This is a genomic window from Streptomyces sp. NPDC012637, from assembly GCF_042954805.1.
In the GTDB taxonomy this organism is placed as follows: Bacteria; Actinomycetota; Actinomycetes; order Streptomycetales; family Streptomycetaceae; genus Streptomyces.
Genome location: NZ_JBIBDS010000004.1, coordinates 168086 through 280603 on the forward strand (window position 1 = coordinate 168086; position 112518 = coordinate 280603).

The window sequence follows — 112518 nt, forward strand, 5'->3', positions numbered from 1 at the left end:
GAGCTATGACGCGGGACACACAGGCACATAGGACGCCCTGGGAAAGGGAGATGTCGTGAGCAACGAATCCTTGGCCAATCTGCTCAAGGAAGAGCGCCGATTCGCGCCGCCCGCCGAGCTGGCCGCGCACGCCAATGTGACGGCGGAGGCGTACGAGCAGGCCAAGGCGGACAGGCTGGGCTTCTGGGCCGAGCAGGCGAGGCGGCTCACCTGGGCCACCGAGCCGACCGAGACCCTCGACTGGTCGAACCCGCCCTTCGCCAAGTGGTTCGCCGACGGTGAGCTGAACGTCGCGTACAACTGCGTGGACCGCCACGTCGAGGCCGGCAACGGCGACCGGGTCGCCATCCACTTCGAGGGCGAGCCGGGCGACAGCCGCGCCATCACCTACGCCGAGCTCAAGGACGAGGTCTCCAAGGCCGCAAACGCCCTGACCGAGCTGGGCGTCCGCAAGGGCGACCGGGTCGCGGTCTACCTGCCGATGATCCCCGAGGCCGCGATCACCATGCTGGCCTGCGCCCGCATCGGCGCCGCCCACTCGGTGGTCTTCGGCGGCTTCTCGGCCGACGCCGTCGCCTCCCGCATCCAGGACGCGGACGCCAAGCTGGTCGTCACCGCCGACGGCGGCTACCGCCGCGGCAAGCCCTCCGCGCTGAAGCCCGCCATCGACGAGGCCGTCGCCCGCTGCCCGCAGGTCGAGCACGTCCTCGTGGTCCGCCGCACCGGCCAGGACACCGCTTTCACCGAGGGCCGCGACGTGTGGTGGGACGAGATCGTCGCCCGCCAGTCCGCCGAGCACACCCCGGAGGCGTTCGAGGCCGAGCACCCGCTCTTCATCCTCTACACCTCCGGCACCACGGGTAAGCCGAAGGGCATCCTGCACACCTCCGGCGGCTACCTCACCCAGGCCGCGTACACCCATCAGGCCGTGTTCGACCTCAAGCCGGAGACCGACGTCTACTGGTGCACCGCCGACATCGGCTGGGTCACCGGCCACTCGTACATCGTCTACGGGCCGCTGGCCAACGGCGCGACCCAGGTCATGTACGAGGGCACCCCGGACACCCCGCACCAGGGCCGGTTCTGGGAGATCGTGCAGAAGTACGGCGTCACCATCCTCTACACGGCGCCGACCGCGATCCGCACGTTCATGAAGTGGGGCGACGACATCCCCGCCAAGTTCGACCTGTCGTCGCTGCGCGTCCTCGGCTCCGTCGGCGAGCCGATCAACCCGGAGGCCTGGATCTGGTACCGGGAGCACATCGGGGCCAACAAGTGCCCGATCGTGGACACCTGGTGGCAGACCGAGACCGGCGCGATGATGATCTCGCCGCTGCCCGGTGTCACCGAGACCAAGCCCGGCTCGGCGCAGCGCCCGCTGCCCGGCATCTCCGCCACCGTCGTCGACGACGAGGCGAACGAGGTCCCGAACGGGGGCGGCGGCTACCTGGTCCTCACCGAGCCGTGGCCGTCGATGCTCCGCACCATCTGGGGCGACGACCAGCGCTTCATCGACACCTACTGGTCCCGCTTCGAGGGCAAGTACTTCGCGGGCGACGGTGCCAAGAAGGACGACGACGGCGACATCTGGCTGCTCGGCCGGGTCGACGACGTCATGCTCGTCTCGGGCCACAACATCTCCACCACCGAGGTCGAGTCCGCGCTGGTCTCCCACCCGTCCGTCGCCGAGGCGGCGGTCGTCGGGGCCGCCGACGAGACCACCGGCCAGGCGATCGTCGCCTTCGTGATCCTGCGCGGTACGGCCAGCGAGGACGAAGGCCTCGTCGCCGAGCTGCGCAACCACGTCGGCGCGACCCTCGGCCCGATCGCCAAGCCGAAGCGGATCCTGCCGGTGGCCGAGCTGCCCAAGACCCGCTCGGGCAAGATCATGCGCCGCCTGCTGCGCGACGTCGCCGAGAACCGTGAGCTGGGCGACGTCACGACGCTGACGGACTCGTCGGTCATGGACCTCATCCAGACCAAGCTGCCGGCCGCGTCCAGCGAGGACTGAGCCCTCAAAAGCGCAGGTGAAGGCGCCCGTCCCGGAGTCCGAGGCGGGCGCTTCCGCATGCCCGGGACGTTGTCCACAGGCGGTTGTCCACAGGGGGTGCCGGTGTCCGGCTATGCACCTAAAGTGAAGATCACCAGGCACCGCCGGGCCTCTTTAGGTAAAGTAAGGATCGCGTCAGTGACGCGTCAGGAAAACCGAGGTGCGCCGGGAAGTCTGGTCGGCATGTGCTCTGTGCTGCCCACCGACCGGAGGTCCACACCGTGACCGCGCCCCCGTCCACCGACCGCAGGTTCCTCGGACGTCTCAGCCTGCCCGAGCGCCGGTTCGTCGCCGACGCCCTGCGCACCGAGACCGTCGGCGGCGTGCTCCTCCTGGTCGCCGCCGTCGTCGCGCTCGTGTGGGCCAACACGCCCCTCAAGGACAGCTACGCGGCGATACGGGACTTCCACATCGGGCCGGCCGCGCTCGGCCTCGACCTGTCGATCCAGCACTGGGCGGCGGACGGGCTGCTCGCGATCTTCTTCTTCGTCGCCGGCATCGAGCTCAAGCGCGAGCTGGTCGCGGGCGAGCTGCGCGCCCCCAAGGCCGCCGCCCTGCCGGTCATCGCGGCCATATGCGGCATGGCCGTCCCCGCCCTGGTCTACACGCTGGTCAACACCATCGGCGACGGCAGCATGGACGGCTGGGCCGTGCCCACCGCCACCGACATCGCCTTCGCGCTCGCCGTCCTGGCCGTGATCGGGACATCGCTGCCCTCGGCGCTTCGGGCCTTCCTGCTCACCCTCGCCGTCGTCGACGACCTGTTCGCCATCCTCATCATCGCGGTCTTCTTCACCAGCGACCTCAACTTCGCCGCTCTCGGCGGCGCCTTCGCCGGCCTCGCCGTCTTCTGGCTGCTGCTGCGCAAGGGCGTCCGCGGCTGGTACGTCTACGTACCGCTGGCCCTGGTCATCTGGGGACTGATGTACAACAGCGGCGTCCACGCCACCATCGCGGGCGTCGCCATGGGCCTGATGCTGCGCTGCACCACGCGCGAGGGCGAGAAGCACTCCCCCGGTGAGCACATCGAGCACCTGGTCCGCCCGATATCCGCCGGCCTCGCCGTGCCGCTGTTCGCGCTGTTCTCGGCCGGCGTCAGCGTCTCCGGCAAGGCCATCAGCGACGTCTTCACCCAGCCCGTCACCCTCGGCGTGGTCCTCGGACTCGTCGTGGGCAAGGCGATCGGCATCTTCGGCGGCACCTGGCTCGCCGCCCGCTTCACCAGGGCGGAGCTCAACCCCGACCTGGCCTGGCCGGACGTCTTCGCCGTCGCCTCGCTGGCCGGCATCGGCTTCACCGTGTCGCTGCTCATCGGCGAGCTGGCCTTCGCGGGCGACCCGGCCATGACCGACGAGGTCAAGGCCGCCGTCCTCATCGGCTCCCTCATAGCCGCCGTGCTCGCCTCCGTGCTGCTGAAGCTGCGGGTGCGCAGGTACCAGGCGCTGGTCGTGGAGGAGGAGCGCGACGAGGACGAGGACGGCATCCCCGACGTCTACGAGGAGCACACCCCGGAGTACCACCTGCGGATGGCCGACATCTACGAGCGGAAGGCCGCGGAGCATCGAGAGCGCGCCCAACTGGCGGGGGCATCGCGCGACGAGGCCGACCGTCCGGCATGATCTGAGGGCAGACAACACAGGAGAAGAGGGAGCAGCCATGAGCGACCCGTTCGACGGAACCGAGCGCAGCCTCGGCCAGCTGGTCGCCTCGGCGACCGCCGAGATGTCCGCCCTGGTGCACGACGAGATCGCCCTCGCCAAGGCGGAGATCCGCCAGGACGTCAAGCGCGGTGCGATCGGCAGCGCCGCGGGCATCGCCGCCGGCGTGGTGCTGCTGTTCTCCCTGCCGATGCTGAGCTTCGCGCTCGCCTACGCCATCAACACCTGGACCGGTGGGCACAACGGCAACGGCGGCTGGAACATGGTCTGGTGCTTCCTGCTGTCCTTCACGGCCAACGTGCTGCTCGCCGGTCTGCTCGGCCTGCTCGCCTACGCGAAGTTCCGCAAGGTCAAGAAGCCGGAGAGGTCGATCGCCTCGGCCAAGCAGACCGCGGCGATCATGCAGAACGTCAAGCCGCACCCGCGCCCCGCGACGGTCACGGCCCGAGTCGCCCTGGACAAGGGCGAGACTGTGGCACGCTCGTCCGCATGACCGTCCCTGAGAGCAGCAGCGCCAACGGCGGAAGCCCCGTACGCATCGACGGGCCGTGGACCCACCGCGACGTCGCGGCCAACGGTGCCCGCTTCCACATCGCCGAGATGGGCGACGGCCCGCTGGTGCTGCTGCTGCACGGCTTCCCGCAGTTCTGGTGGACCTGGCGCCACCAGCTGCCCGCGCTCGCCGACGCCGGCTTCCGGGCCGTGGCCATGGACCTGCGCGGTGTCGGCGGGAGCGACCGCACGCCCCGCGGTTACGACCCGGCCAACCTGGCCCTCGACATCACCGGTGTGATCCGCTCGCTCGGCGAGCCGGACGCGGCGCTCGTCGGCCACGACCTGGGCGGCTACCTCGCCTGGACTGCGGCCGTGATGCGGCCCAAGCTGGTGCGCCGGCTCGTGGTCTCCTCGATGCCGCACCCGCGCCGATGGCGCTCGGCGATGCTGTCCGACTTCGCGCAGACCCGCGCGGGTTCCTACGTGTGGGGCTTCCAGCGCCCGTGGCTGCCGGAGCGTCAGCTCGTCGCCGACGAGGCGGAGCTCGTGGGCCGGTTGATCCAGGACTGGTCGGGCCCGCACCTCCGCTCGGCGGCCGACGAGGAGGCCCTGGCGGTCTACCGGCGGGCGATGTGCATCCCGTCGACCGCGCACTGCTCCATCGAGCCGTACCGCTGGATGGTGCGCTCCCTGGCGCGCCCGGACGGCATCCAGTTCAACCGGCGCATGAAGCGGCCGGTGCGGGTGCCCACGCTGCATCTGCACGGCTCGCTCGACCCGGTGATGCGGACGCGCAGCGCGGCCGGTTCCGGGGAGTACGTGGAGGCTCCGTACCGCTGGCGGCTGTTCGACGGACTCGGGCACTTCCCTCACGAGGAAGACCCGGCCGCGTTCACCACGGAGCTCGTCAACTGGCTGAAGGACCCCGAGCCGGACCGCTGACGGCCCGTCGCCCGACCACGATGGCCGTCGGCGCACAGGCGTCCGTCGAACTGCCATGTGCCTCGCGCATACGCCAATTGGCGGGCCCCGGGGCGGTTACCGACCTTGGGCCCCGGGCAGACGTCCCGGTATGGGCTGGACGCACGACTACGGTGACACAGCACGCGACCGCCGCTCGATCGGCGGATCCGACGCCCCGGAGCGGGGCGGCACGCAGGACCAGGGCTACCCACACCCGGCGCGGGCCGTGGGGATCTCCCGCATCCTCCGCCGCCGGGCCCGCTGGGTCTCGGCCCGGCTGCGGCACACCCGTACGTAGCCGTACGCGGAGACACCGCCCGTACCCGGACCCGATCCTCCCGACACGCCGTGAAGGCACCGACTAGAGGGCGCAGCCCTGGCTGTCGACCTGCTGGTTGGCCGCGCGGCCGCGGAGGATGTCGTCCTGGATCTCGTCGACCGTCAGCGCGTAACCGGTGTTGGCGTCGTCCAGCGAGCGGGCGAAGATCACGCCGTAGACCTTGCCGTCCGCGGTGAGCAGCGGACCGCCTGAGTTGCCCTGACGGACCGTCGCGTACAGGGAGTACACGTCCCTGCGCACCTCGCCGCGGTGGTAGATGTCGGGTCCCTTGGCGGCGATCCGGCCGCGGACGCGCGCCGAGCGGACGTCGTACGCGCCGTTCTCCGGGAAGCCGGCCACGATGGCGTCGTCGCCGCTGCGGGCGTCCTGGTCGGTGAACTGGAGCGGCGTGGCATCCAGGCCGGGCACGTCGAGGACGGCGATGTCGCGCTTCCAGTCGTAGAGCACGACCTTGGCGTCGTAGAGCTTGCCCTCGCCGCCTATCTGCACGGTCGGCTCGTCGACACCGCCGACCACATGGGCGTTGGTCATGACCCGGCGCTCGGCGAACACGAAGCCGGTGCCTTCGAGGACCTTGCCGCAGCTGGGCGCGGTGCCGACGACCTTGACGATGGAGCGCTGGGCGCGGGCGGCGACGGGGCTGCCGGCGAGCGCCGGGTCGGGCGGCCGGACCTCGGTGATGGGCTCGTTCGCGAACGGGCTGAAGACCTGCGGGAAGCCGTTCTGGGCGAGCGCGGAGGTGAAGTCGTCGAACCAGCTCGGCGCCTGATCCGGCATCACCTGGGAGATCCCGAGCAGCACCTTCGAGCTGCGGACCTCCTTGCCCACGGTGGGCATCGAGGTGCGGGCCAGTGCAGAACCGATCAGCCACGCGACCAGGAGCATGGCCACCACGTTGACCAGGGCGCCACCAGTGGCGTCCAGGGCGCGCGCGGGAGTCCACGTGATGTGCCGGCGCAGCCTGTTCCCGAGGTGGGTGGTGAAGGCCTGGCCGACGGAGGCGCTGATGATGACCACCATCACGAACACGACCGTCGCCGTCGTCGTGACCTGACTGTGGTCGGTCAGCTGGTTCCAGATGACCGGCAGCAGCAGGACGGCGACGAGGCCGCCCCCGAGGAAGCCGATCACGGAGAGGATGCCCACCACGAAACCCTGGCGGTAACCGATGATCGCGAACCACACGGCGGCGAGCAGCAACAGGATGTCCAGCACGTTCACCGTCAATAGCCTCGCAGATTCGTCATCGGTCGCCCCGGGGCCAGCCTGTCATGACCTCCAGTCCAGCGGGACCCGCTTGGACCGGTCCCAGGGGCGTTCCCAGCCCGCGAAGTGAAGGATGCGGTCGATCACTCCGGCCGTAAAACCCCAGACCAGGGCCGATTCGACGAGGAACGCGGGGCCACGGTGACCACTGGGGTGGGTCGCGGTGGCACGGTTCTCGGGGTCCGTGAGATCCGCCACGGGGACGGTGAAGACCCGGGCGGTCTCGGCGGGGTCGACGACCCCGACCGGGCTGGGCGTGCGCCACCAGCCGAGCACGGGAGTGACGACGAATCCGCTCACCGGGATGTAGAGCCGGGGCAGCACGCCGAAGAGCTGGACGCCGGCCGGGTCGAGGCCGGTCTCCTCGCGGGCCTCGCGCAGCGCGGTCCGCAGCAGCCCGCCGGCGGCCGGGTCGCCGTCCTCGGGGTCGAGGGCGCCGCCGGGGAAGGAGGGCTGCCCCGCGTGCGAGCGGAGGCTGCCGGAGCGCTCCATCAGCAGCAGCTCAGGCCCCCGCGCGCCCTCGCCGAAGAGGATGAGGACGGCGGACTGCCGCCCCGCGCCGTCCGCGGGCGGCAGGAAGCGGCTGAGCTGCTCCGGCTCGACCGTGCGGGCCGCGTGGTCGACCGGCGCCAGCCAGTCGGGCAGCCCCTCTCGGCTGAGCAGGCCGCCGGTCCCTTGGACCTCTTCACCAGTGCGCGTCATCGGCACCCCCGTCCTTCACACCCGTGTTTCACAACGCGGTCGGAGTCTCGGATCGTTCCCTCATGGCGTGGCGCCCAGCGGTGGCGCGGGGCGGCCGGGGTAGTCCGGAGGCGGGTTGAGCCGCTGTCCGGGGAAGCCGCCCTTCTCGTACTTCAGGAGCTTCTTCGCCTTCTCCGGGTCGGTCTCGCCCTCGCCGTACGCGGGGCAGAGGTGTGCGATCGGGCAGGCGCCGCACGCGGGCTTGCGGGCGTGGCAGATGCGGCGACCGTGGAAGATCACCCGGTGCGAGAGCATCGTCCACTCGCTCTTCGGGAAGATCCCGGCGACCTCCGCCTCGATCTTCACCGGGTCGTCGGACTCGGTCCACTTCCAGCGGCGGGCCAGCCGCATGAAGTGGGTGTCGACGGTGATGCCGGGCACCCCGAAGGCGTTGCCGAGGACGACGAAGGCCGTCTTGCGGCCCACACCGGGCAGCTTGACCAGGTCGTCCAGGCGGCCGGGCACCTCGCCGGAGAAGTCGTCCCGGAGGGCGGTGGCCAGACCCATGATCGACTTGGTCTTGGCGCGGAAGAAGCCCGTCGGCCGGATCAGCTCCTCGACCTCCTCGGGGACGGCTGCGGCCAGGTCCTCCGGCGTCGGGTACTTCGCGAAGAGGGCGGGTGTCGTCTGGTTGACCCGCAGGTCCGTGGTCTGGGCGGAGAGGACCGTGGCGACCAGGAGCTCGAAGGGATTGCGGAAGTCGAGCTCGGGATGGGCGTACGGATAGACGTCGGCGAGCTCCCGGTTGATCTTCCGGGCCCGCCGGACCATCGCGAGCTGCGACTCGGGCTTGGCGGCCTTCTTGGGGGCGGCTTTGGCTGTGGCGGCCTTCTTGGAGGCGGCCTTGGTGGCGCCGGTCTTGGGAGCGGCCTTCTTCGAAGCGGCCTTGGTGGCGGTCTCCTTGGAGGCGGCCTTGGTGGCGATCGCCTTCTTGGGAGCGGCCTTCTTCGAGGCGGCCTTCTCGGGAGCGGTCTTCTTAGGAGCAGCCTTGTTGACGGCGGCGCTCTCGGAGGCAGCCTTCTTCGCCGCGCCCGACGTCGGCGCCGCCTTCCCGTCGGTCGCGCTCGGCGTCCCGGTCTCCCCCGTCAGGGGGCGTTTCGTCACTTTCGTCTGTTTCGACACGCCGTGTTCGCCCACAGCGGAATTGACTTCGTCCCGCACTCTTCCAGCCCCCTTGGCCTGTGCTCTCACCGGCGAGTTGGACACCCGGCCAGCCTAGGGGCCGCCACCGACATCCGCCCCGCGCGGACCCGATCACGACCCAATCGGGCCCCTGACGTACGGAAAGGCCGTCCGGTGAGTCAAACTTGTTGTGATTGATCGCACTGAGGTCGACATAGGAGAGAACTCGTGGACGACGTTCTGCGGCGCGCCCCGCTGTTCGCGGCGCTCGACGACGAGCAGGCCGCTGAGCTGCGCGCCTCGATGAGTGAGGCGACGCTTGCCCGAGGCGACGCGCTCTTCCACGAGGGCGACCCGGGCGACCGGCTCTACGTGGTCACCGAGGGCAAGGTGAAGCTGCACCGCACCTCCCCCGACGGCCGCGAGAACATGCTGGCGGTCCTCGGCCCCGGCGAGCTGATCGGTGAGCTGTCCCTCTTCGACCCGGGCCCGCGCACCGCCACCGCGACCGCGCTGACCGAGGTCAAGCTGCTCGGCCTCGGCCACGGCGACCTCCAGCCCTGGCTGAACGCCCGCCCGGAGGTGGCCAGCGCCCTGCTCCGCGCCGTCGCCCGCCGCCTGCGCAAGACCAACGACCAGATGTCCGACCTGGTCTTCTCCGACGTCCCGGGCCGTGTCGCCCGCGCGCTCCTCGACCTGTCGCGCCGCTTCGGCGTGCAGTCGGAGGAGGGCATCCACGTCGTCCACGACCTCACCCAGGAGGAGCTGGCCCAGCTGGTCGGCGCCTCCCGCGAGACGGTCAACAAGGCTCTCGCCGACTTCGCCCAGCGCGGCTGGCTGCGCCTGGAGGCCCGCGCCGTGATCCTGCTGGACGTGGAGCGCCTCGCGAAGCGCTCGCGCTGAGCACCACCGCGTACGCCGTCGCCGCGTACGCCCGACCCCGTACGCCATGACCCCGTAGGAGTCACCCGTACGTCGCGTCACCCGTACGTACGAGAGGGGGCCGCCCGGTTCGACCGGGCGGCCCCCTCTCGCGTTCCCAGCTGGGATCAGCGCTTCGAGCCGTCCACGATCAGCGGGTTCGAGCCGCCGCTGCCGCAGGGCACCGCGTAGACCGGGTTCTTCGCCGCGGCCTCCTTGTACGCCTCGATGCACTGGTTCGTGAGGACCTTGTCGGTCAGCGAGTCGTTGAGGATCTTGTTGGCGCGGGCGATGCCCTCCGCCTCGATGCGGCGCCGGTCGGCCTCCGCCTTGGCCGTACGGGAGGCCTCCAGGGCCCGCTCGGTGGCCTGCTGCTGCTGGATCTTGCGGTCGATCTGGCCCTGGAGGGCGTCCGAGGGCTTCACGTTGCGCAGGTTGACCGTGGTGACGTCGATGCCGCGCGGGGCCAGGCGCTCCTTGATGAGGCCCGCGATCTCCGCGTTGATCTTCTCGCGGTCGGAGGCGTAGCCCTGCTCGCTCGTGTAGCGGGCGAAGACGTTGCGGACGATCTCCCGGCTGTCCGGGTAGACGAGCCGCTGCTGGATGGCGTCCTCGCTGCCGGCGAGCTTGTAGAGCTCGACCGCCTTCGACGGGTGCACCGCCCACTTCACGGTGACCTCGGCGTACATGACGCCGCCCTGCGAGGAGCGAACCTCGACCACGTCCTTGTCGGAGAGGTTGAGGTCGACGGGCCGGGTGGAGAAGGTCGTCACGTTGGTGAACGGCGACTTGATGTGCATGCCGGAGTTCATCGGCGTACCGACCTTGCCGAAGGCGACCGGGACGCCGACCTCGTACGCGCTGATCACGTACGTCATGCTCACGACCAGCGAGAACACGCCGGCGAGCAGGGCGCCGAGGGCGCCGAGCTTGAGACCGCGGGTGTCGTTCGCGCGGCCGACGAAGTACAGCACCGCTGCCGCGATGACCAGCAGGATTGCTATGACGAACACGGGATCCCCCCGAGAGCTACGGCCAGATGTAAGCGGAGCGTAAGACACACTCCGCGGCCGGAAGGTTCCGGGGGGCGCAGCCGCCGTGCATCCGGCCCCGCGCTCAGACCAGTCCGCGCCCCCGCAGATAGTCCAGCTGCGCCCGTACGGAGAGCTCCGCGGCCGGCCAGAGCGAGCGGTCCACGTCCGCGTAGACATGGGCCACGACCTCGGGGGCGGTCCGGTAGCCCTTCTCGACGGCCGTCTCGACCTGCGCGAGCCGGTTCGCGCGGTGCGCCAGGTAGAACTCGACGGCGCCCTGCGCGTCCTCCAGGACCGGCCCGTGTCCCGGCAGCACGGTGCGGACCCCGTCGTCGGTGGTGAGCGAGCGCAGCCGCCGCAGCGAGTCCAGGTACTCGCCGAGCCGCCCGTCGGGGTGGGCCACCATCGTCGTGCCGCGCCCGAGGATCGTGTCCCCGGTCAGCACCGCCCGGTCGGCCGGGAGGTGGAACGAGAGCGAGTCGGAGGTGTGCCCGGGCGTGGGCACCACCCGGAGCTCGAGCCCGCCGGTGGTGATCACGTCGCCGGCCGCGAGCCCCTCGTCGCCGAGCCGGAGCGCCGGGTCGAGCGCCCGTACCGCGGACCGGGTCAGCTCGGCGAACCGCGCCGCGCCCTCGGCGTGGTCGGGGTGGCCGTGGGTGAGCAGGGTGAGCCCGATCCGCTTGCCGAGCTTCTCAGCGGTCGCCACGACGTTGCGCAGATGGCCCTCGTCGAGCGGCCCGGGATCGATGACGACGGCGAGGTCGGAGTCCGGTTCGGCGACGATCCAGGTGTTGGTGCCGTCCAGGGTCATGGCGGAGGGGTTCGGCGCGAGGACGTTGTACGCGCGCGTGGTGCCCGGCCCGGAGCTCACGGACCCGCGCGGCTGCCCGGGAAGGGCTGCGGCGTCGCTCATGCCGTCCCTCCTTCCGGCCCCGCCGTCGGGATGTGCTTCGTGAACTCGTCGTGTCCCGGCCAGCTCAGCACCACCCTGTCACCGTCCAGGCGGGCCTGCGCGAGGACGGGAGTCATGCCCTGCTCCTGCGCCGCCGCCAGGGCCTCCTCCGCGCTCGGGTACCGCTCGAGCGCCCGCAGGGTCGAGATGGTCGGCGGCATCATCGTCAGCTCGCCCCGGTCGTAGCCGGCTGCGGCGTCCGCCGGGCGGATCCAGACCGTGCGGTCGGCCTCGGTGGAGGCGTTACGGGTCCGCTGGCCGGCCGGGAGGTCCGCGACGAAGAACCAGGTGTCGTAGCGCCGGGGCTCGAACTCGGGGGTGATCCAGCGGGCCCAGGCACCCAGCAGGTCCGAGCGCAGCACGAGCCCGCGGCGGTCGAGGAAGTCGGCGAAGGACAGCTCGCGGGCGACCAGCGCCGCCCGGTCCTTCTCCCAGTCGTCGCCCGTGGTGTCGCCGACGACCGTGTCCGCGGTCTCGCCGGCGAGCAGGACGCCCGCCTCCTCGTACGTCTCGCGCACGGCGGCACAGACGACGGCCTGCGCCTGCAACGGATCCGCGAGGCCGAGCCGGTCCGCCCACTCCTCCCGGGAGGGGCCCGCCCAGCGCACGGGATGCTCGTCGCGCGGGTCGACGCCACCGCCGGGATAGGCGTACGCGCCGCCGGCGAAGGCCATGGAGGCGCGGCGCCGCAGCATGTGGACGAGGGGACCGTCCGCGCCGTCCTTCAGGAGGAGCACGGTGGCGGCCCGCTTGGGTGTCGCCGGGACCAGCTCACCGGCGGCGAGCGCACGGATCCGGTCGGGCCACTCCGGCGGGTACCACTGACCATTCGACTGACCATTCGACATGGCCGGATGCTATGCGCAAGCATCGAAATGCACGAGAGCCGGTTCCCTCCGGGGAGGAGGGAACCGGCTCGTCGGCCGTTGTACGGCACTTCCGCAGCGCACCCGGGGTATTTCCGCAGCGGGCCCGCGGCACTTCTACGAGGCGGGGGCCTGCCGGGGGCAGGGGCTACCGGGCCGGTTCCACCCCGTAGGCCCCTACCGGGCAGGGCCTACGGGACCCGGGCGCACTGGCCTGCCGGTCCGCGCCGCTCAGGCGGACTCGAGCTCCACCTGGATCTCGAGCTCGACGGGCGCGTCCAGCGGGAGGACCGTGACGCCGACGGCGCTGCGGGCGTGCACGCCCTTGTCGCCGAGGACGGCGCCGAGCAGCTCGCTGGCGCCGTTGATGACGCCCGGCTGACCGGTGAAGTCGGGGGCGGAGGCGACGAAGCCGACGACCTTCACGACCCGCTTGATCCGGTCCAGGTCACCGGCGACCGACTTCACGGCCGCGAGCGCGTTGAGCGCGCAGGTGGCGGCGAGCTCCTTGGCCTCCTCGGCCGTCACCTCGGCGCCGACCTTGCCGGTCACCGGCAGCTTGCCCGCCACCATCGGGAGCTGGCCCGAGGTGTAGACGTACACGCCGGACTGCACGGCCGGCTGGTAGGCCGCGATCGGCGGGACGACCTCCGGCAGGGTCAGGCCCAGCTCGGCGATCTTCGCCTCGACGGCTCCGGCCCCGCTCACGACTTCGCCCGCTTCAGGTAGGCCACGAGCTGCTCGGGGTTCGGGCCGGGAACGACCTGGACGAGCTCCCAGCCGTCCTCGCCCCAGGTGTCAAGAATCTGCTTCGTCGCGTGCACCAGCAGCGGCACAGTCGCGTACTCCCACTTGGTCATGAGCCGACTGTAGCCGCTGCGGTGAAGCGCCCCGTTCCCGTAGGGGCTCATTCAGGGACGCGTCCGGGGCGGCCCTCTGATTGGTCCGGGCCGCCAGTGGTTAGGCTCGAAGACGTGAGCAGGCTCCAGGTCGTCAGCGGCAAGGGCGGTACCGGTAAGACGACGGTCGCCGCCGCACTCGCGCTCGCCCTCGCGACCGAGGGCAAGCGGACCCTTCTCGTCGAGGTGGAGGGCCGGCAGGGCATCGCCCAGCTCTTCGAGACGGAGGCGCTGCCGTACGAGGAGCGGAAGATCGCCGTCGCGCCGGGCGGCGGCGAGGTGTTCGCCCTGGCGATCGACGCCGAGCGCGCCCTCCTCGACTACCTCCAGATGTTCTACAAACTGGGCAGCGCGGGCCGGGCCCTGAAGAAGCTCGGGGCGATCGACTTCGCGACGACGATAGCCCCGGGCGTCCGGGACGTCCTGCTGACCGGGAAGGCCTGTGAGGCGGTCCGCCGGCGTGAGAAGCAGGGCGGCTTCACCTATGACTACGTGGTGATGGACGCGCCGCCGACCGGCCGCATCACCCGCTTCCTCAACGTCAACGACGAGGTGGCGGGCCTGGCCAGGATCGGGCCGATACACAATCAGGCCCAGGCGATCATGCGCTTCCTGAAGTCCCCGGACACCGCGGTCCATCTGGTGACGCTCCTGGAGGAGATGCCCGTCCAGGAGACCGCCGACGGCATCGCGGAGCTGCGTGACGCCGAACTGCCCGTGGGCCACGCCATCGTGAACATGGTCCGCCCGCACGTCCTCGACGAGGCGGCGGTACGGGCCGCCTCCGGCGACCACCGGGACGCCATCGCCGGGACGCTGGCGTCCGTCGGGGTCAAGGGCGGCGCGAAGCTGGTCGAGCCGCTCCTGGAGCAGGCCGCGGAGCACGCCCAGCGTGTGGAGCTGGAGCGGGCCCAGCGCGAGGCGCTGAACGGGATCGGGGTCCCGACGTTCGAACTCCCCTTCCTGGGGGACGGTGCGGACATCGCCGGCCTCTACCGGCTGGCAAAGGAGCTGCGGAGGCAAGGGGTGGGCGCTTGACGGAGAACGCGACGAGAGGGGCCGCGGCGAAGGAGAACGCGGCCTCCACCGGTCTCGACACGGCGCCCGGCCTGGAACTCGACCCGCTGATCGACGACCCGGCCACCCGCATCATCGTGTGCTGCGGCGCGGGCGGCGTCGGCAAGACGACGACGGCGGCCGCACTCGGCGTGCGCGCGGCGGAGCGCGGCCGGCGGGTCGTGGTGCTGACGATCGACCCGGCGCGCCGGCTGGCCCAGTCGATGGGCATCGACTCGCTCGACAACGTGCCGCGCAAGGTGGACGGCATCAAGGGCTGCGACGGCGGCGAGCTGCACGCGATGATGCTCGACATGAAGCGGACCTTCGACGAGATCGTCGAGGCGCACGCGGACGCCGACCGGGCCCGGGCGATCCTGGAGAACCCGTTCTACCAGTCCCTGTCGGCCGGATTCGCCGGTACGCAGGAGTACATGGCGATGGAGAAGCTGGGCCAGCTCAGGGCCAGGGACGAGTGGGACCTGATCGTGGTCGACACGCCGCCGTCCCGGTCGGCCCTCGACTTCCTGGACGCGCCGAAGCGGCTGGGCTCGTTCCTCGACGGCAAGTTCATCAAGCTGCTGATGGCGCCGGCGAAGGTGGGCGGCCGGGCGGGGATGAAGTTCCTCAACGTCGGCATGTCGATGATGACGGGGACGCTGGGGAAGCTGCTCGGGGGTCAGTTCCTCAAGGACGTGCAGACGTTCGTGGCGGCGATGGACACGATGTTCGGCGGTTTCCGGACCCGCGCGGACGCCACGTACAAGCTGCTGCAGGCTCCGGGCACGGCCTTCCTCGTGGTGGCGACGCCGGAGCGGGACGCGCTGCGCGAGGCGGCGTACTTCGTGGAGCGGCTGGCCGCGGAGGACATGCCACTGGCGGGGCTCGTCCTCAACCGCGTGCACGGCAGCGGCGCCGCCCGGCTGTCGGCCGAGCGGGCGCGGGCCGCCGCGGAAAATCTTGACGAGGGTCGCATTGTGGATCAGGAGGGCGGGAAGACTGCTGGGCGTGGCTCCCGCGCCACTTCTCCCGAGCCGTCAGACCTCGCCACCGCCGCCACCGCACAAGCCGATTCCCCGGTTGCCCCCACAGCCGGAACGGATTCGGAGACCGATCTGCCGGACACGGATCCACCGCACCCGGATCCGTCGAGCACGGACTTGCACGACGCGGACGCACCGGAAACCGACGCATCGGAAACCGACCCACCGGACACCGACGTGAAGGAACTCACCGCCGGTCTGCTGCGGCTCCATGCCGAGCGGATGCAGGTGCTCGCACGCGAGCAGCGCACACGCGACCGCTTCACCGCGCTCCACCCCGAGGTGGCGGTCGCCGAGGTGGCCGCCCTGCCCGGCGACGTGCACGACCTCGACGGGCTGCGGGCCATCGGTGACCGTCTCGCGGTCGGCCGCATGCCGTAGCGACCGGTCGGCCGGCCGCACGGGTCGCTCCGCCTGCCGGCGGAGTGCACGCGGTGCTCAGGCGACGGGCTAGCCCACCGCCGCGTACGTCTCGTACGTCGCGTCGTCGTCCATCGCCACGGGCAACAGGCCCGCTCCCCGCTCGTACTCCGTGCGCGCGGTCTCCAGGAGCCTGCGCCACGAGGTGACGGTCGGCCGGCGGCGCAGCAGGGCGCGTCGCTCGCGCTCCGTCATACCGCCCCACACGCCGAATTCCACGCGGTTGTCGAGGGCGTCGGCAAGACATTCGGTCCGCACCGGACAGCCGGTGCACACCGCCTTCGCCCTGTTCTGCGCCGCGCCCTGCACGAAAAGTTCATCCGGATCGGTAGTGCGGCAGGCCGCCTGCGCACTCCAGTCAGCTACCCAGCCCATACCGGCGCCGTCCTCTCCCGAATCGAGGCTCCCCCACGGCGGTAGCGGCATATTCACCGCTGCCAGTTGGGACGTTACGGAAGGCAGGGACAGCGCAACACCCCCTTCGGGCCCAATCTTGAATGGCCCGAACGGACTATGCGTACGCGTCAGATCACCCAGGGGAGTGACGCAAGGACATCACGGCCATAACGGACATGAGCCCGATTCGGGCATGAAGCCACCGCGCTTCGGGGACGCGGGAATTCACACCTATGTCACGCAAGGGTCTTGATGCCGGACCACACTGCTGTGACAGTTGGGAGCAGCTTAGGCCAAGGCATATACGTGTGTCCGGCGAATGAGAACGTAGGCTGCCCCCATGGCAAAGAAGCGCTCGGGCGGAGGTCTGACCGGGACCCAGCAGGCCGCCAAGTTCCTCGGTGTCAGTGTGCTCGCCGGAGCCGTGCTGGCGGGCATCGCCCTGCCCGCGGCCGGGGTGATGGGACTGGCGGCGAAGGGCACGGTCGAGGGGTTCGACGAGATCCCGTCCAACCTGAAGACACCGCCGCTGAGTCAGCGCACCACGATCCTCGACTCAGAGGGCGGCCACATCGCCACCGTGTACTCGCGCGACCGGAAGGTCGTGCCGCTGGACAAGATCTCCCCGTACATGCAGAAGGCGATCGTCGCCATCGAGGACTCGCGCTTCTACGAGCACGGCGCGATCGACCTCAAGGGCGTGCTGCGCGCCATCAACCGCAACGCGCAGTCGGGCGGAGTCGCGCAGGGCGCGTCCACGCTCACCCAGCAGTACGTGAAGAACGTCTTCGTCGAGGAGGCCGGCGACGACCCCGAGAAGGTCGCCCAGGCCACCCAGCAGACGCTGGGCCGCAAGGTGCGCGAGCTGAAGTTCGCCATCCAGGTCGAGGAGGAGCTGGGCAAGAAGAAGATCCTGGAGAACTACCTCAACATCACGTTCTTCGGGCAGCAGGCCTACGGCATCGAGGCCGCCTCGCAGCGCTACTTCTCCAAGCCCGCCGCCGACCTCAGCCTCCCCGAGGCCGCCATGATGGCCGGCCTCGTGCAGTCGCCGAGCCGCTACGACCCGGTGAACGACATCCAGGAGGCGACCAAGCGCCGCGACACCGTCCTCCAGCGCATGGCCGACGTGAAGGACATCAGCCAGGCGGAGGCCGACGCGGCGAAGGCCACCCCCATCAAGCTGAAGGTGAAGTCGCCGAAGAACGGCTGCATCACCGCCGTCGACGGCGCCGGCTTCTTCTGCGACTACGTCCGCAAGACGATCCTCAACGACCCGGTCTTCGGCAAGACCGCCGAGGAGCGCCAGAAGCTGTGGAACCTGGGCGGTCTGACCGTCCGGACCACCCTCGACCCGCGCGCCCAGGCCGCCGCCAACGAGGCCGCCATCGCCAAGGTCGACAAGGACGACCCGGTCGCCGCCTCGGTGGTCCAGGTCCAGCCCGGCAGCGGCAAGATCCTCTCGATGGGTCAGTCCCGCCCGTACGGCCTCGACCAGAAGCTCCACCAGACGACGCTCAACCTCTCCGTCGGCAAGAAGATGGGCGGCACGACGTACGGCTTCCAGGTCGGCTCGACCTTCAAGCCGATCACGGCCGCCGCGGCGCTGGAGAAGGGCCTGAGCCCGGCCCAGTCGTTCACGACGCCGTGGAAGATCTCGGTGCCGATGAACTCGTACACCACCTGCGCCGGCGGCCCCTCCGGCGGCGGCAACTGGGACCTCCAGAACGAGATGAAGTCCGAGGCCGGCACCTGGGACATGACCAGTGCGCTCGGCAAGTCCATCAACACCTACTTCGCGCAGCTGGAGCAGATGGCCGGTCTGTGCGAGACCGTCAACATGGCGCAGAAGATGGGGTACGAGCGGGAGCTCGGGAAGAAGCTGAAGGAGCTTCCCTCCATCACCCTCGGCGGCCAGGAAGCCACCCCGCTCGACATGGCGTCGGTCTACGCGACCTTCGCCAACCGCGGCACGTACTGCACGCCCATCGCCATCGAGTCGATCACGACGGCCGGCGGCGAGAAGCTGAAGGTCCCGCAGACCGAGTGCTCCAAGGCGATGAGCGAGCGGACCGCCGACACCGTCAACCAGATGCTGAAGGGCGTCGTCGAGGACGGCACCGGTACGAAGGCCGGTCTGAGCGACCGCGACAACGCGGGCAAGACGGGTACGACCAACGACCGCAAGGACGCCTGGTTCGTCGGCTACACCCCGAACCTGTCCACGGCGGTGTGGGTCGGTGACGACGTCGGCGAGAAGAAGTCGATGTACGACATCACCATCGGCGGCCAGTACTACGACAAGGTCTGCGGTGGCTGCCTCCCGGGCCCGATCTGGCGGATCGCGATGACCGGCGCGCTCGAGGCCGGCGAGACCCCGTCCTTCGTCCCGATCAACGTGCCGCGCGGCGCGCAGCCCGCAGACAAGGACAAGGACAAGCGCCCCGGCGACGACAACAAGCCGGGCGGGCCGAAGCCGGGCACCACGCTCCCCGGCGGGATCACCCTCCCGCCGGACCTGATCGGCGGGATGACGGGCAGGCCCGGAAACGGGAACGGCGGCCGCGACGGCTAGCCCGTAGCGGCACCCGTGCGGGGACCGGAACCGGTCCCCGTACGCGTTCCCCGTACGCGTGCTCGTCCTCGTACCGCTACTCGTACCGCTACTCGTACGACGAAGGCGCCCCTCCCGATCGGCTCGGGAGGGGCGCCTTCGTACGTGGTCCGCGTGGTCCGCGTGGTCCGCGTCGGCCGCTTGGGCCGCGTGGGCCGGGTGGGCCGGGTGGGCCGGGTGGGCCGGGTGGGCCGGGTGGGCCGGGTGGGCCGGGTGGGCCGGGTAAGTGGCGTCTGGCGGTGTGCGGCGGGTCAGCCGGCGAGGAGCTTCTTCACGGCGGCGGCGACGCGGCCGCCCTCCGCCTGCCCGGCGACCTTCGGGTTGACGATCTTCATGACGGCACCCATCGCGCGCGGGCCCTCGGCACCGGCGGCCTTCGCCTCCTCGACGGCGGCGGCCACGACGGCCTCCAGCTCGTCGTCGCTCAGCTGCTTCGGCAGATAGGCGTCGAGGATCTCGCCCTCGGCCCGCTCGCGTTCGGCCTGCTCGGCGCGACCGCCCTGGGCGAAGGCGTCCGCGGCCTCGCGGCGCTTCTTCGCCTCCTTGGCGATCACCTTCTGCACCTCGTCGTCGGAGAGCTCGCGCTTGGTCTTGCCCGCGACCTCCTCCTTCGTGACGGCGGCGATGGTCAGCCGCAGGGTCGAGGAGCGCAGCTCGTCGCGCTCCTTGATCGCGGCGTTGAGGTCGTCCTGAAGCTTGGCCTTGAGCGTGGTCATGGGGTCAAGTGTGGCAGGTGCCGGGGCCGTCCCGCCCGCGCATTTCCGCCCACCGTCTCCGCGAAGGCGCTCGACGGGTCTGCGACGATATGGGGATGCGCGCACGGTACGGGATCCCCCTGAAGATCACGGCAGGCCTCACGGCGACGGCGGCGGCCGGACTCGTCTACGCGGCGGGCTTCGAGGCCCGCTCCTTCCGACTGCGCCGGGTGACCATCCCGGTGCTGCCCCGGGGCATGCGTGATCTGCGGGTCCTGCAGGTCTCCGACATCCACATGGTCAGCGGCCAGAACAAGAAGCGGGCCTGGCTGCAGTCCCTCGCCGGACTGCGCCCGGACTTCGTCGTGAACACCGGCGACAACCTCTCCGACACGGAGGCCGTGCCGGAGGTGCTGGACGCGCTGGGGCCGTTGATGGAGTTCCCGGGCGTGTACGTCTTCGGCTCCAACGACTACTACGGGCCGCGGCTGCGCAACCCCGCTCGCTATCTGAAGGAGAAGGTGCAGGGCCGGCACGGCCTCAACGGCAACCCGCCGGTGGTCGGCGCCGTCCACAACCCGTGGGAAGGCATGCGGGACGCCTTCGACGCGGCCGGCTGGGTGAACCTGACCAACACCCGCGGCCGGCTGAAGCTGCCCGGCCTCGACCTCGCCTTCACCGGCGTGGACGACCCGCACATCAAGCGGGACCGTTACGAGCGGGTGGCCGGCGGCCCCGACCAGGACGCCGACTTCTCGGTGGGCGTGGTCCACGCGCCGTACCTGCGCGCCCTGGACGCGTTCACGGCGGACGGCTACGAGCTGGTCCTGGCCGGGCACACGCACGGCGGGCAGCTGTGCATCCCCTTCTACGGCGCCCTGGTCACCAACTGCGACCTGGACACCGACCGCGTGAAGGGCCTGTCCACCCACACGGTCGCCGACCGCACCTCGTACCTGCACGTCTCGGCCGGCTGCGGCACCAACCGCTACACCCCGGTCCGCTTCGCCTGCCCGCCGGAGGCGACCCTGCTCACCCTGACCGCGCGAAGCTGACAGGCGGACCTGACCGGTGGGACCCGACGCTCGGGCCCGACGCTCGGACCTGATCGCAGGGACCTGCCCCGTGGGACCCGACTCTCGGACCTGACTGCAGGGACCTGACCGGTGGGACCCGACACACGGACTCGGCACTCGGAGCTGACCGTACGGACCTGACCGGTGGGACCAGACGCACGGGCGCCCGACCGTGCGGGCCCGACGCACGGACCCGACCGCGCGGACCCGACGGCCGAACCTCACCGCGCACACCCGACCTCTCGGACCCGGGCGCTCGAACCTCGGCGCTCGGGCCCGGGTGCTCGCGTACGGTGCCCTCATGCCGTACGCCACCTCCCTCTTCCGCGCGCTGATCGCCCTGGCCGCGGCGACGGGCATCGTGATCGAGTGCGTCGAGGGGAACCCCCTCGTCGTCTTCAGCTTCTTCACGATCTGGTCGAACACCGCCGTCGCCGTCGTCCTCGGCCTCGGTGCCGTACGTGCCTGGCGGCGGCAGCCGCCCCTGGCGCCGGCCTGGACGGGTGGGGTGCTGCTCTGCATCTCGGTGGTCGGGCTGGTCTTCCACCTGGTCCTGGACAACCCGGCGAGCGAGTTCAACCAGGCCGCCGAGATCGCCCGCCTCACCGGCGCCAGGGCGGTCGCCAACCAGCTCCTGCACACCGTGACCCCGCTCGGCGTGGTCCTCGACTGGCTCCTGCTCACCCGCCCGGGCGCCTTCCGGTGGCGCCACGCCGCCCAGTGGCTCGCGGCGCCCGGCGCCTACCTGGTCTTCGCCCTGGTCCGCGGCGCGCTCGTCTCCCCCGACACCCCGAACCGCTACACGTACCCCTTCCTCGACGTCGCCGCCCACGGCTACCCGGGCGTTCTCACCAACGCCCTCGTCCTCGGTCTCGCCTTCTACGCCCTGGCCCTCGCCCTGATCACCGTGGACCGCTTCCGACCTGCGGTGGCGGGCCGCGAAAACCGGATTTCGTCTCTGGGCGCGGGTGGGCTAAAGTAATCGATGTCGCCGCGACGTGAAGAACAGAGCAGCGACATCGGGGTGTAGCGCAGCTTGGCAGCGCGCTTCGTTCGGGACGAAGAGGTCGTGGGTTCAAATCCCGCCACCCCGACAGCTGTAAGACCAGATCAGGGGCCTGATCCGCGAGAGCGGGTCGGGCCCCTGAGTGGTTTCCGGGTCGGTTCGCCCGGGCTCCGGCCATTCGGCCCCGGCCGCCGGGTTCGCCGTCCTAGGGGCGGCGGGTCGGTGCGACCCGCAGGGTCTCGGCGGCGGTCGTGGCCACCACGTCGGCGACCGTGGACAGGGCGGGCGAGTCCAGCTTCCACTGCTGCCAGTACAGCGGGACGTCCATGGGCCGGGATGGTGCCAGTTCCACCAGACGGCCGGAGCGCAGCAACGGTTCGGCCTGTGGCTCGGGTACGAGGCCCCAGCCGAGGCCGGCGGCCACCGCGTCCCGGAAGCCGTCCGATGCGGGCACCATGTGGCGGATCCGACCGGCGCCCGAACGGCCCCGCGTGAGGGACCGGACGAACGCGTCCTGCAGTTCGTCGCGCCGGTCGAAGACCACGGTGGGCGCCTCGCTCAGGTCCGCGGCCAGATCCCCGGTGAGGTGGCGGACCGCGAACTCCGTTGTGGCGACGGCCAGATAGCGGGCCGATCCGAGCTGCCGTACGGTGCAGCCCGCCACCGGTTCCGGCGAGGAGGTGACGGCCGCCATCACCTGGCCCTCGCGCAGCAGGGCGGTGGTGTGGGACTCGTCCTCCCGGTAGAGCTCGAAGCAGATCGGCGGGTCCTGCGGCACCCGGGTGAGCGCGGGTAGGAACCAGGTGGCGAGGGAATCGGCGTTGACCGCGATCGGAACCCTGGCGGGCCCCTGTTCGGCCGACAGGCCGAGTTCGGCGCGGGCGTCCCGTTCCAGCCTGGCGAGCTGCCGGGCGAAGCGGACCACGACCTCGCCTGACTCGGTGAGCCGTACCGGCTTCGTCCGTTGCAGCAGGACCCGCCCCGTGCGCTGCTCCAGGGCCTTCACGCGCTGGCTGACGGCGGAGGGGGTCACGTGCAGGGCGGCGGCCGCGGCGTCGAAGGTGCCTTCGTCGACCACCGCGAGCAGGGTGCGGACCTGGTCCAGGGGAAGCTCGTCCATAAGTACTGCTAAGGATACGTAAGAATCTTTAGCTGTACGAAGGGGATGCGTGCTCCGTACCGTCAGCTCCATGACCAGCAGCACCATCGCCGCCGTACTCGCCGGTTTCGGAACCGGGCTCTCCCTCATCGTGGCCATCGGGGCCCAGAACGCCTTCGTCCTCCGCCAGGGCGCCCGCGGCCATGCCGTCCTCGCGGTGGTCGCGATCTGCGCCGTCTCGGACGCGGTCCTGATCACGCTCGGCGTGGCGGGCGTCGGCGCTGTGGTCACCGCCTGGCCGGCGGCGCTGACCGCGGTCGGTCTCGCGGGCGGGGCGTTCCTGCTCTGCTACGGCTTCCTGGCTGCCCGGCGGGTGCTGCGCCCCGACCCCGAGGCCTCGCTCGCGGGCGACGGCGGGCCGGGCGCACGGTCCGCCCGTCGGGCGGTCCTGACCTGCCTGGCGATGACCTGGCTGAACCCGCACGTCTACCTCGACACCGTGCTCCTGCTGGGCTCGCTCGCTTCGGACCGCGGCGACCTGCGCTGGGCCTTCGGCGCGGGCGCCGCCCTGGCCAGCCTGGGCTGGTTCGCCGCCCTGGGCTTCGGCGCCCGGCTGCTGAGCGGCGTCCTGTCCCGGCCCAAGGCCTGGCGCGTCCTGGACGGGCTGGTCGCGGCCACCATGCTCGCGATGGGCGGGATGCTGGTGGCCGGAGCCTAGGGTGTGACTTCCGCGTCCTCGTCTGCTGCGTACGTGGACGCGACGCAAGGACCCTTCAATACCCGCTCTACGATGGGGCGTCCAGAAGAAGGGTGGGTTCTCAGGTGCTGGTCGCGGACCGATATCGGCTCCAAGTGTGTGTCGGACGTGGCGGCATGGGCGAGGTGTGGCGGGCGACCGACGAGGTCCTCGGGCGGGATGTGGCCGTCAAGCTGATGCTGGGTCACGAGCACGACCCGTCGGCCGCCGACCGGTTCCGGATGGAGGCGCAGACCGCGGCGCGGCTCAGTCATCCGCACGTGGTCGGGGTGTTCGACTTCGGCACCTGGGACGGGAAGCTGTTCCTCGTCATGGAACTGGTGGCGGGCGACAGCCTCGCCGGGGACCGGGCGCGGCCCGTCGTGCTCGGCGCCGAGCAGGTCGCCACGGTCGCCGCGCACGCCGCGGCGGGGCTCGCCGCGGCGCACCGGCAGGGCGTGGTGCACCGCGACATCAAGCCCGGCAACCTGCTGATGGACGCCGACGGCACGGTGAAGCTCGCGGACTTCGGCATCGCGCGCTTCGTCGACGATCCCTCCGCCGGACTCACCACCACCGGGCAGATCGTGGGCACGGGGCTCTACCTCGCGCCCGAGCGGGCCCTCGGCCAGCCCGCCTCCCCCGCCTCGGACGTCTACTCGCTGGGCTGCGTGCTGTACCAACTGCTCACCGGGCAGACCCCGTTCCGCGCCGACACCGCGACCGCGCTGCTGTACCAGCACATCGACACCCCACCGGCGCCGCCGCGGCAGCTCGGCGTGCCGATGCCCGCCGCGTTCGAGGCGTATCTGCTGACGCTGCTCGCCAAGCAGCCGGAGCAGCGGCCGACGGCGCAGGCCATCGCCGACTGGTTCACCTCGGGAGCCTGGCGTGACCAGCCGATGCCGCTGCCCCAGGCCGTACCCCAGACCGCTCCTCATTCCATGCCGCCGCCAGCCGCGCCGCATGGCGTACCGCAGGCCGCGCCTCATTCCGTACGGCCGATGGCGCCGCACCGGTCCGCGCCCGCGGCCCCGGCCCCCGGCCCCGGCCGGCCGGCTCCCGGCCGGCCCGCGCCCGTGCGGCAGGCTCCCTCGCCCGTCGCGCACGCGCCGCAGCCGCGGTCGCGGCGGGCCCAGCCGCCGGCCGAGAACCCGCTGGCCGCGATATCCCGGCGCAGACCCCGCCGTACCGCCGCCGTCGCCGGCGCGGTCGCGTTCGTGGTCTTCCTGCTGATCGGAATGGCCTGGCTCAGCTGAGGCGGCCAGTGGACCAGTCCGAATGCGCGAGGCGGTCCGAGAGACGCGGACCGACCAGTGAAGCGAGCCGGTCCGAAGACGCGGACCGTTCCCTGGACGTGAGCCGGTCGATCGACGTGCGCCGGTCAGTAGATGCGCGGGGCCATCACATGGCCCTCCGGCTCCTCCGGCCCGAGCAACAGGCAGCGCGGCACCCCCGGGCCCGGCGTCGCCCGGACGGTCACCGGAGTCGGCGGGTCCGTCGGCAGCTCGACGTGAATGAGGACCGGGCGGTCGTCGCGGCTCGTGGCGTGCCCCGTCTCCTTGCCGTCCACCAGGATCTCGACCGTCGGGTGATGACCGGTCTGGACGGTGGCACTGACCGAGTGGCCGCGGTAGTCGATGTGGAAGTGGTGCCGTGCTCTCATGACGTCGCCTCCGCGCGCCGGACCGCCTTCCCTCCAGCGTAGAGCGATCCCGGCTTGTCCGGCATTGTCACGGTATGACGGCGAGCGCCATGGCGCCCGCCAGGACCAGGACCGAGCAGATGCCCAGGTTCACCGCCTTGTACTGGAGGAAGACCGCCGCGAACTCGCGGATGGTCGCGCTCGGCCAGAAGTACGCGGCGGTCGGCGAACCCACCACCTGACCGTTGACGCCCGCCTTCCGGGCCATCAGAGCGGCCCTGAAGGCATGGAAGTTGTTGGTCACGATCACGCACTCGGAGCCGGGGCGCTCCGCCTCCATCAAGGCGTGGCTGAAGAGCATGTTCTCCTCCGTCGTACGCGAACGGTCCTCGCGCACGATCCGGTCCGCCGGGAAGCCGCGCTCCGTCAGGTAGTCGGCCATCGCGTGCGACTCCGGAAGCTCCTCGTCGGGGCCCTTCCCGCCGGAGGTGATCAGGACCGGCGTCCGGTCCACCTCGCGGCGCTCCGCCAGCGTCTCGTACACCTGTCGGCCCCGCTCCAGCCGGCTCGCGAGCAGTGGCGGTACGTGGCGGCCGCCGATCAGGCCGGAGCCCAGGACGACGACGTAGTCGGCGTCGCGCCGGATGCGCATCCGGCCGTAGAGGAAGGCGTAGCCGATGAAGCTGAGGAAGAGGAAGGAGACGTAGCCGAGGACCATCAGGAGGGTGCCGGTGACGATGCCGAGGGTCGCCGAGTGGGTGAGGACGGCGGCGGCCATCAGGCCCATGACGCCGAAGATGCCGAGCCCGGCGAGCAGCGAGAGCAGATTGGCGGGCCGTCTGCCCTCCTTCCGGACCATCTTGACGCCGTTGGCGCACAGCAGCCCGGCGAGCGCCAACGGGCCGAGCGCCAGCACGAGCAGCACGACGACCATCACCGTGACGGCGACACCGGGCGGCGCGTCGTCGAGCCCGGCGAGCAGCCCGAGTCCGAGGAAGGTCACGGCGAGGCCCAGGTACACCGCGTTGCTGAAGCGGCGCCGGTCGCGGAGCACACCGGCGCCGAAGAGCCCGAGGAAGACGGCGGCCACGACGTAGGCGAACATGCCGTCATCGTAGACATCGCCTCTGACAACGGGCCCTGGTCGTCGACGAGTCGTGCGGGGGCCGGGCTCCGTGACCGGCCTGTGCAGGCCGAGCCGCGCGCTCCTCGAAGGCCCTGCGCGGTTCGCCGTGGGAGCGCAACGGGTCGACGGTGCCGAGGAGATGCGCGGCCGCGGCGGGTCGGCCGCGCAGGATTCGCAGCTGGGGGAGGACCGGCCCTCGGCGGCGAGGGCCGTACCGGTGATGCTCCCGATCCGCGTACGGCCCCGCAACGCGCGCGTGGCGTCGTCCGCGCTGTGGGCCGTCTCACCGTCCCAGTCGAGGAGTTCGGCGCGGGCGTCGTCGGACCCAGGCGACCGCCCAGCCGTCCCGGCCCGCCCAATTGCCCGCCGCCGCCCTGTCCGGGGCCTCCTGCGGCCGTTTCCCTGCCCGTGCGGCCGTTCCCCTGCTTCATCGGGCCGTTCCCCTGCCCGTGCGGCCGTGCCCCTGTTCATCCGGCCGTTCCCCTGCCCGTCCGGGCGGGACACAATGGCGGCCATGGAGTTCGCCGTGTTCGTGACGCTGCCCGGTCTGGTCATGCTGCTGACCGTGATCGCCTTCGGCGACCAGATCCTGCGCGCCACCGGGCGCGGCCGGCGCGGGGGTCAGGTCTCGTCGACCGGCTTCGAGCAGCTGCACGCGACCTTCTCGCAGGGCAAGCAGAACGAGCTGAAGGAGCGGCAGAGCTCGCTCGTGATGCGCGACGACGAGGAGGACGGCGCCCCGCCGCACCGTTCCACGGTGGACCTGGCGGGCGGGCGCGCCGTCATCAGGCTCACGCCGCCCGCTACGCCTTCGAGGCCCTGATCGAGTACATCAGCGGGAAGCGGGGCCGGTCGGCCGGGAAGCGGTAGTAGCCGTCCTCGTGGCGCGCGAGCGACTCGAAGCGCGGGAACAGCGTCACGTCGTGCTCGTGCAGGAACTCGATCCGCAGCCCCGCCTTCGCGATCCCCGTGACGACCTCGCCGACCGGGTGCACCCACTCCACGCTGCGGTTGTGGACGGTGGCGGCGTCGAGGTCCGCGTAGGTTCCGGACGAGGTGTCCACCCACGGTTCGTGCACGAAGTAGTCGTGGACGAGCCGGGTCGCCGTCCCGTCGTCGAACGAGTCGGCGATCGGGTGGAACTCGGCCACGTAGAGGAAGCCACCGGGCGCGACCAGCGAGGCGGCCGTCTCCGCCCAGCGCTCGATGTCGGGAAGCCAGCACAGGGCCCCGCCGCCGGTGTAGACGACGTCGTACGAGGAGTCCGGCACCGCCTCGGCCGCGTCGTACGCGTCGGCGGCGACGAACGCGGCCCGGTCCTGCGTGAGGCCGAGGTCGGAGGCGAGGGAGCGGGCGACGTCCACGGCCGGCTCGGAGAAGTCCAGGCCGACCACGCGGGAGGCCCCGTGCCGGGCCCAGGACAGGGTGTCCAGGCCGATGTGGCACTGGAGGTGCAGCAGCGAGCGTCCGGTGACGTCACCGACCTCCGCGAGCTCGAAGTCGCGCAGGGCGTCCTTGCCGGCGCGGAAGGCGTCGAGGTCGTAGAACTCGCTGGCGACGTGGAGCGGGACGCGCTCGTCCCAGCGGGCGCGGTTGGCCGCGTGCCAGTCGTCGGGAGTGGGTGCGTACATGCCCGGGAGGTTATCCACAGGCTGCGGACGGGGCGAACCATTTGTCTGCCCGACGGAGCATCATGGCTGCATGACTGAGGAGATCAAGGACGCAGACGTCAAGGACTTCGCGGCGGCCCCCGCCTGGGAGCAGCGGTTCCGCGCCCCGCGGGTGTCGCTGCCGGAGTGGGCGGAGGAGGCCCCGGACCGCTCGCTGTTCGTGTCGAACGCGACGGGGACGTACGAGCTGTACGCGTGGGACCGGGCGACCGGTGTGCAGCGGCAGGTGACCGACCGGCCGAACGGGACGACGGACGGCACGCTCAGCCCGGACGGCCGGTGGATCTGGTGGTTCTCCGACACCGACGGCGACGAGTTCGGCGTGTGGATGCGCCAGCCGTTCGACGGCGGCGCGGACGAGCCGGCCGTGCCGGGTCTCGCCGCCTCCTATCCGGCGGGCCTCGCCATCGGCCGTGAGGGCACGGTCGTGGTCGGCCGGTCCACGGACGAGGACGGTTCCACCGTCCACCTGCTGCGACCGGGTGCCGACGGGCCGGTGGAGATCTACCGGCACCGGGAGTCGGCCGGCGTCGGCGACCTGTCCCACGACGGGAGCCTGATCGCGATCGAGCACACCGAGCACGGCGACGCGATGCACTCGGCGATCCGGGTCCTGCGCGCCGCCGACGCCTCGGCGGTGGCCGAGCTCGACGACACCAAGGGCGGTACGGAGGAGCTGGGCCTGACGGTCCTCGGCTTCGCGCCGCTGGCCGGGGACACCCGGCTGCTCGTCGGGCACCAGCGGCGCGGCCGCTGGGAGCCGATGCTGTGGGACGTGGCCACGGGCGCGGAGACCGACCTGCGGCTCGACCTGCCGGGCGACGTGTCGGCCGAGTGGTATCCGGACGGCTCGGGCCTGTTGATCGTGCACGGCTTCGAGGCGCGCAGCGAGCTGTGGCGGTACGAGATCGCGACCGGCGCCCTGGTGCGGGTGGACACCCCGGCCGGCTCGGTGTCGAGCGCGACGGCCCGCCCGGACGGTTCGGTGGAGTATCTGTGGTCCTCGGCCGCCCATCCGTCGGTGGTGCGGTCGACGGACGGCTCGGTCGTCCTCGACCCTCCGGGTCCGAAGGCGCCGCCGTCGGTGCCGGTGGAGGACGTGTGGGTGGAGGGACCGGGGGGCCGGATCCACGCCCTGGTGCAGCGCCCGGCCGAGGGCGAGGGCCCGTTCCCGACCGTCTTCGAGGTGCACGGCGGCCCCACCTGGCACGACAGCGACTCCTTCGCCGCCGGCCCCGCCGCCTGGATCGACCACGGCTACGCGGTGGTGCGGGTGAACTACCGCGGCTCGACCGGGTACGGGCGGGAATGGACGGACGCGCTCAAGCACCGGGTCGGCCTGATCGAGCTGGAGGACATCGGGGCGGTCCGCGAGTGGGCGGTGGCGAGCGGTCTCGCCGACCCGGAGAAGCTGGTGCTCGCCGGCGGTTCCTGGGGCGGCTACCTCACCCTGCTCGGCCTCGGCACCCAGCCGGACGCCTGGGCGGTCGGTCTCGCCGCGGTGCCCGTCGCCGACTACGTGACGGCGTACGAGGACGAGATGGAGGCCCTTAAGGCGCTCGACCGCACGCTGCTCGGCGGCTCGCCCGAGGAGGTGCCCGAGCGGTTCGCGGCTTCCTCGCCGCTGACGTACGTGGACGCGGTGAAGGCGCCGGTGCACATCTCGGCCGGGGTCAACGACCCGCGCTGCCCGATCCGCCAGATCGACAACTACGTGGACCGGCTGGCCGCCCGCGGAGCGGTGCACGAGGTGTACCGGTACGACGCGGGGCACGGCTCGCTGGTGGTGGACGAGCGGATCAAGCAGGTCGCGCTCGACCTCGACTTCGCGGCCCGCCACCTGGGGACCCGGAAGGAGGTGGGCTGAGGGTCCTTGCGTACCGTGGGGGTGTGTACCGGTTCCTGAGAACGCCCCGCTGGTGGGGGATCAACGCCTTCGTTCTCCTCGCGATCCCGTTCTGCCTGTTCATGGGTACGTGGCAGATGGGCAAGTTCGAGGACCGCGTCGCCACCCACCAGGAGGCCGAGCGGCAGCCGGACCCGGCGGCGCGGCCCGCCGAGGCACTGGACACGCTGCTGCCGGTGGACAAGGAGACCTCGGGGCGGGTCGCCAGCGCCAGCGGGCGGTTCGGTGAGCAGTTCCTGGTCCCCGACCGGGAACTGGACGGACGCACCGGCTCGTACGTGCTCACGCTCCTCAAGACCGACGGCGGCAAGGCGCTGCCGGTGGTCCGCGGCTGGATGCCCGCCGGGGCGAAGGCACCGGCGCCGCCGGCCGGCGAGGTGACGGTGACGGGCGCGCTCCAGGCCTCGGAGAACCCGGGCACCAAGGGCGTCCGCGCGGCCGGCGGGCTGCCCCAGGGGCAGCTCGGCATGATCAGCGCCGCGTCGCTGGTGAACGTGGTGTCGGACGACGTCTACGACGCCTGGATCACCCTGGCCGACTCCCCGGCCGGGCTGACCCCGGTGCCGGCGACGGCCGCCGCGGGCACCAGCCTGGACATGAAGGCCTTCCAGAACCTGGGTTACACGGCCGAGTGGTTCGTCTTCGCCGGCTTCGTGCTCTTCATGTGGTTCCGCCTGCTGCGCCGGGAGGCCGAGGCCTCCCGCGACGCCGCGCTGGGCCTGTAGGGGCGCCTCCGGCAGCTCGGGGAGCACCCGGGACTCTGGTGGACGGTCCGGGCCAGGCAGGGCAGGGCCGCACGGCAGACGCCCGGGGCTCCGGTGCGGGCCGGGCAGGCTCAAGAAGCGGCCGGAACTCCGGTTCGGGCCGATCCGGCGCTCAAGAAGCGTCCAGGACTCCCGTGCGGTAGATCGTGCCCGCGCAGGCGTTGGGGATGGTGGCCGCGGCCTTGGGGCCGCCCGGGTCCGCGGTGTGGATGACCTCGACGCTGCCGTCCGCCGGGCCGCCGTCGGTGACCAGCTGGGCGGCGGGGGCGTTGTCCGTGGTGTCCGTGCCGGTGGAGCCGGTGGTTCCGGTGCCGGCCGAGGTCGAGCCTCCGGCCGTCGACGGGGTCGGGGTCGGCGTCGGCTCCGTGCCGGTGGTGGGGCAGGTCTCGCTGGGCACCCAGGCGAACCGCACCTCGTACGCGTTGTCCGGGGTCAGCAGCAGTTTGGGCGCCTCCTGCGAGGGGTCGGGCAGACCGCTCGCCGCGTCGCCGGTGGTGTGCTCGACGACCGTGATCCGCGAGCCGTCGGCGGCACCGCGCGCCTCGAAGCCGACCCGGCCGGCGCCGCCGACCACGCAGTCACGGGCGGAGACGTTGGCGATGCGGAAGGTCCCGTAGACCTTCCCCGACGAGTCCGGGGCGCCGGTCTGCACGGAGCTGACGCCCAGCTGGCCGGCCTCGCAGACCGGCTTGGCCTCCGGGGCGCCGGAGGGCGCGGTCTCGCCGCCGGAGCTTCCGCCGGGGCCCTCGGCCGACGCGGTGGGCTTGCCGCCGGCGCCCTCGGCCCCGCCCTGGCTGGGTGCCACCGTGCCGGGGGCCGGGGTGTCGCTCTTCTGCCCGCCCTCGATGCCGGTCTCGGTGCCCGTACCGCCCTGGGCCTGCTCGCCGTGCCCGGCGTTGACGGCCTTGTCGGCGGTGACCCCGCCCGAGGAGGCGACGTGCACCAGGGCCGGGACGGCCGTACCGACGAGGACGACCGCCGCGGCGACGCCGACGAGCGCCTGCCGCTTGCGCACCCGGCGGGCGGGAACGGCGCGGCGCAGGTGGTCGAGCGCGCCCTCGGAGGGTTCGAGACCGGCCACCGCGCCCTGGAGCAGGCGTCGCAGCGCCAGTTCGTCGGGCGTGCCGTTCTCCGGCGCTTCGTTCACCATCCCGCGTCCACTCAGGTCGTCCCGGTCACCGTGCTGGTCGTGCTGCTCGTTCCACGCCGCGCCGTGGCCGGCCCCGCGGTTCGCCCCGCGACCCGTCGCGTGGCTCGCGGCGCGGCTCTGCGCGGCGCCGTCACGGGCACCCTCCCGGGTGCCGTCACCGGCGCCGTCCAGCGGCCCGCTCATGACGTCGCCTCCATGGCGACCCGCAGCGCCGCGATGCCGCGGGAGCCGTAGGCCTTGACGGATCCGAGGGAGATCCCGAGGGTCTCCGCGACCTGCGCTTCCGTCATGTCCGCGAAGTATCTCAGCACGAGGACCTCGCGCTGCCGACGCTGGAGTCCGCGCATGGCCTTGATGAGCGCGTCGCGCTCCAGCTGGTCGTAGGCACCCTCCTCCGCGCTGGCCATGTCGGGCATGGGCTTGGAGAGGAGCTTGAGGCCGAGGATGCGCCGGCGCAGCGCGGAGCGCGAGAGGTTGACGACCGTCTGCCGCAGATAGGCCAGGGTCTTCTCGGGGTCGCGCACCCGGCCGCGCGCCGAGTGGACCCGGATGAAGGCCTCCTGGACGACGTCCTCGCACGAGGCGGTGTCGTCGAGGAGCAGCGCGGCGAGGCCCAGCAGAGAGCGGTAGTGGGCCCGGTAGGTCTCGGTGAGGTGGTCGACGGTGGTGCCGGCTGCCATCGTGTCGTCAGCGCCGTCGCGGGGCGCCGGAATGCCGCTGACGGTGGCCGGACGGCTGGTCCTGATGGGCATGGGCGCGATCACCGGCATGCCGCCGACCGCGCGCGGCCGCCTGAGCGGGCGCACCGCGGTGCTGCGCAGCGGGATGACCGCCGCGATGTCGAGTACCTCTGCCACGCCTGTTGGACACGCTTCCCCCCGTCAGGGTTGTACGCGTACGCCACCGTTTTTGGCGGTGCGTCATTTGCCCTCATGCGTACCCGTTCTCCCCCGATGCCCCGCTTGTGCGGCGTGCTCCGCGTCACATGCTTCCGGGTGCACGCGAAGACGCTCCCACCCGACCACTGGTTGCAGAGGGAGGGAACAGCATCGTCGTCCAGGACATCTGACCTGATCAAGAGGCACTTGAAGCCGATTTGCTCACAAGGCGTTCACAGATCCTACAAAGTTGAACGGCGAGGTGGTGCCGATTTCCGGACACCGGTGGGACTACAGCGGAGTGACGTCGGCCGCGATCTGCTCCGCGATCTGTACGGCGTTGAGCGCGGCGCCCTTGCGCAGGTTGTCCCCGCACACGAAGAACTCCAGGGCCTGCTCGTCGTCCATGGACCGCCGCACCCGCCCCACCCACGTCGGGTCGGTGCCCACCACGTCCGCCGGCGTCGGGTAGTCACCCGCCGCAGGGTCGTCGTACAGCACCACGCCCGGCGAGGTGGCCAGGATCTCGTGGGCGCGCGCCACGGTGACCGGCCGCTCGAAGCGGGCGTGCACGGAGGCGGAGTGCCCGGTCACGACGGGCACCCGGACGCAGGTGGCCGCCACCCGCAGCCGCGGCAGGTCCAGGATCTTGCGGGTCTCCTCGCGGACCGCCAGCTCCTCCGTGGACCAGCCGTCCGCCTCGGGCCCGCCCGGGACGGGCTCTCCCGACCAGGGCAGCACGTTGAGGGCGAGCGGCCCGGGGAAGGGGCCGGTGTGGTCGCCGACGGCCCGCCGCACGTCGCCGGGATGGATGCCGAGCTCGCTGCCGGTGACGACGGCCAGCTGGTGGCGGAGCGCCGCGGTGCCCGCGCGTCCGGCGCCGCTGGCGGCCTGCTGGACGGTGACGACGAGCTCGCTCAGGCCGTACTCGGCGTGCAGCGCGCCCACGGCGACGATCAGCGCCAGGGTCGAGCAGCCGGGGCTCGCGACGATGCCGCGCGGCCGTACCCGTACGGCGTGCGGATTGATCTCGGGGACCACGAGCGGCACGTCCGGGTCCGCCCGGAAGGCCACGGAGGTGTCGACGACCACCGCACCCTTGGCGACGGCGATCGGCGCCCAGCGCGCCGCGACGTCGTCGGGCACGAGGAAGAGGGCGAGGTCGACGCCCGCCAGGTTCTCCTCGCTCAGCGCGAGGACCTCGCTCTCCTCCCCCCGTACCGCCAGCTTGCGGCCGGCGGAGCGGGGAGAGGCGAGCAGCCGGATCTCGCCCCAGACGTCCGCGTGGTGCGAGAGCGCCTGGAGCAGCACCGCGCCCACGGCCCCGGTCGCTCCCACGACCGCGAGCGTCGGTTTGCCGCTCATGCGCCGCTCATCGAAGCGGAGGACGTCCGCGGTCAGCGGCCCGTGCCGCCGTAGACGACGGCCTCGTCGGAGTCGCTGTCCAGACCGAAGGCGGTGTGGACGGCGCGGACCGCCTCGTTGACGTCGTCGGCGCGGGTCACGACCGAGATGCGGATCTCGGAGGTGGAGATCAGCTCGATGTTGACGCCCGCGTCCGACAGCGCGCGGAAGAAGTCCGCGGTGACGCCCGGGTTGGTCTTCATCCCGGCGCCGACCAGCGAGATCTTGCCGATCTGGTCGTCGTAGCGCAGCGAGTCGAAGCCGATCGCGCTCTTCGTCCGCTCCAGGGCGTCGATGGCCTTGCGGCCCTCGGCCTTGGGGAGGGTGAAGGAGATGTCCGTCAGACCGGTGGAGGCCGCCGACACGTTCTGCACGATCATGTCGATGTTGATCTCGGCGTCGGCGACGGCCCGGAAGATGGCCGCGGCCTCGCCCGGCTTGTCCGGCACGCCGACGACAGTGATCTTCGCCTCGGAGGTGTCGTGGGCGACACCGGAGATGATGGCCTGCTCCACCGTGGAGTCCCCTGTCGGTTCGTTGCTGACCCACGTGCCCTGCAGCCCCGAGAAGGAGGAGCGGACGTGGATCGGGATGTTGTATCGACGTGCGTACTCGACGCACCGGTGCAGCAGCACCTTGGAGCCGGAGGCGGCGAGCTCCAGCATGTCCTCGAAGGAGATCCAGTCGATCTTCTTCGCCTTCTTCACCACGCGCGGGTCGGCGGTGAAGACGCCGTCGACGTCCGTGTAGATCTCGCAGACCTCGGCGTCGAGCGCGGCGGCCAGGGCGACGGCGGTCGTGTCCGAGCCGCCGCGGCCCAGCGTGGTGATGTCCTTCTTGTCGGCGGACACACCCTGGAAGCCGGCCACGATGGCGATGTTGCCCTCGTCGAGCGCGGTGCGGATCCGGCCCGGCGTGACATCGATGATGCGCGCTTTGTTGTGGACCGAGTCGGTGATGACACCGGCCTGGCTGCCCGTGAACGACTGGGCCTCGTGGCCCAGGTTTTTGATCGCCATGGCCAGCAGGGCCATGGAGATCCGCTCTCCGGCGGTCAGCAGCATGTCGAACTCACGGCCGGCCGGCATCGGGGATACCTGCTCGGCGAGATCGATCAACTCGTCCGTCGTGTCGCCCATCGCGGATACCACGACGACCACCTGGTGGCCGTTCTTCTTGGCTTCCACGATCCGCTTGGCGACGCGCTTGATGCCTTCGGCATCGGCAACGGAGGAGCCTCCGTACTTCTGCACGACAAGGCCCACGTGCGCTCCTCGCTCAGTCCTTGCCACAGCTTGGCGCTGCGGTCGGTTCAGTCTAACGAGCGAGGCCGAAACGCCACCGGTATACCACATGGTGAGATACGACGCTCAGGGAGTGATCACACGCCCGAGAACAGGCCGATCAGCGTGCCGCTCGTCCCGGCACTCCCAGGGGTCGGACGGCCCGGCCAAGGTCGACCCGACCGGCCTCGGCGACGCCTTCCGGCCCGAGCTCCCGCTCCCAGACCGCCGGAATGGCGTGAGAGGTGTCCGGAATGGCGTCCAGGGTGTTCCGCGTGTCGAGGTCGTTCAGGCGCCGCCCATCGCGTCGCAGGGAGCCCCCACCCCACACGAGTGCGAGCACCGCCCTCGCCGCGCCCGCGATCCGGTCGGCGTTCCAGAGGTCCGCGAAAGCCACGACCGCGAGGCCCGCGACGCCCGCCGCACCGACCCCGACACCGGCCTCCGGGACGCTCTTGACGACTCACACCCCGTCATGAACCCATGAGGGCGCGGAGTTCATAGCGTGCCGCAACACCGCTTTCACAATCGTTTCGACATGCAAGACATCAACCGTGTGACCTGGACACATGCCGTGACGGCTGCCAGTCTCCCGCCATGCGTTCTCGCTCCGCCGCCATAGCCGCGGCCTCCGTTCTCGCCGCCCTCACCGCGTCCGGCTGCGCACCCCAGGAGAGCAGCGGCACCGCCTCAGGCACCTCCGCGTCCGCCTCGGCCGGTGCTCCCGCCTCCTGTGCGGCGGACGCGCTCGCCACCAAGGCCAAGGGCAAGCTCACCGTCGGCACGGACACGCCCGCCTACGCCCCCTGGTTCCAGGACGACGACCCGGCCAACGGCAAGGGCTACGAGTCGGCCGTCGCGTACGCCGTCGCCAAGCGGCTCGGCTTCGCCGAGGGAGACGTGGTCTGGCAGAAGGTCGCCTTCAACAACGCCTTCGCCCCGGGCGCGAAGACCTTCGACTTCGACGTCAACCAGGTGTCGATCAGCGAGGACCGCCGCAAGGCCGTCGACCTGTCCAGCGGCTACTACGACGTCCGCCAGGCCGTCATCGCGCTCAAGAGCTCCAAGGCCGCCAAGGCGACGAGCCTCGCCGACCTCAAGGGCGCCAAGCTCGGCGCGCAGGTCGGCACGACCAGCCTCGACGTGATCAACCAGCAGATCCGGCCGGACCGGCAGCCGGCCGTCTTCCAGAAGAACGACCTCGCCAAGGCCGCCCTCAAGAACGGCCAGGTCGACGCGATCGTCGTCGACCTGCCCACCGCCTTCTACATCACCGGCGCCGAGGTTCCGGAGGCCAAGGTGGTCGGCCAGTTCGAGACGACCGGCGGCGCCAAGGAACAGTTCGGCCTCGTCCTCGACAAGGGCTCCCCGCTGACCTCCTGCGTCTCGCAGGCCGTCGACGCCCTGCGCTCGGACGGCACGCTCGCCGCCATCGAGAAGCAGTGGCTGTCGGACGCGGCGGGCGCGCCGGTGCTCAAGTGACCACCGTCGCGAAGGAGGACGCGCCGGACGAGGACTCGCCGGGCGGGCGCGCGCAGGGCGAGGACTCGTCGGGCTCGGACGCCCCGGGCGCGGACGCGGGCGCGGGCACGGATGCGGGTGCGCAGGACGGGGGCCGGCCGAGCGCGGCCCCAGGCCCAGTCTCGGGCCCGGGCGCGGGCCCCGGCGCGGGCGCGGGCCCCAGCGCGGGCGCGGGCCCCAGCGCGGGCGCGGGCGCTCAGGAGAAGGCGTACACCTCATCCGCCCGGCGGATCGAGCGCGAACGGTACAAGCGCTCCCGCACCCGCCGCGCGACCGCGGTCGCCGCCCTCAGCACGGCCGTCACCCTGGCGGTGCTCTACTTCGTCGTCACCGGCTCCCCCGGCTGGCCGCGCACGAAGGAGACCTTCTTCAGCGCCGAGTACGCGCGTCAGGTGCTGCCCCTGGTCCTCGACGGCCTGTGGCTCAACCTGCGCCTGCTCGTGGTCTGCGGCGCCGTCACGCTCGTCCTCGGCCTGCTGCTCGCCGTCGCCCGCACCCTGCGCGGCCCGGCCCTCTTCCCGCTGCGCGCCCTGGCCACCGCGTACGTCGACTTCTTCCGCGGCCTGCCGCTCATCATCTGCCTGCTCGCCGTGATCTTCGGCCTGCCCGCGCTGCGGCTCCAGGGCGTGCCCACCGACCCGGTCGTCCTCGGCGGCATCGCGCTGTCGCTGACCTACTCGGCGTACATGGCGGAGGTGTTCCGGGCCGGCATCGAGAGCGTCCACCCCAGCCAGCGGGCAGCCGCCCGCTCGCTCGGCCTGTCGAGCGCGCAGACCATGCGCTTCGTCGTCCTGCCGCAGGCCGTACGACGGGTGGTGCCGCCGCTCCTCAACGACCTGGTCTCGCTCCAGAAGGACACCGGCCTGGTCTCCATCGCGGGCGCGGTCGACGCCGTCTACGCGGCGCAGATCCTGTCGTCCAAGACCTTCAACTACACCCCGTACGTCGTGGCAGGCCTGGTCTTCGTCGTGCTCACGATCCCCATGACCCGGTTCACGGACTGGATCACGGCACGCATGAACCGGCGCCAGTCGCAGGGAGGCACGGTATGACGAAGTCCCCGGCGGAGTCCCCTGCGGAAACCTCCGCGCCGACCCCTGCGGAGACCTCCGCGGCGCCCTCATCGGAGTCCCCTGCGGAGACCTCCGCGCCGACCCCTGCGGAGTCCCCCGTCCTCCGCCTGGAGTCCGTCCGCAAGACCTACGGCGAGACCGTCGTCCTGCGCGACGTCGACCTGGAGGTCCCGCAGCACTCCGTCACCGTGCTCATCGGTGCCTCCGGATCCGGCAAGTCGACGCTGCTGCGCTGCGCCAACCTCCTGGAGGAGATCGACGACGGCGCGATCTTCCTGGACGGCGAGGAGATCACCGACCCGCGCGCGGATCCCGACGCGGTACGGCGCCGGATCGGCGTGGTCTTCCAGGCGTACAACCTCTTCCCGCACATGAGCGTGCTCGACAACATCACCCTCGCCCCGCGCCGCGTCCACAAGGCCGGCCGCCGGGAGGCCGAGGAGCGGGCCCGCGAGCTGCTCGGCCGGCTCGGGCTCGGCGACAAGGCCGGCGAGTACCCGGACCGGCTCAGCGGCGGCCAGCAGCAGCGCGTGGCGATCGCCCGCGCCCTGGCGAACCGGCCGCGGCTGCTGCTCCTCGACGAGGTGACGGCGGCGCTCGACCCGGAGCTGGTCGGCGAGGTCCTGAACGTGGTCCGCGACCTCAAGGAGGAGGGCATGACCATGGTCGTCGCCACCCACGAGATGGGCTTCGCCCGGGAGGTCGCCGACCAGGTCTGCTTCCTGGAGGGCGGCGTCGTCCTGGAGCGCGGCACCCCGGCCGAGGTCTTCGGCGCACCCACGCACGAACGGACCCGCCGCTTCCTCTCCAGGATCGTGGCGGCGGGCCGGCTGTAGGGCGGCAGCGGCTGCCGCCCGCCCCTCAGACCTTGCGGCGGCCGAGGCCCAGCGGGCCCGCGATCTCCTGGATCATCACGCGGCCCGCCTCCTCCGCCAGGTCGTCCTCGGTCAGGTCCTCGTCCGTGTCCAGCCCGTCCAGCTCGGCGAGCGGCTGGTCGAGGCGCACGTGGGCGACCAGGGACTGCAGGGCGCGCAGGGTCGCGGAGGCGGTGGGTCCCCAGTTGGAGAAGTACGAGAACTGCCACCACCACAGCGCCTCGCTGGTCCGCCCGGCCCGGTAGTGGGCGAGGCCGTGCCGCAGGTCGGTGACGATGTCCGCGAGGTTGTCGGAGATCCGGGCCGGTACCGGCGCCTTGCGCGGCTCGTACGGGTCGAAGACCTCCGAGAAGACGTCCACCGGGTCGAGCAGCGTCGCGAACCGCTCGCGCAGGTCGTCCACGTCCATGTCAGGGCCCGCGTCGGGCTCGTACCGCTCGTCGGGAACGATGTCCTCGTGCGCGCCGAGCCGGCCGCCGGCCAGCAGCAGCTGGGACACCTCCAGGAGCAGGAAGGGCACGGCGCTGTCCGGCTCGTCGCCCTTCGCGACCTCGGTCGTCGCGACGATGAAGCTCTCGATCGAGTCCGCGATCTGGACGGCGAAGTCGTCCGGGTCCTGCGTGATGGAGTGCAGCGTGGCGTCAGACATCGAGGAGCCTTCCTGCTCGGGTCCCTGAGAGCGCACCGGGCTTGTCGTCATACATCTAGCAGCCGCCGCCCCTCGAACGCACGCCCCAGGGTGACCTCGTCGGCGTACTCGAGGTCGCCGCCGACCGGCAGACCACTGGCCAGTCGGGTCACCTTGAGGCCCATGGGCTTGATCATCCGCGCCAGGTACGTCGCGGTCGCCTCGCCCTCCAGATTGGGGTCGGTGGCCAGGATCAGCTCGGTGACCGTGCCGTCCGCGAGGCGGGCCAGCAGCTCGCGGATCCGCAGGTCGTCCGGTCCGACTCCCTCGATGGGGCTGATCGCGCCGCCGAGCACGTGGTACCGCCCGCGGAACTCGCGGGTCCGCTCGATGGCGACGACGTCCTTCGGCTCCTCGACCACACAGATGACGGTCTGGTCCCGGCGCGGGTCACGGCAGATGTTGCACTGCTCCTGCTGCGCCACGTTGCCGCAGACCGCGCAGAACCTGACCTTCTCCTTGACCTCCATGAGCGCCTGCGCGAGCCGCCGCACGTCGGTCGGCTCGGCCTGGAGGATGTGGAAGGCGATCCGCTGGGCGCTCTTGGGACCGACGCCGGGCAACCTGCCCAGTTCGTCGATGAGGTCCTGAACCACGCCTTCGTACAACGTCAGCGCCCTTCTCGGGAGTGCTTGATTCTTACGGTAGTGGCTGGAAACCGGCCACAGAAGGTGTACGGCGGAGAAGCCGTCACCGGATGCGTGTGCGGCCCGGAAGCCCGGGCCGGCTCAGAAGCCCAGGCCAGGCATCCCGCCCAGGCCCTGCGCCAGCGGACCCAGCTTGGTCTGCTGGAGCTGCTGCGCGTTGTCGTTGGCGGCCTGCACCGCGGCCACGATCAGGTCGGCCAGGGTCTCGGTGTCCTCCGGGTCGACCGCCTTGGGGTCGATGACCAGGCCGCGCAGCTCGCCGGAGCCGGTCACGGTGGCCTTGACCAGGCCGCCGCCCGCCTGACCCTCGACCTCGGTCGCGGCGAGCTCGGCCTGCGCGCGGGCGAGGTCCTGCTGCATCTTCTGGGCCTGCTGGAGGAGCTGCTGCATATTGGGCTGGCCACCACCGGGGATCACGGTCACTCCTCAGATCTGGAACTCGTTGCACCGAACCGGGCGAGCTCGGCGAGCCCGACCGGCTCCGCGGACTCCGCGGACCCGGCGAGCTTGGTAAACCGAGCCTACGTGGTCCCCGACCCCCACGCCGAAGCAACTCTTTCGAGTGAGAAACTGCGGGCTCCTCTACCTGATCAACACCCTCTTGCGGGCGGAAATCCCGGGATTCCGGGCCCACAGCCCACCATTCGGCGGTAGGAAGGGCAGGCACCACGTGCACCGCACGTCACAGAAGGACACGAGCGCTGAGCTGAACAGAGGAGTTCCCCGGTGAGCCAGCAGCCGGACATGCAGCCACAGCCGGGGAACCCCGAAGGCCCGGGCAAGCCCGGACGTCCGGCCGCGGACCGCGACCTGACCGGATCGCCCTTCCCGCTGGGCGACTGGGGCGAGCCCGCCGAACGCCTCGACGAGCTCTACCGCTGGGTCGAGTCCAACGCGCTGCGCACCGCCGAGTGGTACCTCTCCGACCGCGTCTGGAAGCGCCGCTGCGCCCGCGCACTGCGCGTCGGCACGGCCCTCGGCGTGATCGCGGGCGCCGCACTGCCCCTGCTCGACCTGACCGGCGTGGCCGAAGGGACCGCCGGCTGGGGCTACCTGTCGCTGCTGCTCGCCGCCGCCTGCCTGGCCTGCGACCGGTACTTCGGCCTGACCTCGGGCTGGATAAGGAACGTGGCCACGGCCCAGGCCGTGCAGCGCCGCCTCCAGGCGCTCCAGTTCGACTGGGCCTCCGAGAGCGTGCGCGAGGTCCTCGGCCCCACCGAGGGCACCGCCAGCGAGGCCGCGGAGCGCTGTCTGGGCATCCTGCGCCGCTTCTCGGAGGACATCACCGAACTCGTACGGGCGGAGACCGCCGACTGGATGGTCGAGTTCCACTCGGGCCCGGCGCCGCTGGCCCTGCAGTCCGTCGGCACCACCCCGGCCCGCCCCGAGAGCGGCCACCCGTCGGGCCGCTTCCCGCTGCCGCCGGGCACCCGCCCGAACATGCCGCGGCAGCGACCGCCGGAGCCGCGCTGAGGCCTTGGGGGTGAGGGAGGGGGAAGCCCGTAGGGGGCGGCCCGTAGGGGTGCGAGGGGCCCCTGGCCGTACTCGTACCCGTACGGGGGCGGGCTGACGCCCGGGGGTCTGTCCGGCACCGGCCGCGGATGATCGTCGAGCTTGGGGCCTGCCCGGGAGGGCCGGCTGAGGATGGCGGTCGGGCCTGGGGGCTGCCCAGACCTAGCTCTGGGGCCTGCCCGGGACTCAGCTGAGGATGATCATCGAGCCCTGGCCCAGGCTCCGGGTCGCCGCAGCGTGGAGTCCCAGCCACACGTGACGCTCGCGGGCGAAGGGGCTGTCGTCCTGGTACGGAGCGGGGGCGGCGGGCTCCTCCAGGGCGGTGGGCCGGTCCGGGGGCCGCGGCGCGGCGGGCGGGTTGGCGGGGTCGATGCCGATCGCGGGCGCCACGAACTCCAGCTCCCGCAACAGCCCCTGGGAGGAGCCGAGCGGTCCGCCACCCGCCAGGAGCTCGTCGTTGGACAGCGGCACGGGGAAGTCGACCGGCACGTACGCGCCGGCGTGGTCGTAGTGCCACACCAGGTGGGACTGCTGGGCGGTCGCCTCGAACATCTCCAGGAGCTGCTCGTAGTCCCCGCCGAGCTCGCCGACCGGTTCGACGGGCAGTCCGCACATCTGCAGCAGGTAGGCGCGGCGCAGGAAGTGCAGGGCCTCGTAGTCGAATCCGGCGATCGGGGCGACGTCGCCGGAGAGGCCCGGCATGTACGCGTAGACGGGCACGGTGGGCAGGCCGGCCGCGGTCAGGGCGTGGTCGTAGGTCGCGAGTTCTTCCGCGAAGGGGTTGTCGGCGCTGTGGCACAGCACGTCGACGAGGGGGACCAGCCACAGGTCACAGGCCAAGACAGGCTCGCTCTCCGTCAATCGCCGTCAATTTCAGGGACCGCCAGGGTAGTCGGGGGCCTTGGACCACGACTACCTGTGGGGGTGCCTGCCCCCGGAAGACCCGCCTCAACCCGTGGCGTCCGGGCGGCCCGCGCCGCCGGTGCGCGCGTCCAGCCGGTCGGCCCACTCCAGCGACTTCGCGTTGTACTCCCGTACGACCGCGACCGCGCCTTCCGCGTCGCCGCGGGTGATCGCGTCGACCAGGTCGACGTGCCCGCTCCAGAGCCAGCCCAGCAGGTCCCGGTCGGAGCGCAGGTAGGGCACGGAGAAGACCCAGGCCTGGACGCGCAGCCGGTGCAGGAAGTCCGCGATGTAGTCGTTGGCGGCGACGAGACGGCCCAGCTCGCGCCAGTAGCGGATGTCGTAGCCGATGAGGATGTCCAGGTCACCGGCCCGGGCCGCGCGGGCGGCGGCCTCGCCGCGGCGCCGTATCGAGACGAGCGCGACCCCGACGGAGAGCTCGGGGTCGACGGGCGTGGTCTGCGGGGCGTGGCGGCGGAAGATGCCGTCCACGACGAGCATCCGGGCCTCGACCATGCCGCGGTAGTCGTCCACGGAGAACTGGTGCACCCGGAAGCCGCGGTGCTGGTCGGAGTCGAGGAGCCCCTGGGCGCAGAGGTCGACGAGGGCCTCGCGGACGGGCGTCGCGGACACGCCGTACTGCTCGGCGATCTGCTTGACCGTGAACTCCTCGCCCGGCTGGAGACGCCCCGCGAGCACCTCGTCACGCAGCGCGTCCGCGATCTGCTGACGAAGGGTGTTGCGGGTGACTGCTCCGCTCGCGGGCATGGTCCTCGGCCCCCTCCGTACGACTTCCGGACACCCTAGTCCAGGCCACGGAGGGGGCCGGCCACGTCACACCGTGTGATGCCCGCCGGGCGGGCCCCTGTCGGGGGCACGCCGGGCGGGCCGTCGGGCCGTGCGCGCGCCTCGGGACTGGGCGCCCGCCTCAGACCGCGCGCCTCAGACCGTGCGCCTCGGACTGTGGCGCGCCTCAGACCGTGTGTGCGCGTCTCAGACCGTGTGTGCGTCTCAGACCCTGCGCGCGGCCTCAGACCGTGTGCGTGCCTCAGACCGTGTGCTCGTCGGCGACGGACAGTGCCGCGTCCAGGGCCGCCAGGCCCTCCTTCGCCTCCGCCTCGGTGATGTTGCAGGCGGGGACCGCGTGGGTGCGGTTCATGTTCACGAAGGGCCACAGGCCGTTCTTCTTCGCCGCGGCGGCGAAGGCGGCCATGGGCGCGTTGGCCTCGCCCGCCGCGTTGTACGGCACCAGCGGCTCGCGGGTCTCCTTGTTCCTGACCAGGTCGAGTGCCCAGAAGACGCCGAGGCCGCGCACCTCGCCGACCGACGGGTGGCGCTCGGCCAGCTCGCGCAGGCCGGGGCCGAGGACGGTCTCGCCGATGTGGGCGGCGTGCTCGACGACCTTCTCGTCCTCCATCGCCTGGATGGTGGCGACGGCGGCGGCGCAGGCCAGCGGGTGGCCGGAGTAGGTGAGGCCGCCGGGGTACGGGCGGGTCTCGAAGGTGGCGGCGATCTTCTCGCTGATGGCGACACCGCCGAGCGGCACGTAACCGGAGTTGACGCCCTTGGCGAAGGTCAGCAGGTCGGGCACGACGTCGAAGTGCTCGGCGGCGAACCACCTGCCGGTGCGGCCGAAGCCGGCCATGACCTCGTCGAGGATGAAGACGATGCCGTACTTGTCGCAGATCTCGCGGACACCGGCGAGGTAGCCGGGCGGCGGGGTCATGATGCCGGCGGTGCCCGGGACGGTCTCCAGGATGATCGCGGCGATCGTCTGCGGGCCCTCGAAGGCGATGGTGTCCTCGAGGTGCTGGAGGGCGCGGGCGCACTCCTCCGCCTCGGTGGTGGCGTAGAACGGCGAGCGGTAGAGGAACGGCGCCCAGAAGTGCACGACGCCGGCGGAGGCGGTGTCGGAGGCCCAGCGGCGCGGGTCACCGGTCAGGTTGATCGCGGTGGAGGTGGCGCCGTGGTACGAGCGGTAGGCCGAGAGCAGCTTCGTACGGCCCGTGTGCAGCCGGGCCATGCGGACGGCGTTCTCGACGGCCTCGGCGCCGCCGTTGGTGAAGAAGATCTTGTCCAGGTCGCCCGGGGTGCGCTCGGCGATGAGGCGTGCGGCCTCGGAGCGGACGTCCACGGCGAAGGCGGGAGCGAAGGTCGTGAGCTTCCCGGCCTGTTCCTGGATCGCGGCGACGACCTTGGGGTGCTGGTAGCCGATGTTGGTGTAGACGAGGCCGCTGGTGAAGTCGAGGTAGCGGTTGCCGTCGTAGTCCCAGAAGTACGAGCCCTCGGCGCCGGCGACGGCGAGCGGGTCGATCAGGCCCTGGGCGGACCAGGAGTGGAACACGTGCGCGCGGTCGGCGGCCTTGACGGCCGCACCGGCCTGGGGATCGGGCTCGACCTGAGGGGTCGCGACATGAGGGGTCATGGCTCCGAGGGTAAGGAAGTGCAGGTGGGGCGGGCCATGGCCATCTTGTCCACCGAGACCGGGGCGGACGAGACAGGTTGCCGGGAGCCTCACATCGATTGACAGCACGCTGTCGACATGACAGCCTACTGTCATAGGAGGAAGGGTCGGGGGGATCGAGGGACCCGTCCCACGGAGCCGGGGAGGCAGTCATGACCAGCACCGCCCGCACGACCGTCCATCTCGCCGTCTACGACACGCTCGCCGACTGGGAGACGGGCCACGCCACCGCCTGGCTCGCCCGCGCCGGATTCACCGTCCGGACGGTCGGCCCGGCCGCCGGGGAGCCCGTCACGACCATCGCCGGCATCCGGATCGTCCCCGATCTCGCGCTCGCGGACCTCGACCCCGCGGACAGCGCGCTGCTGATCCTTCCCGGCGCCGAGAAGTACGACGAGGGCGACGAGCTCGCGCCCTTCACGGCCAAGGCCCGCGCCTTCCTCGACGCCGGCGTCCCGGTCGCCGCGATCTGCGGCGCCACGGCGGGCCTGGCGAAGGAGGGCCTGCTCGACGACCGCCCGCACACCAGCGCCGCCTCCTTCTACCTGACCGCCACCGGCTACAAGGGCGGCGAGCACTACGTCGAGACCGACGCCGTGACGGACGGCGACCTGATCACGGCGGGACCGACCGAGCCGGTCGCCTTCGCGCGCGAGATCTTCGCCCGCCTCGGCGCGTACGAGGGGAAGCGGGACGCCTGGTACCGCCTGTTCCACGACTCGGACCCGGCGGCCTTCGCCGAGCTGAACGCGGAGGACGAGACGGAGGGCGGTGGCGAGGCGCAGACGGAGGGCGGTGGCGAGGCCGAGACGGAGGGCGGCGCGGAGGCACAGACGGAGGGCGGCAGAGAGCGGGAGGGCTCGGGCGACGAGGCCGCCCGGGGTACGGCCGGATGAGCCGCCGCCAGCAGGACGCCCTGTCCCGTACCGCCCTGGGCGTCTTCCGCCTCAACGGCCAGTTCCTCGCCGTCTCGGAGAAGCTGGCCGAACCGGCGGGTCTGACCGCCGCCTGGTGGCAGGTCCTCGGCGCGGTGCTGCCGGAGCCGCTGCCCGTCGCAGGAATCGCGCGCGTCATGGGCATCACCCGCCAGAGCGTGCAGCGGATCGCGGACCTGCTCGTACGGGAGGGCCTGGCCGTCTACGAGCCCAACCCGGCCCACCGACGCGCGAAGCTCCTCGCCCCCACCGACACCGGCCGTGCCGCCATCCGTCGCATCGACCCGGGCCACGCGGAACTGGCCGCCCGTCTGACGCGTGAACTCGGCGGGCAGGAGGCCTTCGAGGAGACGGTCCGGGTCCTGGAACGACTGTCGCGGGCGCTGGACGCGGTGGAGGCACCGGACGCACCGGACGCACCGGGCTCGGAATCGGACCTGACCGCGGGCTCGCGCTCGGACTCCGGGTCGGGCTCGGACTCCGGCTCCGACTCCGACTCAGTATCCGAGTCGGACTCGGTATCCGATTCGGAGTCGGGCTCGGGCTCGGGCTCGGGCTCGGGCTCGGGCTCGCCGGACACCGGCGAAGAGCGGGCCAGCTGACTTCCGGACCCTCCTGCCGCCTGTCCCGCTGAATCGGCTGCCGCCTGTCCCGCCGAATCGGCCGATTCGGCGGGAGGAGAGCCGTGAGGGCGCGGGGGGGGCGTGAAGCAGCCAAGTGCAGCGGTACCAGGCGCGCCGTCGCCAGAACCCGGTCGGGCCGTGCTGGTGTTGGGCCTCGGACTGGCGCGGCTTCGGCAGGCTGCTGGCCGTCGTCCCGGCGGTCGCGTGCGCCGCCTGGGCTTCTCGGCCCTGCGGCCTGGCCTGCCTGCCCTGGCGGGGCGCTCCGGCCGCCCCGACAACGGGCACGGCGTACACGCTTGGGCAGCGCGCCCGCCACCGCCTGGCCGGACGGGCCGAAAAAACGGACGCGGACCTCCCCGCCCAGGGGCAGCCCTACAGGCCCCACAGGCCCTAACGGGAGAGCACTCGCTCCAACAGGCCGACGAGCAGGGCGCGTTCGGCGACGGACAGCGGCGCCATCAGCTCGTCCTGCGCGTCCGCGAGGACCTTGTCGAGGCGCTTGAGCTGCCTGCGGCCCTGCGGGGTGAGGGTGACGACGTTACGGCGGCGGTCGTCCGGGTCGGGGGTGCGGGCGACCTGGCCGCGCTGCTCCAACTCGTTGATGACAGAGACGAGATCGCTGCGGTAGATGCCGGTGCGGCGGCTGAGGCCGGCCTGACTGGTCGGGCCGAACTCGTCGATGGAGACCAGGACCGCGTAGTGCCACTTCCGGGCGTCCTCGGCGGCCAGGCGCTCGCCGACCATGCGGTCCGCCCGGGCGGAGGTCATCGCGAGCAGACGGCTGGGCAGGCCGCGGAGGCGGTCGGGGGTCTGCCGCTCGTCCATCTCGTCCATCGCGGCGTTTTCGGTGCTCTCGGCACTCTCGGGGCGCTCGCTCATGCCGTGCAGATTACCCCTTGCGTTAGTGGTCCGAACGATCTACTGTCGTTAGTGCCACGAACGTTAGTCAAATGAACGTTAGAGGAGTGAACGAGCATGTCCGAGATCAACACCCGCACCGCGGCCGGCACTCCCGCCCCCGCGGCCGCCGAGGCCCCCGGCACCGACGCCCGCGCCCTCGGTCTCGCCCACTACGCCGCCCGCGGCGTCCTGGAACACGTCCTGGCCCGGCACGGCTCCACCTTCCAGCAGCAGATCGCCCTGCGCGCGGCCGTCACAGCCGAGACCGCGCAGACGCCGGACCAGCTCGTGGCGAGCGTCCGGGCCTCCCTCAAGGCCGATCCGGCCGACGTCCGCGCCGCTCTCGACGAGCTGCTGGACCGGCGACTGCTCGTCGTGGACGGCCCGCACCTCCTTCCCACGGACGCAGGCCGCGAGCTGCTCGCCGCCGTCGCGGGCGAAACCGCTCCCGTCTCGGCCCGTGTCTGGGGCGACATACCGGCCGAGGACCTGGCCGCCGCCGGGCGCGTCCTCGCCCTGGTGACCGCGCGCGCGAACGCGGAGCTCGCGGCACTGACCGCCTGACGGCACGGGCGCCGCACGGGCCTGCACACACGGCCCGGCACAGGCCACGCACGGGCCTGACGCGGGATACGTACGGCCCCGGCACGAGCAGGGGCTGAGCGCGGGTCACGCCGGTGGCGGAAGGCGTCCAAGCGCGGGCGACACCGGTGACTGGAGGCGCCCAAGCGCGGGCGACACCAATGGCGGGCGGCGTCCCGGCCCGGGTGACGCCGGTGGCGCGGAGGGGCCCGGGCGCACTGCCCTGGATCGGGCGGCGGCTCAGATCATCAGGACGATCCGGCCGGGGCGGCGGCCGGCCTCGGCGCGGCGGTGGGCCTCGGCGGCCTCCTCCAGCGGGAGGACGTCGGCCACGCGGGTGACCAGCTCGCGGGCGGCCACCTTCTCCAGGATCTCCGTCAGGCGGGCGGCGTCCGGGCGGGCGCGGTCGAACTCGACACGGATGCCCCGCTCGGTCACGGGGACGCGGTCCGGGGCGATGGCGACGAAGACACCCTCGTTCTGGAGGGCGGCCAGCATCGGGGTGCCGACCAGGGCTCCGTCGAAGATGCCGTCCACGCCGCCCGGGGCGATCTCGCCCACGGCGCGGAGCACGTTCACCGGTTCGCCGCGCGGGACGCATTCCTTGGCGCCGAGGAGCTTCAGTTCGCTCTCGTCGCCCTCGTACGAGACGGCGATCACGTCCAGGCCGGACGCCGCGGCCATCTGGACCGCGAAGCGGCCCACGACACCGCTGGCGCCCGTGACGAGCAGCGTCGAGCCCGGCGGGAGGCCGAGCTGGTCGAGGCCCTGGGCAGCGGTGATGGCGGCGAGCGGGACGGACGCCGCCGCGGTGAAGTCGACGTCCTCGGGGATGGGGGCCAGCCACTCCGGGTCGGCCCAGATGACCTCCGCGTAGGTGCCCTGTCCGGTCAGCTCCTCGTACCAGGGCTCGAAGCCCGCCACCCGGGTGCCGGCGGGCAAGGTGCCCTGCGGGCCGGTCGCCGGGTCGAGGAGGCGGCCCGCGAAGTCGGTGCCGAGGACGAACGGGGGCCGGAGCATGCCCATCTGGGCGACGTACAGACCGGCCCGGATCCGGAGGTCCGCCACGGTCACACCGGCGGCCTTCAGCCGCACCCGTACCTTGCCGGGCACCTGGCCGGCCTCCGGTTCGGGACGGCGGGCCATGCTCAGCACCTCGGGTCCGCCAAAGGCGGTCACTTCGACGACACGCATGGGGTTCTCCTCCTGCGGAAGCCCCCTCGTGGCCATTAGACCCACGCCCGCCACGCCCGGCAACAGGTGAAGGAGGCCCGGGTGACGCCCGGCACGGAGCCCGGAGAAGCCGGGAGAAGCCGGGAAGCCGGGAAGCCGGGAGCAGGGACGAGAAGCTGACGGAAGGAGGAACGCCAGATGTCGGTGTGGTGGGGCCGCCCCCCGGACCGCACACGTGTCCGTACGGTGGCGCGCGTGGACTGGGTCAGCCCTGAGAACGTCATCGCCGTCCTCACCGCGCTGCTCGGTGTGGTCGTCACCTTCGCCGTGCTCGCCATCGAGCGCCGCGTGCCGCGCCGCAAGCGCGTCGGCTACCGCGTGCAGCTGGACACCCCGGTGGGCGACCGGGTGACACGGCTGTTCAACGGGCGGACCGACATGGCCGACGCCACGCTCGTCCTGCTGCGGATCGAGAACGACGGCGGCGTGTCGATCGGACGTGAGGACTACAACCAAGAGAACCACGGGCTGACCGTGCGGTTCACCCGCCGCAAGGTGGAGGTCGCCGCCGCCTCCCAGGCGCCCTTCGACAGCGACGCCCTGGTGACCACGGACAGCGAGATCAAGCTGCCCAAGGTGCCACTCAACCCGGGCGACTACTTCAAGGTGCTCGTCCTGCTCACCGGCGGGGCGGCCAAGGACGGGATCACGGTCACCGGCCCGATCCGGGACGGTGGCGCCGACGGCGGCGTCCACGTCAACCACAGCGCCACCTTCGACGACAAACCGCCCCGGTTCAGCACGGCGGCCCGCCGCCTCACCGTCGCGCTCACCGTCTGTGTCGTCGCGCTCGCCTCGATCATCGTGTTCCGCGGCGACGTCCCGCCACCCATCGGCTGTGCCCGCGGCACCCTCACCGTCACCGGCTCCACCGCCTTCGAGCCCGTCCTCAGCGATGTCGCCCGGCAGTACGAGCGGGACTGCGCGGGAGCCACGGTGGTCGTCGACGCCCGTGGCTCCACCGCCGGCATCCGGACGCTCGCCGACGCCGGCGCCGAGCACGGCAAGGGCTCCCCGGCCCTCATCGCCCTCTCCGACGGGCCCAAGCCCGACGGCTACCCCCAGCTGCGCGACACCAGGGTCGCCGTCTCCCTCTTCACCCTCGTCCTCAACGACGGGATACCGCTCGACAACCTCACCCTGGAGAACATCCGCGCCCTCTACCGCGGCGACATCACCAACTGGCGCAACCTCGGAGGTCCCGACCTGCCCGTCCGGCTGGTCAGCCGGGACGCCGACTCCGGTACCCGCGAGGTCTTCCAGCGCCGGGTCCTCGGGCGCAACGAGCCCGCCAACTCCTCACGCAACTGCGCCGCCAAGGACGATCCCGAGGCCGTGGTCATCCGCTGCGAACTCGACAGCACCGAGCAGGTCCTGTCCACCGTCGCGAGCCTGCCCGGCGCGCTCGGCTACACCGAACTGCGTTCCGGCACCGGCCTGAAGGGTCTTCACCGGATAGCCGTCGACGGACGAAGACCTCGGGTCGACGAGCTGGGCAGCTCGCCCTACCCCTACCGGGAGATCGAGTACGCCTATACGTGGGGGCAGCCCGCGCCCGGCTCGTTGACCTCCAGCTTCCTCGTCTACCTGGGGCGCGGAGGCGGCCAGGACGTGGTCGCCGGACACGGTCATCTGCCCTGCGCGACACCCAAGGGGCTGCGGATCTGCGGAGAGGGATGACGTCGGGTCTGGCATCCTCTTTCGACGTGGATCCCTTGAACGCGGAAGACCCGGTCACCATAGGGCCGTTCCGGCTGCTCGGCCGGCTCGGCGTGGGCGGCATGGGCCGGGTGTACCTGGCCCGTTCGGCGGGCGGACGCGCCGTCGCGGTGAAGGTCGTGCACCCGGAGCTGGCCGCCCAGGACGAGTTCCGGCGCCGCTTCGCCCGGGAGGTCTCCGCCCTGGAGCGGGTCGGCGGCACCGGCACCGCGCCCGTGCTCGGCGCCGACACCGGGGCCGAACTGCCCTGGGTCGCCGTCGGATACGTCCCGGGGCCCTCGCTGCGTGCCGTCGTCGGCGACGACCACGGGCCGCTGCCGCCCGACAGCGTGCGCACCCTCGCCTCCGGGCTCGCCCGCGCCCTCACCCATGTCCACGCCGCCGGCCTGGTCCACCGCGACCTGAAGCCGTCCAACGTGCTGCTGACCGTCGACGGCCCGCGGATCATCGACTTCGGCATCGCCCGCGCCCTCGACACCGTCACCGACGGCGGGCTGACCAGCACCGGTGCCGTCGTCGGCTCGCCCGGTTTCATGTCGCCCGAGCAGGTCCGCGGCGAGAAGGTCACCCCGGCGTCGGACATCTTCTGCCTGGGTTCGGTGCTCGTGTACGCGGCGACCGGCCATTCGCCGTTCGGCGGGTCCGACAGCGGCGTCCACGCCACCATGTTCCGCATCGCCCACGACGAGCCCGAGCTGACCGGGCTCGCGCCCGAGCTCACCGGGCTGATCCGGGCCTGTCTCTCGAAGGACCCCGCGGCCCGGCCCTCGGCCACCGAGCTCGTCGACACCCTGCAGGTCACCGACCCCTGGCTGCCCGCCGACGTCCTCGCCCGGCTCGGCCGGCATGCCGCCCGGCTCCTGGAGGCCGAAAGCGCGGGCGGCGCCGAGGCCGGCGACCCCACGCCCGCCACCCCGCTGCCGCCGACCGGCGGACCGGGGCCCGGCCCGCGCCGCCGCCGCAAGGGCCTGGTCGCCGCCGTCACCGCCCTCGCCGTGGCGGCCGCCGGAGGCCTCGCGTACGTCTACTGGCCGCAGATCGCTGCCGGCGGGCAGCCGAACGACAAGGCGCGTGGCGGCACCGGTGCGGCGACGGGCTCCGCCCGGCCCTCCGGGATCGTCCCGGCCGCCTTCCTCGGCGCCTGGGAAGGCGTCCTCAAGGGCACGGCGGACGCCCCGTACGAGACGAGCCGGATCGAGATCACCCAGGGCGCGGCAGGCTCCCGCACCGCCGTCTACACCCATGTCACCGGCGAGCGGCTGTGCATGGGGCGCGCCGTCCTGGTCTCCGCGAACGAGAGCGAACTCGTCCTCGGCGAGGCGGAGATCACCGCGAGCGTGCCCGCCCAGCGCTGCACCCCGGCCGCCCGCCAGACCCTGCGGCTGCGCTCCACCGACGTCGTCGAGTGGAGCTCCGGCGTCGCGAAGACGACCTTCCAGCGGGTCCCGTCCGGTCCGGCCGTCGTCCCCGCCGCGCTCGTCGGCACCTGGAAGCAGTCCCAGGACCAGGTGACCCAGTCCGAAGCCGACCGCTACACGTACCAGCTCACCGTCACCCAGGGCCCGGTCGGCGCGCCCCTCGTCCGTTTCGACCAGTCCTTCCCGCGCACGGACAAGGACGGGAACACCACCTCCCAGGACGTCCGCTGCGTCGCGACGGCGGTCGTCGGCGGCGCCGGCAACCTCCTCGTCATCGGGCCCGAGGTCCGCGACCCGGAGACGTGGGATCCCGAGTGCGCCGAGAACGGCTCCGGCAACCTCCGTATCGTCCGCTACCAGGGCAAGGAGCTCCTGCACCTGTACGGGATGGCAGCGGACGGCGAGCCGGGCGAGTTCGTCCGCGACTAGGTACGGGCCCCCTGGGGTCCGTCCTTCGCGCGGGAGGCGGCGGCCGCCGCCCGGGCGTAGGCGCGGACCTCCGGCCGGGTGTCGTCGGCGCGCCAGGCGAGGGCGAGGCGGGACTCCGAGACGCCGTCGACGGGACGGGTGACGACGCCGCCGCGGGTGAGGAGCGGGGCGTTGCCGGTGGCGACCAGGCAGATGCCGAGGCCGCCGACCAGGGCCTCGTACGTCTCGTCGGCGCTGGCGATCTCGGCGCCGACGACAGGCGGCCGGCCGTCGCGGGCGTCCAGGGCCAGCCAGTAGTCGCGGAGTTCGGGGCCGGTGTCCGGCAGGGCGAGGAAGGGCTCGTCGAGGAGTTCGGCGAACGAGATCCGTTCGCGGGCGGCCAGCGGATGGTCCTCCGGCAGGGCGACGAGGCGCGGCTCGGTGGCCACGACGACCCAGCGGAAGCGCTCCGCGCCGGCCAGCGGCAGCCAGACGAAGGCCACGTCGCTGCTGCCGTCGGCGAGCCCGGCCGTCGGGTCCTCCCATCCGATCTGCCGCAGCCGGGTCCTGGCCCGCGGGTGGGTCTCCGTGAAGCGGGAGCGGATCGCGGGCAGCAGGCCGTCCCGGCCGGGGCTGGTGCTCATCCCGACGACCAGGGTGCCGCGCGCCTCCTCCCGCGCCTCGCGCACCGCGCCCTCCGCCTCGTCCCATGCGGCGAGCACCGCGCGGGCGTGCGGCAGCAGGGCCGTACCGACCGCGGTGAGGCGGACGCCGTGCCGGTCGCGGTCGAAGAGCGGGGCGCCGAGCTGCCGTTCCAGGGCCCGGATCTGTTTGCTGAGCGCGGGCTGGGAGACGTAGAGCCGTTCCGCCGCGCGGGTGAAGTGGAGTTCCTCCGCGACAGCGAGGAAGTACCGGAGATCCCGCCCGTGCACGTCCGTGGTCATCACCATGGGCTATCACGACGGATCTTGGACGGGCAACGCCCGTCGCCCGCATGCTCGTTGTGTCGCCACCGCCGAGCCGATCGGCGGGCAGCCCACGAGGGGGAAACGCCGTCATGAGCAAGGTCTGGCTGATCACCGGTGCCAACAGCGGCTTCGGACGCGCGTTCACCGAGGCCGCGGTCGCGGCCGGGGACGTCGTGGTCGCCGCCGCCCGCCGCGCGGGCACCCTGGACGAGCTGGTCACCGCCCACCCCGACCAGGTCGAGGCCGTCACCCTGGACGTCACCGACCACGCCGCGGTGGACCGGGTGATGCGGGAGGTCGCCGAACGCCACGGCCGCATCGACGTCCTGGTCAACAACGCGGGCCGCACCCATGTCGGTTCGGTCGAGGAGACCGACGACGCCGAGCTGCGCTCGCTCTTCGACGTGCACGTCTTCGGCCCGGCCGCGCTGACCCGCGCCGTCCTGCCGTACATGCGGGAGCGCCGCTCCGGGGCGATCGTCCAGCTCAGCAGCGTCGGCGGGCAGATGTCGATGGCCGGCTTCGGCGCGTACAGCGCGACGAAGTTCGCCCTGGAGGGCATGTCGGAGGCGCTGGCCGCCGAGGTGAACCCGCTCGGCATCCATGTCCTGATCGTCGAGCCCGGCGCCTTCCGCACCAGCCTGTTCGGCAACCGCAGCCTCAGCGTGGACACGATCGCCGACTACGCGGACACGGTCGGCGCCACCCGCGCCTACGTGGAAGGCGGCGACGGCGGCCAGGTCGGCGACCCGGCGAAGGCCGCGGCGGCGGTCCTCGCCGCGCTGGACGCGGACGAGAAGCCGCTGCGGCTCGCCCTCGGCGACGATTCCATCGACACGATCTACCAGCACCTGGAGCAGGTACGGGGCGACCTGACCGCCTGGGAGAAGACCGGCCGCGACACCAGGCTGGACCGATAGCCGGACCGGGAGCCGGACCGGGAGCCGGGCCAGGAGGCCGCTGGGGCCCGCCGGCGCGTGCGGGCCGCAGCGAGCGCGCCCAGCAGGCGGGCGCCGGCGGCGGGTCCCAGCCGGCCCCCGTCCGGTGCGTCAGCCGCCCAGCAGGCCCAGGACGGCGCGGATCGCGGCGGCCACCGGCTGGCCCACCGTCTCGGCGAGCGAGGCGATGCCCAGGACCGTCATCAGCGCCTGCCGGCGCTGCGCCGGTTCGGCCTCCTCCTCGCCGGTGATGGCCGGGAGGCTCGCGTCGACGGCCTGCGCGTCCTGCGCCGACAGCTGGGGCCGCAACTCCTGTAGGAGGCGGACGAGTTCCCCCACGGCTCGGGTCAGCTCGTCCGCCGCCGCGGCGTTCTCGCCGGTGGCGGAGCCCTGGTTGAAGACCATGCCGGTGTTGCCCGAACCGCCGTGCATGTTGACCGTGTTGCCGTAGTAGTGGTTTCCGCCGTTGGTCATGCCGCCATCCCCACGTTGCCCTGACCGCCGTACATGTTGACGGTGTCGCCGAAGTAGTAGTTGTTCGGGCTGCCGATCATCAGCCGCTCGACCCGCACCTGGAGCTCGGTGTCCGGGTGCTCTATCGCGTGGGCGATCGACTGGACGAGCTGGTGGAGCGTGCCCGGGCTGGGCGCGGTGACCAGCGCGGTGGACTGGCCGTTGGACTCGACCGCGAGCACGAAGTGGGACTTGGCGCTCAACACCATGATCATGTCGATCAGGAACCAGATGAGGGCGCCGATCGCGCCCAGCCAGATGAAGGTGAGGAGTCCGCTGAGGTCCGACTGCGACCCGAAGGAGGCGATGCCGGTGAAGAACGTGAAGGCCATGGCCACGATGAGCGTCAGGGCCGTGCGCTTCAGGAAGCGACGAACGGCCTCGCCCCTGCGCGGGTGGAGCATGAAGGTGTAGACGCGGGCGATGTTGTGCAGCGGATAGACCGCCCCGCCGACCCATAAGAGCCGCTTGCTGATGACCACGTCCACGCCGTTGAAGACCGTCGGGGTCGCCGTGGGAGGTGATGGCGGGGCGGATGGTGGTGGCGGAGGCGGCGCCGCCGACGGCCTGTCGGGTGTGGTCATGGTGTCCCCTGAGATCAAAGTGCAAAGAGACGACGAGACAAGCGGAGGGGCTCGTCTTCCCACAAGGCCCGAACAAGCCGTTCTCGTACCCGGCCGTACGCGACCACACGCCGCCGACCGGTCGCCCGCCGGCCACCCGCCGCCGGCCCGCACGCGGCCCCCACGCACACCCCGGACGGCCGTGCGGCCGTACCGCCCTACGGCCGTACGCGAAAGGGCCCGCGCCCCGGCGAAGCCGGAACGCGGGCCCTTCACGCGATGGCGCGCGAGGCCTACAGGAAGGAGTTGATCTCGATCGTCTCGTCGCGGCCCGGACCCACTCCGATCGCGGAGATCGGGGCGCCGGACATCTCCTCCAGGGCCTTCACGTACGCCTGGGCGTTCTTCGGCAGGTCGGCGAAGGTCTTGGCCTTGGTGATGTCCTCGGACCAGCCCGGGAGCATCTCGTAGACCGGCTTCGCGTGGTGGAAGTCGGTCTGCGAGTAGGGCAGCTCCTCGACGCGCTTGCCGTCGATCTCGTACGCGACGCAGACCGGGATCTGCTCCCAGCCGGTCAGCACGTCGAGCTTGGTGAGGAAGAAGTCGGTGAGGCCGTTCACGCGGGTCGCGTAGCGGGCGATGACCGCGTCGAACCAGCCGCAGCGCCGGTCACGGCCGGTGGTCACGCCGCGCTCGCCGCCGATCCGGCGCAGCGCCTCGCCGTCCTCGTCGAAGAGCTCGGTCGGGAACGGGCCGGCGCCAACGCGCGTGGTGTACGCCTTGAGGATGCCGATGACCCGGCTGATCTTCGTCGGACCGACGCCCGCGCCGGTGCAGGCACCGCCGGCGGTCGGGTTCGAGGAGGTGACGAAGGGGTACGTGCCGTGGTCGACGTCGAGCAGGGTGCCCTGGCCGCCTTCGAAGAGCACGACCTTCTCGTCGTCGAGCGCCTGGTTGAGGATCAGGGTGGTGTCCGCGACGAACGGCTTGATCTGCTCCGCGTACTGGAGCATCTCCTCGACGATCTGCGCGGCGTCGATGGCCCGCCGGTTGTACAGCTTGGCCAGCAGCTGGTTCTTGCCCTCCAGCGCCGCCTCGACCTTCTGGGTGAGGATCGACTCGTCGTAGAGGTCCTGGACCCGGATGCCGACGCGGTTGATCTTGTCGGCGTAGGTCGGGCCGATGCCGCGACCGGTGGTGCCGATCTTGCGCTTGCCGAGGAACCGTTCCGTCACCTTGTCGAGGGTGACGTTGTACGGGGTGATCAGGTGGGCGTTGCCGCTGATCAGCAGCTTCGAGGTGTCGACGCCGCGCTCGTTGAGTCCGCTCAGCTCGGAGAGCAGGACCGCCGGGTCGACGACGACGCCGTTTCCGATGACCGGGGTGCACCCCGGGGAGAGGATTCCGGAAGGGAGAAGGTGCAGCGCGTACTTCTGGTCGCCGACGACGACCGTGTGGCCGGCGTTGTTGCCGCCCTGGTAGCGCACCACATAGTCAACGGACCCACCGAGCAGGTCGGTGGCCTTTCCCTTGCCCTCGTCACCCCACTGAGCACCGAGCAGCACAAGTGCGGGCACAGGCGTACACCCCTTCCGGGCGGGGCATGTCCAAGGTCAGGGGGCCGACGCCGCCTCACCGGTGTGCCCCGGAATAGACGAAGCCCCTGGCGCAATAGCGCAAGGGGCTCTTGCACAAAGAGACTACCCGAGGAAGGACCGAGGTGTCGGCTCACGACCAGCTGCTGGTCATCATCGACCCGGTCGCCCGCCGAAGTGACGGCGAGTCCGTGCGGATCGCGAAAGATGTGCTGTCGGCGGGCGCGGAAACGAAGATCTGCCTGCCGGACGATCCCGAGGAATTCGCCCGCGCCCTTGCCCGGCGCGGCTCCCGGCGCCCCGTGGTCCTCGGCGACGACCGCGCGCTGCTCCGCACCGTGACCCTGCTGCACCGCGAGCGGGAGGCGGGCGGCGGGGCCCTCTCGCTCGTCCCGATCGGCGCGCCCGACCGGGTGGCGACGGCCCGCGCGCTCGGCGTGCCGCCGGGCACGGTCGCCGCGTCCCGGGCGGTCCTCGACGGGGCGGTGCGCCGGCTGGACCTGCTCGTGGACGACAGCGACGGCGTCGTCCTCGACCACCTCGACGTGCCGGCCGCGCGCGCCCTCGCCGCCGCGCCGGCCACCGTGTGGGACACCTGCCGCTCGCTGGTCCGCACCCTGGTCAGGCCCGCCCCGACGGCCCTGGCGGACCGCGCGCACCGGCTGCGGGTCGAGGCGGACGGCGTATTGCTCGCCGACCTCGACACCCCGGTGGAGGGCCTGACCGCCCGCGCCCTGGCGGGCGTGCTGTCCGTGACCCTGGTCCCCGCCGGCGCGCCACCCGTCCACACGACGGCCCGCACCCTGACGGTGGCCGGCCCCGACTTCCGCTACCGCGCCGACACGACGGTCTCGGGTCCGGTCCGGCGGCGGACGTGGACGGTACGGGCGGGGGCGTGGGGGCTGACGGTTCCGCGGGAGGACAGCGGGCTCCGGGGCCTGTCCGGCGGACCCGGCCGGAAACCGCAGGACATGCCCTAGCCTCACGGTGGAGCACAGGAGAACAGAGGGACGGGGGGTCCTGTGGTGGAGTGCGCGTTGGACCGGGAGGCGACCGCGCGGGCGCTCGGTCGGTACCGGCGGCGGGTGGCGCAGGGCACGGCGGCGGGGGCGGCCCTGGTGGGGCTGGCCCTCGTCTTCGGCTTCCTGCCCGTCGGCGGCAGCTGGGCGACCGACGTGGCCGCGGGCCTGGGCACGACCGGACTGATCGTGCTGCTCATCGGCCTCGGCGCGCTGCGGACCGCACGGATGATGGGGCGGGCGCTGGCGGCGGGCCCGTGGTCGGCCCACCCCGCCGTGGCGGTCGTCCGCGGCGGCATGACGCCCGCGACGGTCGTCCTGAGCGCTCCGGACGACGGGCAGGCGTGGCCGCTGGTCGTTGCGGCGACGAAGCAGCGGTACGAGCTGGTCCGGCCGGGCCCCGACGCCGTCCTGTGGTGGTGCGGCGACCCGGGCAGCGGCGGCGTGATCGCCCCGCCCGGCGGCGCGGAGCTGCTCTGGACGAGGCCGGTCCGGGGCCACCACACCCGGCACCGGGCCGTCGGTCTCGCGGTGGCCGCGGGGCTGCTCGACCGGTCGGCGCCGGTGCAGCCGCAGGGTCCCGCCGTCCGGCCCGAGGCCCCGCGCCGGCGGGCGGGGCTGCGGCGCGGGCCGGAGGCACCCGTGGTGACGCGTGCGCCGGCTCCCCGCGTCCGTCCCCTCGGCGACGCGGCCCGTCCTCTCGGCGAGGCGGCCCGTCCCCCGCTGACGTACGCGACGCTCACCGCGGCCGCCCAGCGCCAGGCCGTGCCGCACACGGGCCGCTACCGCCGTGAGGCCGACGTGCGCGCCGTGCCGTGGTGGCGGGTGCGTTCGCTGCGCCGGGTGGCGGAGCTGCCGATGATGGCCGGCGGGCTGATCGCCCTGGCCACCGGCTGTGCGGCGCTGCTCCGGCCGGACGGCACCAACGTCCAGGCGTACGCGGTCGTCGCGCTCGGCGCGGGCCTCTTCCTGTACGCCGGCTACCGCTTCCTCGCCTTCGGCCGCGCCGCCGCCCGGCGCCTCGCCCGGGCCGCGCGGTCCCCGATGGCCGTGCCCCGGCGCTACGCGCTGCTGTACGACCCGTACGGCGGCCATCCCGTCCTGCTGGTCTTCCCGGCCGGGGGCGGGACGGACGACCCGCCGGAGGGCGTGCTCCGCCTCTCCTCTCCCGGCACCCGGAAGCGGCCCTGGCCGGGGCTGCCGTCGGCCCCGAGCGGCCCCGTGGAGCTGCGCGGCGGGCTGGAGCGCACGGCCGGGGGCGACCCGTTCGTCGTCCCGTGGATCGAGGGACGTCCGGTGTGGCCCGTCGGGCCGTACCAGGAGCTGCGGCCGGGCGATCCGGCGGCACGGGAGTACCTGGAGCGGCTCGCGCCGCCTCAGGCGGCGCCGGGGGTCCCCGCTCCCTGAGCCTTCTTGCGGGCGCGCCAGCGGTCCATGATCCCGGCCATCTCGCCGTGGAGGAAGGCGAAGAACTCGGCGGTCTCGGCGGTGCGGCGGCCCGCCGGGGAGTCCGGGCCGAGGGTCTCGGTGCCCTCGCGGAGGATCTTCTCCCAGCGGGTGAGGATCTGGTCGCGGCGGGTGAAGGTCTCGTACCAGAGCTCGTTGTGGAGCACGTAGCGGTCCCGGCGGGTGCCGGGGTCGCGCTCGCGGCTGACCATGCTCACCTGGCTGAGGTAGCCGACCGCGCCGGAGACCGCCGCCGGGCTGATCTTCAGTTGTCCGGCGAGTTCGGCCGAGGTCATGGAGCCGGACTCGGAGGCGAGCAGGGCCGCGAAGACGCGGCTCGCCATGCGCTGCATGCCGGCGGCGGTCATCTCCGCCGCGAAGCGTTCCACGAAGCGGGAAACGGCCTCCTCGTTCCCTGGAGCGGCCCCCTCGCCGCTGCCGCCGACCTCGTCGTTCGTCGTCATCTCGCTCACCCCTCCAACTTTATACGTTTCCTTAGCTTCACAAATTTGTGAAAGTAGCGTACGTTCTGAAGCATGACGAAGGCAATCACGGTCGCCGGGCTCCACAAGGCGTTCGGACGCACCCACGCACTGGACGGACTCGACCTCGCCGTCGAGGCCGGCGAGGTCCACGGCTTCCTCGGGCCCAACGGAGCCGGGAAGTCCACCACCATCCGGGTGCTCCTCGGACTCCTCCGCGCCGACTCCGGCGCCGTCCAGGCGCTCGGCATGGACCCCTGGTCCGACGCCGTCGAGCTGCACCGGCGGATCGCCTACGTCCCCGGTGACGTCACCCTGTGGCGCAACCTCTCCGGCGGCGAGGTCATCGACCTGTTCGGACGCCTGCGCGGCGGGCTCGACAAGGCCCGGCGGGCCGAGCTGATCGAGCGCTTCGAGCTCGACCCGACCAAGAAGGGCCGGACCTACTCCAAGGGCAACCGGCAGAAGGTGGCCCTCGTCGCCGCCTTCGCCTCCGACGTCGACCTGCTCGTCCTCGACGAACCGACCAGCGGCCTCGACCCGCTGATGGAGGAGGTCTTCCAGGACTGCGTCACCGAGGCCCGCGACCGGGGCCGCACGGTCCTGCTCTCCAGCCACATCCTCAGCGAGGTCGAGACCCTCTGCGACCGGGTCAGCATCATCCGCAAGGGACGGACCGTGGAGTCCGGCTCGCTCGCCGAGCTGCGCCACCTGACCCGTACGAGCGTCGCCGCCGAGCTCGCCGGCGCGCCCAACGGACTCGCCCACCTGCCCGGCGTCCACGACCTCGACGTCCAGGGCCGCCGGGTCCGGCTCCAGGTCGACACCGACAAGCTCGACGCCGTTCTCCGTTCGCTCACCGAGTCCGGCGTACGGAGCCTGACCTCCACCCCGCCCACCCTGGAGGAGCTGTTCCTCCGCCACTACGCCGACGACACGCACGAAGAGGCGAACGCCCGATGAGCACCGTCAGTCTGACCGGCACCGCGTCCCTCACCCGGCTCGCCCTGCGCCGCGACCGGCTGATGCTGCCGGTCTGGGCCCTGGTCACCGGCGGCATGGTGGCCAGCGGCGCCGGTTCCCTGGAGGGCCTGTACGGGACGGCCGCGCAGCGCGCCGAGCTCGCCGCCTCCATGAACGCCAACAGCTCGATGCGCTCGCTGTACGGGCCGGTCTTCGACGACTCCCTCGGCGGCCTGGTGGCCTGGCGGTTCGGCACCTTCGCCGCCGTGCTCGCCGCCGTGATGAGCCTGGTCATCGTGGTCCGGCACACCCGCGAGGAGGAGGAGACCGGCCGTCAGGAGATGCTGTCGGCCGGGGCGGTGGGCCGCCGGGCCCCGCTGACCGCCGCGCTGCTCGCCGCACTGACCGCCAACACGGCCGTCGCCCTCGTCGTCACCGCCGGACTCGCGGGGCAGGACGCGGCCGGGGCGCTCGCGCTCGGCCTCGCGATCGGCGGCACCGGCATGGTCTTCGCGAGCATGGCCGCGATCGTCGCCCAGCTCACCGAGAGCGCCCGGCTCGCCAAGGGGCTGACGGCCGGCCTCCTCGGTCTCGCCTTCGTGCTCCGCGCCGCGGGCGACGCCGGGACGGCCGACGGCGGCAGCGTCCTCACCTGGCTCTCGCCCGTCGGCTGGGCCGAGAACGTGCGGGCCTTCGCCGGCGAACGCTGGTGGGTCCTGCTCCTGCTCGCCGCCGCCACCGGACTCCAGACGGCCGTCGCGTACGTCCTGACCGCCCGCCGCGACGTCGGCATGAGCTTCCTGCCCACCCGCCCCGGGCCCGCGTTCGGCGGTCTCGCGACGGCCGGCGCGCTCGCCTGGCGGCTCCAGCGCGGCACCCTGCTCGGCTGGTCGCTCGGCTTCCTGCTCGGCGGCCTGGTCTTCGGCGGGATGGTCGAGGGCGCGGCGGACATCGTCGGCGACAACGAGCAGGCCCGGCAGATCTTCGAGCGGATGGGCGGCCAGAGCGCCCTCACCGACGCCTTCCTCGCCACCATGGTGGGCCTGTTCGGAATGGTCGCCGCCCTGTTCGCGGTCGGCTCGGTGCTCCGGCTGCACGGCGAGGAGACCTCGCAGCGCGCCGAGCCGCTGCTCGCCGCGCCCGTCGGGCGGCTGCGCTGGGCGGCCGGGCACCTGGTGGTCGCGTTCGCCGGATCGGCCCTGATCATGCTCCTCAGCGGGGCCGGTCTCGCCCTCTCGTACGGCAGGGAAACCGGTGCGGTCCTGGGCGCCTCGCTCGCCCAGCTGCCGGCGGTGTGGACGATCGCGGGCCTGGCGGTGCTGCTGTGGGGCGCGTTCCCGAAGGCCGCGCCGGCCGCGTGGGGCGTGGCGGGCGTGTGCCTGGCCCTCGGCTGGATCGGACCGGCGCTCGACCTTCCGCAGGCGGTCCTCGACCTCTCGCCCTTCGGCCACCTGCCGAAGCTGCCCGGCCAGGAGATGGCCTGGGCCCCGGTCCTCGCCCTCACCGCCCTGGCGGCGGCGCTGACGGCGGCCGGTCTGGCGGGCCTGCGCCGCCGGGACATGGTCAGCTGATCCCTCACCGCCGCCACTTGCGCCATCGCACGGAACGGCCCCTCGACCTCGTGTCGGGGGGCCGTCCGCGTCGGCGGCGTCCGACGCGCCTCACACCTCCACGAGCAGTTCCTCGAAGCCCCGGATCACGTAGCCAGGCTTCCGCTGCGGCTCGGCCGCGAGCCGGAGGCCCGGCGCCTGGCGCAACAACTCGGCGAAGACCGCGGTGAGTTCGAGCCGGGCGAGCGGGGCGCCGAGGCAGTAGTGGATGCCGGCCCCGAAGGTGATGTGCGGGTTGTCGGCCCGCCCGAGGTCGAGCTCGCCGGCGCTCGGGCCGAAGCGGGCGGGGTCGCGGTTGGCGGAGCCGAAGAGCAGGGCGACCTCGGCGCCGCGCGGGATGGTGACGCCGCCGATCTCGATGTCGTCGAGGACCCAGCGCTCGAACATCTGGAGCGGCGTGTCGTAGCGCAGGAGTTCTTCCACAGCTGTGGACAACTTCTCCGGGCCGGGATCCGGCCGCACCCCGTCCCTGAGCAGTGTCCACCAGCCGTTGACCGTGGTGTTCACGGTCGCCTCGTGGCCCGCGTTGAGCAGCAGCACGCAGGTGGAGATCATCTCCTGTTCCGTCAGCTCCGCCACGCCGATCAGCGCCGAGATCAGGTCGTCGCCGGGCTCGGAGCGCCTGCGGGCGATCAACTGCCGCAGGTAGGCGGAGAATTCGACCGAGGCGGCCACCGCCCGCCGTGCCGTGTCCTCGGACGGGTTCAGCTCGAACATCCCGCAGATCGCCGCCGACCACGGGCGCAGCATCGCCCGTTCCTCGTCCTCCCGCGGGATGCCCAGCATCTCCGCGATGACCGCCACCGGCAGCGGTTCGGCCACCATCGCCTGGAGGTCGCCGCCGCCCGCCGCGACCAGGTCCCCGACGAGGCCGGCCGCCAGCCCCCGTACCGTCGGCGTCAGCCGCTCCACCGTCCGCGGGGTGAACGCCTTCGACACCAGGCGCCGGATCCGGCTGTGGTCGGCACCCTCCAGGTCGAGCAGCCCGTGGTCGTTCAGCGTGTGGAACGGCTCGTGGGCCGCGTCCGGCGCCTCCCGCCCGAACTCCTCGTGGCTGAAGCGGTGCGTGTACGTACGGCCCAGGCGGCGGTCCCTGAGGAGCGCCGACACGTCGTCGTAGTGCGGAACCAGCCACTGGCGGGCGGGGGCGTACCAGTGGGCGCGGCCGGTGGCGCGCAGCCGCGCGTACGCGGGATACGGGTCGGCGACGAACTCCGGGGACCAGGGGTCGAAAGCGGCATCGGCCGCGTCAGCAGCGTCCATGACCGGACGCTACCCCCCGGCAGCGCCCGCGGTCCTCCGGGGCCGCCGTCAACCGCCGACCTGGACCAGCCGCGCCTCGTACGCGAAGACCGCGGCCTGCGTCCGGTCGCGCAGGCCCAGCTTCACCAGGATCCGGCTCACATGGGTCTTGATGGTGGACTCGGCGACGACGAGGTGGTCGGCGATCTCGGCGTTCGACAGGCCCTGCGCGATCAGCACCAGGACCTCCGTCTCGCGCTCGGTCAGCTCCCCGACCTGCGCCGCCGCGGGCTGGCGCGGAGACACCTCCGCCGATCTGGCGAACTCGGTGATCAGCCGCTTGGTGACGGTCGGCGCGAGCAGCGCCTCGCCGGCCGCGACCACCCGGACGCCGTCCGCGAGCTGCCGGGCCGAGGCGTCCTTGAGGAGGAAGCCGGAGGCCCCGGCGCGCAGCGCCTGGTACACGTACTCGTCCAGGTCGAAGGTGGTGAGGACGAGCACCTTCGCGTCGGCGTCGGCGGCGACGATCTCGCGGGTCGCGTCGATGCCGTTCATCTCCGGCATGCGGATGTCCATGAGGACCACGTCGGGGCGGAGCGCCGCGACCTGGGCGACCGCCTCGCGGCCGTTGACGGCCTCGCCGACGACCTCGATGTCCGGCATGGCGCCCAGCAGCACCGAGAAGCCCTCGCGGACCATCATCTGGTCGTCGACGATCAGCACCCGGATGGTCATTCGGCGGCCTCCTCACGTGCCAGGGGAATGAAGACCGCGACCTCGTAGCCGCCGTCCTCCGTCGTCTCGGCGGTCATCTCGCCGTTCAGCATCGTGACGCGCTCCCGCATGCCGGTGATGCCGTGGCCCGCACCGGGCGAGGGCTTGACCAGGCCGCGGGCCGGGCCGTTGACGACGCGGATCCCGAGACCGCCGAGGACGTACGCCACCTCGACCTGCGCGGGAGCGCCGGGCGCGTGCCGCAGCACGTTCGACAGGGCCTCCTGCACGATCCGGTACGCGGAGAGCTCGACGCCCTGCGGCAGCTCCCGCACCGAGCCGGTCACCGTCTTCGCCACGTCCAGGCCGGCGTCGCGCACGTTGGCGACCAGGCCGTCCAGGTCGGCGAGGGTCGGCTGCGGCGCCTCGGGCGCCTCGTAGTCCTCGGCCCGTACGACGCCGAGGACGCGGCGCAGCTCGGTCAGCGCGGCGACGGCGTTCTCGCGGATGGTGGCGAAGGCCTGCTCCAGCTCCGGCGGCGGGTTCGCCACCCGGTACGGCGCGGCCTCGGCCTGGATCGCGACCACCGACATGTGGTGGGCGACGACGTCGTGCAGCTCACGGGCGATGGTGGTGCGCTCCTCCAGGAGCGTCCGCTTCGAGCGCTCGACGGCGGTCACGCTCTGCTGGGCGGTGACCTCGCGGGCGGCGTCGCGGCGGACCTGGAAGGTCGTGACGAGCAGGAGCCCGATGCCGGCGGTGAAGAGCAGCGGGAGCGCGTCGGTGCCGGACCCGGAACCGGCGAAGAAGGTGAAGAAGAGCGCGTACCCGGCGGTGATCAGCCACATCCAGCCGGCGGTACGCGGCCGGGTGCGCATCGCGACGATCACGAGGACGAAGAGGTGCGTGGCGAAGGAGTTCGGCGGCCACGGCCAGCCCTCGCCGAAGCCGCCCAGGACGCCGATGAACGGGGTCGAGGCGAGCGAGGCCCAGAAGGCGAGCACCGGGCGGATCAGGGTGAGCAGCACGATCGCGGCGGGCACGGCGGCGAAGACGAGGACGAACGGTCCGAAGGCGTCACGGACCTGTTCGGCCCCGATGAAGAAGACGATGAGGGCGAGGAAGCCGACGGCGAGGTGCGGGAGCACGCCGGCTTCGTCGCGTATCCGCTCCGGGAGGAGCCGGAGCGGTCCACGCGTCAGGTTCAGGCGGGGCAGTGGGCGGTAGGCGAACGCGTCGGTGAAGAGGTCGGCCCGCATACCGCCGAGCGCCTTCAGCGTCAGGCGGAGCTCGGGGCTGCGGCTCGTTTCGGTGGTCCGGGTCGAAGTCACGCGTCCACGGTACGGGCGCTCCGCGCACCGGTCGTCCGGCTCGATGCGGATCCTCGGAGGTCCGCCTTGAGGACTACGGCCCCGCCCGGCCCTTCGCGGGGCTACCAGGCCAGCTGGGCGATCTCCTCCGCGACCACCGCGCACGCGTCGGCCGCCGGGTCGATCAGCGGGAAGTGGCCGGCCTCCTCCAGGAGCGTGCAGCCGACCGTCTCGCCCGCCTTGGCGGCGGCCTCGGCGTAGGCCTCGGCGACGGCGGGCGGGACGACGATGTCGTCGCGGCCCTGGACGACGGTCGTGGCGATGCCGGTGGGCAGCAGCAGCGCCGGGTCGGCGTGCGCCGCCCTCGGCACGAAGTCGGCCTCGCCGCCGAGGAGTTCGGTCACCGCGCCGCCGCACACGCCCAGCTCCACCGCGCGGTCGAAGTGCGCGATCGGGGCGAGCGCCACGACCCCGCGCAGGGCGGGCGGGGACGGCAGGCGCCAGGGCGAACCCGCGGGCAGGACGTGACGGGCGGCCGCCCACAGGGCGAGGTGGCCGCCCGCGGAGTGGCCGGTGAGCACGATGCGCCGCGGGTCGGCCTGCGGCAGGTGCGCCGCGGCCAGCTCCGGCACCGCGTCCATCGCGGCGGCGACGTCGTCGAAGGTCTCCGGCCAGCGCCCGGCCACCGGGGCGGCACCGCCCTGCCGCGGGATGTCGCTGCCGCGCCGGTACTCGACGCTGGCCACGGCGAATCCGCGCCGCGCCAGGAAGTCCACGAAGGGAGTCAGGTGCCGCCGGTCGTACGGGGCCCGCCAGGCGCCGCCGTGCAGGGCGATGACCAGCGGCGCGTTCGTCCGGCCGTCGCGCGGCGCGTAGAAGTCGACGACCTGGTCGGGGTGCGCGCCGTACGCGGCGGAGGCGTCCGGGTCGACGGCCGGGTGCGAGAAGGCCGACGCTTCCTCGGCGGCGTCGCGCGCGGCGGGGTCCGGCATGCTGCTTCCAACCTCTCCTCAGACGGGGCCGATTGACGAACCCATCGGCCTGACCTGCGGGGACGGTACCAGGAGTACGGGCCCCGCAGATCAGGCGATCAGGCGATGATCAGACCCGTGCCGGAGGAGTGTCCGCCAGGACGTCCGCGAGGGTCCGCGCCGCCCGCTCCGCGTCCGCGAAGCCCACGTACAGCGGCGTGAACCCGAAGCGCAGCACGTCCGGGCGGCGCAGGTCGCCCACGACACCGCGCCGGATCAGCTCCTCCATCACGGCCGGCGCCTCGGCGCAGCGCAGCGCGACCTGGCTGCCCCGCTCCGCGTGGGCCTCGGGCGTCACCGACACGACCCGGCCCTCGGGGGCGTACGCCCGGACGCACTCCAGGAAGAAGTCGGTGAGGGCGAGGGACTTGGCCCGCACGTCCTCGATCCGGACGCCGTCCCACACGTCGAGCGCGGCCTCCAGGGCCAGCATGGACAGGATGTCGGGCGTGCCGACCCGGCCCCGCGCGGCGCCGTCGGCGGCCCGGTAGCCCCGGGTCATGCCGAACGGGTCGGCGTGCGAGTTCCAGCCGGGCAGCGGCGAGTCGAAGCGGCCCTGGTGGCGCTCGGCGACGTACAGGTACGCGGGCGCGCCGGGGCCGCCGTTGAGGTACTTGTACGTGCAGCCGACGGCCAGGTCCACGCCGTGCGCGTCCAGGCCGACCGGCAGGGCGCCGGCGCTGTGGCACAGGTCCCAGACGGCGAGCGCGCCGGCCTCGTGGAGGGCGGCGGTGACGCCGGGCAGGTCCTGGAGCCGGCCGCTGCGGTAGTCGACGTGGTTGACCAGGGCGAGCGCGGTGCGGTCGGTCACCGCGCCGGGTATCGCGGCCGGGTCGACGGGCACGATCCGGTGACCGGTGAGGCGCGCCGCGGACTCGGCGATGTACCCGTCCGTGGGAAAGGTCGTCGCGTCGACGAGGATCTCGTCGCGCCCCTCGCCCGCGAGGCGGGTGGCCGCGACGACCGCCTTGAAGACGTTCACGCTGGTCGAGTCGCCGACCACGACCTGGCCGTCGGCGGCGCCGACGAGCGGGGCGATCCGGTCGCCGATCCGCTCGGGCGCGGTCCACCAGCCGGACTCGTCCCAGGACCGGATCCGCAGCTCGCCCCACTGGCGGGCGATGACGTCGGCCATGCGGGCGGGTACGTGGGCGGGCAGCGCGCCGAGCGAGTTGCCGTCGAGGTAGACGGTGGCGTCGAGGGCGAACTTCTCGCGGTGCTTGCCGAGCTCGTCGGCGGTGTCGAGCGCCCGGGCGCGCTCCTCGAAGGTCTCAGACATGGCTTCGCGCCGTCCACAGCTCGGGGAAGACGTTCTTCTGCGCCCGCTTCTCCAGCCAGGCCACGCCCGCCGAGCCGCCGGTGCCGGTCTTGGCGCCCATGGCGCGCCGGGTGGCCACCAGGTGGTCGTTGCGCCAGCGCCACACCAGCTCGGCGACGTCGCTCAACGCCTCGCCGAGGCGCACGAGTTCGGCGTTCTGGTCGGGGTCGGCGTAGATCCCGGCCCAGATCCGCTCGACCTCGGCGGAGGGCTCGTAGCGCAGCGCGAGGTCGCGGCCGAGGACCTCGGCCGGGACGGGCAGGCCGCGCCGGGCGAGCAGCCGCAGCGTCTCGTCGTACAGGCTGGGCTCCTGGAGGGCCTTCTCCAGCTCGGCGTGGACGCGGGGCGCGCCGCGGTGCGGCACCAGCATCGACGCCGACTTCTCGCCGAGCAGGAACTCCATGCGCCGGTACATCGCCGACTGGAAGCCGGAGCCCTCGCCCAGCGCGCTGCGGTAGGCGTTGAACTGGCCGGGGGTGAGCTGGGCGAGCGGACGCCAGGAGTGGTTGAGCGCCTCCAGCTCGCGGACGGAGCGCTTGAGGGCGTCCATGGCGACGGGCACGTCGTCACGGCGCAGGGCGTGGCTCGCGGTCTCCCACTCGTGGACGATCACCGTGAACCACAGCTCCATGACCTGGGTGGTGACCAGGAAGACCATCTCGCCCGGGTCGTCCGAGCGGAGGTGCTGGAGGTGGGTGAGGACGTCCGCCTGGACGTAGTCCTCGTACGGCGTGGTGCCCGCGAAGTCGAGGTTCGGCGCGTCGTTGACCGCACCGGCTCCGGAGGCATCGGGAGAACCTGGGAAGGCTGACATTTCTGTCTCCTCGATACGAACTACCGGGTAGCGGTCCGCTCCTTCCGTGTGACGATGGAGCCCCGGTCCCCTCGGGAGGCGCGCTTCGTCGCACGCCGCCCAAGCGCATCATGACACGATCGGACCCTCGATGTAGATCCCGTCTTCGTCATACGGATACGCGTTCGAACGGCAGCCGTTCAGTCCCTTGATCTGCTGCATCATGACCGGCGCGAGCCTTCCCGGCCCGGGGCAGCCCATGTGCTGCCGGATGCCGATCTCGTGTCCGACCTCGTGGTTGATGATCAGATGGCGGTACTCGTGGGCCGGGCCCGCGAAGGTGGGCGAGCCGAGCATCCACCGCTTGAGGTTCACGACGACGCCCGAGGTGGTCTCGCAGTTCAGCTCGCCGTGGGTGTTCATGCCGTTGGCAGCGCAGAGCCTGTCGGCGGTGTCCGGGGTGGCGATCCGGATGACGAAGTCGGCGTTCTCGGTGACCAGCTGGAAGCGGCCGCGGCCGTGCGCGGCCCAGCCGCGCGGGTGGGCGAGGATCCGCTGGATCTCCTCGGCGGCCTCGCGGGCGGAAACGTCGACGCCGTCCTCGACCTGCACGCGGTAGCGGCGCAGCTGACCGCCGGTGCCGACGGCCTCGCCGGTGGCGTGGGCGGTGGTGAAGGTGCCCGCGCCGGACTGCGGAACCCCGGTCCTCTTCGGCGTGGGCTTGGGCTTCGGCTTCGGTTTGGGCGTGGGCGTGGGCTTCGGCGTGGCCTTGGCGGTCGGCGTGGGCGTGGCCCTCGCCGTGGTGGGCGGCGCGGTCACGGGCTGCGGCGGCGCTGCGGCGTCGTCCTTCTGCCCCTCGTAGTGCGCGAGCGCGGCCCCGCAGCCCAGCGACACGAGGGCGAGCGCGAGCACCGGCAGCACGAGCCGGCTCCTCCCCCGCTGTTTCCCCCTCCTGCGTCGACGGCTCTGCTGCGCAGCACGCTTGCCCAAGACAGACTTCTCCCCTGCGTGCGTCGGGTGGGGGCGAGGAATGTGGGGGGCCTCTGCGCGCCGACGGCTCGGTGTGCGGACCGGGGGATCGTATTCCAGCGGCTCGAACGCGCTCGAACAACCGCGGGCAGCTGTTACAGCATGGGTGCATTGGGGCCGGTCAGGGGCGCGGTGCGTCCCGTACGGTTCACGTACGGTCACCGCACCCCCGGCCAGCCGAGGGGGACCGAGGGCGTCAGCCCAGCGTGTCCGCCGCGGTCGCCGACGAGTCCCGCAGGAACGTCGTGCAGCGCTCGTACTCGTCCTTCTCGCCGATCTCGCCGGCCGCCCGGGCCAGCGCGTGCAGCGCGCGCAGGAAGCCGCGGTTCGGCTCGTGCTCCCACGGGACCGGGCCGTGGCCCTTCCAGCCGTTGCGGCGCAGGGCGTCGAGGCCCCGGTGGTATCCGGTACGGGCGTAGGCGTAGGACTCGATCACGCGGCCGCCCTCGTACGCGTCGTCGGCGAGCTGCGCCCACACGAGCGAGGAGGTCGGGTACTTCGCCGCGACGTCGGCCGGCGCGGCCCCGCTCGCCAGGAGCTCACGCGGCTCCGGGTCGTCGGGCAGGTGGGTGGGGGGCGGTCCCCCCAGCAGGTTCTCGTGGATGGCCATGGGGCCAGTCTGCCTCAGCCCTGGGGCGTGTCCTCCGGATCCTGGCCCGGATCCTGCTTCCCCTCGCCCCCTCCGCCGGAGATCCCCTCCGCCCGGCGGTCCGCCCCCTCCGTGCTGCCCGGGTCGAGCGGCGGCGCCGTCACACCGCAGTGCACCCTGCAGTCGGGGTGGCAGTCCGCAGGGGCCGGCACGCGCAGGGTGGCCCAGGCCAGGATCGCGCCCGCCACCAGGACGCCCGCGCAGATCGGCATCGCCCGCCGGAACGTGACGTCGAACTCCTCCGCCGAGCGGTACGCCTCCGGGCCCATGCCCACCAGCAGCGGCAGCGCCGCGACCGCGATCAGGCCCGCCGCCCGCGCCGCCGCGTTGTTGATGCCGCTGGCCAGGCCCGCCCGGGAGACGTCCACGGAGGCGAGCACGGTCGCGGTGAGCGGGGCCACCAGGGCCGTCATGCCGATCCCCAGGACGAGCATCGCGGGCAGTACGTCCGTCAGGTACGAGGCGTCCTCGCCGACCCGCAGCATCAGCAGCATCCCCGCCGCGCACAGCAGCGGGCCCACCGTCAGCGGCAGCCGCGGCCCGGTCTTCTCGCCCAGCTCGCCGGACTTCGCCGAGAGCAGCAGCATCAGGACCGTCGTCGGCAGCAGCGCCGTACCGGCGGCGAGCGCCGAATAGCCGGAGACCACCTGGAGCTGGAGCGCGGCCAGGAAGAAGAAACCGCTGAACGCCGCGTACACGCACAACGTCACCAGGTTCACCGCGGTGAACGTCCGGGAGCCGAAGATCGACAGCGGCATCATCGCGTCCCGGCCGCGCCGCCGCTCCACCACCACGAACCACACGCCGACCGCCACGCCCAGCACGCCCGGCCACCAGGTCGCCGCGATCAGCGCGTACGTGACGAGCGCGAGCGCCGCCGCGCCCAGGACCGCGCCGAGCACGTCGAAACGGCCGTGCGCGGCCTCGTCCCGGGACTCCGGGACGTGCCGCAGCGCCACGGGCACGCAGATCATCGCGAGCGGCACGTTCAGCAGGAACACCCACCGCCAGCCGGGGCCGTCCACCAGCCAGCCGCCGACGAACGGGCCGATCGCCGCGCCCACCCCGCCGAAGCCGGACCACAGGCCCACCGCACGCGCCCGGTCGTCCTCGTGGAAGCTCGACTGGATCAGCGCCAACGAGCCGGGCGTCAGCAGCGCTCCGCCCACGCCCTGGAGTGCGCGGGCCGCGATGAGCACCCCGGCGTTCGGGGCGAGCCCGCACAGCAGCGAGGCGACCGCGAACCACACCACGCCGATCACGAAGACCCGGCGCCGCCCGTAGCGGTCGCCGAGCGCCCCGCCCAGCAGGATCAGGCCCGCGAGGGTGAGCATGTAGGCGTTGACGGTCCACTGCAGGGCGGCCAGGTCCGCGTTCAGGTCCTCACCGATGTGCGGCAGGGCCACATTGACGACGGTGGAGTCGAGCAGCGCCATCCCCGAGCCGAGGACGGTGGTCAGGACCACCCACCGCCCGGTCCCCGAGGCCAGCCGGATGCCCAGGCCCGGTGCCGCGCCCGCCGTGTCGGTCATGCCTGCATGGTCCCGCGAACCGATCGCCTCCGCAGCCGCGCCGGCACCTTTCGGCACGGCAGCCGCGCCCCGCCCCCGGCTCCCCGGCCCGCGCCCCGCACCAACCCCCGGCGCCGCGGCCACCCCGGCACCCCGGCCGCGCCCCGCTCCGCCGCCCGCGTCAGCTCCGCAGCCGCGCCGCCGCCTTCACCAGCGCCGCCACGCCGACCTCGGCCTTGGCCCGGGGGCATCCCAGGTTGAGCCGGACGAAGCCCGGGGTGCCGTAGACACCGCCCGGCATGATCGCGACCTTCTCGGCGGTCACCAGCTCCTCCTGGAGGGCTGCCTCGTCGACGCCGAGCGGACGCAGGTCGATCCAGGCGAGATAACCGGCCTGCGGCGGGGCCCAGACGACCTCCGGGAGGGCGACGGCGAGCCGCTCCCGCACCAGGTCCATGGTGCCGGCGACATAGGAGCGCAACGCGTCCAGCCAGGGCGCGCCGTGCCGGTAGGCGGCGACGTGGGCGGTGAGCGAGAGCACCGCCGGGGAGGCCAGGCCCTCGCCGGTCTCCATGCGGCGGACGAACGCGACCCGCTCGTCCGGGTCGCCGAGGAAGCCGTACGAGCCGGAGAGCGCGGGGAAATTGAAGGCCTTGGTGCCGGAGGTGACGAGCGCCCAGCGCCTGCCGCGGCCGGGCTCGGCGACCGCCGTCCACGGGATGTGGCGGTGACCCTCGCCGGTGAGGTCGGCGTGGATCTCGTCGCTGACGACGGCGGCGCCGTGCCGCTCGGCGAGCCGCGCGAACTCCTTCAGCTCCTCCTCCCGCCATACCCGGCCGGTCGGGTTGTGCGGTGAACAGAGCAGCAGCATCCGGCTGTCGGGCCGGGCGAGCTCTCGCTCCAGGGCGTCGAGGTCGCCGACGGGGACACCGCGCAGTTCGCGGCCGAGTCCGGTGACCACCTTGCGGAAGCCGTCGTAGGTGGGCGTGTGGACGACGACGCCGTCCCCGGGCTCCGTCCACATCCGGAGGAGCTGGGAGAGCTGGCTGAGCACGGAGGGCGCGTAGACCATGGCCTCGGGGTCGACGGCGGTGCCGTGCCGGCTCGCGTACCAGTCCCGTACGGCCTCGCGGAACTCGCCCAGCCGCCAGTCGGTGTAGCCGAACACCCCGTGGCCGATCCGCCCGCGCAGCGCGTCGAGAACGGCCGGCGGGGAGGCGAAGTCCATGTCGGAGACGGTGAAGGGCAGCAGGTCGGGGACGCCGAAGCGGTCGGAGAGACCGTCCCACTGCACCGATGCCGTCCCGCGCCGGTCTATCTCGCGGTCGAAGTCGAACACCACGGGTCATGCCTCCAGGTAGCGGGTACGACGAAGGGCCCGGCACCACCTTGGTGGTGCCGGGCCCTCTCGTACAACAGCGCTTATTCGGCTCAGCAGCGCTTACTTCAGCTTGGTGCCGGCCGAGCGCAGCGCCACGCACGCCTCGGAGACGCGCTTGGCCATGCCGGCCTCGGCGAGCTTGCCCCAGGTGCGCGGGTCGTAGGTGGACTTCTTGCCGACCTCGCCGTCGACCTTCAGGACACCGTCGTAGTTCTTGAACATGTGGTCCGCCACCGGACGCGTGAAGGCGTACTGCGTGTCGGTGTCGAGGTTCATCTTCACCACGCCGTTCTCGATGGCGGTGGCGATCTCCTCGGCGGTCGAGCCGGAGCCGCCGTGGAAGACGAAGTCGAACGGGGAGGCCTTGCCGAACTTCTCGGCGACGCCCGCCTGGAGGTCCTTGAGCAGCTCGGGGCGGAGCACGACGTTGCCCGGCTTGTAGACGCCGTGGACGTTGCCGAAGGAGGCGGCCAGCAGGTAGCGGCCCTTCTCACCCAGGCCCAGGGCCTCGGCGGTGCGGAGGGCGTCGTCGACGGAGGTGTACAGCTCGTCGTTGATCTCGTGGCTGACGCCGTCCTCCTCGCCACCGGTCGGGGTGATCTCGACCTCGAGGATGATCTTGGCGGCGGCGGCCTTGGCGAGCAGCTCCTGGCCGATGGCCAGGTTGTCGGCGAGGGTCTCGGCGGAGCCGTCCCACATGTGCGACTGGAACAGCGGGTTGCGACCGGCCTTGACGCGCTCGGCGGAGATGTCGAGCAGCGGACGGACGTAGCCGTCCAGCTTGTCCTTGGGGCAGTGGTCGGTGTGCAGCGCGACCGTGATGTCGTACTTCGCCGCGACGATGTGCGCGAACTCGGCCAGGGCGACGGCGCCCGTGACCATGTCCTTGCTGTACTGGCCGCCCAGGAACTCGGCGCCACCGGTCGAGATCTGGATGATGCCGTCGCTCTCGGCCTCCGCGAAGCCGCGCAGGGCGGCGTGGAGCGTCTGCGACGAGGTGACGTTGATGGCCGGGTAGGCGAACTTGCCTGCCTTCGCCCGGTCGAGCATCTCGTTGTAGACCTCGGGGGTTGCGATGGGCATTCGTCCGCTCCTTGTGATGTGCGGGTGTGTGCGTTGCTGTCCCTGACCTGGGGGGCGACGTCATCGTCGCCCCCATCCTTCCAGACTCTTGTGCGGGCTCCCACAGGCCCGGCACGACGAAGGGCGGGGTGTTTCACGTGAAACACCCCGCCCTTCGGAAAAACAGCAGGTCAGAACCATTTTGGGGTGGGTCCCGGGACCTAGGTCACGACTTCGAGGCGATGCTTCCGGTTAGCCCGACACGCCGTTGCCTCGTGACGTCGCCCCGTCGTGACGCCGTCAGGCCCTCCCACCGTCAGGCCTCCCACCGTCAGGCCGTCAGGCCAGGCCGAGCTCGTCGAGCGCGTACGCGTAGAGGTACGGCACCCCGGCGGTCGTGCTGATCTTCTCGCCGGCGCCGGTGGCCCGGTCGACGATCGTCGCGACGGCCACGACCTCGGCGCCCGCCGCGCGCGCCGCCTCGACGGCGGTCAGCGGCGAGCCGCCCGTCGTCGAGGTGTCCTCGACGATCAGGACCCGGCGGCCCTTGATGTCCGGGCCCTCGACCTGGCGCTGCATGCCGTGCGCCTTGGCGGCCTTGCGGACCACGAAGGCGTCCAGGCGCTCGCCGCGCCCGGCGGAGGCGTGCAGCATCGAGGTCGCGACCGGGTCGGCGCCCAGGGTCAGACCGCCGACCGCGTCGAACTCCAGGTCCTTGGTCAGTTCGAGCATGACCTGGCCGACGAGCGGCGCGGCCGCGCCGTCGAGCGTGATCCGGCGCAGATCGACGTAGTAGTCGGCCTCAAGACCCGAGGAGAGGGTCACCTTGCCGTGCACCACGGCCTTGTCCTTGATCTGCTGGAGCAGCTCAGCGCGTACGTCAGTCATGCTCACGAGCTTAAAGCCGCCCGGTCACAGGCCGCGCCAGTGCCAGGTGGTCGCGGCCTCCAGGGGGTCGATCGGGGTGACCAGGCGCGGGTGGGTGTTGAGGCCGTTCGGGGGGCCGGTCTGCGGCTCGACGCAGATGGCGTCCGCGGGCTCGTCGTAGATCACGACCCACTCGGCCCGGCTGGTGACGCGCAGCTCCAGCTGCCCCGGCCAGGTGAGGGTGACGTCGACGCCGTCCGGCATGCCGAAGCAGTCGTCCCAGGGCCGGGGCAGGGGGTCGATCCGGCGGCCGGTGGGAAGGTGGTTCTCGCCGCGCTCCTCCTGCCAGGCGGGGTGGAAGCCGAGCTCGGCCTCCTGTCCGCCGAGCTTCTTCGGGAACCAGGGATGCCAGCCCACCTGCGCCGGGAAGGAGTCCGCGTCCGTCTCGACGCCCAGCCGGAGGGTCAGGGAGTCCTCGGTCAGCTCGAAGGTCTGGGTGACCTTGCCGGCGTACGGCCAGGGGTCGGCCAGCTCGGTGACGAAGGCCGCCGTCCTGTCCGTGACGTGGGCCGTCTTCCACGGGACGTCCCGGACCGTGCCGTGCAGAGCGTGCGGAGCCGAGTGCTCGCTGACGGGGAGCTGGTGGACCTCACCCCCGTTGCGGAAGCGGCCGTTCTCGGTCCGGCCCGCCCACGGCGCCATCACGAAGCAGCCGTGGCGCGCTCCCTGGAGCAGCAGTTCGGTGCCCCCGATGCGGAGGCTGCCGATCCGGCAGCCGTGCTCCGGATCGATGGTCAACTCGGCGTCACCGGCCGTCAGTCGCGTCAGATTGCTCACGTCACGAGCCTAGGCCGTTTCTTCCGGATCAGGGCCGGATAAGGCCGCCACGGACCCCGCCAAGATCCGGAAGAGACGGCCTGGGTGTGCTGTCCGGCGGATCGGGGCCGGACCGGTCGCGGCGCGGTGGTCAGCGGCGGCGGCGCATCACGCGGGTCACGACGACGGCGGACGCGAGGGCGAGCGCCGCCGCGGGCGCGATCCAGCGCAGGGTCGCGGAGGTGCTGGAGGCCTCGGCGGCCGGGACCGGCGCGTAACGTCCGCGCGGCGGGGCGTGGTCGACCTCCTCCGCGCTGCGGCCGATCATGGTCCGCCGGGCGTGCGCGGCCTCGGCCGGCTGTGGGGCGCCGGTGAAGTCGCCGGTCCCGGACCGGGTCCCGTCCGCCGCCTCCCCGTCCGCCTCGACGTCCTCGCCGTCGATGTCGCCGGCCCCGCCGCCGTCGATGTCCTCGTCGGCCCGCGGGTCCAGGGACGGGGGCGGCACCGGCGTGTCGAAGACCGAGGAACGGCCGGGCTCCTCCACGCCGTCGTCCACGCCGTCGTCGTCGCTGTCCGGCTCCGCCCCGCCGGCCGCGCGCTCCGCCTCGGCCGCCGCGGCCGCCTCCGCTGCCGCCTCGTCCGCCGCGACCTCCGCCTCGACGTCCGCGACGGCGGACAGCGCCTCCGCGAAGCGGTCGAGCAGCCGGGTGCCCGCCGCGATCCTGGCCTCCGCGTCGGCTTCGGCGAGCCGGCCGGCAGCCGTGACCGCGCCGCTGAAGCCGATCGTGGTGCCCTCGGCCACCGGGGTGAGCGCGAGGGTCAGCGCGAGCGCCGCCGTGCCCTTGCCGCGCGCCTCGATGCCCTCGCCCTCGACGGAGAAGCGGCCGCCGTGCTCGGCGATCCGCAGGGCGCCCCGGTAGGTGATGGTGTTGCCACCGACGCGGATCTTCAGCCGGCCCGCGAGCGGACCGGTCTCCCCGTCGGCGTCCTGCTGGAACCCGGGGACGCAGCGCGCGAGCAGGGCGGGGTCCGTCAGCGTGGCGCGCAGGACCTCGGCCGGGACCGGGACGAACACCTCATGCTCCATGGAAGCCGAGCCTACTCAGGCCCGGGCCGCCCGTCGCCTGTTTGCGCCCGGGCCGCGCTCCCGCTCACCGCGCGCCACTCCTCTGGTGCCCCCCACCTCACCGCGCGCGCCGCGCCTCCGTGCGCCCCGCCTCACCGCGCGGCCCTCCTCCTCGTGCATCCCGCCTCCCGTGCACCTCGCCTCACCGCGCGCGCCGCGTCTCCGTGCGCCCTGCATCTCCGTGCGGCCCTCCTCCTCGTGCATCCCGCCTCCCGTGCGCCCCGCCTCACCGCGCGCGCCGCGTCTCCGTGCGCCCTGCATCTCCGTGCGGCCCTCCTCCTCGTGCATCCCGCCTCCCGTGCACCTCGCCTCTCCGTGATCCCGCCTCCCCGGTGCCGCTCAGTAGCGCGGGTGCACGAGCGTCGAGGGCGGCAGTCCCGCCCCCGCTCCCGTACGGCTGCGCTCCACGCGGCTCCCGCCTTCGGTCAGGACGCCGGGGGTCAGCGAGCGGAGCCGGGGCGCCGCGTCGTCGAGGCCCAGCACGGGCGGGCGGCCGCCGGGCGCGGCCAGCAGGAAGCCCCACTCCCCCTCGTCGGGCGCGGCGCCGGTGGAGCGGCCCGCCCGGTCGGGCCCGTCGGTCAGCCCGGAGGTGCGGCCGCCCGTCCCGTACGGCCGGGTGGCGAAGCCCGCCGCGCGAAGGGTCGCGTCGACCGTCCAGTACGTACGGGGGCGGGCGGCGGCCGATCCGGCGTGCACCACGAGCCGCCCGCCGTCGGCGAGCGCGCCGGCGGCGAGCCCGTAGAACTCCTCCGAGTAGAGCTTGGCGCTGGGGGTGATCCCGGGGTCGGGGAGGTCGGAGATCACCACGTCGTACCGTTCCTGCACGGGCCGGGAGGAGCGCAGCCAGGTGAAGGCGTCGCCGTAGGCGACGGTCACGCGCGGGTCGCGGAAGGAGTGCCCGTTGAGCGCGGCGAGGTCCGGGTCGGTGCGGGCGAGCCGGACGACCCCGGGGTCGAGCTCGACGACGGTGACCGCGTGGACGTCCGGGTAGCGCAGCACCTCGCGGGCGGCGAGCCCGTCGCCGCCGCCGAGGACCAGCACGCGCGCGTGCGGGCCGTTCATCGCCGGGTGCACCAGGGCCTCGTGGTACCGGTACTCGTCCTGGCCGCCGACCCTGAGCCGGCCGTTCAGGAACAGGTCGGGCGGGCCGCCGCGCTCACCGGCGACGACCACCTCCTGGAGCTCGGTGTGGACGGCGACCCGGACGCTGTCGCCGTACACCGCGCGGCGCGCCGCCTGCTCGAAGTCGTCGACGAGCACGGTCGCGGTGGCGAGGACGGCGAGCACGGCGACGTTGACGCCGATGAGCAGGGTCCGCGCGCGGGCCGTCAGGTCGTGCCGGAACAGCCACAGCACGAGGCCGCCGCCCGCCACCGCGTTCACGGCGCCGGTGACCAGCGCGCCGGTCAGCTGGCCGAGCCAGGGCAGCAGCAGGAAGGGGAAGGCGAGTCCGCCGACGAGCGCGCCGACGTAGTCGGCGGCGAACAGGTCGGCGACGGTCCCGGCGGCGTCCTGCGCCTCACGCCGCCCATCGCCGCCCCGGCCCTCGGCCCCGCCCCGACCGTCGGCCCCCTCGTCGCTCCAGCCCTCGCCCCCACCCTCGGGCCCGCCGTCGCTCCGGCCCTCCGCCCCGCCGCCCGCACCGGGCCCGCCCTGCCCGCGGGCCGACTCCGCGCGCTGGATGAGCGACATGAGCAGCGGGATCTCCGCGCCGATCAGCACACCGATGGCCAGTGAGAAGGCCACCAGCACGTACCGCGACTCGCCGAGCCAGGCGAAGGCCGCGTACAGCACCATCGCCGAACAGCCGCCGATCAGCGCCAGACCGCCCTCGACCAGTCCGAAGCCGACCGCCGCGCGGCAGCGCAGCCTTTTGGCGAGCAGCGAGCCGATGCCCATCGCGAAGACCATGACGGACAGCACGACGGAGGCCTGGGTGACCGAGTCGCCGATCAAGTAGGAGGCGAGCGCCACCAGTTCGAGCTCGTAGACCAGTCCGCAGGCGGCGCACACGAAGACCACCGCCAGGACCGGGTACCGGACCGCGCCCGGCCGCACGGGCAACCGCGCCGCCCGCTTGGGAGGCAGGGGCATGGTCACGGGCGGGTCGATCATGTTCGTAACGCTACGTCACACACGTATCGCCGCCTGTCACCCACACGAGTGCACCTGAGGCATGTGTACGGCGCGTCAGAGCGAAGCGGGCATACGGGCCCCGATCTGTGTCCGGGTCACCACCAACTGCCCTTCCTGCGGGTACGCGTGCCAGGTGCGCCACCGCACCTGGCCCTCGTGGCGCTGCGCCAGCATCGCCGTGAAGGCGTGCGGCGAGCCGGGGAAGGTCCCCGCGAGGCCGTGCGGATGGTCGGCGACGAGTGCGAGCAACTCCTGGGCGCGGCCCGCGAACGAGCCCTGGGTGAGGGTCTCGACGCGCGCCGCGAACTCGTACTCCCACTCGCCGACCCGCTTGGACACGCCCAGCGGCAGCGGGGTGCTGCTGCCGGGCATGCAGGCGACGGTCTCCGAGCAACTACGTTCCTCCTCCTCGAGGAGCACCTGGTGGGAGGCGCCGAGCAGCCGCAACTGCAGCTTCGCTCCGGCGAGTTCGAGATCGAGCACGGCGAGCGCGGGCAGCGGGTCGCGCCCCAGCGCCCAGGCTAGGTCGGCCGCGCGGGTATCGGTGTAGGAGGTCTTCAGGGTCGTGAGCATGGATCGGCTCCGCAAACACGGTTTGACGGGTGGGCCGGGGGGCGTCCCGGTGAAGGGTTTCGACCGGGAGTGGGGATCGCCGGCTCGGGTCCACACACGGTCCGAGGGCTGGATGTTCTCGACAGCGAGGGAATCATGAACCGCGGGTAGCTCACAGCGTTTTTACCCAACTTGACGTGGTTTCCATCCCCTCGGGGGCCCCACGGTTCAACTGTTCAGTCGGAATCGATCGCGTGGTTCCCACAATCACCCAACGGGACGGTCACCGAAGGACGTTGCCCCGGCACACCATTCCGTCAGGCCCCCCCGGCCGGACCCACCGGCCGTCACCCCCGGCCGAACCCGTCGACCGTCACCCGTCCGAACCCGCCCGCCGTCGTCAGGCCGAACCCACCGGCCGTCACCCGTCCGAACCCGTCGCCCGGCCGAACCCACCGGCCGTCACCCGTCCGAACCCGCCCGCCGTCGTCAGGCCGCGCCGTCGTCCGGCCGCGCCGTCGTCAGGCCGCGCCGTCGTCCGGTCGCACCGTCGTCCGGCCGCACCGTCACCCGGTCGCCCGCGCTCCTGCCCGGCGCGCCGGCGCTCAGTCGCCGCCGCCACCGCCGCCACAGCCGCCGCCCCCGCACGAGGACGAGCCGCAGGACGAGGAGCCGCAGCCGCCGCCACCCGAATCCCCGCTGCCCCAGCCGCCGCGCCGCCGCCGGCGCCTGCGGGAGCTCCCGCCCGACGCCGCCGAGAAACCGATGATCACCAGGATCACCAGAGCGATGACCACCACGATTTCCATGTCGTCCCCCGTCAGTGAAAGGAGCCCGGTCAGCCCCGTCGGCTGCGCCGGCCCGCTGAGCCCCGTCGGCTCTGCGAGGGGGATGCCCGCCCCGAACCGCGCCCAAAGCGCACTTGAGCAAGTCCAGAGCTTCGCCCGAGGATGGCGGCCATGACACGACCGCTGCTCAACCGACGGCTCGCGGAGTTCGGGACCACGATCTTCGCCGAGATGTCCGCGCTCGCCGCCCGGACCGGTTCGATCAACCTGGGCCAGGGCTTCCCCGACACCGACGGCCCCGAGGAGATCCGCGAGGCCGCCGTCCGCGCGCTGCGCGAAGGCCGCGGCAACCAGTACCCGCCTGGCCCCGGCGTCCCGGAGCTGCGCTCGGCGATCGCCGAGCACCAGCTGCGCCGCTACGGCCTCGCGTACGACCCCGACTCCGAGGTCCTGGTCACCGCCGGCGCCACCGAGGCCATCGCCGCCGCGCTGCTCGCGCTGGTCGAGCCGGGGGACGAGGTGATCGCCCTGGAGCCGTACTACGACTCGTACGCCGCCTGCGTCGCCATGGCCGGCGGCACCCGGGTCCCGGTCACCCTCCGCCCGCACGAGGGCGCCTTCGCGCTCGACCTGGACGAGCTGCGGGCCGCGGTCACCGAGCGGACCCGGCTGATCCTGCTCAACACCCCGCACAACCCCACCGGCACCGTCCTCGGCCGCACCGAGCTGACCGCGATCGCCGAACTCGCCCAGGAGCGCGACCTGCTGGTCGTCACCGACGAGGTGTACGAGCACCTGGTCTTCGACGACGCCGAGCACGTGCCGATCGCGAGCCTGCCTGGGATGCGCGAGCGCACCGTGACCATCGGCTCGGCCGGCAAGACGTACTCCTTCACCGGCTGGAAGGTCGGCTGGATCACCGCCACGCCCGAACTGACCGCCGCGGTCCGCTCGGCGAAGCAGTTCCTCACCTACGTCTCGTCGGGCCCCTTCCAGTACGCGGTCGCCGAGGCCCTCCGGCTGCCCGACTCGTACACCGACGGGCTGCGCGCCGAGCTCCAGGCCAAGCGGGACCTGCTGAGCGAGGGCCTGGCCGCGGCCGGCTTCGGCGTCCACCGCCCGGCCGGGACCTACTTCGTCACGACCGACATCCGCCCGCTCGGCGAGACGGACGGCTTCGCCTTCTGCCGCTCGCTCCCCGGACGGGCGGGCGTGGTCGCCATCCCCAACGCCGTCTTCTACGACCACCGCGAGGAGGGCGCTCCCTTCGTCCGATTCGCGTTCTGCAAGAGGTTCGATGTGCTCGAGGAGGCGGTGGAGCGGCTGAAGGGCCTGACGGCGGGCTGAGCGCCCGTACGCCGGGAGGCACGGATAGGGTCCCCCTCGCCTGATCGAACGATCATGCGCTGTTGCCATGGGGGGTACCCACGCATGTCCGCACCGAAGTCCGGCCCGACCCGCAGATCGACGCTCCTCGCCTTCGCCGGAGTGGCCGCGGGCGGCGCGCTGCCCCTGGCGGCCGCGCCGGCCGCCGCCGCGGCGGACACGCCCCCGGCCCTGCCGTGGGCCGAGCCGTTCGCCCCGAAGGCGCCCGGCGCGCGGATCCCGATGCTGATAGACCCGACCGACCCCTGGCACTTCACCGCGCACCCGGCGGGCGCGCTGACCACTCGTGCGGTCGCCGGCGGTCTGGAGGTCTCGGACGACAGGGGTGTCCTCGCGACCCTCACGACCGGGGCACGGACGGTGACGGTGCGCGGGCCCAGGCGCTGGTTCACCGAGCAGAAGCGGCGGGTAGCGGACGCCTTCGACCGGGACCTGCCGGCCGGCAGCGGCAAGGGCTGGGGCATGTCCCCCAACGGCGGCGCGTGGTGGCCCAACAGCGCGGACGACGCCAACGTCGCGGACTACTTCGTGGCGGGCGGCCGGGGCTCCATCACGCTCTCCGAGACCGGTTCGAGCCGCCACGCCACGCTCTCCGACAAGGAGATCGGCGACGTCCGCGCCCGCGCCCGCTTCTCCTTCACCCAGGTGCCCACCGGCGCGCCCCTCTCGCTCGCCCTCACCTTCTCCCTGTCGGGCCTCGACACCCACTACCGGGCCCGGCTGGTCGTCACCCCCGCCGGGGAGGTCCAGCTCGTCCTGGAGAAGGCCCTGAACAACACCGTGACCGTGCTGAAGGAGGCCGTCACGGTCGGCACCGGCTTCGCGGCCTACGACCACTGGTGGGTGCAGGTCGAGAAGACCGGCAACGTGCTGCGCGCCCGCGCGTGGAAGCACGGCGTGGCCGAGGCGGACCTCCCGGGCTGGTACGCCAGCCTGCGCGACCCCGACCCGGCCACCGCCCTCGGCGCGGGCACCGTCGGCGTCCGGGCCTACGCCGCCACCGGCGCCACGAAGGGCGTGGAGGCCCGGGTCTACGACTTCCTCATCGAGGAGGCCTCGTGGACCGACCCGCCGGTCGTCACCCACGACACCTGGGTACGGGTCCTCCCGGAGCCCTTCGACGGCACCTGGACGCCCGCCGTGGAGCAGCGGGTCCGTGCCTGGGCGGGCGACGGCTCGCCCGACGCGCTGGCCTACGCGGCGATGTTCCTGCCGAACGCGCCCGCCGTCACCGACCCGGCGCAGGGCGGCGCGCAGGTGCTGGGCACGGCCGGCTACAGCGCGCTGGACCCGGTGACCGGGCTGCACGCGGTGGGGGCGGACTTCCACGAGTACCTGGGGGTCGACGACTGGCCCTTCCCGAGCGGCGAGAAGGGCGAGCTGAAGAGCCACGGCCGCTACCTCGACTGCTCGGGCCTGGTCCGGATGGTCTACGGCTACCGGATGGGCGTGCCGATGGGCATCGCGCCGGACGAGCCGGCCCGCCGCTACCTGCCCCGCAAGTCGGTGGACCAGGCCGCCTCCGCGCCGGGTGTGGTGGTCGCCCGGGCGACCGGTGCCGCGCCGGCGCTCGACGGGCTGCGGATCGGCGACGTGCTCTTCTGGGACAACGAGGACGGCGCCGTGTCGCACACCGGCATCTACCTCGGCGCCGACCAGCACGGCGGTCTGCGCTTCGTCTCCAGCCGCAAGACGCCCGACGGTCCCACCATCGGCGACGTCGGCGGGAAGTCGGTCCTCAACGGGTCGCCGAGCGATCTGTACACGGGCAGTCTGCGGGTGATCCGCCGCTTCTGACGGGCGCGCCCCCTCCGTGCCGTGGCTCTGGTCAGGTAAACCGACTTGTCGGGTATAGACCGGTTTTCCGCGTGCACGGAGGTGCCCCCTGTCCGCCGAGACTCTCGACCGAGCGGCGTCCGCCGCCACCCGGGCCCCCGCCCGGCGCGTTCCCCGGTGGCGGGCCTCGCTGCACCGGGCCGCGCCCGCGCTCGGTCTGTTCGCCGCCGCCAGGCTCACCGGAATACTGGTGCTCGCCCTGTGGGCCTGGCGCGTCGGGCGCTCGCCGCGGGCGCTGCTCGCGAAGTCCTGGGACTCGGACTGGTACACCCGGATCGCCGCCCACGGCTACGGGCGCACGCTGTTCTGGCCGGACGGCGCGGTCCAGTCCGACCTGGCGTTCTTCCCGCTCTACCCGGGGCTCGTACGGGCCGTCGCCACCGTCCTGCCCGTCGCCTACGGGACGGCCGGGCTGCTGCTGTCCTGGCTCGCCGCCGGGGCCGCGGCCTGGGGGATCTACCTGGTCTCCGAGCGGCTGTGCGGGCGCCCGGCCGCCGTCTTCACCGTCCTGCTGTGGGGCCTGCTGCCGCACTCGATCGTGCTGTCCATGGCGTACACCGAGCCGCTCATGACCGCGTTCGCGGCCTGGGCGCTGTACGCCCTGCTGACCCGCCGCTGGCTGTGGGCGGGCACCCTCGCGGCGCTCGCGGGCCTCTCCCGGCCCAACGCGGTCGCCATCGCCGCGGCCGTCCTCGCCGCGGCCGGCCTGGAGCTGTGGCGGCGGCGCGGCCGGGTGGCGTGGCCGGTGTGGGCGGGCGCCGCGCTCGCGCCCGTCGGCTGGCTGTCGTACCTGCTCTGGGTCGGTGCCCGGCGCGGCGACCTGCTCGGCGGCTACTTCGCCGTCCAGGACGGCTGGACCTCCCGTTTCGACCTCGGGCGCGGCGCGCTGCGCTTCGTGCGGGGCATGGTGACCGGGCCGACCGAGTTCGGCTACGTGATGGCCCTGGTGATCACCGGGGCGGGCGTGCTGCTGTTCGCGCTGCTGGTGTGCGGGGAGCGGCCGCCGCTGCCGGTGCTCGTCTACACCGCCGTCCTGGTCCTGATCACCGTCGGCGGCTCGGGCTTCTTCGAGTCGAAGCCGCGTTTCCTGCTGCCGGCCTTCCCGCTGCTGCTGCCGCTCGCCCGCGCGATGACGAGAGCCCGGCCGGGCGCCGCGATCGTGGTGATCGCGGGCCTGGCCGGGCTCTCCTTCGCCTACGCGCCCTACGTGCTGACGCTCGCGCGCATGGCCGTGTGAGGCCGGAGGGGCTACTCGGCGGAGTCGCCGGGCTCCTTGTCCTCCGGGGCCTCGAGGCCGAACTGCTCGACGATCCACTTGTCGAACTCGATCGAGGCGCGGACCCAGCTGACGGTGGAGGACACGAAGTGCTCCAGCGACACACCGGTGCCGATCAGCATCTGGGCCTCGCCGATGAGGCGGAGGGTGGCGGAGCCGTCCTCCTCCTCGTGCAGGTGGGTGTAGACCTTGGGCCACAGGGTGCGGCGGTTCCAGTCGTCGATCGCGTCGAGGATCCTGGCGCGGTCGTCCGCGGCGTGCGGGCGGTCGTAGAACGTGCGCACCGAGAAGACCTGCTGCTCGGCCTCGCCGCGGAACATGAAGTACGTGCGGAAGTCCTCCCACGGCGCGGCGAGGTCGCCCTCGTCGTCGACGACGTACTTCAGCTCCATCTGGTCGAGGAGCTGCTTGACGAGGTCCTGGTCGGGAACGACGGGGCCCGCCGGTCCTGAGGCCTGAGGCTGGGGCTGGGCCCCGAAATTCGGAATCGAGGACGGGTCGATGGTCACCGGGTTTTCCCTTCGGTACGGATGCTCGCCATCCTCCCTCATGGCGGGCGGGGGGTGGCAAGTCCCCACGGCGCGATCAGCTGCGGGCTGACATGATCTCGCCCCATGGGGGTCAAGCAGAGGAAGCGTTCGCGCCGCCGGTGGGTCGGGATCACGGTTGGGCTGTTCGTGTTCTGCGGACTGCCGGTGTCGTGCGTGGCCTGGGGCGCGTACTCGTTCTCGGAGGCCGGCAGTCCGCAGCCGGTGGACTGCGGCGAGGCGCTGGCGTACGGGTACGCCGTGCTGCCCGTCAGTACCCGGGACGCGACCTGCACGTACGCGCACTGGCAGGACAGCTACGTCGAGGCGGAGTTCCGGATGCCCGCGGACGAGGTGGCGGGCTGGCTGGAAGCGACCTATCCGGCGGCCACGGTCTCGGAGGGCGGGAGGCGCCTCCATGTCGAGTTCGCCCCCGCCTCCGGGAAGGCGTACGAGGTGGGCGTCACCGTGACGGACGAGGGCGGTGGCACCGCCCACGTCCGTTTCGTCGCCTACGACCACTGACGCCCTGGTCCTACGGGGACTCGGCCCGGCCCACGATCAGGCCGTCCTGGAACCGGTCGACCCGGACCGTGTCACCGTCCCGGACCTCGCCCGACAGGATCTCCTTGGCGAGGCGGTCGCCGATCGCGGTCTGGATCAGCCGGCGCAGCGGCCGGGCGCCGTACGCCGGGTCGTTGCCCTCCTCCGCCAGCCAGGCCAGGGCCTCGGGCGTGACCTCCAGGGTGAGCCGGCGGTCGGCGAGACGGCGGGCCAGGCGGTCGATCTGGAGCCGGGCGATACGGGCCAGCTCGTCCTGTGCCAGTGCCGAGAAGACCACGATCTCGTCGAGCCGGTTCAGGAACTCGGGCTTGAAGCTCGCCCGGACGACCTCCAGGACCTGCTGCCGCTTCTCCTCGCCGCTCGTCAGGGGCTCCATCAGGAACTGGCTGCCGAGGTTCGAGGTGAGGATCAGGATCGTGTTGCGGAAGTCGACCGTGCGGCCCTGGCCGTCGGTGAGCCGGCCGTCGTCGAGGACCTGGAGCAGGATGTCGAAGACCTCCGGGTGGGCCTTCTCCACCTCGTCCAGGAGCACCACGCTGTACGGGCGGCGGCGGACGGCCTCGGTGAGCTGGCCGCCCTCCTCGTAGCCGACGTAGCCGGGAGGCGCACCGACGAGCCGGGCGACGGAGTGCTTCTCCGAGTACTCCGACATGTCGATGCGGACCATGGCCCGCTCGTCGTCGAAGAGGAAGTCGGCGAGCGCCTTGGCGAGCTCGGTCTTGCCGACGCCGGTGGGGCCGAGGAAGAGGAAGGAGCCGGTGGGCCGGTCGGGGTCGGCGATCCCGGCCCGGGTGCGGCGCACCGCGTCCGAGACGGCCCGCACGGCCTCGCTCTGGCCGATCAGGCGGCGGCCCAGCTCGTCCTCCATGCGCAGCAGCTTCTGCGTCTCGCCCTCCAGCAGACGGCCCGCGGGGATGCCGGTCCAGGCGCCGACGACGTCGGCGATGTCGTCCGGTCCGACCTCCTCCTTGACCATCGTGTCTTTCGACGCCTCCTGCTGGGCCTCGGCCTCGCTGGCGGCCGCCAGCTCGCGCTCCAGGGCCGGGATCTCCCCGTAGAGCAGCTTGGACGCGGTGTCGAAGTCGCCGTCGCGCTGGGCGCGCTCGGCACGGCCGCGCAGCTCGTCGAGCCGCTCCTTCAGCTCGCCGACCCGGTTGAGGGACTGCTTCTCCTTCTCCCAGCGGGCGGTGAGGCCGCGCAGCTCCTCCTCGCGGTCGGCGAGGTCGCGGCGCAGCTTGTCCAGGCGCTGCCGGCTGGCCTCGTCGGTCTCCTTGGAGAGGGCGAGCTCCTCCATCCGGAGCCGGTCGACGGTGCGCTGGAGCTCGTCGATCTCGACGGGCGAGGAGTCGATCTCCATGCGCAGCCGGGACGCGGCCTCGTCGACCAGGTCGATGGCCTTGTCGGGCAGGAACCGGGAGGTGATGTAGCGGTCGGAGAGCGTCGCGGCGGCGACGAGCGCGGAGTCGGCGATCTGGACCTTGTGGTGGGCCTCGTAGCGGCCCTTGAGTCCGCGCAGGATGGCGACGGTGTCCTCGACGGACGGCTCGGCGACCAGGACCTGCTGGAAGCGGCGCTCCAGGGCGGGGTCCTTCTCGATCCGCTCGCGGTACTCGTCGAGCGTGGTGGCGCCGACCATGCGCAGCTCGCCGCGGGCCAGCATCGGCTTGAGCATGTTGCCGGCGTCCATGGCGGAGTCGCCGCCGGCGCCCGCGCCGACGACGGTGTGGAGCTCGTCGATGAAGGTGATGATCTGACCGTCGCTCTCCTTGATCTCGGAGAGGACGGTCTTCAGGCGCTCCTCGAACTCGCCGCGGTACTTGGCGCCGGCGACCATCGCGCCGAGGTCGAGGGAGACCAGCCGCTTGTCGCGCAGCGAGAGGGGGACGTCGCCCTTCACGATCCGCTGGGCCAGGCCCTCGACGACGGCGGTCTTGCCGACGCCGGGCTCGCCGATGAGGACGGGGTTGTTCTTGGTGCGGCGGGAGAGGACCTGGACGACGCGCCGGATCTCGTGGTCCCGGCCGATGACCGGGTCGAGCTTGCCCTCGCGGGCGGCGGCCGTGAAGTCGGTGCCGAACTTCTCCAGGGCCTTGTACGAGCCCTCCGGGTCGGCGGTGGTGACGCGGCGGGTGCCGCGGGCCTTCTCGAAGGCGTCCTGGAGCCGGCGGGCCGTGGCGCCCTGCCCGTCGAGCAGCTCGCCGGCCCGGCCGCCCTTGGCGGCGATGCCGATGAGCAGGTGCTCGGTGGACAGGAAGTCGTCGCCCAGCTTCTTCGCGCGCTCGTCGGCGTCGGCGATGACGGCCAGCAGCTCACGGTTGGGCTGCGGGGGCGCGACCGTGGACCCGGTGACGCTCGGCAGCGCGGCGAGCAGCCGCTCGGCGCCGGATCGCACGGCGGCCTGGTCGGCCTCGACGGCGGCGAGCAGATCGGTGATGTTCTCGTTGTCCTGACCCGCGAGCAGGGCGAGCAGAAGGTGCGCGGGGGTCAGATCGGCGTGCCCCTGGGACACGGCGCGGCTGCTCGCCGCATTCAGCGCGTCCCGGCTCCTGTTGGTCAGTTCGGCGTCCACGTGCGGGGTCTCCTCCTCGGATCTACGACTCCTTCTTCATGACTCTTCTAGCGTACACAAAGTTGAGTCCATTCCGCTCAAGGTATCGGCGGCACTTCTTCCCGGAGTAGTTTCCGGGGCATGGCCATCGACCCGAGCAAGCCGAGCGACTCGTACCTCGCCTTCTGGCGCGAGTACCACATGTGCACGCTGACCACGCCCCGCCCCGACGGCACCCCGCACGTGGTGGCGGTCGGCGTCACGTACGACCCCGCGGGCGGCGAGAAGGGCATCGCCCGGGTCATCACCAACAAGAACAGCCGGAAGGTCGCCAACGTCCTGGCGGCGGGCGCGGACGGCGCGCGGGTCGCGGTGTGCCAGGTCGACAAGGGGCGCTGGGCCACGCTCGAGGGCGTGGCGCGGATCCGCACCGAGGCGGATGCCGTCGCGGACGCGGTGGACCGCTACGCGGCCCGCTACAACCGGGTCCCGACGCCGAACCCGGACCGGGTCGTGATCGAGATCGCCCTCACCCGGGCGATGGGCCGGGCCTAGGTCCTGTCGTCAAACTCCCGTCGTCGCCCGGAGGGCGGCCCTGCGGCGTCAGGTGCGTGCTCCCGGCGTGCCGGGCGCAAGGCCTCGTACGGGACGTACTCGGGCTTGTGCCCGGTGCGGCGAGAGCGCGTGCACGGCGTCGCGGGGCAGGCGGGAGTTCGACGACAGGGCCTGGGGTCCAAAGGGGCCGGCGGCCCCGACCGTACGAGAACGCACAGCGGCGCCATCGCGTTTCAGGTCCGCGATGGCGCCGCTGTGTGGGGGAAGCACCTGAACGATCTACAACGACGGGGGAATCGTTCAGGCACTGCGGGGGGTGGCGGTGATGGTCTCGGTCTCGACCAGCGGGGACTCGACCAGCTGGTGGTCGCGCTGATCCAGATTGACGAAGATCATGCCGTACCGGATGGCACAGCGGACGGGCTGAGGGGCGCCGCGTGGGCGGCGAAGACATCGGTAGGCGCGGACGTCCTCGTCCTGCTCACGGGCGACGACGATCGGCTCTCCGAAGAGGGTCACCATCAACGAGTCACCACGGTGGGGGATGGCCGTGACGAGATCGATGAAGTGCCACCCGGATCGGTAGGCCGAAGCCATCTCCCGGCGGAAGGACCGGTCGTCCGGCGGGACGATCATGCTTCCGAGCCCGCCGGAGCGAACTCCCAGGACGGCTCACCGGGAGATGCGAGGACGACGGTCGCAGGTGTGCTCTCCCACGAGGGCTCATTCGGCTCCGCCATCACGGAATGCGACGGGGGGATCTCCCACGAGGGCTCGCCGTTCAGGGCGAGTGCGCCAAGAGCAGCCGCCGCAACGGCTATGGCGCCAAGTGCACGAACCATCCTGGTCATGGCCGATCTCCACCTCTTTTGATCACTACCTCCCCCCCGCGTCCAAAACGATGGCCCACGATCGCCCCCCACACCAGCCGCGCCGGGCATCATGTTCCTGTAATTCATGACCCTGAGGGGGGTGCAAATGAGGCGAGAATCCAGCGAATCCAGACATAACCACAGTCGCGGTGAACTGTGCGACGTGGCCAAAGAGCTGTACGCACACGCTCTGCGCACGGGTCGCCTCGCCCGCGCCGAAGCCGACGCCGCACCGTGCCTCACTGAGCTGGCCCTTCTGCGCCCCGGCCCGGACGACGTCGAGTGGCTGTACCCCGTGCCGCCGTCCGTCGCCCTCAACCAGCTCATACACCCCATCGAGCAGGAGATCCAGACCCGGCGTCAGCATGCGATCGACCTGGCCGACGCGTTCGAGCCGTTCATGGCGATGAGCACCCGGGAATCCTCGACCGGCAGCGCGATCACCGTGCTCGAAGGCCTCGGCGCCATCAACGCGACGCTGGACCACGTCATCAGCGGGTGCACGGAAGAGCTGCTCACCATCCAGCCCGGCAGCGGACGCCGCCCCGACACCCTCGAACAGGCCCTGCGCCGCATGGAACCGCTGCTCGACCGCGGGGTCCGCATGCGCACGCTCTACCAGCACACCGCCCGGCACCACCCCGCGACGCTGGCCTACGTCGAACGCGTGGCCCCCTACGGGCTCGAACTGCGCACCCTCGAGGAGATCATCGACCGGCTGATCATCGTCGACCGGCAGGTCGCCTTCGTGCCGGCCCGCAGCGACCGCCAGGTCGCCCTCGAACTGCGCCACGAGGGCCTCGTGCAGTACCTCGTGGGCGTCTTCGACCAGTTCTGGCTGCACGCCGTCCCCTGGGACGAGGAAGTGCCCTACACGCCCTCCGTGGACGGCATAGGCGGCGTCCAGCGCTCCATCGCCAAGCTCCTCGTCGAGGGCCACGTCGACGAGGCCATCGCCCGCCGACTCGGCATGAACGTCCGCACCTGCCGCGCCCACATCGCCAAGCTCGCCGCCGCCCTCGGCAGCGGCAGCCGCGCCCAGCTCGGCTACCTCATCGCCCAGTCCGGCATCCTCGAACAGGACCAGGACGACCAGCGCGACGACTGACGCCGCCCCCGGAACAGCCGAGAGGCCCCCTCCGCCACAGCGGAAGGGGCCTCGAAAGCCGTTCGGAGAGAACTACTCGCCGCGCTTGTGGCCGGGACGCCACACCACCAGGGCGCTCGCCTGCTGCACGTCGGTGTACGGGACCAGATCACGCCGGTACGAGGCGTGGACCTGGGCCTCGCGCTGACGCATCGCCGCCGCCGCGCCCTCGACCGCGGACGACAGCTCGGCCACCCGGGCCTGCAGCGCCGCGACCTGGTTCTCCAGCTCGATGATGCGCTTGATGCCGGCCAGGTTGATGCCCTCGTCCTGGGACAGCTGCTGCACCTGGCGGAGCAGCTCGATGTCCCGGGCCGAATAGCGGCGGCCACGGCCCGCCGTGCGGTCCGGCGACACCAGACCGAGGCGGTCGTACTGACGCAGCGTCTGCGGGTGCAGACCGGAGAGCTGGGCCGCCACCGAGATGACGTACACCGGGGTCTCGTCGGTCAGCTGGTAAGGATTACGGCGGCGGCCTTCCATCTCCTCAAGCTCCCTTCGCGGCCTGGAAAAGCTCTGCCCTGGGGTCCTCGCCCGCGGTCGCCTCGCGGAAGGTCTCCAGTGCCTCACGTGCCTTGTCGTCCAGCTCCTTCGGCACCGCGACCTCCACCGTGATGAGCAGATCGCCGCGGGTGCCGTCCTTGCGGACCGCGCCCTTGCCGCGGGCGCGCATGGTGCGCCCGTTGGGCGTGCCTGCGGGCAGCTTCAGCGTCACCGCCGGGCCGCCCAGGGTGGGCACCTTGATCTCGCCGCCGAGCGCCGCCTCGTCGAACGTGACGGGCACCGTGACGGTGAGGTTGTCGTCCCTGCGGCCGAACACCGGGTGGGCGTCGACGTGCACGACCACGTACAGGTCGCCGTTGGGCCCGCCGCGCTCGCCCGGCGCGCCCTTCCCGCGCAGCCGGATCCGCTGGCCGTCGGAGACGCCCGCCGGGATCCGGACCTGCATGGTGCGGGAGGACTTGGCCCGGCCGCTGCCCTTGCAGACCTCGCACGGGTTCTCGGCGATCAGGCCGCGGCCCTTGCAGTCCACGCACGGGTCGGTCAGCGAGAAACCGCCGCCGCTGCCGCGCGAGACCTGCCCGGTGCCGACGCAGGTCGGGCACACCCGGGGCGTGCCGTTCTTGTCGCCGGTGCCCGAACACGCCTTGCAGGGCTGCTGGCTGGACATCCGCAGCGGCACGGTCGCGCCCTCGATGGCCTCGGTGAAACTGAGCGTCACCTCGGACTCGACGTCCTGGCCGCGGCGCGGCTGCGTACGGGTGCCCGCGCCGCCCGCGCCCCGGTTGAACAGGCCGCCGAAGACGTCGCCGAGACCGCCGCCGAAACCACCGGCGCCGCCGGTGCCGCCCTGGGCGCCGCCGAAGAGGTCGCCCAGGTCGAAGTTGAACGAGCCGCCCGCGCCCGGACCGCCGGCCCGGAAGCCACCGTTGCCGAACAGGGCGCGGGCGTCGTCGTACTCCTTGCGCTTCTTCGGGTCACCGAGGACGTCGTTCGCCTCGGAGATCTCCTTGAAGCGCTCCTCCGCCTTGGTGTCACCCTTGTTGGCGTCCGGATGGTTCTCGCGGGCGAGCTTCCGGTACGCCTTCTTGATCTCGGCGTCGGTGGCGTCCTTGGGGACGCCGAGAACCTTGTAGTAGTCCTTCTCGACGAAGTCCTTCGTGCTCATCGACGTCCCTCCTCCCGCGTGCGGGTACGGCTCTTACTCGGTGTCCTTCTCGGAGTCTTCCGACTCCTCCGCCTTGCCCTGAGCGCCCGGCTGGGGCTCGGCGACCGCCACGCGGGCGGGGCGGATGGTGCGCTCGCCGATCCGGTACCCCGGCTGCAGGATCGCCACGCAGGTCGTCTCGGTGACGTCCGGCGCGTAGCTGTGCATCAGGGCCTCGTGGATCGTCGGGTCGAAGGGCTCGCCCTCCTTGCCGAACTGCTGCAGGCCCATCTTGGCGGCGACGGTCTCCAGCGACTCGGCGACCGACTTGAACCCGCCCACGAGCTCGCCGTGTTCCCGGGCCCGGCCGATGTCGTCGAGCACGGGAAGGAGCTCGGTCAGGAGGCCGGCGACGGCGATCTCCTTGACCGTGACCCGGTCCCGCTCCACGCGGCGGCGGTAGTTCTGGTACTCGGCCTGGAGCCGCTGGAGGTCGGCCGTGCGCTCGTTGAGCGCGGTGCGGGCCTGGTCCAGCTGCGCCAGCAGGGCTACGTCCGTAGCGTCCCCGGCCGGGGCCGCCCCGTCCGCCTTCGCGGCGGACTCGGCGGCCTCGGTCTCCTCGGGCGTGCCGTCGGCGGGGACGTCGGGCTTCTCCTCGAAGCCCGGGGTCTCCTCCGACATCAGGCAGCGCCGCCCTTCGGCTTCTCGTCGTCGACGATCTCGGCGTCGACGACGTCGTCGTCGGCCGCGGCCTGCTGGGCACCCTCGGCGCCGGCGGCACCCTGGGCGGCCTGCGCGTCGGCGTACATCGCCTGGCCGAGCTTCTGGGAGACGGCCGCGACCTTCTCGGTGGCCGTGCGGATCTCCGCGGTGTCCTCGCCCTTGAGCTTGTCCTTCAGCTCGGCGACGGCGGCCTCGACCTCGGTCTTGACGTCACCGGGGACCTTGTCCTCGTTGTCCTTGAGGAACTTCTCGGTCTGGTAGACGAGCTGCTCGCCCTGGTTGCGGGTCTCGGCGGCCTCGCGACGGCGGTGGTCCTCCTCCGCGTACTGCTCGGCCTCCTCGCGCATCCGGTTGACCTCGTCCTTCGGCAGCGAGGAGCCGCCGGTGACGGTCATCTTCTGCTCCTTGCCCGTGCCCAGGTCCTTCGCGGTCACGTGCATGATGCCGTTGGCGTCGATGTCGAAGGCGACCTCGATCTGCGGGACGCCGCGCGGGGCCGGCGGAAGGCCGGTCAGCTCGAACATGCCGAGCTTCTTGTTGTACGCCGCGATCTCGCGCTCGCCCTGGTAGACCTGGATCTGCACGGACGGCTGGTTGTCCTCGGCCGTCGTGAAGATCTCGGAGCGCTTGGTCGGGATCGTGGTGTTGCGCTCGATCAGCTTGGTCATGATGCCGCCCTTGGTCTCGATGCCGAGGGACAGCGGGGTGACGTCGAGGAGCAGGACGTCCTTGACCTCGCCCTTGAGGACACCGGCCTGCAGGGCGGCGCCGATGGCGACGACCTCGTCCGGGTTCACGCCCTTGTTGGCCTCGTTGCCGCCGGTCAGCTCCTTGACGAGCTCGGCGACGGCCGGCATGCGGGTCGAGCCGCCGACGAGGACCACGTGGTCGATCTCGGACAGCTGGATGCCGGCGTCCTTGATGACGTTGTGGAACGGGGTCTTGCAGCGGTCCAGGAGGTCCGCGGTCAGCTGCTGGAACTGGGCGCGGGTGAGCTTCTCGTCCAGGTGCAGCGGGCCCTCGGCGGAGGCCGTGATGTAGGGCAGGTTGATCGTGGTCTCCGTGGAGGAGGACAGCTCGATCTTGGCCTTCTCGGCCGCCTCGCGCAGACGCTGCAGCGCCATCTTGTCCTTGGACAGGTCGACGCCGTGTCCGTTGGCGAACTGCTTCACCAGGTAGTCGACGACGCGCTGGTCCCAGTCGTCACCACCGAGGTGGTTGTCACCGTTGGTGGCCTTCACCTCGACGACGCCGTCGCCGATCTCCAGGAGGGACACGTCGAAGGTGCCGCCACCGAGGTCGAAGACGAGGATGGTCTGGTCGTCCTTGTCGAGGCCGTACGCCAGGGCGGCGGCGGTCGGCTCGTTGACGATGCGCAGGACGTTGAGGCCCGCGATCTCGCCGGCCTCCTTGGTGGCCTGGCGCTCGGAGTCGTTGAAGTACGCCGGGACGGTGATGACCGCGTCGGTCACCTTCTCGCCCAGGTAGGCCTCGGCGTCGCGCTTCAGCTTCTGGAGGATGAAGGCGGAGATCTGCTGCGGGTTGAAGTTCTTCCCGTCGAGCTCGATCTTCCAGTCGGTGCCCATGTGGCGCTTCACGGACCGGATGGTCCGGTCGACGTTGGTGACCGCCTGACGCTTGGCGACCTCGCCGACGAGCACCTCGCCGTTCTTGGCGAAGGCGACGACGGACGGCGTGGTCCTGGCGCCCTCGGCGTTGGTGATGACGGTGGGCTCGCCGCCTTCCAGAACGCTGACGACGGAGTTAGTCGTGCCCAGGTCGATGCCGACCGCACGTGCCATTTCGATTCCTCCAGCTGACTGACTTGAGTGGAACTGACTCAAGGATGCACGAGGGCCGGACCGGAGTCAACAGACCTGAGTGGAGGCGACTCAACTCTTCGCTCGCTCGGCACTCAATGGACGGGCCGTCAGGGCGCGTCGGTTCCCCTCCCGACGGCTCCCGCGTGAGAGAGTCCGGACATATCCCATGATTCTCGTCGGAAGGTGCTCGCGCATGACGGGGATGACGGTGAAGCGCGCCCTCGCGGCGCAGCGCGCCTTCTCGATGAGGCGCGCCTCCGCGATGAAGCGGGCCTCATTGGTGAGGCGGGCCTCGATGGTGGGGCAGGCCTCGATGGTGAAGCGGACCGCATTGGTGAAGCGGGCCTCAATGGCGAAGCAGACCTCAATGGTGAAGCCCGGCTCCGCAGCGAGGCGGGCCTCCGTGGTGAAGCGCGCCTTCGACGTGCTGGGCGGGCTCGCGCTCCTGCTCCTGCTCTCCCCGCTGCTCGCCGCCGTCGCCCTCTCGGTCACCCTCGGCACCAGCAGCACCCGCGGGATCCTGCGCCGCCGCCCGGTCGCGGGCCGTGGCGGCCGCACCTTCACGATGCTGACCTTCCGCACGAAGAGCCCGCTCGCGAACCTGCCCCTCCTGCTGCATGTCGTACGGGGCCAGATGTCGCTGGTGGGACCGTGCCCGCTGGCGCCCGGCCACCGGGAGTCCACCGGGGACGGGCGGCGCCGGCTGTCCGTACGGCCGGGGATCACCGGCCTGTGGCAGATCAGCGGGCGCTCGGAGCTGCCGTGGGAGGAGCGTGAGCTGCTCGATCTCCACTATGTGGACCATCATTGGCTGGGCATGGATCTGACGATCCTGGCGCGTACGCTTCCAGCAGTCCGTAAACGTCGCGCAGCAGCCCGGACACCGGTTCCTGCGGCAAGGGCCGCCTGAGCCACGGCAAGGGTTGCCTGAGCGACACAGATCACCGTGAGCTCCGCTACAGTGCGGGCGCGCGAACCGGTAATCTCGGCACGGACTCAATAAGTTACCGCTTAGTAGGCCCGAAGCAGAGGCCCGCTCGAGGAGCCCGTCATGCAACTCGCCGCGATCATCGTGTCGATCGTCATCACGGTGGTGGCCGTCGCGCTGTTCGGCCGCGCCATCGCGCAGATCTACCGCTTCGTGCGGCTCGGCCAGCCCGTTCCCGCGGGCACGCGCACCGGAGACCCCAAGCAGCGCACCATCACGCTGGTCAAGGAATTCCTCGGCCACACCCGGATGAACCGCTGGGGCGTCGTCGGCGTGGCGCACTGGTTCGTGGCCGTCGGCTTCTTCTCGCTGCTGCTCACGATCGTGAACGCCTTCGGCCAGCTCTTCCAGGCCGACTGGCTGATCCCGATCATCGGTGACTGGCTGCCGTACGAGATCTTCACCGAGTTCCTCGGCCTGATGACCGTCCTCGGCATCGTCACGCTCATCGTGATCCGCCAGCTCAGCAAGCCGACCAAGGCCGGCCGCAAGTCCCGCTTCGCGGGCTCCAAGACGGGCCAGGCCTACTTCGTCGAGGCCGTCATCCTCATCGTCGGCGTCTGCATCATGACGCTGCGCGCGCTCGAGGGCGTCCAGCACCACGTGACGGGCTGGGAGCCGGGCTTCTTCGCCTCGTACCCGCTGATCGCGCTGCTCGACGGGCTGGACCTGAGCACGATCCAGAACCTCACCTACTTCTTCGCGGCACTGAAGATCGTCACGTCCTTCACCTGGATGATCACGGTCTCGCTCAACACCAACATGGGTGTGGCCTGGCACCGCTTCCTCGGCTTCCCGAACATCTGGTTCAAGCGCAACGCCGACGGCTCCACCGCCCTCGGCCCGCTGCAGCCGATGACCTCCGCCGGCAAGCCGATCGACTTCGAGGACCCGGGCGAGGACGACGTCTACGGCGTCTCCCAGGTCGAGCAGTTCTCCTGGAAGGGCATCCTCGACTTCTCCACCTGCACCGAGTGCGGCCGCTGCCAGTCGCAGTGCCCCGCCTGGAACACCGGCAAGCCGCTCTCCCCGAAGCTCCTCATCATGTCGCTGCGCGACCACGCGCACGCCAAGGCCCCGTACCTGCTCGCGGGCGGCGGCAAGGACATGGATGGCAACGAGAAGGCCACCGAGGAGCAGCTGAAGGACGTCCCGGCCGCCGCCATCGCCGAGGCCGAGCGCCCGCTGATCGGCACCGTCGAGGAGAACGGCGTCATCGACCCGGACGTCCTGTGGTCCTGCACCACCTGCGGCGCCTGCGTCGAGCAGTGCCCGGTCGACATCGAGCACATCGACCACATCGTCGACATGCGCCGCTACCAGGTCATGATCGAGTCCGCCTTCCCGTCGGAGGCCGGCACGATGCTGAAGAACCTGGAGAAGAAGGGCAACCCCTGGGGCCTGGCCAAGAAGCAGCGCGTCGAGTGGACCAAGGAGGTCGACTTCGAGGTCCCGATCGTCGGCAAGGACGTCGAGGACCTCACCGAGGTCGACTACCTCTACTGGGTCGGCTGCGCCGGCGCCCTGGAGGACCGCGCCAAGAAGACCACCAAGGCCTTCGCGGAGCTGCTGCACATCGCGGGCGTCAAGTTCGCGATCATGGGCGGCGAGGAGAAGTGCACCGGTGACTCCCCGCGCCGTCTGGGCAACGAGCCGCTGTTCCAGCAGCTCGGCCAGGAGAACGTCGCGATGCTGAACATGGCGTTCGGCGAGGACGACGAGGACGAGTCGACCAAGAAGCCGAAGTCGGCGAAGAAGATCGTCTCGACCTGCCCGCACTGCTTCAACACCATCGCCAACGAGTACCCGCAGCTCGGCGGCGAGTACGAGGTCATCCACCACACCCAGCTGCTCCAGCACCTCATCGACGAGGGCAAGCTGATCCCGGTGACCCCGGTCGACGGCCTCATCACCTACCACGACCCGTGCTACCTGGGCCGCCACAACAAGGTCTACACGCCGCCGCGCGAGATCATGTCGGCCGTCCCCGGCCTGCGCCAGCAGGAGATGCACCGCCACAAGGAGCGCGGCTTCTGCTGCGGCGCCGGTGGTGCCCGGATGTGGATGGAGGAGCGGATCGGCAAGCGCATCAACACCGAGCGCGTCGACGAGGCCCTGTCCCTGAACCCGGACATCGTCTCCACCGCCTGCCCGTTCTGCCTCGTCATGCTGACCGACTCGGTCAACGGCAAGAAGAACGACGGCAAGGCGAAGGAGAGCCTGCAGGTGGTGGACGTCGCCCAGCTGCTGCTCGACTCGGTGAAGACGCCGGTCGACCCGGAGCCGGAGGAGACGGCCGAGGAGCCGGAGCCGGAGCCGGCGGCCTGAGCGCCGCTCGTACGTGACGGAGAGGGCCGCCCCGCGTGATCGTCGTGATCGCGGGGCGGCCCTCTCCGTTCTCCGCGCTCGGCCCTCTCCGTTCTCCGTGCTCCGGCCTTCTCCGTTCTCCGTGCTCCGGCCTTCTCCGCTGTCCGTGCTGCGGCCCTCTCCGTTCTCCCTGCCGCGGCCCTCTCGTGGCTCAGCTCCGGCGGGAACGGCGCTGGAAGAGGGCGAAGCCGAGCCCGGCGGCACCGAGAGCGGCCATGCCGCCGCCCGCGCCGATGAGGGCGGCCTCATGGGTACCGTCGGAGACGTTCTCGGCCCCGGCCTTCACGGCGCCCTTGGGGACGGTGCCGCGGGGCACGACGACGGTGCTCTTTTTCTGAGCGGCGTACTCGCGCACGAGCCTGCCGTCGAAGTCGTAGACCCAGCTGTCGCCGCCCTGCCTGGGGGTGTCGATGACGACGAAGCGGTAGGCACCCTTGCCCTGCGGGACGAGCTTGTACGTCCAGCCCTTGTGGTTCAGGGTCCGGTGCTCGGGGGTGAGCGAGCCGAAGCGGAGCTCGACGCGCGGCCCCTTCTTGTAGAGCCTGGCCACCTCGCCGTCGGGCAGCGTGACGCGCGCGTCGGCCTGGTGCGGCGCGGGCCTGGGCTTCGGGGCGGGCTTGGGGGTCGGCTTCGGCTTCGGGGCGGGCTTCGGGGTGGGCTTCGGGCCCGGCTTCGGGGTCGGCTTGGGGTCCGGCTTCGGGGTCGGGACCTCGTCCGTCCAGGAACGGACGGTGCCGTCGGGGTTCAGGACGACGTGCAGGCCGTTGTTCTCGCCGTAGGCGGGCCGGCCGGAGGTGGTGAGGGTGTCGAGCAGCGTGCCGCCGGCCCAGATCTCGGCCTGGTAGTCCTGCGGAGTGGTCATGTAGACCTTGGCGACGGAGCCGTCGGCGAGCTTGTACGACTGGACGAAGATCCGCCCGACGACGGGGTCGCTGGTGTCCTGCCGCCCCTGGTCGCCCCGGTCGGGGTTGCCCTGCTCCTGGTCGCCCGTGCCGGGACTGGTCCGGTCCTGCCCCCGGTCCTGCGCCCGGTCCTGCGCTTGGTCCTGCGTCCGGTCCTGAGTGACCTGCTGGTCGCCGTGCGGCGCCGGGCTGTCGTCGGCGAAGGCGGCGGCCGGGAGGGAGAGCGCGGCGACGGTGCCGGTGGCGATGGCTGCGGTACGGAGAGTCCGACGGGCGATTCGCATGGGAAAGTTCCTTTTGCCTGACTTGTTCGGCGACAAATCCAAGGTAGGGATCCCATGTGTGGGCATTCCGTCGGATTTGTAACGGAGCCCACACGCCTGAGCGGCGGCCCCGTAACCCCCTCCGGGCTCCCCCACGCCCCCTAGGGGATGTCACAGCTCTGCCGCACAATCCCCGTAAGGCGCGAGCGCACAGCGCGACCGGGTACGTTCATGACGTGGCTGGATTCAGGAACGGACGCGGCCGGGCCGGCGGCCCCCCGCAACAACAACCGCAGCAGCAGGCGCCGTACGGGTACAACGCGCCGCCGCCGTCGTACCCGCAGCAGTACCCGCCGCAGCAGCAGTGGGCGCAGCAGCAGGGCGGCCAGGCGCCGTACGGCGAGCCGGAGTACTTCGGCGACCCCCATGCGCCGCAGCAGCAGCACCCGCAGCAGCACTACGCCGCGAACAACCCGGGCCACACCCAGGCCTTCAGCGTCCACGACGACCCGTACGGCCAGGGCGGCGGGTACCAGGACGGTCCGGCACCCGTCGTCCCGACGGGCCCGCGGCTGCCCTGGAAGGCCCTCCTGAGCGGCATCGTGCTGCGCCCGGCGGACACCTTCCTGCGGATGCGGGACCACGCCGTGTGGGGCCCGGCGCTGGTCGTCACGTTCCTCTACGGGCTCCTGGCGATCTTCGGCTTCGACCAGGCGCGCGAAGAGGCGATCAACGCGACACTGTCCACCGCGATCCCGTACGTCCTGATGACCGGCCTCGGCTTCGTCGTCGGCGGACTGATCCTCGGCGCGGTGACCCACACACTGGCCCGCCAGCTGGGCGGCGACGGCTCGTGGCAGCCGACGGTGGGCCTCTCCATGCTGATCATGTCGATCACCGACGCGCCGCGCCTCGTCTTCGCGCTCTTCCTGGGCGGCGAGAACGTCCTGGTCCAGGTGCTCGGCTGGGCGACCTGGCTGGCGGCCGGCGCGCTCTTCACGCTGATGGTGAGCCGCTCCCACGACCTGCCGTGGCCGAAGGCGCTGGGCGCGTCGGCGATCCAGCTGGTGGCGCTGCTGAGCCTCATCAAGCTGGGCACGCTGTAAGAACGGACGGACGACCTACGAGGAAGGCCCCCACCCGCGAGGGTGGGGGCCTTCTCTCTCGGGTCTCAGGCGGCCTCAGGCGTCGAGAACCTGACCCTCGCGCCTGACCACGGGCGGCTCGACCGACCAGGGGAAGTTGATCCACTCGTCCGTCTTCTTCCACACGTACTCGCACTTCACGAGGGAGTGCGACTTCTCGTAGATGACGGCGGAGCGGACCTCGGCGACGTGGTCGACGCAGAAGTCGTGGACGAGCTTGAGGGTCTTGCCGGTGTCGGCGACGTCGTCGGCGATCAGGACCTTCTTGTCGGAGAAGTCGATCGCGTTGGGAACGGGCGCGAGCATGACCGGCATTTCCAGGGTGGTCCCGACGCCGGTGTAGAACTCCACGTTCACGAGGTGGATGTTCTTGCAGTCGAGGGCGTAGGCCAGACCGCCGGCGACGAACACGCCGCCACGGGCGATCGACAGCACGACGTCGGGCTCGTAGCCGTCGTCGGCGATGGTCTGGGCGAGCTCGCGGACGGCGCGCCCGAAGCCCTCGTACGTCAGGTTCTCGCGTACGTCACTCATGCGGCTACCGCCTCACACCTGGGTCCGATGGAAGTTCATGTACGAGCGGGAGGCGGTCGGCCCCCGCTGGCCCTGGTAGCGCGACCCGTACCGCTCGCTGCCGTACGGGTGCTCCGCGGGCGAGCTGAGCCGGAACATGCACAGCTGGCCGATCTTCATCCCCGGCCAGAGCTTGATCGGCAGGGTGGCGAGGTTCGACAGCTCGAGGGTCACGTGCCCGGAGAACCCGGGGTCGATGAACCCGGCGGTGGAGTGCGTGACGAGGCCGAGCCGCCCGAGGGAGCTCTTGCCCTCCAGCCGGGAGGCGATGTCGTCCGGCAGCGTGATGACCTCGTAGGTCGAGGCGAGCACGAACTCGCCCGGGTGCAGGATGAACGCCTCGTCGCCCTCCGGCTCGACCTCGCGCGTCAGGTCGAGCTGCTCGACGGCGGGGTCGATGTGCGGGTAGCGGTGGTTCTCGAACACCCGGAAGAAGCGGTCAAGCCTCACGTCGATGCTCGAGGGCTGCACCATGGATTCGTCGTACGGGTCGATGCGCACCCGCCCGGCATCGATCTCGGCCCGGATGTCCTTGTCTGAGAGAAGCACGCTCCCACGATACGCAGAGGGCGCGGAGCTCCCCCAATCGGGAGACTCCACGCCCTTTCCCTCGTCAGCGCCGCTCAAGCTCCACGGGCACCGCGTGCCGCAGCCGCGCACACCGTGGACACCGGATCAGCCGCGCGGGCCCGATCCGCCCGGCACCGAGCTGCGCGAGCGGAAACGAAGCAGTACTGAACACGTGCCCCTCGGCACAACGGACGACGGTGCGCTCCATCGAACCCATCAAGTCCCTTCCCCGACAAGTGGTGGACGAGACAGCCACATTAGGGGATCAGCACCCGCAGGCAGGGGAGGGCACTCCGACCACACCCCACCCGCACTCTCCTCCGAGGGGCGCTTCGCCTCGCGTGCCGGATGGGGTACAGTGTGCAACGATGCCGCATCGATCTTCGGCGGCGTTTGCGGATGTAGTTTAATGGTAGAACATGAGCTTCCCAAGCTTATAGCGCGGGTTCGATTCCCGTCATCCGCTCTTGAACGAAGGCCCTGGTCTCTGACCAGGGCCTTCGTCGTCGTCCATGCCTCTTCAGGTATCGCGTACCGCTGGGGTCGGCCGGGGGGTCAGAACTCCAGGACCTCGCGGTCGAGCGGGTAGCGCGCACGGTGGGGTCCGTCGTACGGCGAGGGCGTGATCGGAAGGACGCCGGTGGGCTGCAGGCCCAGGTTGTCGTCCCAGAGCCGGGGTTCGACGTGTCCGACGACGCGGAACTTCCGGAAGGTGAACGGGGGGCTGTCGGTCGGGAAGAACTCGGGCGTGGTCATCACCTGGAAGTGCAGGTGCGGCGTGGTGGAGTTGCCGCTGTTGCCGATCAGCCCGAGGACCCGGCCGGGTTCGACGTGGTCGCCTTCCCGGACTCTGAGCGAGCCGGGCTTCAGGTGCGCATAGAGGAGGTAGCGGCCGGGCGCGACCTCCACGGTGACGTGGTTGCCGACGGTCTCCTCGATCGGGGGGACCGGCGGCGTGACGGGCGGCGTGTTGTCCGGGATCCCGTCCTGGACCTCCACCACTCGGCCACCGGCCGCCGCCACGACGGGCTGTCGGTAGCTCAGGTAGCTGGTGAGCCGCGCGGGGTCGCCCTCCCAGGTCTGCCCCTGCTCGCCGACCCGGTACCAGTCGATCGCGAAGCGCTGCGGCACGTAGAAGCGACCGTTGATCGGTCCGAGGCCGCGGCGGTGGTGGGTGTTGCCGCAGCACGATTCGCTGGAGTACCAGGTGCCGGGGCGGACCGGCGCGTCCAGGTTCAGCGGCGCGGTGCGGTCGGTCGGGGTGATCTGGACCGTCTCCTCGAACGGGGAGGAGCCCGAGGCGGTGAGGACGGCGCCGGAGAGGTGGTGCTCAAGTACCCGGGGCGCCCGCTGGCCGCGGTCGAGGGCCAGGTCGATCCAGACGACCCACTGCTGGGAGCCCGGGATCACGGTCGGCGTCGGCCCCGGCGGCGCCGGCGTGTACCCGTCCGCACCCGGCAGGGGGTCGCCCACCGGGTTGGCGGCATCGGCCAGCGCCTGCCCGCTCAGCGAACCCACCACCCGGTGTGTGCGAGCGTCCCGGACCTCGACACGGTCCAGCCGCACTCGTGCGCTGCTGGGCAGCGCGTTCGTGGTGAGCAGTTCGTACGAGAGGTGCGTCTTGCCGTCCGTGGCGTCGAACGGTGCCGGTTCGGTCATCACGGCCGCCGTCAACGGCGTGAACTGGGGGCCGGGCACCGGCGCGGCTTCGCCGGTGCCGTATCCGGGTGTCGTTGAAGCCGTCAGCATGCCGACCGCGAGCACGGCGGCGGCGAGCCCGCGACGTAGCGGGCCGCGGCCGGTGCGGTTGCGAGGGTGGCGCTCTGCCATGGTGCTCTTCCAGTCGTCGGGTCCGGGACCGCGAAGGGCACCGGCACGCCCCGCGCCGAGGCGCAGGCCCATGTAATCCGGCGCCGCGGCGCTCCCGGCGCACAGCGCCGGAGGCAGGTGCCGAACTACACCCGTCCAGCCGCACCGACCCGCCGAGCCTCGCCTCGCGGATCCTTCGGGCCTCTGTCGAGCGCCGAGTTCGTGACGGCCCGTGGGCAGCGGTCCCGCTCGGATGACCGCGGACTCCCCCAGGGGCTGGTGCGTGCCCCATCCGTGCCCCTCAGGGCGGTGAACAGCGGTCACCACGGGTTCGAGCAGAGCCTCCCGGCAGGCCCGAAGAAGGGACTTCTCCGCAGCTCAGAGGCCGTATGGAGGCCTGAGCAGCGGTGATTCCCAAGCCTATGGCGCGGGTTCGATTCCCGTCATCCGCTCCATAGCAAAGCCCCAGGCCAGCGACCTGGGGCTTTTGTGTTGTCCAGACCTGTCGGGGCCCGCGTGCCGTTCGCGTGCCATACGTCGCACGGTCGAGCCGAGTCGCCCGTCACACGGCGGCAGCCGCGGGGAAGGTGACGCCGGTCAGCTCTTCGGAGACGGTCCACAGGCGTCGGGCGACTTCCGGATCCGCGGCCGCCGGGGAGCGGCCGACCAGGGTCGGGACGCCGCGGGTCTCGAACATGCCGCCCGGGCCGACGAGGCTCGCGCCGGGGAGGTCCTGGACGGCGGCGTACAGGGTGGGGAGTGCGCCGGCCCGGCTGTCCTGGGCGATCAGCCGGTTGCCCAGGCGCATGAGGGCGCGCCGCAGTGGGCTGGCGTCGTGCCCCTGGAGGTTGGTGGCGGCCCAGCCGGGGTGCGCGGCGAGGGCGCGTACGGGTGAGCCCGCCTCGATGAGCCGCCGCTGGAGTTCCAGGGTGAAGAGCAGGTTGGCGAGCTTGGACTGGCTGTAGGCGGGGCTCGGGCTGTACTCGCCGGTCAGGTCGAGGTTGTCGAACCGGATGCGCGGGCTGCCCGGGGACTTGTGCGCGAGGGACGTCAGAGTCACCACGCGGTCGGTGATATACGGCAGCAGCAGGTTGGTCAGCGCGAAGTGGCCCAGGTGGTTGGTGCCGAACTGGGTCTCGAAGCCGTCCTTGGTGCGGCCCTCGGGGACGTTCATGATGCCGGCGTTGTTGATGAGCAGGTCCAGGTCGCCGTGCCAGGCGTCGGCGAACTCGCGCACGGAGGCGAGGTCGGCCAGGTCGAGGCGGCGGACCTCCACGCTGCCGTTCACCGTCGCCGCTGCGGCTTCGCCGCGCTCGGTGTCCCGTACGGCGAGGACGACGTGGGCGCCCGCGGCGGCCAGGGCCGTGGCGGTGGCGAGGCCGAGGCCGCTGTTGGCGCCGGTCACGACGGCGGTGCGGCCGGTCTGGTCGGGGATGTCAGCGGTGTTCCAGGACTGGGGGGTCTTGTTCTGTGCCATGAAAGCAATGTAGGCGATGCCCACAATGTATGCAATGGCAACAATGTGGGCACCGTTCACGAACGGGCTAGGGTGAAGGGGTGAAGAACCGCCCCTATCACCACGGAGACCTCCGCGCGGCGCTGCTCACCCGCGCCGAGGAGACGCTGCGCGAGCGGGGAGCGGGCTCGTTGTCCCTGCGGGAGCTGGCCCGCGACCTCGGGGTGAGCCCTGCCGCGCCCAGCCGCCACTTCAAGACCAAGCAGGACCTTCTGGACACCTTGGCGGTGACCGGATTCGAGCGGCTCGCCGACGCCATCACTGCTTCCCAGGAGGGCGTCGGCGAGGGGTTCGCCGAGCGGCTGGCCAGTGCCGCCCGCGCCTATGTGGGCTTCGCCGTGGACAACGCCGCCCTGCTGGACCTGATGTTCGCCGTCAAGCACAGCCCGGAGGCGTCACAGGCACTGGGCGCAAGTGCCCACCGCTGGTCAGAGCAGCTCCTGGAGCTGATCAGCGACGGGCAACGTCGGGGCGAGGCGCGTGAGGGCGCGGTGGAGCGCGTCGCCCTGCCGGTCTTCGCCGCGCTGCACGGCTACGCCGTTCTCACGGTCAGCGGCACACTGCCCCCGGACGTGCTTGAGCACGGGCTGGACGACGTGATCATGTCCATCCTGCGCGGCTGCGAGCCGGAATAGAGCCCGCGTCGCCCCAGGGCACTGCCCAGCCCCTGGGACGAGAGCTCGGCCGCCGCCACGCCCGTGACAGCTTCGGCCTCTCCGACCTGCAGGCCCGGCTCACCGGGGCGGACTGGATCGACGACACCGAATTCGCCGCGTACGGACTCGACAGCCATCAGACCATCGAACTGCGCCAGTGGGCCCAGGAGTGGGCCGACGACATCGCCGAGAGACTTCAGGAAGCGGAAGGCCCGCCCGACGACTGACCGCCTGGCACCGAACACGCCGAGGAAGCGGCGCGTTCCGAGGCGGCGACGTGCCCGATCCGGATGCGGCGGACTCGTGGCGTGTCCGCACGCGAGCCGCAGGCGCCACACCCATCCACAAGGACGAGCCCGGATACGCTCCGCACCTCGACCGAGACGGGGACGGAGTGGCCTGCGAAACGTATCCACCATGACGCACACGTTCTCGGCGCCCCCAGCCCCCGGACGGCTGGTCGCCTACGGGCATCGGCTGCGGGAGGCCCTGGTCGGAGACCAGGGCCTCGTCGTTGTCGACATCTCTCCGAGGCTGCCATGCCCTCCGTCTGAGCCCGCTCCTCTTCAGCGGCAGGAGCTGCCTCGTCCTCCCTACGTTGCGGCGCCGCCGCTCAGGAGAGTGCCCGGCGGAGTGCGTGCTTGTCGGGCTTGCCGATGCCGCTGAGCGGGATGGCCTTCAGGACGTGGAACGTGTGGGGGACATGGAGACCGCCCTTGCGGGCGGCGACGAAGCGGCGCAGCTCGTCTAGGTCGGTGCTGTGGCCGCGGGCGGGCACGATGGCGGCGTGGACGTGCTCGGACGTGTCGTCATGACGCATGCCGAAGACGGCGCACTGGGCGACGGCGGGGTGGGCCGTCAGCACCTCCTCGATCTCGCTGGGATAGACCTGGGTTCCGTCGACGGTGATCGTGTCGTGACCTCGGTCGGCGAGGAAGAGGTAGCCGTCGTCGTCGAGGTAGCCGACGTCGCCGGTGCGCACCCAGCCGTCGCGCAGCACGCGGGCGGTCAGGTCGGGCTGCTTCCAGTAGCCGTTCATGGCGGTGTGGGCGCGGGCGTGGATCTCGCCTTCGCCGCCGGTCGGGAGGACGCCGCCGTGCCGGTCGACGATGCGGAGTTCGACGCCGGGCATGGCGCGGCCGACGGTGATCTGTCCCTGCCGGCCGACGCGGTCGTGTTCCTCGGGGCCCACTTCGGTGAGCCCGAGCGTCTCGTTCTGTCCGTACCAGCTGTGCAGCACCTTGCCGAAGACGCCTTCGGCCTGCCGCAGCCTGGCCGTCGACGCGCGGCTGCCGCCGTAGGTGACCTGCCGGATGCTGGAGGTGTCGGTGGCGGGCAGCGCGGGATGGTCGAGGAGCCGGTGCAGGAGAGGCGGCAGGAGGAACAGCCGGGTGATCCGCTCGCGTTCGATCGCCGCGAGGACCTCGCCGGGATCGAAGGCCGGCTGAAGGACGACGGAGCCGCCCTGGAGGAGCGCCACGTCCGCCCAGAGGCCCGCGAGGTGCGTGAGCGGCGTACACGCCAGGTAGCGGGGCGGCGTGTCCGTGGGGCGGCACAGGTGGTCCAGGGTGCGGCGGTACGGGCCGTGCTTCATCTGCAGGCTCTTCGGCAGCCCGGTCGTGGTGCCGCCGGTGTGGCGGATGCACCAGTCGTCTTCCGCGCCGACGGGCACGGTGACGGGCTCCGACGGCTGCCCGGCCGCCGCCGCGCAGATGTCGTCGGCGTACGGATGCGGGCCCAGCGTCGCCAGCATCGGCACGTGGAGAAGCGGCTTCAGCCGGTCCAGGTCCGCGTACCGGGTCGGGTCGACCAGCAGCAGCTCGGTGTCGGCGACGACCACCAGGTGCGCCAGGGCGTCCGTGTTCAGCCCGTCGTACAGGGGGGTCACGCGCGCCCCGGCCAGGTTGGCCGCGTAGCGCGCGACGAGCGCCTGAGGGGTGTTGCCGGTGAGCAGGGAGACGGTCTGCCCCGGCCGGACGCCGCGCGCGATCAGCTCTCGGGCGAGCCGGTGGATGCTGTCGCGCAGCTCGCCCGCGGTGATCTGCCGACGGTCGGGACAGATGATCACGGGCAGGGCGGGATGGCGCGCCAGGGTGTGGAGGAGGGCGTCCGTGTAGGTGACGAAGCCGTGGTCGGCTGAGTCGGGCGTCACGGCCGTCTCGGGCCGGAGGTCGGACATCTGTGTCCTTTGGGAGATGGGCGGCAGGAGTGCGGCGGCGGACTGGTGGTGGGGCCCCAGGAGCCGTCACGGGACCAGGGCGGCCGGCCTGGCGTGGTGTTCGACGGGCGTGAGGTACGGCAGGTCGTCGAGGGACTGATCGGTGAAGAAGCGATCCAGCAGCTGGGACATCTCCGACGGCCGTTCGAGATGGCAGAGGTGGTCGGCGCCCCGGATCAGGGTGAAGACGCTTCCGGCAATCGTCGCGGCGACCTCGCGCCCGAGGTCGGGGTGGGTGAGGCTGTCGTGTTCACCGGTGAAGACCAGCGCCGGAACGTCCCGGAGGCCCCCGGGCCGTAGCCCCTGCCAGTCGATGACACGGTAGGTCGAGGCGAGATGCCGGGGGATGTCGGCCTGCGTGACCGATCCCATCGTGCGGGCGAGGACGCGGGTGACGACCGCGCGCTTGTGGACGTCCCGCTCGGCGGGGGACAACAGGGCCGCGATGCTCATACGGGCGTAGGCGCCGGCGTCGCCCGACTCCAGGGCGTCGGCCATCGTCCGCAGCGCGGCGCGCTGGTCCGGCGGGTAGACGGGAGCGGCGCCCACCAGGGCCAGGCGGGCGACGCGCTCGGGATGCCTCTGGGCCAGGCCGTAGGCGATCGGCATGGCGTAGGAGGCCCCGAAGAGGTTCACCCGGGCCAGGCCCAGCCGGTCCAGCAGGTCCGCCAGCGCGCCGGTGAGGAAGTCGAAGTCGTACGAGGCGGGCAGCACATCGGCCGTGCCCGATCCCGGCAGGTCCACGCTGATGACGGTCGCGGACGCCGCCCAGCGCGCTTCGAGCCGCTGGTAGGCGTACATGTCCTGGAAAGCCCCGCCGAGCACGACGACGGGCTCGGTGGCGGGAGCGGCGTTCTCGACGATCCGGCACCGGTAGCCGAAGCCGTCGAAGGTGAGGTGACGGATCCTCTCAATGTTCATGCCCGGTCAACAGGGACGTGCGGGTATTGGTCACGCGATGGGTGATCATCTGACCGGTCCCGTACGCGCGGCCTGTCCGGAACCCTCCGGCCGCCGGCTGGTCGGACGGGTCGGAAGGGGCCGGCGGCAGAGGGCCGTCAGGGCCGTCCTTCGGCTGTCGCCAGAGACGCCGAGGCCGCGGCTCGGTGGCCGGGCAGCAGTGCCGCCGCGATGACGGCGCAGAGGGCGAGGGCGGTCGTCAGGCCGAAGGCGTGAGCGAAGGCCGTGGCGGTGTGGCCACCGCGCTGCAGGAGGACGGCGAGGGCGGCGATGCCGAAGGAGCCGCCCAGCTGCTGGAGGATGCGCGTCGTGGTGCTGGCGTCCGCGACCTGGGAGTCCTCCAATCCTTGGTAGGCACCGACCGTGACGGCGAGGTTGACGGCGCTCGTACCAAGACCACGGAGGAACAGAGCGACAGCAAGGACCGAGCCCTCACCCACCGAGGCGGCGAAGGGCCACGTCGCGACCGCGCTCAGCAGCAGGCCGGTCACCACGACCGGACGCGGCCCGATCCTGTCGGTGAGCACGCCGGCCACCCGCGCCGCCAGCGCGCCGACGCCCTGCGGAACGAGCAGAAGACCGGTGGCGACGACGCCCTTGTCGAGGACGAGCTGGCAGTACAGGGGGAGCAGGAACATCCCGCCGTACATGGTCGAACCGCCGACGAACATCAGCACCGACGTCGCGGTGAAGGAGCGCAGCCGGAACAGACGCATGTCGATGAGGGGCGCGCTGCTCCGCAGGCTCCGTCCGACGAACGCGGCGACCAGGACGGCTCCCGCCGCCATCGGCAGGAGTACCCGCCCTCCTCCCGCACCGTCCTGGCCGCCGCACTGGGAGAGCCCGTACACGAGCGCGGTCAGGCCCGGGCAGACCAGCGCCAGCCCCGCGACATCGAGGCGGGAAGCCCGCTGCCGGGGATCCGGGGGCACACCTCGCCAGGCGAGGACCAGTGCGAGCGCGCAGACGGGCAGGTTGACGTAGAAGATCCAGCGCCAGTCGAGATGCCCGAGCAGCAGCCCGCCGAACACCGGCCCCAGGACCGGGCCGAGGAGAGCCGGCAACGAGACGAGCGCGACGAGCCGCCCGACCTGTCGGCCGCCGCTGGCCCGGATGACGATGGTCTGCAGGACCGGCATCATCAGTCCCCCACCGGCCCCCTGCACACTTCTGGACACGACCAGCGACCCGGTGCTCCAGGCGCAGGCGCACAGCAGCGAGCCGACGGAGAACAGGACCAGCGCGCCCAGCCAGACCCGCCGCGTCCCGAACCGGTCTCCGGCCCAGCCGCTCACCGGCATGACCATCGCGAACGCCAGCAGATAGGCGGTACTCACCCATTGCACGGTCGTCGTCGGGGCACCGAGGTCGTCGGCGAGGGCGTCGACCGCGACGGAGACGATCGTGCTGTCGAGCAGCGGAGCGAAGGCACCGACAGCGAGGACGCCGCACAGCCTGAGCAGGGCGGGATCAAGGCGCTCCTTGGGCATGTGGCCCTCTCGGTCGACACGGATTCGCTCCAGCCCTCGGGATCGGAAAGCCGCAGAGAAGACGGCCGCAGAGAAGGAAGGGCAGGGCGCCCACCGATGCCGTGGAAAGGATGCGCCCCGACAACGATCAGAAGACCGACGCCGTCACGGGCCGCCCGCCCCGGCGCCGGACGCCGGACTCCCGGGCTGCGGTCGGCCCACTGGCACCGGGGCGGTCGCTCGTCCACCGGCTACCGCTGGATCCCGTACCTGGGGCCTGTTTGCTGTCCAGACCTCTCGGGGTTCGCGTGCCATTCGCGTGGCATTGGCGTGCGGCCGAGCCGGAGAAACCGCGTGGAGGCGGACCTCACCGGATCGGATGTGCCCGCTCCGACGCGCCCGAACTGGTTGTCTGCGCACTCACTCCTTCCGGTAGCGGAGGCCGCCCCGCCGTCACACCTCTTCCCCTCACCCGGTTACGGAGGAGCACGCATTGAGCCAGGGCCCGGGACCGACGGGCCACGGATGACAGGTGACGGACATGCGAACCGAGGCCGCCCAGCGGGTCGAGCTGGTCTTCTCCCTCTTCGACGCCAACGGCAACGGAGTCATCGACTCCGACGACTTCGAGCTCATGACGGACCGCGTTCTGAAGGCGGCAGCGGCATCGGACGACGATGCCAAGGCCGCCGTCCGAGCCGCGTTCCGCCGCTACTGGACGACGCTGGCCACCGAACTGGACGCCAACGGCGACGGTGTGGTCACCGTCGAGGAGTTCCGTCCGTTCGTCCTCGACTCCGAGCGTTTCGGCCCCACGGTCGCCGAGTTCGCCGAGGCCCTCGCCCGGCTCGGCGACCCCGACGGGGACGGCCTGATCGAGCGCCCTCTGTTCGTATCGCTGATGACGGCGATCGGCTTCGAGGAGAAGAACATCAACGCCCTCTTCGACGCGTTCGGACCGGACTCCCAGGACCGCATCA

103 protein-coding genes, 2 tRNA genes and 3 pseudogenes (1 of these 108 running past the window's edge) are annotated in these 112518 nt (G+C 72.0%); 45 read left to right on the forward strand and 63 right to left on the reverse strand.

All coding sequences use genetic code 11. The features are described from left to right. The first annotated feature begins 55 nt into the window (after nt 1–55). From acs to ACFY8W_RS17760, 5 genes are all read left to right on the forward strand, one after another. Entirely contained in the window at nt 56–2011 is a 1956-nt protein-coding gene (gene acs / locus ACFY8W_RS17740; protein ID WP_391105842.1) for an acetate--CoA ligase, read from the forward strand. 260 nt (nt 2012–2271) lie between these two features. Further along, a complete protein-coding gene (gene nhaA, locus ACFY8W_RS17745; RefSeq protein ID WP_391105844.1) occupies nt 2272–3669 on the forward strand; it encodes a Na+/H+ antiporter NhaA in 1398 nt (465 codons plus the stop codon). A gap of 37 nt (nt 3670–3706) precedes the next feature. Continuing rightward, nucleotides 3707–4201 (forward strand): phage holin family protein, encoded by a 495-nt coding sequence (locus tag ACFY8W_RS17750; RefSeq protein ID WP_391105846.1) that lies wholly within the window; start codon nt 3707–3709, stop codon nt 4199–4201. Next, nucleotides 4198–5145: an alpha/beta fold hydrolase gene (locus ACFY8W_RS17755; protein ID WP_391105848.1), complete on the forward strand. Its 948-nt coding sequence runs from the start codon at nt 4198–4200 to the stop codon at nt 5143–5145. The genes ACFY8W_RS17750 and ACFY8W_RS17755 overlap by 4 nt, the downstream gene beginning before the upstream one ends. A 130-nt stretch (nt 5146–5275) precedes the next feature. Continuing rightward, on the forward strand, nt 5276–5464 hold the full coding sequence (locus tag ACFY8W_RS17760; RefSeq protein WP_391105850.1) for a hypothetical protein: 189 nt from the start codon (nt 5276–5278) through the stop codon (nt 5462–5464). A gap of 63 nt (nt 5465–5527) precedes the next feature. Here the strand turns inward: ACFY8W_RS17760 and ACFY8W_RS17765 are convergent, their stop codons facing one another. From ACFY8W_RS17765 to nth, 3 genes are read right to left on the reverse strand one after another with little or no spacing between them, the layout of a single operon-like run. Further along, nucleotides 5528–6727, reverse strand: coding sequence for a MarP family serine protease (locus ACFY8W_RS17765; protein WP_391105852.1), 1200 nt, complete (start codon nt 6725–6727; stop codon nt 5528–5530). A gap of 48 nt (nt 6728–6775) precedes the next feature. After that, nucleotides 6776–7474, reverse strand: a complete 699-nt coding sequence (locus ACFY8W_RS17770; RefSeq protein ID WP_391105854.1) for an NUDIX domain-containing protein — start codon at nt 7472–7474, stop codon at nt 6776–6778. Nucleotides 7475–7534: 60 nt separating this feature from the next. Continuing rightward, on the reverse strand, nt 7535–8617 hold the full coding sequence (gene nth / locus ACFY8W_RS17775; protein WP_391105856.1) for an endonuclease III: 1083 nt from the start codon (nt 8615–8617) through the stop codon (nt 7535–7537). 246 nt (nt 8618–8863) lie between these two features. Here nth and ACFY8W_RS17780 point away from each other — a divergent pair, with 246 nt between their 5' ends. After that, nucleotides 8864–9538, forward strand: coding sequence for a Crp/Fnr family transcriptional regulator (locus tag ACFY8W_RS17780; protein ID WP_046910193.1), 675 nt, complete (start codon nt 8864–8866; stop codon nt 9536–9538). A gap of 146 nt (nt 9539–9684) precedes the next feature. On the opposite strand, the gene ACFY8W_RS17785 is transcribed toward ACFY8W_RS17780, so the two are convergent. From ACFY8W_RS17785 to ACFY8W_RS17805, 5 genes are all read right to left on the reverse strand, one after another. Then, nucleotides 9685–10569 carry an SPFH domain-containing protein gene (locus tag ACFY8W_RS17785; protein ID WP_391105859.1) on the reverse strand — a complete coding sequence of 295 codons (885 nt, stop codon included), beginning with the start codon at nt 10567–10569 and terminating at the stop codon, nt 9685–9687. A 103-nt stretch (nt 10570–10672) separates the two neighbouring features. Continuing rightward, complete coding sequence (locus tag ACFY8W_RS17790; protein ID WP_391105862.1) at nt 10673–11503, reverse strand: MBL fold metallo-hydrolase; 831 nt, start codon at nt 11501–11503, stop codon at nt 10673–10675. Beyond that, entirely contained in the window at nt 11500–12390 is an 891-nt protein-coding gene (locus ACFY8W_RS17795; RefSeq protein ID WP_391105864.1) for an NUDIX hydrolase, read from the reverse strand. The genes ACFY8W_RS17790 and ACFY8W_RS17795 overlap by 4 nt, the downstream gene beginning before the upstream one ends. Nucleotides 12391–12639: 249 nt before the next feature. Next, complete coding sequence (locus ACFY8W_RS17800; RefSeq protein WP_391105866.1) at nt 12640–13116, reverse strand: Atu1372/SO_1960 family protein; 477 nt, start codon at nt 13114–13116, stop codon at nt 12640–12642. Then, the gene (locus ACFY8W_RS17805; RefSeq protein ID WP_128984345.1) at nt 13113–13268 is read right to left on the reverse strand and encodes a DUF4177 domain-containing protein; all 156 of its coding nucleotides are present in this window, start codon (nt 13266–13268) and stop codon (nt 13113–13115) included. The genes ACFY8W_RS17800 and ACFY8W_RS17805 overlap by 4 nt, the downstream gene beginning before the upstream one ends. A gap of 114 nt (nt 13269–13382) precedes the next feature. Here ACFY8W_RS17805 and ACFY8W_RS17810 point away from each other — a divergent pair, with 114 nt between their 5' ends. Both ACFY8W_RS17810 and ACFY8W_RS17815 read left to right on the forward strand, forming a co-directional pair. After that, nucleotides 13383–14345, forward strand: coding sequence for an ArsA-related P-loop ATPase (locus ACFY8W_RS17810; protein ID WP_391105868.1), 963 nt, complete (start codon nt 13383–13385; stop codon nt 14343–14345). Then, nucleotides 14342–15787, forward strand: a complete 1446-nt coding sequence (locus ACFY8W_RS17815) for an ArsA-related P-loop ATPase (RefSeq protein ID WP_391105870.1) — start codon at nt 14342–14344, stop codon at nt 15785–15787. Before ACFY8W_RS17810 ends, ACFY8W_RS17815 begins: the two co-directional genes overlap by 4 nt. 69 nt (nt 15788–15856) lie before the next feature. Here the strand turns inward: ACFY8W_RS17815 and ACFY8W_RS17820 are convergent, their stop codons facing one another. Further along, on the reverse strand, nt 15857–16201 hold the full coding sequence (locus ACFY8W_RS17820) for a WhiB family transcriptional regulator (protein ID WP_046910200.1): 345 nt from the start codon (nt 16199–16201) through the stop codon (nt 15857–15859). Between the two features lie 361 nt (nt 16202–16562). Here ACFY8W_RS17820 and ACFY8W_RS17825 point away from each other — a divergent pair, with 361 nt between their 5' ends. Next, nucleotides 16563–18797 carry a transglycosylase domain-containing protein gene (locus tag ACFY8W_RS17825; protein WP_391105873.1) on the forward strand — a complete coding sequence of 745 codons (2235 nt, stop codon included), beginning with the start codon at nt 16563–16565 and terminating at the stop codon, nt 18795–18797. 290 nt (nt 18798–19087) lie between these two features. Here ACFY8W_RS17825 and ACFY8W_RS17830 read toward each other — a convergent pair whose 3' ends face one another. Then, nucleotides 19088–19552, reverse strand: coding sequence for a GatB/YqeY domain-containing protein (locus tag ACFY8W_RS17830; RefSeq protein WP_391105875.1), 465 nt, complete (start codon nt 19550–19552; stop codon nt 19088–19090). Between the two features lie 95 nt (nt 19553–19647). Here ACFY8W_RS17830 and ACFY8W_RS17835 point away from each other — a divergent pair, with 95 nt between their 5' ends. The 3 genes from ACFY8W_RS17835 (at nt 19648) to ACFY8W_RS17845 (ending at nt 21701) form a co-directional block, all read left to right on the forward strand. Next, the gene (locus tag ACFY8W_RS17835) at nt 19648–20586 is read left to right on the forward strand and encodes a metallophosphoesterase (RefSeq protein ID WP_391105877.1); all 939 of its coding nucleotides are present in this window, start codon (nt 19648–19650) and stop codon (nt 20584–20586) included. A gap of 322 nt (nt 20587–20908) precedes the next feature. Beyond that, nucleotides 20909–21589, forward strand: coding sequence for a Pr6Pr family membrane protein (locus tag ACFY8W_RS17840; RefSeq protein ID WP_391105879.1), 681 nt, complete (start codon nt 20909–20911; stop codon nt 21587–21589). A gap of 38 nt (nt 21590–21627) precedes the next feature. Beyond that, nucleotides 21628–21701, forward strand: a tRNA-Pro gene (locus ACFY8W_RS17845). A 117-nt stretch (nt 21702–21818) separates the two neighbouring features. On the opposite strand, the gene ACFY8W_RS17850 is transcribed toward ACFY8W_RS17845, so the two are convergent. Then, complete coding sequence (locus tag ACFY8W_RS17850) at nt 21819–22733, reverse strand: ArgP/LysG family DNA-binding transcriptional regulator (protein ID WP_391105881.1); 915 nt, start codon at nt 22731–22733, stop codon at nt 21819–21821. 70 nt (nt 22734–22803) lie between these two features. On the opposite strand from ACFY8W_RS17850, the gene ACFY8W_RS17855 reads away from it, so the two are divergent. Next, a complete protein-coding gene (locus tag ACFY8W_RS17855; RefSeq protein ID WP_391105883.1) occupies nt 22804–23430 on the forward strand; it encodes a LysE family transporter in 627 nt (208 codons plus the stop codon). 104 nt (nt 23431–23534) lie between these two features. Then, nucleotides 23535–24707, forward strand: a complete 1173-nt coding sequence (locus ACFY8W_RS17860; RefSeq protein ID WP_391106829.1) for a protein kinase — start codon at nt 23535–23537, stop codon at nt 24705–24707. Nucleotides 24708–24832: 125 nt separating this feature from the next. Here the strand turns inward: ACFY8W_RS17860 and ACFY8W_RS17865 are convergent, their stop codons facing one another. Continuing rightward, entirely contained in the window at nt 24833–25114 is a 282-nt protein-coding gene (locus ACFY8W_RS17865) for a hypothetical protein (RefSeq protein WP_391105885.1), read from the reverse strand. A gap of 67 nt (nt 25115–25181) precedes the next feature. Further along, a complete protein-coding gene (locus ACFY8W_RS17870; RefSeq protein WP_391105887.1) occupies nt 25182–26198 on the reverse strand; it encodes an ElyC/SanA/YdcF family protein in 1017 nt (338 codons plus the stop codon). Between the two features lie 535 nt (nt 26199–26733). Here ACFY8W_RS17870 and ACFY8W_RS17875 point away from each other — a divergent pair. Then, complete coding sequence (locus ACFY8W_RS17875) at nt 26734–27042, forward strand: DUF6191 domain-containing protein (protein WP_391105889.1); 309 nt, start codon at nt 26734–26736, stop codon at nt 27040–27042. Here the strand turns inward: ACFY8W_RS17875 and ACFY8W_RS17880 are convergent. Beyond that, nucleotides 27023–27850 carry a methyltransferase domain-containing protein gene (locus ACFY8W_RS17880; RefSeq protein ID WP_391105891.1) on the reverse strand — a complete coding sequence of 276 codons (828 nt, stop codon included), beginning with the start codon at nt 27848–27850 and terminating at the stop codon, nt 27023–27025. The two genes, ACFY8W_RS17875 and ACFY8W_RS17880, sit on opposite strands and share 20 nt — an antisense overlap. Before the next feature lie 70 nt (nt 27851–27920). On the opposite strand from ACFY8W_RS17880, the gene ACFY8W_RS17885 reads away from it, so the two are divergent. Together ACFY8W_RS17885 and ACFY8W_RS17890 are read left to right on the forward strand one after the other, a co-directional pair. Then, nucleotides 27921–29756, forward strand: a complete 1836-nt coding sequence (locus ACFY8W_RS17885; RefSeq protein WP_391105893.1) for a prolyl oligopeptidase family serine peptidase — start codon at nt 27921–27923, stop codon at nt 29754–29756. A 23-nt stretch (nt 29757–29779) separates the two neighbouring features. Further along, nucleotides 29780–30520 (forward strand): SURF1 family cytochrome oxidase biogenesis protein, encoded by a 741-nt coding sequence (locus ACFY8W_RS17890; RefSeq protein ID WP_391105895.1) that lies wholly within the window; start codon nt 29780–29782, stop codon nt 30518–30520. 151 nt (nt 30521–30671) lie between these two features. Here the strand turns inward: ACFY8W_RS17890 and ACFY8W_RS17895 are convergent, their stop codons facing one another. The 4 genes from ACFY8W_RS17895 to ACFY8W_RS17910 all read right to left on the reverse strand — a co-directional run bounded on the left by ACFY8W_RS17895 (nt 30672) and on the right by ACFY8W_RS17910 (nt 35256). Then, a complete protein-coding gene (locus ACFY8W_RS17895) occupies nt 30672–31892 on the reverse strand; it encodes a hypothetical protein (protein ID WP_391105897.1) in 1221 nt (406 codons plus the stop codon). After that, on the reverse strand, nt 31889–32566 hold the full coding sequence (locus ACFY8W_RS17900) for a SigE family RNA polymerase sigma factor (protein WP_391105899.1): 678 nt from the start codon (nt 32564–32566) through the stop codon (nt 31889–31891). Before ACFY8W_RS17900 ends, ACFY8W_RS17895 begins: the two co-directional genes overlap by 4 nt. 312 nt (nt 32567–32878) lie before the next feature. Continuing rightward, a complete protein-coding gene (locus tag ACFY8W_RS17905) occupies nt 32879–33952 on the reverse strand; it encodes an aspartate-semialdehyde dehydrogenase (RefSeq protein ID WP_391105901.1) in 1074 nt (357 codons plus the stop codon). 32 nt (nt 33953–33984) lie between these two features. Next, nucleotides 33985–35256, reverse strand: coding sequence for an aspartate kinase (locus ACFY8W_RS17910; protein ID WP_384408867.1), 1272 nt, complete (start codon nt 35254–35256; stop codon nt 33985–33987). A 615-nt stretch (nt 35257–35871) separates the two neighbouring features. Between ACFY8W_RS17910 and ACFY8W_RS17915 the strand changes: the two genes are divergently transcribed. The 3 genes from ACFY8W_RS17915 to ACFY8W_RS17925 all read left to right on the forward strand — a co-directional run bounded on the left by ACFY8W_RS17915 (nt 35872) and on the right by ACFY8W_RS17925 (nt 38704). Continuing rightward, the gene (locus ACFY8W_RS17915; protein ID WP_391105903.1) at nt 35872–36756 is read left to right on the forward strand and encodes a transporter substrate-binding domain-containing protein; all 885 of its coding nucleotides are present in this window, start codon (nt 35872–35874) and stop codon (nt 36754–36756) included. A 269-nt stretch (nt 36757–37025) separates the two neighbouring features. Then, nucleotides 37026–37847 (forward strand): ABC transporter permease subunit, encoded by an 822-nt coding sequence (locus ACFY8W_RS17920; RefSeq protein WP_391106832.1) that lies wholly within the window; start codon nt 37026–37028, stop codon nt 37845–37847. Continuing rightward, nucleotides 37844–38704, forward strand: a complete 861-nt coding sequence (locus ACFY8W_RS17925; RefSeq protein ID WP_391105905.1) for an ATP-binding cassette domain-containing protein — start codon at nt 37844–37846, stop codon at nt 38702–38704. The genes ACFY8W_RS17920 and ACFY8W_RS17925 overlap by 4 nt, the downstream gene beginning before the upstream one ends. Nucleotides 38705–38729: 25 nt before the next feature. Here the strand turns inward: ACFY8W_RS17925 and ACFY8W_RS17930 are convergent, their stop codons facing one another. The 3 genes from ACFY8W_RS17930 to ACFY8W_RS17940 form a co-directional block, all read right to left on the reverse strand. Beyond that, nucleotides 38730–39392, reverse strand: a complete 663-nt coding sequence (locus ACFY8W_RS17930) for a DUF5063 domain-containing protein (RefSeq protein WP_391105907.1) — start codon at nt 39390–39392, stop codon at nt 38730–38732. Between the two features lie 47 nt (nt 39393–39439). Further along, on the reverse strand, nt 39440–40039 hold the full coding sequence (gene recR / locus ACFY8W_RS17935; RefSeq protein WP_384422275.1) for a recombination mediator RecR: 600 nt from the start codon (nt 40037–40039) through the stop codon (nt 39440–39442). Nucleotides 40040–40159: 120 nt separating this feature from the next. Next, complete coding sequence (locus tag ACFY8W_RS17940) at nt 40160–40495, reverse strand: YbaB/EbfC family nucleoid-associated protein (protein WP_391105910.1); 336 nt, start codon at nt 40493–40495, stop codon at nt 40160–40162. Nucleotides 40496–40822: 327 nt separating this feature from the next. Here ACFY8W_RS17940 and ACFY8W_RS17945 point away from each other — a divergent pair, with 327 nt between their 5' ends. Beyond that, on the forward strand, nt 40823–41551 hold the full coding sequence (locus ACFY8W_RS17945) for an SLATT domain-containing protein (RefSeq protein ID WP_391106834.1): 729 nt from the start codon (nt 40823–40825) through the stop codon (nt 41549–41551). 225 nt (nt 41552–41776) lie between these two features. Here ACFY8W_RS17945 and ACFY8W_RS17950 read toward each other — a convergent pair whose 3' ends face one another. From ACFY8W_RS17950 to ACFY8W_RS17960, 3 genes are all read right to left on the reverse strand, one after another. Continuing rightward, the gene (locus ACFY8W_RS17950; RefSeq protein WP_391105912.1) at nt 41777–42430 is read right to left on the reverse strand and encodes a hypothetical protein; all 654 of its coding nucleotides are present in this window, start codon (nt 42428–42430) and stop codon (nt 41777–41779) included. A 108-nt stretch (nt 42431–42538) separates the two neighbouring features. Further along, nucleotides 42539–43261, reverse strand: a complete 723-nt coding sequence (locus ACFY8W_RS17955) for a GntR family transcriptional regulator (RefSeq protein WP_391105914.1) — start codon at nt 43259–43261, stop codon at nt 42539–42541. A 280-nt stretch (nt 43262–43541) separates the two neighbouring features. Then, nucleotides 43542–44918, reverse strand: a complete 1377-nt coding sequence (locus ACFY8W_RS17960; protein WP_391105916.1) for an aminotransferase class III-fold pyridoxal phosphate-dependent enzyme — start codon at nt 44916–44918, stop codon at nt 43542–43544. A gap of 191 nt (nt 44919–45109) precedes the next feature. On the opposite strand from ACFY8W_RS17960, the pseudogene ACFY8W_RS17965 reads away from it, so the two are divergent. Together ACFY8W_RS17965 and ACFY8W_RS17970 are read left to right on the forward strand one after the other, a co-directional pair. Beyond that, nucleotides 45110–45709: pseudogene (locus ACFY8W_RS17965) on the forward strand (DJ-1/PfpI family protein); the annotation flags it as partial. 140 nt (nt 45710–45849) lie between these two features. Then, nucleotides 45850–46296 (forward strand): annotated as a pseudogene (locus tag ACFY8W_RS17970) (MarR family winged helix-turn-helix transcriptional regulator); the annotation flags it as partial. Between the two features lie 609 nt (nt 46297–46905). Here the strand turns inward: ACFY8W_RS17970 and ACFY8W_RS17975 are convergent. After that, a complete protein-coding gene (locus tag ACFY8W_RS17975; RefSeq protein WP_391106837.1) occupies nt 46906–47349 on the reverse strand; it encodes a MarR family transcriptional regulator in 444 nt (147 codons plus the stop codon). A gap of 141 nt (nt 47350–47490) precedes the next feature. Between ACFY8W_RS17975 and ACFY8W_RS17980 the strand changes: the two genes are divergently transcribed. Then, nucleotides 47491–47979, forward strand: coding sequence for a MarR family transcriptional regulator (locus ACFY8W_RS17980; RefSeq protein WP_391105918.1), 489 nt, complete (start codon nt 47491–47493; stop codon nt 47977–47979). A gap of 258 nt (nt 47980–48237) precedes the next feature. Here the strand turns inward: ACFY8W_RS17980 and ACFY8W_RS17985 are convergent, their stop codons facing one another. Then, complete coding sequence (locus tag ACFY8W_RS17985) at nt 48238–49191, reverse strand: zinc-binding dehydrogenase (RefSeq protein ID WP_391105920.1); 954 nt, start codon at nt 49189–49191, stop codon at nt 48238–48240. A gap of 234 nt (nt 49192–49425) precedes the next feature. Here ACFY8W_RS17985 and ACFY8W_RS17990 point away from each other — a divergent pair, with 234 nt between their 5' ends. Together ACFY8W_RS17990 and ACFY8W_RS17995 are read left to right on the forward strand one after the other, a co-directional pair. Further along, on the forward strand, nt 49426–50910 hold the full coding sequence (locus ACFY8W_RS17990; protein ID WP_391105922.1) for a substrate-binding domain-containing protein: 1485 nt from the start codon (nt 49426–49428) through the stop codon (nt 50908–50910). A gap of 26 nt (nt 50911–50936) precedes the next feature. Next, on the forward strand, nt 50937–52796 hold the full coding sequence (locus ACFY8W_RS17995; RefSeq protein ID WP_391105924.1) for a protein kinase: 1860 nt from the start codon (nt 50937–50939) through the stop codon (nt 52794–52796). Here ACFY8W_RS17995 and ACFY8W_RS18000 read toward each other — a convergent pair. Then, a complete protein-coding gene (locus ACFY8W_RS18000) occupies nt 52793–53719 on the reverse strand; it encodes a LysR substrate-binding domain-containing protein (RefSeq protein ID WP_391105926.1) in 927 nt (308 codons plus the stop codon). The genes ACFY8W_RS17995 and ACFY8W_RS18000 overlap by 4 nt on opposite strands. A 113-nt stretch (nt 53720–53832) precedes the next feature. On the opposite strand from ACFY8W_RS18000, the gene ACFY8W_RS18005 reads away from it, so the two are divergent. Continuing rightward, complete coding sequence (locus ACFY8W_RS18005; protein ID WP_391105928.1) at nt 53833–54663, forward strand: oxidoreductase; 831 nt, start codon at nt 53833–53835, stop codon at nt 54661–54663. A 129-nt stretch (nt 54664–54792) separates the two neighbouring features. On the opposite strand, the gene ACFY8W_RS18010 is transcribed toward ACFY8W_RS18005, so the two are convergent. From ACFY8W_RS18010 to ACFY8W_RS18020, 3 genes are all read right to left on the reverse strand, one after another. Continuing rightward, a complete protein-coding gene (locus ACFY8W_RS18010) occupies nt 54793–55155 on the reverse strand; it encodes a hypothetical protein (protein ID WP_391105930.1) in 363 nt (120 codons plus the stop codon). Further along, nucleotides 55152–55778, reverse strand: a complete 627-nt coding sequence (locus ACFY8W_RS18015; RefSeq protein ID WP_391105932.1) for a DUF6232 family protein — start codon at nt 55776–55778, stop codon at nt 55152–55154. Before ACFY8W_RS18015 ends, ACFY8W_RS18010 begins: the two co-directional genes overlap by 4 nt. Nucleotides 55779–56050: 272 nt before the next feature. Beyond that, nucleotides 56051–57334 (reverse strand): adenylosuccinate synthase, encoded by a 1284-nt coding sequence (locus ACFY8W_RS18020; protein WP_391105934.1) that lies wholly within the window; start codon nt 57332–57334, stop codon nt 56051–56053. 143 nt (nt 57335–57477) lie between these two features. On the opposite strand from ACFY8W_RS18020, the gene ACFY8W_RS18025 reads away from it, so the two are divergent. Continuing rightward, nucleotides 57478–58332, forward strand: coding sequence for a diacylglycerol kinase (locus tag ACFY8W_RS18025; RefSeq protein WP_391105936.1), 855 nt, complete (start codon nt 57478–57480; stop codon nt 58330–58332). Between the two features lie 57 nt (nt 58333–58389). Further along, nucleotides 58390–59778: a hypothetical protein gene (locus tag ACFY8W_RS18030; protein WP_391105938.1), complete on the forward strand. Its 1389-nt coding sequence runs from the start codon at nt 58390–58392 to the stop codon at nt 59776–59778. Here the strand turns inward: ACFY8W_RS18030 and ACFY8W_RS18035 are convergent. After that, a complete protein-coding gene (locus tag ACFY8W_RS18035; RefSeq protein ID WP_391106840.1) occupies nt 59748–60281 on the reverse strand; it encodes a MarR family transcriptional regulator in 534 nt (177 codons plus the stop codon). The two genes, ACFY8W_RS18030 and ACFY8W_RS18035, sit on opposite strands and share 31 nt — an antisense overlap. A 72-nt stretch (nt 60282–60353) precedes the next feature. Here ACFY8W_RS18035 and ACFY8W_RS18040 point away from each other — a divergent pair, with 72 nt between their 5' ends. Beyond that, on the forward strand, nt 60354–61262 hold the full coding sequence (locus ACFY8W_RS18040) for an ATP-binding cassette domain-containing protein (RefSeq protein WP_391105940.1): 909 nt from the start codon (nt 60354–60356) through the stop codon (nt 61260–61262). Next, nucleotides 61259–62833, forward strand: coding sequence for an ABC transporter permease (locus tag ACFY8W_RS18045; protein WP_391105942.1), 1575 nt, complete (start codon nt 61259–61261; stop codon nt 62831–62833). The genes ACFY8W_RS18040 and ACFY8W_RS18045 overlap by 4 nt, the downstream gene beginning before the upstream one ends. A gap of 90 nt (nt 62834–62923) precedes the next feature. Here ACFY8W_RS18045 and ACFY8W_RS18050 read toward each other — a convergent pair whose 3' ends face one another. From ACFY8W_RS18050 to ACFY8W_RS18130, 17 genes are all read right to left on the reverse strand, one after another. Next, on the reverse strand, nt 62924–64135 hold the full coding sequence (locus tag ACFY8W_RS18050) for a cytochrome P450 (protein WP_391105944.1): 1212 nt from the start codon (nt 64133–64135) through the stop codon (nt 62924–62926). Nucleotides 64136–64183: 48 nt separating this feature from the next. Further along, the gene (locus ACFY8W_RS18055) at nt 64184–64849 is read right to left on the reverse strand and encodes a response regulator (RefSeq protein WP_391105946.1); all 666 of its coding nucleotides are present in this window, start codon (nt 64847–64849) and stop codon (nt 64184–64186) included. Further along, nucleotides 64846–66087 carry a histidine kinase gene (locus tag ACFY8W_RS18060; RefSeq protein ID WP_391106842.1) on the reverse strand — a complete coding sequence of 414 codons (1242 nt, stop codon included), beginning with the start codon at nt 66085–66087 and terminating at the stop codon, nt 64846–64848. Before ACFY8W_RS18060 ends, ACFY8W_RS18055 begins: the two co-directional genes overlap by 4 nt. Nucleotides 66088–66260: 173 nt before the next feature. After that, a complete protein-coding gene (locus ACFY8W_RS18065) occupies nt 66261–67130 on the reverse strand; it encodes an alpha/beta hydrolase fold domain-containing protein (protein ID WP_391105948.1) in 870 nt (289 codons plus the stop codon). A 109-nt stretch (nt 67131–67239) separates the two neighbouring features. After that, on the reverse strand, nt 67240–68448 hold the full coding sequence (gene kynU, locus ACFY8W_RS18070; protein ID WP_391105950.1) for a kynureninase: 1209 nt from the start codon (nt 68446–68448) through the stop codon (nt 67240–67242). Then, entirely contained in the window at nt 68441–69301 is an 861-nt protein-coding gene (locus ACFY8W_RS18075) for a tryptophan 2,3-dioxygenase family protein (protein WP_391105952.1), read from the reverse strand. The genes kynU and ACFY8W_RS18075 overlap by 8 nt, the downstream gene beginning before the upstream one ends. A gap of 108 nt (nt 69302–69409) precedes the next feature. Beyond that, nucleotides 69410–70270 carry a DUF3152 domain-containing protein gene (locus tag ACFY8W_RS18080; protein ID WP_391105954.1) on the reverse strand — a complete coding sequence of 287 codons (861 nt, stop codon included), beginning with the start codon at nt 70268–70270 and terminating at the stop codon, nt 69410–69412. Nucleotides 70271–70505: 235 nt separating this feature from the next. Beyond that, nucleotides 70506–70919, reverse strand: coding sequence for a DUF3151 family protein (locus ACFY8W_RS18085; RefSeq protein WP_391105956.1), 414 nt, complete (start codon nt 70917–70919; stop codon nt 70506–70508). A 14-nt stretch (nt 70920–70933) separates the two neighbouring features. Then, on the reverse strand, nt 70934–72490 hold the full coding sequence (locus ACFY8W_RS18090; RefSeq protein WP_391105958.1) for a DHA2 family efflux MFS transporter permease subunit: 1557 nt from the start codon (nt 72488–72490) through the stop codon (nt 70934–70936). A 160-nt stretch (nt 72491–72650) separates the two neighbouring features. Beyond that, nucleotides 72651–73808, reverse strand: coding sequence for an aminotransferase class I/II-fold pyridoxal phosphate-dependent enzyme (locus ACFY8W_RS18095; protein ID WP_391106845.1), 1158 nt, complete (start codon nt 73806–73808; stop codon nt 72651–72653). A 102-nt stretch (nt 73809–73910) separates the two neighbouring features. Beyond that, entirely contained in the window at nt 73911–74933 is a 1023-nt protein-coding gene (fbaA, locus tag ACFY8W_RS18100; protein WP_391105960.1) for a class II fructose-bisphosphate aldolase, read from the reverse strand. Nucleotides 74934–75251: 318 nt separating this feature from the next. Continuing rightward, a complete protein-coding gene (pyrE, locus tag ACFY8W_RS18105; RefSeq protein ID WP_391105962.1) occupies nt 75252–75800 on the reverse strand; it encodes an orotate phosphoribosyltransferase in 549 nt (182 codons plus the stop codon). A 24-nt stretch (nt 75801–75824) separates the two neighbouring features. Then, nucleotides 75825–76616 (reverse strand): aldose 1-epimerase, encoded by a 792-nt coding sequence (locus tag ACFY8W_RS18110; RefSeq protein ID WP_391105964.1) that lies wholly within the window; start codon nt 76614–76616, stop codon nt 75825–75827. 130 nt (nt 76617–76746) lie between these two features. Next, nucleotides 76747–77682: an SRPBCC family protein gene (locus ACFY8W_RS18115; protein ID WP_391105966.1), complete on the reverse strand. Its 936-nt coding sequence runs from the start codon at nt 77680–77682 to the stop codon at nt 76747–76749. Between the two features lie 378 nt (nt 77683–78060). Next, nucleotides 78061–79836, reverse strand: a complete 1776-nt coding sequence (locus ACFY8W_RS18120; protein ID WP_391105968.1) for a spermidine synthase — start codon at nt 79834–79836, stop codon at nt 78061–78063. A gap of 75 nt (nt 79837–79911) precedes the next feature. After that, entirely contained in the window at nt 79912–80430 is a 519-nt protein-coding gene (locus ACFY8W_RS18125; protein ID WP_391105970.1) for a DUF2617 family protein, read from the reverse strand. A 584-nt stretch (nt 80431–81014) separates the two neighbouring features. Then, nucleotides 81015–81218 carry a hypothetical protein gene (locus ACFY8W_RS18130; RefSeq protein WP_391105972.1) on the reverse strand — a complete coding sequence of 68 codons (204 nt, stop codon included), beginning with the start codon at nt 81216–81218 and terminating at the stop codon, nt 81015–81017. A gap of 141 nt (nt 81219–81359) precedes the next feature. Between ACFY8W_RS18130 and ACFY8W_RS18135 the strand changes: the two genes are divergently transcribed. From ACFY8W_RS18135 to ACFY8W_RS18145, 3 genes are all read left to right on the forward strand, one after another. Further along, entirely contained in the window at nt 81360–82544 is a 1185-nt protein-coding gene (locus ACFY8W_RS18135; RefSeq protein WP_391105974.1) for a pyridoxal phosphate-dependent aminotransferase, read from the forward strand. Nucleotides 82545–82628: 84 nt separating this feature from the next. Further along, the gene (locus tag ACFY8W_RS18140) at nt 82629–84380 is read left to right on the forward strand and encodes an NlpC/P60 family protein (RefSeq protein ID WP_391105976.1); all 1752 of its coding nucleotides are present in this window, start codon (nt 82629–82631) and stop codon (nt 84378–84380) included. A gap of 88 nt (nt 84381–84468) precedes the next feature. Beyond that, the gene (locus ACFY8W_RS18145; protein WP_391106847.1) at nt 84469–85656 is read left to right on the forward strand and encodes a hypothetical protein; all 1188 of its coding nucleotides are present in this window, start codon (nt 84469–84471) and stop codon (nt 85654–85656) included. An 11-nt stretch (nt 85657–85667) separates the two neighbouring features. Here the strand turns inward: ACFY8W_RS18145 and ACFY8W_RS18150 are convergent, their stop codons facing one another. Beyond that, nucleotides 85668–86204, reverse strand: coding sequence for a YbjN domain-containing protein (locus tag ACFY8W_RS18150; RefSeq protein ID WP_391105978.1), 537 nt, complete (start codon nt 86202–86204; stop codon nt 85668–85670). A gap of 105 nt (nt 86205–86309) precedes the next feature. On the opposite strand from ACFY8W_RS18150, the gene ACFY8W_RS18155 reads away from it, so the two are divergent. After that, nucleotides 86310–86747 carry a hypothetical protein gene (locus ACFY8W_RS18155; protein WP_391105980.1) on the forward strand — a complete coding sequence of 146 codons (438 nt, stop codon included), beginning with the start codon at nt 86310–86312 and terminating at the stop codon, nt 86745–86747. 10 nt (nt 86748–86757) lie between these two features. Here the strand turns inward: ACFY8W_RS18155 and clpB are convergent, their stop codons facing one another. Then, a complete protein-coding gene (gene clpB, locus ACFY8W_RS18160; protein WP_391105982.1) occupies nt 86758–89355 on the reverse strand; it encodes an ATP-dependent chaperone ClpB in 2598 nt (865 codons plus the stop codon). A 120-nt stretch (nt 89356–89475) separates the two neighbouring features. On the opposite strand from clpB, the gene ACFY8W_RS18165 reads away from it, so the two are divergent. Further along, on the forward strand, nt 89476–89889 hold the full coding sequence (locus ACFY8W_RS18165) for a TIGR03618 family F420-dependent PPOX class oxidoreductase (protein WP_391105984.1): 414 nt from the start codon (nt 89476–89478) through the stop codon (nt 89887–89889). Between the two features lie 300 nt (nt 89890–90189). Here the strand turns inward: ACFY8W_RS18165 and ACFY8W_RS18170 are convergent, their stop codons facing one another. Then, nucleotides 90190–90525 carry a (2Fe-2S)-binding protein gene (locus ACFY8W_RS18170; RefSeq protein ID WP_384422478.1) on the reverse strand — a complete coding sequence of 112 codons (336 nt, stop codon included), beginning with the start codon at nt 90523–90525 and terminating at the stop codon, nt 90190–90192. A gap of 321 nt (nt 90526–90846) precedes the next feature. Between ACFY8W_RS18170 and ACFY8W_RS18175 the strand changes: the two genes are divergently transcribed. Then, nucleotides 90847–91869, forward strand: coding sequence for a helix-turn-helix transcriptional regulator (locus ACFY8W_RS18175; protein WP_391105987.1), 1023 nt, complete (start codon nt 90847–90849; stop codon nt 91867–91869). 72 nt (nt 91870–91941) lie between these two features. Here the strand turns inward: ACFY8W_RS18175 and ACFY8W_RS18180 are convergent, their stop codons facing one another. Genes ACFY8W_RS18180 through dnaK form a run of 4 tightly spaced genes read right to left on the reverse strand, consistent with a single transcriptional unit; the run spans nt 91942 to nt 96081 of the window. Next, nucleotides 91942–92391 (reverse strand): heat shock protein transcriptional repressor HspR, encoded by a 450-nt coding sequence (locus ACFY8W_RS18180; protein WP_391105989.1) that lies wholly within the window; start codon nt 92389–92391, stop codon nt 91942–91944. Nucleotides 92392–92395: 4 nt separating this feature from the next. Beyond that, nucleotides 92396–93577 carry a molecular chaperone DnaJ gene (gene dnaJ / locus ACFY8W_RS18185; RefSeq protein WP_391105991.1) on the reverse strand — a complete coding sequence of 394 codons (1182 nt, stop codon included), beginning with the start codon at nt 93575–93577 and terminating at the stop codon, nt 92396–92398. 33 nt (nt 93578–93610) lie between these two features. After that, entirely contained in the window at nt 93611–94237 is a 627-nt protein-coding gene (gene grpE, locus ACFY8W_RS18190; protein WP_391105993.1) for a nucleotide exchange factor GrpE, read from the reverse strand. Beyond that, nucleotides 94237–96081: a molecular chaperone DnaK gene (dnaK, locus tag ACFY8W_RS18195; protein WP_391105995.1), complete on the reverse strand. Its 1845-nt coding sequence runs from the start codon at nt 96079–96081 to the stop codon at nt 94237–94239. Before dnaK ends, grpE begins: the two co-directional genes overlap by 1 nt. A gap of 214 nt (nt 96082–96295) precedes the next feature. On the opposite strand from dnaK, the gene ACFY8W_RS18200 reads away from it, so the two are divergent. Both ACFY8W_RS18200 and ACFY8W_RS18205 read left to right on the forward strand, forming a co-directional pair. After that, nucleotides 96296–97012 (forward strand): sugar transferase, encoded by a 717-nt coding sequence (locus tag ACFY8W_RS18200; protein WP_391105997.1) that lies wholly within the window; start codon nt 96296–96298, stop codon nt 97010–97012. Nucleotides 97013–97153: 141 nt separating this feature from the next. Beyond that, entirely contained in the window at nt 97154–99418 is a 2265-nt protein-coding gene (locus ACFY8W_RS18205) for a heterodisulfide reductase-related iron-sulfur binding cluster (RefSeq protein ID WP_391105999.1), read from the forward strand. Between the two features lie 190 nt (nt 99419–99608). Here the strand turns inward: ACFY8W_RS18205 and ACFY8W_RS18210 are convergent, their stop codons facing one another. Then, the gene (locus ACFY8W_RS18210) at nt 99609–100643 is read right to left on the reverse strand and encodes a hypothetical protein (protein WP_391106001.1); all 1035 of its coding nucleotides are present in this window, start codon (nt 100641–100643) and stop codon (nt 99609–99611) included. 215 nt (nt 100644–100858) lie between these two features. On the opposite strand from ACFY8W_RS18210, the gene ACFY8W_RS18215 reads away from it, so the two are divergent. Continuing rightward, nucleotides 100859–101728, forward strand: a complete 870-nt coding sequence (locus tag ACFY8W_RS18215) for a YIP1 family protein (RefSeq protein ID WP_391106002.1) — start codon at nt 100859–100861, stop codon at nt 101726–101728. A 75-nt stretch (nt 101729–101803) separates the two neighbouring features. Here the strand turns inward: ACFY8W_RS18215 and ACFY8W_RS18220 are convergent, their stop codons facing one another. Next, a complete protein-coding gene (locus ACFY8W_RS18220; protein WP_391106003.1) occupies nt 101804–102301 on the reverse strand; it encodes a phosphoribosyltransferase family protein in 498 nt (165 codons plus the stop codon). 12 nt (nt 102302–102313) lie between these two features. Beyond that, on the reverse strand, nt 102314–102889 hold the full coding sequence (gene dcd, locus ACFY8W_RS18225) for a dCTP deaminase (RefSeq protein ID WP_137988410.1): 576 nt from the start codon (nt 102887–102889) through the stop codon (nt 102314–102316). A 416-nt stretch (nt 102890–103305) separates the two neighbouring features. Here dcd and ACFY8W_RS18230 point away from each other — a divergent pair. Continuing rightward, nucleotides 103306–103376, forward strand: a tRNA-Gly gene (locus tag ACFY8W_RS18230). An 89-nt stretch (nt 103377–103465) separates the two neighbouring features. Here the strand turns inward: ACFY8W_RS18230 and ACFY8W_RS18235 are convergent. Both ACFY8W_RS18235 and ACFY8W_RS18240 read right to left on the reverse strand, forming a co-directional pair. Then, nucleotides 103466–104740: a peptidoglycan DD-metalloendopeptidase family protein gene (locus ACFY8W_RS18235; RefSeq protein WP_391106004.1), complete on the reverse strand. Its 1275-nt coding sequence runs from the start codon at nt 104738–104740 to the stop codon at nt 103466–103468. A gap of 541 nt (nt 104741–105281) precedes the next feature. After that, the gene (locus ACFY8W_RS18240; RefSeq protein WP_391106006.1) at nt 105282–106196 is read right to left on the reverse strand and encodes an oxidoreductase; all 915 of its coding nucleotides are present in this window, start codon (nt 106194–106196) and stop codon (nt 105282–105284) included. An 80-nt stretch (nt 106197–106276) separates the two neighbouring features. Between ACFY8W_RS18240 and ACFY8W_RS18245 the strand changes: the two genes are divergently transcribed. The 3 genes and pseudogenes from ACFY8W_RS18245 (at nt 106277) to ACFY8W_RS18255 (ending at nt 107312) form a co-directional block, all read left to right on the forward strand. Beyond that, complete coding sequence (locus ACFY8W_RS18245) at nt 106277–106870, forward strand: WHG domain-containing protein (RefSeq protein ID WP_391106008.1); 594 nt, start codon at nt 106277–106279, stop codon at nt 106868–106870. A gap of 41 nt (nt 106871–106911) precedes the next feature. After that, nucleotides 106912–107118, forward strand: a pseudogene (locus ACFY8W_RS18250) (hypothetical protein); the annotation flags it as partial. Nucleotides 107119–107168: 50 nt separating this feature from the next. Beyond that, nucleotides 107169–107312 (forward strand): excalibur calcium-binding domain-containing protein, encoded by a 144-nt coding sequence (locus tag ACFY8W_RS18255; protein WP_391106010.1) that lies wholly within the window; start codon nt 107169–107171, stop codon nt 107310–107312. A gap of 192 nt (nt 107313–107504) precedes the next feature. Here ACFY8W_RS18255 and ACFY8W_RS18260 read toward each other — a convergent pair whose 3' ends face one another. The 3 genes from ACFY8W_RS18260 to ACFY8W_RS18270 form a co-directional block, all read right to left on the reverse strand. Further along, nucleotides 107505–109070, reverse strand: coding sequence for an AMP-binding protein (locus tag ACFY8W_RS18260; protein ID WP_391106012.1), 1566 nt, complete (start codon nt 109068–109070; stop codon nt 107505–107507). A 66-nt stretch (nt 109071–109136) separates the two neighbouring features. Next, complete coding sequence (locus ACFY8W_RS18265) at nt 109137–110030, reverse strand: alpha/beta fold hydrolase (RefSeq protein ID WP_391106014.1); 894 nt, start codon at nt 110028–110030, stop codon at nt 109137–109139. Nucleotides 110031–110167: 137 nt separating this feature from the next. Next, the gene (locus ACFY8W_RS18270; RefSeq protein WP_391106016.1) at nt 110168–111559 is read right to left on the reverse strand and encodes a DHA2 family efflux MFS transporter permease subunit; all 1392 of its coding nucleotides are present in this window, start codon (nt 111557–111559) and stop codon (nt 110168–110170) included. 520 nt (nt 111560–112079) lie between these two features. On the opposite strand from ACFY8W_RS18270, the gene ACFY8W_RS18275 reads away from it, so the two are divergent. Continuing rightward, on the forward strand, nt 112080–112518 hold the 5' portion of the coding sequence (locus ACFY8W_RS18275) for an EF-hand domain-containing protein (RefSeq protein WP_391106018.1). Its footprint extends 95 nt past the window's final position; 439 of the gene's 534 nt are visible here — the first part of the coding sequence; it begins with the start codon at nt 112080–112082; its stop codon lies off the right edge, out of view.

Excerpts from the sequence above, each read along its gene's own strand:
- ACFY8W_RS17750 (WP_391105846.1), top strand. The coding sequence starts at position 3,707 with ATGAGCGACCCGTTCGACGGAACCGAGCGCAGCCTCGGCCAGCTGGTC.
- ACFY8W_RS17755 (WP_391105848.1), top strand. The coding sequence starts at position 4,198 with ATGACCGTCCCTGAGAGCAGCAGCGCCAACGGCGGAAGCCCCGTACGC.
- ACFY8W_RS17760 (WP_391105850.1), top strand. The coding sequence starts at position 5,276 with ATGGGCTGGACGCACGACTACGGTGACACAGCACGCGACCGCCGCTCG.
- ACFY8W_RS17770 (WP_391105854.1), bottom strand. The coding sequence starts at position 7,474 with ATGACGCGCACTGGTGAAGAGGTCCAAGGGACCGGCGGCCTGCTCAGC.
- ACFY8W_RS17790 (WP_391105862.1), bottom strand. The coding sequence starts at position 11,503 with ATGAGCGACGCCGCAGCCCTTCCCGGGCAGCCGCGCGGGTCCGTGAGC.
- ACFY8W_RS17795 (WP_391105864.1), bottom strand. The coding sequence starts at position 12,390 with ATGTCGAATGGTCAGTCGAATGGTCAGTGGTACCCGCCGGAGTGGCCC.
- ACFY8W_RS17805 (WP_128984345.1), bottom strand. The coding sequence starts at position 13,268 with ATGACCAAGTGGGAGTACGCGACTGTGCCGCTGCTGGTGCACGCGACG.
- ACFY8W_RS17820 (WP_046910200.1), bottom strand. The coding sequence starts at position 16,201 with ATGGGCTGGGTAGCTGACTGGAGTGCGCAGGCGGCCTGCCGCACTACC.
- ACFY8W_RS17825 (WP_391105873.1), top strand. The coding sequence starts at position 16,563 with ATGGCAAAGAAGCGCTCGGGCGGAGGTCTGACCGGGACCCAGCAGGCC.
- ACFY8W_RS17830 (WP_391105875.1), bottom strand. The coding sequence starts at position 19,552 with ATGACCACGCTCAAGGCCAAGCTTCAGGACGACCTCAACGCCGCGATC.
- ACFY8W_RS17835 (WP_391105877.1), top strand. The coding sequence starts at position 19,648 with ATGCGCGCACGGTACGGGATCCCCCTGAAGATCACGGCAGGCCTCACG.
- ACFY8W_RS17840 (WP_391105879.1), top strand. The coding sequence starts at position 20,909 with ATGCCGTACGCCACCTCCCTCTTCCGCGCGCTGATCGCCCTGGCCGCG.
- ACFY8W_RS17850 (WP_391105881.1), bottom strand. The coding sequence starts at position 22,733 with ATGGACGAGCTTCCCCTGGACCAGGTCCGCACCCTGCTCGCGGTGGTC.
- ACFY8W_RS17855 (WP_391105883.1), top strand. The coding sequence starts at position 22,804 with ATGACCAGCAGCACCATCGCCGCCGTACTCGCCGGTTTCGGAACCGGG.
- ACFY8W_RS17865 (WP_391105885.1), bottom strand. The coding sequence starts at position 25,114 with ATGAGAGCACGGCACCACTTCCACATCGACTACCGCGGCCACTCGGTC.
- ACFY8W_RS17870 (WP_391105887.1), bottom strand. The coding sequence starts at position 26,198 with ATGTTCGCCTACGTCGTGGCCGCCGTCTTCCTCGGGCTCTTCGGCGCC.
- ACFY8W_RS17875 (WP_391105889.1), top strand. The coding sequence starts at position 26,734 with ATGGAGTTCGCCGTGTTCGTGACGCTGCCCGGTCTGGTCATGCTGCTG.
- ACFY8W_RS17880 (WP_391105891.1), bottom strand. The coding sequence starts at position 27,850 with ATGTACGCACCCACTCCCGACGACTGGCACGCGGCCAACCGCGCCCGC.
- ACFY8W_RS17885 (WP_391105893.1), top strand. The coding sequence starts at position 27,921 with ATGACTGAGGAGATCAAGGACGCAGACGTCAAGGACTTCGCGGCGGCC.
- ACFY8W_RS17895 (WP_391105897.1), bottom strand. The coding sequence starts at position 31,892 with ATGAGCGGGCCGCTGGACGGCGCCGGTGACGGCACCCGGGAGGGTGCC.
- ACFY8W_RS17905 (WP_391105901.1), bottom strand. The coding sequence starts at position 33,952 with ATGAGCGGCAAACCGACGCTCGCGGTCGTGGGAGCGACCGGGGCCGTG.
- ACFY8W_RS17915 (WP_391105903.1), top strand. The coding sequence starts at position 35,872 with ATGCGTTCTCGCTCCGCCGCCATAGCCGCGGCCTCCGTTCTCGCCGCC.
- ACFY8W_RS17925 (WP_391105905.1), top strand. The coding sequence starts at position 37,844 with ATGACGAAGTCCCCGGCGGAGTCCCCTGCGGAAACCTCCGCGCCGACC.
- ACFY8W_RS17930 (WP_391105907.1), bottom strand. The coding sequence starts at position 39,392 with ATGTCTGACGCCACGCTGCACTCCATCACGCAGGACCCGGACGACTTC.
- ACFY8W_RS17945 (WP_391106834.1), top strand. The coding sequence starts at position 40,823 with ATGCAGCCACAGCCGGGGAACCCCGAAGGCCCGGGCAAGCCCGGACGT.
- ACFY8W_RS17955 (WP_391105914.1), bottom strand. The coding sequence starts at position 43,261 with ATGCCCGCGAGCGGAGCAGTCACCCGCAACACCCTTCGTCAGCAGATC.
- ACFY8W_RS17960 (WP_391105916.1), bottom strand. The coding sequence starts at position 44,918 with ATGACCCCTCATGTCGCGACCCCTCAGGTCGAGCCCGATCCCCAGGCC.
- ACFY8W_RS17975 (WP_391106837.1), bottom strand. The coding sequence starts at position 47,349 with ATGGACGAGATGGACGAGCGGCAGACCCCCGACCGCCTCCGCGGCCTG.
- ACFY8W_RS17980 (WP_391105918.1), top strand. The coding sequence starts at position 47,491 with ATGTCCGAGATCAACACCCGCACCGCGGCCGGCACTCCCGCCCCCGCG.
- ACFY8W_RS17985 (WP_391105920.1), bottom strand. The coding sequence starts at position 49,191 with ATGCGTGTCGTCGAAGTGACCGCCTTTGGCGGACCCGAGGTGCTGAGC.
- ACFY8W_RS18000 (WP_391105926.1), bottom strand. The coding sequence starts at position 53,719 with ATGACCACGGACGTGCACGGGCGGGATCTCCGGTACTTCCTCGCTGTC.
- ACFY8W_RS18005 (WP_391105928.1), top strand. The coding sequence starts at position 53,833 with ATGAGCAAGGTCTGGCTGATCACCGGTGCCAACAGCGGCTTCGGACGC.
- ACFY8W_RS18010 (WP_391105930.1), bottom strand. The coding sequence starts at position 55,155 with ATGACCAACGGCGGAAACCACTACTACGGCAACACGGTCAACATGCAC.
- ACFY8W_RS18015 (WP_391105932.1), bottom strand. The coding sequence starts at position 55,778 with ATGACCACACCCGACAGGCCGTCGGCGGCGCCGCCTCCGCCACCACCA.
- ACFY8W_RS18035 (WP_391106840.1), bottom strand. The coding sequence starts at position 60,281 with ATGACGACGAACGACGAGGTCGGCGGCAGCGGCGAGGGGGCCGCTCCA.
- ACFY8W_RS18040 (WP_391105940.1), top strand. The coding sequence starts at position 60,354 with ATGACGAAGGCAATCACGGTCGCCGGGCTCCACAAGGCGTTCGGACGC.
- ACFY8W_RS18045 (WP_391105942.1), top strand. The coding sequence starts at position 61,259 with ATGAGCACCGTCAGTCTGACCGGCACCGCGTCCCTCACCCGGCTCGCC.
- ACFY8W_RS18050 (WP_391105944.1), bottom strand. The coding sequence starts at position 64,135 with ATGGACGCTGCTGACGCGGCCGATGCCGCTTTCGACCCCTGGTCCCCG.
- ACFY8W_RS18055 (WP_391105946.1), bottom strand. The coding sequence starts at position 64,849 with ATGACCATCCGGGTGCTGATCGTCGACGACCAGATGATGGTCCGCGAG.
- ACFY8W_RS18060 (WP_391106842.1), bottom strand. The coding sequence starts at position 66,087 with ATGCGGGCCGACCTCTTCACCGACGCGTTCGCCTACCGCCCACTGCCC.
- ACFY8W_RS18065 (WP_391105948.1), bottom strand. The coding sequence starts at position 67,130 with ATGCCGGACCCCGCCGCGCGCGACGCCGCCGAGGAAGCGTCGGCCTTC.
- kynU (WP_391105950.1), bottom strand. The coding sequence starts at position 68,448 with ATGTCTGAGACCTTCGAGGAGCGCGCCCGGGCGCTCGACACCGCCGAC.
- ACFY8W_RS18075 (WP_391105952.1), bottom strand. The coding sequence starts at position 69,301 with ATGTCAGCCTTCCCAGGTTCTCCCGATGCCTCCGGAGCCGGTGCGGTC.
- ACFY8W_RS18085 (WP_391105956.1), bottom strand. The coding sequence starts at position 70,919 with ATGGCCATCCACGAGAACCTGCTGGGGGGACCGCCCCCCACCCACCTG.
- ACFY8W_RS18090 (WP_391105958.1), bottom strand. The coding sequence starts at position 72,490 with ATGACCGACACGGCGGGCGCGGCACCGGGCCTGGGCATCCGGCTGGCC.
- fbaA (WP_391105960.1), bottom strand. The coding sequence starts at position 74,933 with ATGCCCATCGCAACCCCCGAGGTCTACAACGAGATGCTCGACCGGGCG.
- pyrE (WP_391105962.1), bottom strand. The coding sequence starts at position 75,800 with ATGACTGACGTACGCGCTGAGCTGCTCCAGCAGATCAAGGACAAGGCC.
- ACFY8W_RS18115 (WP_391105966.1), bottom strand. The coding sequence starts at position 77,682 with ATGGAGCATGAGGTGTTCGTCCCGGTCCCGGCCGAGGTCCTGCGCGCC.
- ACFY8W_RS18120 (WP_391105968.1), bottom strand. The coding sequence starts at position 79,836 with ATGATCGACCCGCCCGTGACCATGCCCCTGCCTCCCAAGCGGGCGGCG.
- ACFY8W_RS18125 (WP_391105970.1), bottom strand. The coding sequence starts at position 80,430 with ATGCTCACGACCCTGAAGACCTCCTACACCGATACCCGCGCGGCCGAC.
- ACFY8W_RS18130 (WP_391105972.1), bottom strand. The coding sequence starts at position 81,218 with ATGGAAATCGTGGTGGTCATCGCTCTGGTGATCCTGGTGATCATCGGT.
- ACFY8W_RS18135 (WP_391105974.1), top strand. The coding sequence starts at position 81,360 with ATGGCGGCCATGACACGACCGCTGCTCAACCGACGGCTCGCGGAGTTC.
- ACFY8W_RS18140 (WP_391105976.1), top strand. The coding sequence starts at position 82,629 with ATGTCCGCACCGAAGTCCGGCCCGACCCGCAGATCGACGCTCCTCGCC.
- ACFY8W_RS18155 (WP_391105980.1), top strand. The coding sequence starts at position 86,310 with ATGGGGGTCAAGCAGAGGAAGCGTTCGCGCCGCCGGTGGGTCGGGATC.
- ACFY8W_RS18165 (WP_391105984.1), top strand. The coding sequence starts at position 89,476 with ATGGCCATCGACCCGAGCAAGCCGAGCGACTCGTACCTCGCCTTCTGG.
- ACFY8W_RS18170 (WP_384422478.1), bottom strand. The coding sequence starts at position 90,525 with ATGATCGTCCCGCCGGACGACCGGTCCTTCCGCCGGGAGATGGCTTCG.
- ACFY8W_RS18175 (WP_391105987.1), top strand. The coding sequence starts at position 90,847 with ATGACCCTGAGGGGGGTGCAAATGAGGCGAGAATCCAGCGAATCCAGA.
- ACFY8W_RS18180 (WP_391105989.1), bottom strand. The coding sequence starts at position 92,391 with ATGGAAGGCCGCCGCCGTAATCCTTACCAGCTGACCGACGAGACCCCG.
- dnaJ (WP_391105991.1), bottom strand. The coding sequence starts at position 93,577 with ATGAGCACGAAGGACTTCGTCGAGAAGGACTACTACAAGGTTCTCGGC.
- grpE (WP_391105993.1), bottom strand. The coding sequence starts at position 94,237 with ATGTCGGAGGAGACCCCGGGCTTCGAGGAGAAGCCCGACGTCCCCGCC.
- dnaK (WP_391105995.1), bottom strand. The coding sequence starts at position 96,081 with ATGGCACGTGCGGTCGGCATCGACCTGGGCACGACTAACTCCGTCGTC.
- ACFY8W_RS18200 (WP_391105997.1), top strand. The coding sequence starts at position 96,296 with ATGACGGGGATGACGGTGAAGCGCGCCCTCGCGGCGCAGCGCGCCTTC.
- ACFY8W_RS18205 (WP_391105999.1), top strand. The coding sequence starts at position 97,154 with ATGCAACTCGCCGCGATCATCGTGTCGATCGTCATCACGGTGGTGGCC.
- ACFY8W_RS18210 (WP_391106001.1), bottom strand. The coding sequence starts at position 100,643 with ATGCGAATCGCCCGTCGGACTCTCCGTACCGCAGCCATCGCCACCGGC.
- ACFY8W_RS18220 (WP_391106003.1), bottom strand. The coding sequence starts at position 102,301 with ATGAGTGACGTACGCGAGAACCTGACGTACGAGGGCTTCGGGCGCGCC.
- ACFY8W_RS18235 (WP_391106004.1), bottom strand. The coding sequence starts at position 104,740 with ATGGCAGAGCGCCACCCTCGCAACCGCACCGGCCGCGGCCCGCTACGT.
- ACFY8W_RS18240 (WP_391106006.1), bottom strand. The coding sequence starts at position 106,196 with ATGGCACAGAACAAGACCCCCCAGTCCTGGAACACCGCTGACATCCCC.
- ACFY8W_RS18260 (WP_391106012.1), bottom strand. The coding sequence starts at position 109,070 with ATGTCCGACCTCCGGCCCGAGACGGCCGTGACGCCCGACTCAGCCGAC.
- ACFY8W_RS18265 (WP_391106014.1), bottom strand. The coding sequence starts at position 110,030 with ATGAACATTGAGAGGATCCGTCACCTCACCTTCGACGGCTTCGGCTAC.
- ACFY8W_RS18270 (WP_391106016.1), bottom strand. The coding sequence starts at position 111,559 with ATGCCCAAGGAGCGCCTTGATCCCGCCCTGCTCAGGCTGTGCGGCGTC.